Source organism: Lawsonibacter asaccharolyticus (assembly GCF_022453915.1).
Lineage (GTDB): Bacteria > Bacillota > Clostridia > Oscillospirales > Oscillospiraceae > Lawsonibacter > Lawsonibacter asaccharolyticus.
Genome location: NZ_CP091870.1, coordinates 1,480,812 through 1,592,528, shown reverse-complemented (window position 1 = coordinate 1,592,528; position 111,717 = coordinate 1,480,812). Strand labels below are relative to the sequence as shown.

The following is a 111,717-nucleotide window of genomic DNA, read 5'->3' as shown; positions in this document are numbered from 1 at the left end:
GGAAGGTGACCATATTGAAACGACTGCTGGCGGCGGCGCTGGCCGCTGGATCTATGCTCTGCCAGGTGCCCACTGCCCAGGCGGTGGGCACCTCCGCGTCCTCTGCCATCCTGATGGAGGCAGAGAGCGGCCGGGTGCTCTATGAACAAAACGCCCACGAGGAACGGCTCATCGCCAGTATTACCAAGCTGATGACCGCCCTGGTGGCGCTGGAGTCCGGCCACGACCTGGAGGAGACCGTCACAGTGGGGGAGGCCTGCACCCGGGCAGAGGGTTCCTCCCTCTATCTGCGCCCAGGGGAGGAGATCTCGCTGAAGGGGCTGCTCTACGGGGTGATGCTGCGCTCCGGGAACGACGCAGCGCTGGCAGTGGCGGAGCACTGCGGGGGCAGCGTGGAGGAGTTCGTTGGGCGGATGAATGAAAAGGCGGCCCAGTTGGGGATGGTGAACAGCCATTTCGCCAACCCCAACGGGTTGAACGCGGAGGGGCATTACTCCTCTGCCTACGACATGGCCCTGCTGGCCCGGGCCTGCCTGGAGAACGAGGCACTGGCGGAGATCGCCGCCACCAAGAGCGCCACTGTGGACGGCCGGGTGCTGACTAACCACAACAAGCTGCTGTGGCAGTACGAGGGCTGCATCGGCCTGAAAACGGGCTATACAGAAAAGGCGGGGCGGACCCTGGTTTCCGCGGCCCGGCGGGGCGGGATGACGCTGATCGCGGTGACCCTCAACGACCCGGATGACTGGCGGGACCATACCGCCCTGCTGGACTACGGATTTTCCACCTATGCCCCGGTGACGCTGACAGAGGAGGGAAAGGCCGTGGCTCGGCGGCCCGTGTCCGGCAGCCTGGTCCCCTTTGTGGAGATCCAGGCGGCAGAGACGGTGCGGATCCCGGTGTGTGAAGAGGACAAAATCGACTGGGAACTCCAGTGGGACCAGGAGGCGCTGGAGGCTCCTCTCCGGGCCGGCGGCAGTGCGGGCCGGATGGTCTGCCGGGTGAACGGCGAGGAGGCGGCCTGCGTGCCTCTGGTGTTCGCCCAGGATGTGGACCGTGCGCTCCAGCCTCCTGGTGGGATCTGGACTCGGCTTATGGAGCTTTGGAACAGATAAAGAAAGAGAGGGGGGAGTCAGCATGGAGGAGCGCCTGCAAAAGCTGCTGTCAGCCTGCGGGCTGGCCTCCCGCCGAACGGTGGAGCAGTGGATCGAGGCGGGGCGGGTCACCGTCAATGGGACGAAGGCACGGCTGGGGGACAAGGCGGACCTGGACCGGGACCGCATCGAGGTGGATGGCCGGCCGGTCCGGCCCGGCGGAGACCGGCTGTATCTGATGCTGAACAAGCCTCGAGGGTATGTGACCACCCTGTCTGACGAGAAGGGGAGAAAGACGGTGGCGGAGCTGGTCTCCGGATGCGGACGGAGAGTGTGGCCGGTGGGGCGGCTGGACTTGGACTCCGAGGGGCTGCTCCTGCTGACCGACGACGGGGAACTGACCCAGAAGCTGCTCCACCCCAGTCATCAGGTGGAAAAAGAATATCTGGTGTGGGTCACTGGGGACGTGAGCCGGGGGCTGCCGGTGCTGTCCGGCCCCATGGATCTGGACGGCGTGCCGCTGTCCCCGGCCAAGGTGCGGCGGGGGAGGACCAGCGGAGGAGTGACCCAGCTATCCATCACCATCTGTCAGGGGAAAAACCGGCAGGTCCGGCGCATGTGCGGTCAGGCGGGTCTGAAGGTGCTGCGCCTGAAACGGGTCCGGGAGGGAGGGCTCTGCCTGGACCGGACCCTGGGGCCCGGAAAGTGGCGGAGACTGGAGCAGAGCGAGGTGGCCTCCCTGCTGCAAAAGCCCTGATTTTTTGCCCCGTACCGGATAGAACATAAATTTTTTGCAAGATAAAGTTTTTATCCTGCAAAAATGGCTTGCTTTTTTCCGGGAAACAAGGTATCATAAGGAGCTGAAACAGCTGGTTTCCTCAAAGAGAAAAGCAGGAGTTGACCGAGATGAATCGAGACATTTTGACTGTGATCCAGGAAAATATGAGCACCTTCTCCAAAGGGCAGAAGCGGATCGCCAACTATATCCTGGAATCTTATGACAAGGCGGCCTTTATGACCGCCAGCCGCCTGGGCAAGACCGTCAGCGTCAGCGAGTCCACCGTGGTCCGTTTTGCGGCGGAGCTGGGCTATGATGGCTATCCCAGCATGCAGCGTTCCCTGCAAAAAATGATCCGGAACCGCCTGACCTCCGTCCAGCGCATCGAGGTTTCCAATGACCGGATCGGAGATCAGGATCTGCTCTCCAGCGTCCTCCAGTCGGACATCGAAAAGATCCGCCTCACCCTGGAGGAGGTGGATCGCCAGAGCTTTGACCGCGCGGTGGACGCCATCGTCTCCGCACGGAAGATCTACATCATGGGTGTGCGGTCCTCCGCCTCCCTGGCCACCTTCCTCAGCTTCTATTTCAATCTGATTTTCGACAATGTGATCTCTGTGGCGGCCAACACCGCCAGCGAGGTCTTTGAGACCATGCTCCGGGTGGGGGCGGAGGACGTGGTCATCGGCGTGAGCTTTCCGCGGTACTCCAGCCGCACCGTCCAGGCCATGAACTTCGCCCGGGACCGGGGCGCCACCACCATTGCCATCACGGACAGCGAGGCCTCGCCCCTGGCCCCCATCTCCAACTACACACTGAAGGCCCGCAGCGATATGGCCTCCTTCGTGGACTCCCTGGTGGCCCCACTCAGCCTGGTCAACGCCCTGCTGGTGGCGGTGAGCCGGAAGAAAAATGACGACCTGGCCCATACCTTCCAGACCCTGGAGGACATCTGGGATGAGTACGGGGTCTATGAGAAGGTGCAGGACTGAACGATGGCCGATGAACTGATCGTGGTCGGCGGCGGGGCCGCCGGCATGATGGCCGCCATTTCCGCTGCGGAGACGGGAGCGGCCGTCCGGCTGCTGGAGCGCAACCCCAAGGTAGGGCGCAAGCTGTACATCACCGGCAAGGGCCGGTGCAACGTGACCAACCACTGTCCGCCGGAGGAGGTGCTGGCCAGCACGCCCCGGAACGGCCGGTTCCTCTACGGGGCCGTGACCCGTACGCCGCCGGCGTGGGTGGAGGACTTTTTCACCGGCCTGGGGGTCCCGCTGAAGGTAGAGCGGGGCAACCGGGTCTTTCCGGTGTCGGACCGGGCGGCGGATGTCATCGACGCCCTGTTTTTTCATATGAAAAAGCTGAATATCCCGGTGACGCAGGCCCGGGCCTCCCAGATCTGTCTGGAGGAGGGACGGGTGTCCGGGGTGGAGACCGATTGCGGCTTCTTTCCCTGCCGGGCTGCGGTCCTGGCCACTGGCGGCTGCTCCTATCCGGCCACCGGCTCTACCGGCGACGGATATGAGATGGCCCGGGCCTTGGGCCATACTGTGGTCTCGCCCGTTCCATCCCTGGTCCCCTTGGAGGCAGAGGAGGACTTCTGCGGAAAAATGCAGGGCCTGGCGCTGAAAAATGTGTCCCTCCGGGTCAAGAACCAGAAGGGGAAGGTGGTCTATCAGGAGCAAGGGGAGCTGCTGTTCACCCATTTTGGCCTCTCCGGTCCCCTGGTGCTCAGCGCCAGCGCCCATATGCGGGACTTTGCCAGGGAGCAGTACACCTGTGTCATCGACCTGAAGCCGGCTCTGGAGGAACAGAAGTTGGACGCCCGGCTGGTCCGGGAGCTCTCGGAGCAGGCCAACCGGGACTTTCAGAACGTCCTGGGCAGTTTAGTGCCCAGGCTGATGGTGCCCACCGTCATCGCCCTCACCGGCATCCCCGGGGACCGAAAGGCCCACGACATGACCAAGGGGGAGCGCCGCCGCCTGCTGGAGGTCCTGAAGGGCCTTGTGATCCATATCCGGGGTCCCCGGCCCATTGCGGAGGCCATCATCACCTCCGGCGGGGTGAAGGTGGGGGAGATCGACCCCAAGACCATGGGGTCGAAAAAGGTGCCCGGCCTGTTCTTCGCCGGGGAGCTGATCGACGTGGATGCCTATACAGGGGGCTTCAACCTCCAGATCGCCTGGGCCACCGGCCGGGCGGCAGGGGAAAGCGCCGCCCGGACCTGCCTGGGGCAGGACCTGGGGGGAGCAGGGGCCTGAGTACCGTCGGACCGGAGCGGAGAATCAATCAAATTTTGGAGCGAAATAAGAAATGCAGGAAAAAAGCGTTGCCATCGACGGCCCCGCCGGGGCCGGAAAGAGCACCCTGGCCCGGGCCCTGGCCCGGGAGCTGGGGTATTTGTATGTAGACACGGGGGCCATCTACCGCACGGTGGCCCTGCGGGCCTGGGAGGCAGGGGCGGATCCATCCGACCCGGAGCAGATCGCCCCTCTGCTGAAGGGGCTGGACCTGCGCATGGATTATGGGGCAGATGGTGTACAGCGGATGTACTTGTCTGGACGTGACGTGACAGAGGCTATCCGGGTCCACCAGATCTCCGGACTGGCCTCCCAGGTGGCTGCCCTGCCCCCGGTGCGGGACTTCCTGCTGGACTTTCAGCGCCGTCAGGCCATGGAGCACGACGTGGTCATGGACGGCCGGGACATCGGGACGGTGGTGCTCCCTCACGCGGGGGCAAAGGTCTTCCTTACCGCCGCGCCGGAGGCCCGGGCCCGCCGCCGCCTGCTGGAACTGAAGCAGCGGGGACAGGAGACGGAGCTGGAGACCGTTCTCCGGGACATCGTCCAGCGGGATGAACAGGACCGGAACCGGGCGGTGGCCCCTCTCCGTCAGGCGGAGGACGCTGTGCTGTTGGATACCACGGAGCTGGGACTGGAGGAGAGCCTGAAGGCCCTGATCTCCCTGGTGAAAGGGAGGCTGGCTCAATGAGTACAGAACAGTTCTACCGATTCCTCTATCTCGTCGTCTGGCCCTTTTTCAATCTGTTCCATCCGGTACGCACCGTGGGGCGGGAGCACATCCCAGAGGGGGCGGCGGTGATCTGCCCCAACCATACCGCCCTCAGCGACCCGTTTTTTGTGGCTTTCGCCTTTCAGAAAAAGAACCCTCTGCGGGTGATGGCCAAGATCCAGCTGATGCGGGTGCCCGTGATCGGCTGGCTGCTGGGCAAGGCGGGCATCTTCGGAGTGGACCGGGGCCATGCGGACATGCACGCGGCCAAGACGGCTCTGCGCTGCCTGAAAGAGGGGCACAAGCTGCTCATCTTCCCCGAGGGGACCCGCGTGGAGGAGGGGGAGAACGTGGACGCCAAGGCGGGAGCGGCCATGTTTGCCACCCGGACGGGGGTGCCCATCGTCCCCATGTACATCCCGGCGCAGAAGCACTGGTTCCGCCCTACCACTGTGGTGATCGGCGAGCCTTACTATCCCCAGATCCAGGGGCGGCGGGCCACGGCGGAGGAAAATCAGGAGATCGCCCGTGAGATCATGCGGCGCATCCACGCACTGGGGGGACTTCCCCAGTGAAGATAAGGATCGCAAATTCGGCCGGCTTCTGCTACGGCGTGCGCCGGGCGGTGGAGCTGGCGGAGGGGGCCGCCCGGTCCGGCGAGCCCTGTGTGATGCTGGGTCCCATCATCCACAACCAGGACATGATGGACCATCTGGCCCGCCATGGCCTGCGGGCGGTGGTCAGGCCGGAGGAGGTCCCGGAGGGGAGCGAGGTCATCATCCGCTCCCATGGGGAGAGCCGCGCTGTCCACGAGGGCCTGCATGCCCGGGGCGTCCGCATCCTGGACGCCACCTGTCCCAATGTTACCCGTATCCATCAGATCGTGGCCCGGGCTGAGGAGCAGGGGAGGCAGCCCATCATCATCGGAACCCGGGACCACCCGGAGGTGCTGGCCATTGCGGGCTGGTGCTGCCGCCCGGTGGTCCTGTCTGGAGCGGAGGAGCTGGAAAACTGGCTGGCGGAGGACCCGTCCCGACGCCAAATGCCACTCACTTTTGTGTCCCAGACCACGGCCATCCGCAGGGTTTGGGATTCCTGCGTGAAAAAAGCAAAAAAAGAGTGTACAAACGCAGAATTTTTTGATACAATATGTGGAGCGACATCAAAACGCCAGGAAGAGGCCGTCCAGCTGGCCGCCCAGTGCGGCGCGATGGTGGTCATCGGCGACCGCCAGAGCTCCAATACCAGGAAGCTGGCGGAGCTCTGCCGGGAAGTCTGTCCATCTGTCCAGCTGATCGAGCGGGTAGATGACCTGGAGTTGTCTCCTCTGCGGGGGACAGAGACTGTCGGTATCACTGCGGGCGCATCCACGCCTGCGTGGATAATAAAGGAGGTCTGTGACAAAATGAGCGACGAAATCATGGAGATCGAGGAATCCTTCGCTGACATGCTGGAGAGGTCGATCAAAACTTTGAATACGGGGGATAAGGTAACTGGCGTTATCACTGGGATCACGCCGACTGAGATCTATGTGGATCTGGGCACCAAGCACGCCGGCTACATTCCCGTATCCGAGCTGACTGATGACCCCACCGCCAAGGTGGAAGATCTGGTCAAGGTAGGGGACGAGATCGAGACCTTTGTGGTCCGCGTCAACGACCAGGAGGGTGTTGTCACCCTGTCCAAGAAGCGCCTTGACGTGGTCAAGGGCTGGGAGGACGTGGAGGCCGCCCAGGAAGAGCAGACTGTCATGGAGGGCGTCGTCACCGAGGACAACAAGGGCGGCGTTGTGGTGTCCGTAAAGGGCGTGCGGGTCTTCGTTCCCGCCTCCCAGACCGGCCTGCCCCGGGAGACTCCCATGTCCGAGCTGCTGAAGAAGAAGGTCCGCCTGGTCATCACCGAGGTGAACCGTGCCCGTCACCGCGTGGTGGGCTCCATCGCCAAGGTGCAGCGCGCCGAGCGCGCCGCCGCCGCAGAGAAGGTCTGGGCCGAGATCGAGGACGGCAAGCACTACACCGGCGTGGTGAAGTCCCTGACTTCCTACGGCGCTTTCGTGGACATCGGCGGCGTGGACGGCATGGTCCACATCTCCGAGCTGTCTTGGAGCCGCATCAAGCACCCCTCCGAGGTGGTCTCGGTGGGCGACACCGTGGATGTGTATGTGATCTCCGCCGACAAGGAGAAGAAGAAGATCTCCCTGGGCATGAAGGACCACAGCCAGGACCCCTGGACCGTGTTCACTTCTCAGTACCAGGTGGGCGACGTAGCCAATGTCCGCGTCGTTAAGCTGATGACCTTCGGCGCCTTTGCCGAGATCGTCCCCGGTGTGGACGGCCTGATCCACATTTCTCAGATCGCTGACCACCGCATCGAGAAGCCCGGCGACGTGCTGGCTGAGGGAGAAAAGGTGGACGTGAAGATCACCGACATCGACATGGAGAACAAGAAGGTCTCCCTGTCCATTCGTGCACTGCTGGAAGAGCCCGAGGCTGAGGAGGACGCTCCTGCCGAGGAGTGATTCAGCCCTAATCCTATTTTACCATGAAAAACAGCTCCCTCTGCCACGGCAGAGGGAGCTGTTTTTCTGATCCGGTCCTGTAGGGCACTGCTCCAGGGTCCCTGACCGGGGGGAGGCCATATGGACCAGAAAGCCGCTCATCCGGGGGATAAAAAGCAGCCGAATGGAGGTATTATGGTGGATTTTTCATAAAATTTACTTGCAAGAGAGGGAATAGATTGGTATAATAAGACTGGAAAATCAGAAATTCTGGTCTATTTTGGAGGTGAGACTGTTGTTTCAGGTAGGGGATAAGATCGTCCATCCCATGCACGGAGCAGGTATCGTAGAGAGTATCGTCCAAAAGAAGGTAAACGGTGTGATGCGGGATTACTATGTGTTGAAGCTCCCGGTGCGTGCGATGGTGGTCATGATCCCCACAGACAACAGTGAAGAGATCGGGGTGCGCCCCATCGTGGACCGGGAGCAGGCCGACCAGGTGCTGGCGGCCATCCCCGGCATAGAGGTGGACATGACCCAGAACTGGAACCGACGGTACCGGGAAAATCTGGAGCGCCTGAAGAGCGGGAACCTGCTGGAGGTGGCCCGGGTGGTGAAGGGGCTGATGCTCCGGGAGCTGGAACGGGGGCTTTCCACTGGGGAGCGGAAGATGCTCCACTCGGCTAAGGAGATCCTGATCTCAGAGATCGTACTGTCCCAGAGCTGTACCTATGAGGATGTGGAAGCGCGCATAAATACGGCGCTGAACTAATATGCTGGGAGAGAAGCGCGGGCAAAAAGGGACCGGATGGTCCCTTTTTTCAGGCAGGAAGGTGAACCGATTGGCAGGAATTTGGAAACGATTGGCCCAGAGAAAGGGCAGAGGGGTGCCCATCTGCTCGGTGGTGATCCCAGCGGCAGGGTCCTCCTCCCGGATGGAGGGGATCGACAAGATCCTGGAGCCCCTGGGGGAACTCCCGGTGCTGGTGCGCACCCTTCAGGTGTTCCAGAGCTGCGATCTGGTCCATGAGGTGATCGTGGTCACCCGGGAGGATCTGATCGTCCCCGTGAGCCAGCTGTGCAGGGATTTTATGCTGGATAAGGTGACCAAGGTGATGGTAGGAGGCGCCGAGCGGGTTCTCTCCGTCCGAATCGGGGTGCAGGAGGCCCGCCGGGACGCGGCGCTGATCGCCATCCATGACGGGGCGCGGCCGCTGCTGAGCCGGGAGGTGCTGGAGGAAGTGCTGAAAAAGGCTGCGGTTACCGGGGCGGCGGCGCCGGCCATTCCCATGGTGGATACCATCAAGCGGGCAGAGCGGGGCGTTGTGGTGGAGACGATGGACCGCTCCAGCCTGTGGGCGGTCCAGACGCCCCAGGTCTTTGAGGCGTCCCTGATCCGGGCGGCCCTTGAAAAGGCGGTGGCGGACGGGGAGACTCTCACAGATGACTGCGCCGCTGTGGAGCGGATCGGGATGAAGGTCTCCCTCACTCGGGGAGACAGGGAGAACATCAAGCTGACCACCCCCTTCGACCTGATGGTGGGGGAGGCGATCATCCGGCAGAGGGAGGGATATTGAGTGACACGGATCGGACAGGGATACGATGTGCACCGCCTGGCAGAGGGCCGGAAGCTGATCCTGGGGGGAGTGGAGATCCCCTATGAGCGGGGGCTCCTGGGCCATTCGGACGCGGACGTCCTCACCCACGCAGTGATGGACGCCCTGTTGGGCGCGGCGGCACTGGGAGACATCGGTTGCCACTTTCCGGACAGCGACCCGGCCTACGCCGGAGCGGACAGTCTGGCCCTGCTGGACCAGGTGATGCAGCTGCTCCATGCGGAGGGATGGCAGGTAGAAAATGTGGATGCCACAATCCTGGCCCAGCGGCCTAAATTAGCTCCCTATCTGGGTGGTATGGCGGATCATCTGGCCGCTCATATGGGAGTGGAGCTGGGACAGGTGAATGTCAAAGCGACCACAGAGGAGGGGCTTGGCTTCACTGGAAGTGGAGAGGGGATGGCTGCCCATGCGGTCTGCCTGCTGACAAAAGAATAACGGAAAATGGAGCGCGGGCGCCGGAAATTCCGGTGCCCGCGCTCTGTGAAGAGAATAGCAAGGAGGTGTAGGATCAGAAATCGATGCGGCGGCCTTCCTCGGCGGACTGATAGGCGGCGTACATGATCTTGGTGGTCTCGTAAGCCAGAGCAAAATCAGAGGAGGGCGTCTTATCGTAGGCAATGGTCTCCATGAAGTCCTGGAGCTCACCCATGTAGCCGCGAATGATCTCATCGGAGACGAAAGCCTTGTTCCAGCCCAGCTTGGCGGGCAGCATCTCGGAGATGTACACATCATCCAAGCCCTCTTCATCCAGGAAATAGGTGTTCAGGATATCAGTGGGGGTGATGTTGCACATCAGGGAGCTGTCGTTGCTGTAAACCTCGATGTAGTTCTTGGTGCCGCCCAGTACGGTGTCACTGGCGATGGTCAGGCACTTGGTCCCGTCGGAGAAGGTAACGGTGACGGCGGCGTAGTCCTCCACGTCCTCGGGACGGGCGGCGATGTGGCGGTGCTCATGCTCGCTGAGGCAGGCAGTGGTGACGCCCACGTCGGCGGAGACACTCTTGACAGTAATGGTCTCGCCCCGGGCCAGGGCCTCCTGCTGCTTCAGCCACAGCATGCCAGTGAGGGGATGGGTACCGGTGCGGACCAGGATGCCGCCGCCAGTCTTGTTCCACTTGCCAGCCACGGGGGAGCTGGAGCCTTTTAGGCTCTCCTCACCCTTCATGAACAGCACCTTGCTCTTCTTGGCGCGGATGATCTCAGCGGCCTTCTGGACCGGAGTGGCATAGACGAAGTTCTCGGCGTACAGGAACTTCTTGTCGGTAGAGTCCACCACTTCCTTCAGCTCATCCATGATGGCCATGACCTCTCGATACATCTTGGCCTTCTCGGTCCTGCCCACATTCTCCTCGCCGGGCTTGCCGAAATAGCCGGTGAGAGGCTTCTCACAGATGACATGCTTGCCGGCCTTCAGGGCCTTGATGGCCATGGAGCAGTGGAGGAAAGGAGGGGTGACGATGTCGATGACATCGATCTCCGGGTCTGCCAGCATATCGTCAAAGTTAGTGATGGCCTGCTCATAGCCATAGCGCTCCTTGACCTGATTGGCCAGATCCAGGTTCAGGTCACAGACGGTCTTGAGGCGGATGGGCACTCCACTGACCTTTTCATAGCCGTTGCCGTGGAGATGCGCGGCATAGCCGGCTCCGATGGTGCCGATGACCACGGGTTTTACCTGCTTGTTCATAGAAAGTTCCTCCTTCATGATTTGTGAAAGGCTCACGGGCTTTTCAGATTTGATAGACTCAATATAGGGGAAATCACACAAAAAGTCAAATGATGCTTTTTCATTCAAAATTGAAAAAATTTAATGCAGGGCAGGCGCATCCAGACCGCAGTATCCGGCAGCCCGCTGCCAGCATACATTGTATTGAGAGGGTATCCCCTCCCGGCCGCGCCGTCGGCTGCGGCCACCCGTACTCCAGGAAAGGAACTATGCCATGCTCTATTATCTAATCGTGTGCCGATCCCTGACTTACGCACAGCGGACCGCCTCCGCCCTGGAGCGGGCAGGGATCACGGCTCATATCATGCGCTCCCCTAAAAGCATCGCGGGGGAGGGGTGCAGTCATTCCGTGAAGGTCTCTCAGCGGAATCTGCCCGATGCGTTAAGAATACTGCACCGAACAGAGCTGGACCCCCGCCGGGTCTATATCACGGCGGGAGACGGCAGCTACAAGGAGGTGCAGCTGTGATCTATCTGGACAGCGCGGCCACCTCTCTGCAAAAGCCGCCTGCGGTCGCCCGCGCCTGCTCCTACGCCATCTCACATTATGCCAGTCCGGGCCGAGGTGGTCACAAGCCGGCCATGGACGCAGCAGCAGCGGCCTTTGCCTGCCGGGAGGCGGCAGCCCGCCTGTTCCAGGTCCCCAAGCCGGAACAGGTGGTCTTTACCAACAATGCCACCCACGGCCTGAATATCGCCATAAAGGCCCTGGTCCGTCCGGGAGGGACAGTGGTCATCTCCGGATATGAGCACAACGCGGTCACCCGGCCGCTCCACGCCATCCCGGATGTGACGGTCCGGGTGGCGGCCGGACAACTGTTCCGGCCGGAGGAGACCGTGGAGGCATTCCGAAAGGCCCTGACCCCGGAGGTGACTGCGGCTGTATTCACCCATGTATCCAATGTGTTTGGAATGATCCTCCCCATCCAGGAGCTGGCCCGGCTTTGCCGGGAACGGGGGGTCCCCTTCATCCTGGACGCGTCCCAGTCAGCGGGCTGCCTCCCGGTCCATCTGGAGGAACTGGGGGCAGCCTTCATCGCCATGCCGGGCCACAAGGGGCTGTACGGCCCCCAGGGGACCGGTCTTCTGCTCTGCGGACAGACCCCGCCGCCTCTGCTGGAGGGGGGCACGGGAAGTGAATCCATCCGGCAGGAGATGCCGGACTTCCTGCCCGACCGTCTGGAGGCGGGGACCCACAACATCGCCGGGATCGCCGGGCTGCTGGAGGGACTGCGCTTCGTGGAAAAGCAGGGGGTACAGTCCATCGGCAGCCATGAGCGGGCCCTGACCGTCCAGATGGGGGAGTCTCTCGCCCAACTCCCGGGGGTGGAGGTGTTCCGGAGCAAAGACCCCAGCCAGCAGGCCGGAGTACTCTCCTTCCGGGTATCGGGGATGGACTGTGAGGAGCTGGGGGAGGCGCTGGGCCGCCGGGACATCGCCCTGCGTTCCGGGCTCCACTGCGCCCCGCTGGCCCACCGGACAGCTGGGACACTGGAGACCGGGACCGTGCGGGCCAGCGTCTCCGCCTTCAACGTCCCCCAGGAGATCCCACGCTTCGTCCGAGAGCTAAGGCAGATCCTCAGCGAAAAGCCGTAAGACCTTACAAGGCGTCAAATGCCAGAGATCTTGAAGAGAGATCCCTGGCATTTTTTCTGTCCGGCTCCTGCCGGAACGGCCGGAGCCCAGGGCAGGTCCTGCCCTGCAGCCTATCCGGCGTCAGGGGTGACGGGAGACATATTCATGAAATTTTCATTCTTTCCTTCTCGTTTCATGTTGCCAACTTCCGCGGAATATCGTATAATTATCAAATAGGTAATTGGGCAGACCCATGCGGGCCTTTTGAAAAGAGGAGATTCCATGAGCGAACTCATACAGAGGATGCCGGCAGTCGTTCAGACCATTCGCCTGTCCGACCTGGTGGATATCGCGATCCTGTCTATCGTCATATACAAACTACTCTGGATGGTGCGGAAGACCAGCTCTGGGCGGGTGCTCCGGGGGATTATGATCGTGGTGGTGGCCATCTGGGCCTCTGCCGAGTTCAACTTATACGCCACCAGCTTCGTGCTCAACCGGGTAGTGGAGTACGCCATTCTGGTGCTGGTCATCCTGTTTCAGCCGGAGATCCGCCGCTTTCTGGAGCGGGTAGGCAGCAGCAGGATGAGCAAGGTCTTCGTCCAGCCCCCGGAGGCCGCCCACGACATCGACAGCGCCATCTCCCAGACTGTGGAGGCCTATACCTCCCTGTCCAAGGACAAGGTGGGGGCGCTGATGGTCTTTGAGCGGGCCAACCTGTTGGACGAGGTCATCAAAACCGGCACGGCGCTGGACTGTGCCGTCTCCAGCGAACTGCTGAAGAACCTGTTCTGGAACAAGGCGCCACTCCATGACGGGGCGGTCATCGTCCGTAACGGCCGCATCGTGGGGGCTGGCTGCATGCTGCCACTCTCAGGCAACACCAACCTCAGCCGTGACCTGGGGATGCGCCACCGGGCAGGCATCGGCATGAGCGAGCACTCTGACGCGGTGGTAGCCATCGTCTCGGAGGAGACCGGTTCCATCTCGGTGGCGGTGGGCGGCATGCTCAAGCGCCACCTGGCCCCTGAGACCCTGGACCGCCTGCTGCGCAATGAACTGAAGACGGACGAGGATGACGGGGAGAAGAAGAGCGACCTCTTCCCCCTGGTCGCCGCCCTGTTCAACCGAGGGAAAAAGGAGGGGACAGAATGATCCAGCGTATCCAGAACAGCAAGTGGGTCTTTGTCCTGATCTCCGTCTTTTTGGCCGTGATCTTCTGGATGTACGTCCGCAACGACCTGGACCCCCCGGGGAGCCGGACGATCTACAACGTGCCGGTGACCCTGACGGGAGAGACTATCCTGGAGAGTCAGGGGCTCACTATCACTGCGGTCTCTGACACGGCGGTGGACCTGAAGATCACCGCCCCTATCAGTATCCTGAACAAGCTGAGCAACCGCAATCTCAGCGTGACCGTGAACGTGTCCCAGTGTACCGAGGGGGAGCAGATCCTCCAGTATGACGTGAACTGGCCCCGGGACGTGAGCACAGCGGAGATCACCAAGGAGTCTCAGGAGCCTGCCGCTATCACCGTTATGGTGGCACGGCTGTACTCCAAGACCTTTGAGATCCAGCCCGTGCTGAAGGCCAGTATCGCCCCGGGCTACCAGGCGGGCCAGATCACCATCAGTCCAGAGACCGTGACCATCAGTGGCTCGGAGGAGGCGGTCTCCAGGGTGGCGAAGGTGGAGGCGGTGCTGGAGGGCGAAGAGCTCAACACCCGCTTCTCCGGCAATGTTCCTCTCGTTCTGCTGGACGCAGAAGGGAACGAGCTGACGGATCTGGAGATCAACATGGACACAGATACCACCTATGTGACCATGCCGGTCTATGTGGTGAAGGAAGTTAAGCTGACCGTAGACTACACGCCGGGCGGCGGTGCCACCGGCGAGGATGTGACCTCGGCCATCATCTTCCCGGACTCTATCACCATCGCCGGCTCAGAGGAGGACGTGTCCAAGGTAGAGGAGATCTCGCTGGGCAGTATCGACCTGTCCAAAGTGGTGGGGACCAACAGCTTCACCCTACCCATCGAGCTGGACTCCAGCCTGGAGAACGTCAGCGGCATCACAGAAGCCGTCGTCACGGTGACCATATCCGGCCTGTCCACCCGTACCTTCAATGTGACCAACATCGATTATGACAATGCACCGGAGGGCTATCATGTGGAGGTGGCTACCGAGTCCTGCTCTGTGGTGGTGCGAGGCAGCGAGGAGCGCCTGGAGGACATCTCTGCCAGCCAGCTGCGCATCGTGGCAGACCTGTCCAATGTGATGACGGTGGGCTCCGTCTCCGTCCCAGCCAGAGTGTATCTGGACTATAACAGTGAGGTAGGCGTCATTGGAGAGTACTCTGTTGTGGTCAACATCAGCAGATAGTAAAAACGGTTTTTGAGGCAAAACTTTGGAGGCAGCAGCATCATGAGTCAAAATGCCATTGTAAAAAAAGTGGTCCATCCCGGTGTGGTGGAGGTGTCCCTTATGCGCCAAATGGAGTGCGGCCTGAGCTGTTCCAGCTGCGAGGGCTGCCCCCAGCGCCCCAAGGAGGAGATCCTGGCCCTGGCCTCTGATCCGCAGGGGGGGGCCAAGCCGGGGGACTGGGTGGAGGTGGAGCCCGCCTCCGGCAGCGCCATCGGCTTCGCCCTTCTGGTCTTTTTCCTCCCCTGCGTCTTTCTTCTGGGGGGATACCTCATCGGCAGGCTTCTGGGTCTGGGAGACGGGGGTTCCATCGGAATGGCAGCCGCGGGGCTGGTCCTGGGCTTCGTTCCGGCGGTCCTGATCAACCGGACCATCACCCGGCGGAAGACCCCGGAATTCACCGTGCTGGGGTATCTTCACAGCGTGTGAGGAGAGCCCTGTGTTTGGATATGTCCGGCCTGTCCGGGAGGAACTGAAGTGTAAAGATTTTGACCTTTATCGTGCCACATACTGTGGGCTCTGCCGGGAACTGCGGCGGAAATACGGCCTGCTGGCACCCATGTTCCTCAATTTTGATTTCACCTTTCTGGCCCTGCTGCTCTGGCCGGCAGAACAGCGGTTCGTCCCCTGCCGCGGCAGGTGCCACGCCAATCCGCTGGCCAGAAAGGAGATGTGTCCCGCTGATCCGGCCCTGGAGGCGGCGGCGGACGAGAGCATCATCCTCACCTACTGGAAGCTGCGGGATTCTGCTCGGGACGACGGCCCCTTCAGCGGCCTGCCAGCCAGAGGGCTGGCCCTGCTCCTAGCTCCCGCCTACCGAAAGGCGGCGGTCTGCCGGCCGGAATTTGACCGGACAGTCCGTTCCTGCCTGGAGGAGCTGACAGGGCTGGAGGCAGAAAACTGCCCCTCAATCGACCGGACGGCCGACACCTTCGCCCGCATCCTCCAGGCAGCCGCGCCCCCCTCTGAGGACCGGAGCCGGGATCGGGCGCTGGAGCAGCTCCTCTACCACTTGGGGCGGTGGATCTATCTCATCGACGCCCGGGACGATCTGGAGGAGGACCGCGCCTCCGGCTGCTATAACCCTGTCCGCGCCCGATATGGGGAGGGAGGGGACGACCAGGCGCTGGCCCTGACTCTGGAGCACTCCCTAAATTTGGCCCGCTCCGCGTTCTGCGTACCGGACTTTGGCTGCCGAACCCCTGTGCTGGAGAATATCCTCTATTTGGGGCTCCCCATGATCCAGCAGGCCGTCTTTGATGGCAGCTGGTCCCGTCTGAAAAAAGAAAAGATTTGGAGAAAACCTACATGAACGATCCGTACAGTGTTTTGGGGGTCAGCCCCAATGCCAGCGATGAAGAGATCAAAAAGGCCTATCGTGAGCTCGCCCGGAAGTACCATCCGGACAATTATCAGAACAATCCCCTGGCCGATCTGGCTGAGGAGAAGATGAAAGAGATCAACGAGGCCTATGAGACCATCACCAAGCAGCGCAGCGGAGGTGGGGGCTCTTATCAACGTCCGTCCGGCGGATACGGCGGGCAGAGCTATGGCGGCGGATACCAATACAGTCATCAACAGAGCGGCTCCGCCAACCCTACCTACGCCCGCATCCGGAACCTGATCAACAGTGGAGATCTGGGGACGGCGGAGCGCCTGCTCAACGAGGTGCCCCAGAAAAACGGGGAGTGGTATTTCCTTTCCGGCAGCATCGCCTACCGGAAGGGCTGGCTGGATGAGGCGATGCAGAACTACTCCCTGGCCTGCCAGATGGACCCAGGGAACATGGAGTACCGCCAGGCCCTGGCCATGATGCAGCAGGGGGGACAGGCATACCGCCCCTACGGATACAGCGGAGGGATGGACGGCCTGGACTGCTGCACCAGCCTGCTGTGCCTGAACTGCCTGTGCGGAGGGGGGCACTGCTGAGATGGCCTCTTTTCACACCACCAGCCGCCGCACCGCGGTTGCCGGGGTCCTGGCAGCGGGGAGCCTGGCCGTGCTCTGGCTGGCCTGTATGGTTCCGTCAGGGCGCATCGGCCTGACCGGCGCGGCCGGTCTGTTCCCGGTGGCCGCGGTGCTGGCCGCCGGACGGGCGGCGGGCTATCTGTGCTGGGCCGCATCCGCCCTGCTGGGGCTGTTCCTGCTGCCGGACAAGGGGGTCGCTCTGCTCTACCTGATCTTCTTGGGGCTCTACCCGGTAGTCAAAAACAACATCGAGGGCCTGCGGCGCCTGCCCCTGGAGTGGCTGTGCAAGCTGGCCTGCTTCAACGCGGCCCTGTCCCTCTTCTGGTTCGCGCTGCGGGCGCTGTTCCTGCCCGATCCCCCTGTGTGGCTGGGGGAGAGGACCTGGCTGCTCTATCTGGCAGGGAATCTGATCTTCGTCCTCTATGACGTGGGCCTGTCCCGCCTGATCGCGCTGGTGATGGCCCGGATGCCGGGGCGCCGCCGCTGAAATCAAAATAAGGAAGTGAACCGCACCAATGGTGAAAAGCATGACCGGCTACGGCCGGGCGGAGCAGAGCCTGAACGGGCGTACCATCACGGTGGAGCTCCGTTCCGTCAATAACCGATATCTGGATTGCTCTATCCGCATTCCCAGGCTCTATCTGTTTGCGGAGGATGGGCTGAAGTCTCAGGTCCAGAGTTCCATTTCCCGGGGAAAGGTGGATGTCTTCGTCACAATAGACAGCGCAGGCGCCGCCGGCGTGAAGGTCTCCATCAATCGGCCGGTGGCGGACGGATACTGCGCTGCCCTGCGGGAGTTGGCCCAGAGCTATGGGCTGTCCGATGACATCTCCGTCTCCCTGCTCTCCCGATTTCCCGATGTGCTGCTGGTGGAGAAGGAAGAGGAGGATGCGGAGCAGGTCGCCCAGGACATCAGTGCCGTCATGGAACAGGCGCTGTCCGACTTTGACCGGATGCGCAGCCGGGAGGGCCAGAAGCTATCTGATGACATCCTGACCCGGGCGGACACCATTGAACGCCTGGTCACCCTGGTGGAGGAGAGATCCCCCCAGACCGTGGAGGAATACCGGGCTCGTCTGGAGGCTAAAATGAATGAGGTGCTGGCCAACACCCAGCTGGACCCGGCCCGCATCCTCACAGAAGCGGCCATCTTTGCTGACAAGGTGGCGGTGGACGAGGAGACGGTGCGCCTGCGCAGCCACCTGGGGCAGCTGCGGCACATGCTGGCTCAGGGCGGAGCCACCGGGCGCAAGCTGGACTTTCTGATCCAGGAGTTCAACCGGGAGGCCAACACCATCGGCTCGAAGTGCAGCGACATCGAGATCGCCCGCTATGTGGTGGATATCAAGGCTGAAATCGAGAAGATCCGGGAGCAGGTCCAGAACATCGAATGAGGGGGCGGGACATTTGAAGCTCATCAACATCGGATTTGGCAATATGATCTCCGCCGGCCGGCTGGTGGCTATCGTGTCGCCGGATTCGGCCCCCATCAAGCGCATGGTGCAGGAGGCCCGGGACCGGGGTACGCTCATCGATGCCACCTATGGCCGCCGGACCCGGTCGGTGCTCATCATGGACAACGACCATCTGGTTCTCTCAGCGCTTCAGCCGGACACTGTGGCCAGCCGTCTGGAGAGCCGGGAGGCCCCTGAAGCAGAGGAGGATGAGGAATGACCAAAAAGAAAGAGAAGGGACAGCTCATCGTTTTGTCCGGTCCATCCGGTGTGGGTAAGAGCACCGTGATCGCAGAGCTTTTGGGCCAGCGGAAGGGGATCTATTTCTCTGTGTCCTACACCACCCGCCAGCCCCGGGTGGGAGAGGCAGACGGGATCAACTACAACTTCGTCTCCCGGACGGAGTTCGAGAGGATGATCGCGGACCAGGAGCTGCTGGAATACGCGGAATATGTGAACAACTACTACGGCACCTCCCTGAAGATGATCCAGGAAAAACTGAACGCCGGCATCGACGTTCTGCTGGACATCGAGGTGCAGGGGGCGGCAAAGGTTCGGGCCCGATGCCCTGAAGCCATCTTTATCTTTATCATCCCGCCCTCCTTTGAGGAACTCTCCCGCCGTCTCCACAACCGGAACACGGACAACGAGGACGTGATCGCCGGCCGGCTGGAGAAGGCGAAGATAGAGTTCCGGGAGATCCCGACCTACGACTATCTGGTGATCAACGACAAGGTCTCCAACGCAGTGGAGGAAATCGAGGCCATCCTGGTGGCCAATGAGTGCCGGGTGGACAACCGCAGAAACATTTTGAAAGGGGAATTTTCGTTATGATGCTTTATCCTGCTATGAGAGATCTGCTGGCTAAGGTGCCCAGCCGCTATCAGCTGGTCAATGTGGTGGCCTGCCGCGCCCGGCAGATTGCCAGCGAGGCGGAGACCGCCGGCGTCCCTCTGGACGACAAACCGGTGAGCATTGCCATCCGCGAAGTAGCGGAGGGTCAGCTGGACGTGTCTGAATCGTAAGCAGGCGGCGAGGAGCAAGCGGAGGGAGGCTTCCCACGCTTGCTTTGCCTTGTACGGAAGAGGAGGGGATCGGTATCGGGAGAGTGGTGGCCAAGGTGGCGGTATCCAAAGCGATCTACGCCATCGACAAGCCCTATGACTATCTGGTCCCTCCGGAGCTGGAGGGACAGGTACTGCCCGGGATGCGGGTGGCCGTCCCTTTCGGGAGCGGAAACCGTGGGTCGGATGGCATCGTGCTCTCCCTGGAACGGCAGGAGGAGAACACACCCACACTGAAGCCGGTGCTGTCCTGTCTGGACGACGCTCCCGTCCTGGATGAAAAGGGGATCCAGCTGGCCCTGTGGATGCGGGAGCGGTACTTCTGCACTGTCAGCGACGCGGTGAAGGCCATGCTCCCGGCGGGGATGTACTTTGCCCTGCGGGACAGCGTGACCTTAGTCCCCGGGCTGGAGCCGGAACAGATCTGGGATCTGCTCTCGGACGCTCCAGCTGCCGCCAGGCTGGCGGAGATGCTCTGCTGCTGGGGGGGGAGCGGGGACATGACTCAGATCCACACCGCCTTTGGCGCCAAGGACCCCACCCCCGCCATCCGGGTCCTTCTGGACCGGAAGATCGCGGTACTGGAGACCAGCGCCCAGCGGGCGGTGGGGGACAAGACAGAGCGGCTGGCCGTGCTGAATATGCCGGCAGAGGAGGCCATGGAGCTGGTCGCCTCCAGACGGAAGCGAGCTCCCCTGCGCTACGCGGTGACGGAGCTCCTCTGCACTCTGGGGGCGGCCTCCACCAAGGAGCTTTGCTATTTTACCGGCGCCTCTCCCGCCACGCTGCGATCTCTGGAAAAGAGCGGAATCCTCACCCTGGAGAAGCATGAGGTGCTCCGGAGGGTCCGGGTAGAGGACGTGGAGCCCGCCGGACCGGTGGAATTAAATCAGGAGCAGGAGGCGGCCTTCCGCGGCCTGGACCGGTTCTGCCTCCGGGGGAAGGCGGGCGCCGCCCTGCTGTACGGCGTCACCGGCAGCGGAAAGACCCAAATCTATATCCGCCTGATCCAGGAGGTGCTGGCCAGGGGGCAGACCGCCATGGTACTGGTCCCGGAGATCTCCCTGACGCCCCAGCTGCTGCGGGTGTTCGCCTCCCACTTTGGGGAGCTGGTGGCGGTGCTCCACAGCTCCCTGCGCAGCGGAGAGCGGTACGACGAGTGGAAGCGGGTCCGTTCCGGCGCGGCCCGGGTGGTGCTGGGCACCCGTTCCGCTGTTTTTGCCCCTCTGGACCACATCGGGCTGATCGTGCTGGACGAGGAGCAGGAGAGCAGCTATAAATCAGAGAACGCCCCCCGCTACCATGCCAGGGACGTGGCAAAATACCGCTGTGTCCAGCATAGAGCGGTGCTTCTTCTGGGCTCAGCCACCCCGGCGGTGGAGTCCATGTACCAGGCCAGGGAGGGGCGCTACCGTCTGTTTACCCTGAGCCAACGCTTCAACCAACAGGCCATGCCGCAGGTCCGCATTGTGGATATGAAGCGGGAGCTGCGGGCGGGGAACTGCACCGCCATCAGTGCGGAGCTGCGCCGGGAGCTGGCCTGCAACCTGGAACGCGGGGAGCAGAGCATCCTGTTCCTGAACCGCCGGGGCAGCAGCCGCATGGTCTCCTGCGGGGAATGCGGACAGGTCCCGGAGTGCCCACGATGCTCGGTGCGGCTGACCTACCACTCCGCCAACGGAAGGCTGATGTGCCATTACTGCGGCTATTCTGAGCCCCTTCCTCCTGCGTGTCCTTCCTGCGGCGGCAGGCTGAACTTCATCGGTGTGGGGACCCAGCGGGTCCAGGAGGAACTGGAGGCACTGTTTCCCGGGATCGAGATCCTCCGCATGGATGCGGATACCATCTCCGCCGCCCACCCCCACGAGGAGCTTCTATCCCGATTTCAGAAACAGCGCGTCCCCATCCTGGTTGGGACCCAGATGGTGGCCAAAGGGCTGGACTTTGACAATGTGACCCTGGTGGGGGTGGTGGACGCAGATCTGTCCCTCTATGCCGCCGACTTCCGCGCCGGGGAGCGCACCTTCTCTCTGATCACCCAAGTGGTGGGCCGGGCCGGCCGCGGGGAGAAGCGGGGGAGAGCGGTGATCCAGACCTACACCCCGGACAACGACGTCATCCGTTTCGCCGCCGGCCAGGACTATGACAGCTTCTATGAGCAGGAGATCCAGCTGCGCCGCCTGCGGGACGAGCCGCCCTTTCGGGACATCCTGGTGCTGACCGCCTCCGGCCCCGACGAGGCGGGGGTGCTCCGGGTGTGCACCCGGCTGAGGCAGTTTTTGGAGAGAGAGCTCCCCAAACTGCCCGATCAGTCCTTCCGCCTGCTGGGTCCCGCGCCGGCAGTCATCGCCAGAGTCAACAACCGGTATCGATACCGCCTTACACTGGTCGGACAGGACAGCCGCCCTCTCCGTTCCCTGATCGCCGCCCTCCTCCGGGCGGTGCGGCAGGACCGGGAGAGCCGGGGGACTTCTGTATTTGCCGACCTGAATCCCATGGATTGATTATGCAAAGGAGAAATGTTTCATGGCGCTTCGAGAGATCATCAAAAAGGGGGACCCTGTCCTCGAGAAACACTGCCATCCGGTCACACGCTTCGATCAAAAGCTGTGGGATCTGCTGGACGACATGCGGGAGACCCTGGCCCAGGCCAACGGGCTGGGCCTGGCCGCGCCCCAGGTGGGCATCCTGCGCAGAGCGGTCCTGGTGGTCAACGACCAGGAGGAGATGCTGGAGCTGATCAACCCTGAGATCATTGCCAGCGAGGGGGAGGAGGACGGCCTGGAGGGCTGCCTCTCCGTGCCCGGTTACTGGGGCTATGTGAAGCGTCCCGCATGGGTGAAGGTCCGGGCCCACGACCGGAACGGAAATGAGTTTGAGACTGAGGGGACAGGCATGACCGCCCGGTGCTTCTGCCACGAGCTGGCCCACCTGGACGGACAGCTCTACACGGATCTGGCCGACCGGATCTACACCACCGAGGAGCTGGACGCCATGCTGGAGGAGCAGGGGAAATGACGATTCTCTTTATGGGCACCCCGGATTTCGCTGTCCCGTCCCTAGAGGCGCTGATTGCCGCAGGACACACCATCTGCGGCGTATTCACCCAGCCGGACCGGCCGAAAAACAGGGGAATGAAGCTCCAGGCACCACCTGTAAAGCGGATAGCCCTTGCACATGATATTCCTGTTTTCCAGCCTGTTACTCTCAAGGACGGCACTGCCCTGGAGGAGATCCGCCAGCTGTCCCCTGAGCTGATCGTAGTGGCGGCCTACGGCCGTCTCCTGCCCCGGGAAATTTTGGAGCTGCCGGCCAATGGATGCATCAATGTGCACTCCTCCCTGCTCCCCAAGTACCGGGGGGCTGCCCCCATCAATTGGGCGGTGCTCAACGGGGAGGAGGAGACCGGGGTCACCATCATGTATATGGCCCAGGAGCTGGACGCGGGGGACATCATCGCCCAGGCGTCCACCCCGATCGATCCCGAAGAGACGGTGGAGTCGGTTCATGATCGGCTGGCCGGGCTGGGCGCCCGGCTGCTGGTCCAGACAGTGTCCCGGCTGGAGGCCGGAACGGCGGAGCGTACCCCCCAGGACGGGGAACGGGCCACCTATGCGCCCATGCTTTCCCGGGAGCTCTCTCCCATTGATTGGACCCGCCCGGCCCGTGAGATCCACGACCAGATCCGGGGGCTGATCCCCTGGCCTGCCTCCAGCACCGACCTGCTGGGTGCTGGTGTGGTGAAGGTGTTTGGCGGTCGAGAGACCGGGGAGTCCACCAGCCGGCGGCCCGGCACCATCCTTTCTGCCGACAAACGGGGCATCCGGGTCGCCTGTGGAGATGGAAAGGTGCTCTGCTTGACAGAGCTTCAGGCGCCTGGAAGTCGACGGATGTCTGCGGCAGACTATTTGAGAGGACACCCTGTTTCGGCGGAAGAGGATTGAGACCCATTCAGAAGCGGGAGGTGAAGCCCTGTGGATGCCCGAGAAACGGCGCTCCTCACCCTGAACGCCTGTGAGAGACAGGGGGGATGGTCGGACGGCGCCCTAAAAAAGCAGATATCGGCGGCCGGATTGGACAGCCGGGACGCGGCGCTGGCCACCCAGCTGTGCGCCGGTGTTTTGCAGAACCAGATGCTCCTGGACTTCTACCTGGCCCATTTCTCCAATATCCCCCTCAAGCGGATGGAGGGGCGGGTGGTCCAGGCCCTGCGCCTGGGGGCCTACCAGATGCTCTTTCTGGACAGGATCCCCCACAGCGCAGCGGTCAACCGGTCCGTAGAGCTGACCCGGGCCTACTGCAAGAACCCCCGGGCGGCGGGGATGGTCAACGGCATCCTCCGCAGTCTGGAGAGGAGCCTGGAGCGTCTGCCCACCATCCCCCAGCGGGACCCGGTGGAGTACCTGTCCATCCTGTACAGCCATCCGGCGTGGATGGTGCGGGAATTCCTGCTGACTCTGGGGAACGACGGTGCTGCGGCCCTGCTGCGGGCCAACAACGCGCAGCCTGCCACGGCGGCCCAGGTGAACACCCTGAAGATCAACGCCCGGGAGCTGCGCCTGCGCCTGGAGGAGCGAGGGGTCCGGGCAGAGAAACACCCCTGGCTGACAGACTGTATCCTCCTGTCTGGGACCGGGAATCTGGAGGAGCTGCCGGAGTTTCAGGCGGGTCTCTTCTACATCCAGGACCCAGCTTCCCGGCTGGCGGTGGCGGCAGCAGGCCCTGCCGCGGGGATGCGGGTGCTGGATGCCTGCGCGGCGCCCGGCGGCAAGTCCTTTGCCGCAGCTATCGCCATGGGGGGCAGGGGAACGGTGTGCTCCTGCGACCTGCACCCCCACAAGAAAAAGCTGATCGCCAACGGCGCGGCCCGTCTGGGCCTGGACTGCGTCACGCCTATGACGGCGGATGCCTGCGTCCACCGCCCGGAGTGGGAGGGTGCCTTTGATCTGGTGCTTGTGGACGCCCCCTGTTCCGGTCTGGGCGTCATTCGGAAGAAGCCGGACATCCGCTACAAGGACCCGGAGCCCCTGGCAGCCCTTCCCAGCGTACAGCGCCGAATCCTGGAGAACGTCTCCTCCTATGTGCGGCCCGGTGGGACACTGCTCTACTCCACCTGCACGCTGCTACGGCGGGAAAATGAGAATGTGGTGTCCGCCTTCCTGGAGGCGCACCCCCAGTTTGGACCCGAGCCCTTCCAGCTGCCTGGCGTCCCCGGAGCGGAGGGGAGCAGCTGGATGCTGACGCTGTGGCCCCACATACAGGGGACGGACGGCTTCTTTATCAGCCGCATGAAAAAGAGGGAGGAAGCCCTTTGATCGATCTCAAATCCATGACGCCGGAGGAGCTGGCCGCCTGGTTCCGGGAGCAGGGGGAACCCGCCTTCCGGGCCAAGCAGGTGTTTCAGTGGCTCTATCGAGGTGCCGTCTCCTTTGACGAAATGACCGACCTCCCCAAGGTCCTGCGGCAGAAGCTGGAGGAGCACTGTTTTCTTACAGCTCCCCAGGTGGCCAGAAAGCAGGTCTCTGCCCAGGATGGCACCATCAAATACCTGTGGAGGCTGTCAGACGGAAACTGTATCGAGACAGTTTTGATGCGGTATAAGCATGGGAATACTGTGTGTATCTCCTGTCAGGTGGGCTGCCGGATGGGCTGTGCTTTCTGCGCTTCCACCCTGGGAGGCAAGGTACGGGACCTTACGCCGGCAGAGATGGTGGACCAGGTCCTCTTCACCCAGTTGGACAGCGGGGAGCCGGTCTCCAACATCGTGCTGATGGGGATCGGGGAGCCCTTGGACAATATGGATACGGTGCTGAAGTTCCTGACACTGGTCAACCAGCCCAATGGTTTGAACATCGGCATGCGTCACATCTCCCTGTCTACCTGCGGGCTGGCGGATCAAATTGACAAACTGGCCCAACATAGGTTACAATTAACACTATCGGTCTCCCTCCACGCGCCGGACGATGAGACCCGCTCCCGTCTGATGCCGGTGAACCGGAGCGTGGGCGTGGAAAAGCTGATGGCAGCCTGCCGGCGGTATTTCCAGACCACTGGACGGCGCATCTCCTACGAATATGCAATGATCGACGGGGTCAACGACTCTGACTGGCAGGCTGATCTCCTGGCTCGGCTGCTGAAGGGGACACCCGGCCATGTCAACCTGATCCCGCTCAATGATGTGGAGGAGAGTCCACTGAAGCCCAGCCGCAGGGTGGCCGCTTTTCAGCGGCGCCTGGAGGGGCACGGCGTGACCGTTACGGTGCGCCGCAAGCTGGGAGGCGATATCGACGCCTCCTGCGGCCAGCTGCGCCGAAAGGCCATGGCTCAGACACTCGGCCGGAATGACGGCAGGAAAGAGGCAGATATTCCATGAATGTATGGGGGATCACCCACCGGGGAATGGTACGAGAGCAGAACCAGGATGCGTTTGCCTGCCGGACCCTGCCGGACGGCCGGATCATTGCGCTGGTCTGCGACGGCATGGGCGGCGCCCGGGCGGGCAACATCGCCAGCACCATGGCGGTGGAGCTCTTTATGGAGGAATTCCTTTCACGAAAGGAGGACGAGTCTGACCGGGTCCGGATGGAGCGGGCGGCATCCCGCGCCAATGACGAGGTCTTCCACCGCTCTAATGTGGACATGGAGTGCTCCGGGATGGGCACCACCCTGGTGGCAGCCCTGGCGGGGCCCCACGAGACAGTTATCCTCAACGAAGGGGACAGCCGAGCCTATCACGTCACCCCAGAAGGCATCACCCGGGTCACCAGGGACCACTCGCTGGTGGAAGATCTGGTGGAACGAGGGGATCTGACCCGAGATCAGGCCAGAGTCCATCCTCATAAGAATCTCATCACCCGCGCCTTGGGGGCGGAGTCCCATCTTCGGGCGGACTGTTTCTATCTTCAGGCCCTGCCCGGCCACTACCTGCTGCTGTGCAGCGACGGCTTGAGCAATGTAGTGACCGACCAGGAGTTGCTCTATGAGGTGATCCACGGCGGGGAGGCGGTCACCTGCTGTGAGAGGCTGCTGGATATCGCCCTGAAACGGGGCGCGCCGGACAACGTGACGGCGGTCCTGATTCAGTACGAATAACAGCGACAAAGGAGGCGATTTACCATGGATCAATACATAGGTAAATTACTCGATAATCGATATGAGATCCTGGAGATCATCGGCACCGGGGGCATGGCCCGGGTGTACAAGGCACGCTGTCACCGGCTCAACCGGCTGGTGGCCATCAAGATCCTTCGGGAAGATCTGGCCCAGGACGCGGAGTTCCGCCGCCGCTTCCACGACGAGTCCCAGGCCGTAGCCATGCTTTCCCACCCAAACATCGTGGCCGTTTATGACGTCAGCCGCTCCTCCGACCTGGAATACATCGTGATGGAACTGATCGACGGTATCACCCTGAAGCAGTATATGCAGAAAAAGGGGAACAAGCTGAACTGGCGGGAGGCACTCCACTTTATCACCCAGATCGTCAAGGCATTGGGGCACGCCCACAGCCGGGGCATCATCCACCGGGACATCAAGCCCCACAACATCATGGTGCTGCGGGACGGCAGCGTGAAGGTGGCCGACTTCGGGATCGCACGGGTGGCTTCAGGCGGGCACAGCACCCTGACTCAGGAGGCGCTGGGCTCCGTCCATTATATCTCCCCCGAGCAGGCCAGAGGGAGCCATATTGACGCCCGCTCCGACCTGTACTCTGCGGGGGTGGTGCTCTATGAGATGATAACTGGCCGCCTGCCCTTTGAGGGGGACACTCCGGTCTCCGTGGCCATCCAGCACATCAATTCCATCCCACTCTCCCCCCGTGAGCTGGACCCTACCATCCCAGAGGCGCTGGAGGCCATCACCATGAAGGCCATGGCTCCCAACCCGGACAACCGATATCCCTCCGCAGACGCGATGCTGGCCGACTTGGAAGAGTTCCGTAAGAACCCCAGCATCAACTTTGACTACGACGTGAGCGAGTTCGTGCCCGAGGAGCCGGAAGAGGGCGCCATGACTCAGATCCGCACGCCCCATACGCCGGTGCGCAGCCGTGTGCCGGAGCCTGAACCCCGCAGGCGCCGCTACGAGGAGCCGGAGGAGGAAGAGGAGGAGCCGGAGAACCGTCCCAGGCGCCGGGACCGCCGGCGGGGAGGGACAAACTGGCCCATCATCGCGGCCATCGTTGTCATCCTGGCCTTTGTGGCGGGACTGTTCTACTTCATGTATCAGTTCTTCATCTCCTCCATCCTGATGCCCTCGCCGGACTATACCATCCCCAAGCTGACGGGCTACACCTATGAGGAGGTCCTTCAGGACCCGGAGCTGAGACAGGAGTTCAACATCGTCGTTGGCCAGACGGTGGAAAGCGAGGAGGCTGCGGGGACGATCCTCAGGCAGGACCCTGCTGCCGGGAGCACCGTGAAGTCCAACAACGCAGAGATCACGGTGACGGTGAGCGGTGGACCCGAGGTGATCCAGATGATCGATGTCACCAACCAGGAATATCTGAAGGCCCTGGCCACCCTGCGGGACATGGGGCTGAGCGTGGAGGCCCCCGAATATCAGTTCGATGATGAGGTGCCCGCCAACTATATCATCTCCTATACCCCTGCGGAGGGGACCGAACTCAAGGCGGGGGACAGCGTCCATCTGGTGGTCAGTAAGGGGCCTGAGGCGTCCAAGGTCACGCTGATCTCTTTCGCGGACATGGCCCAGAGCGACGCGGAGAGCCGGATCCGTCTGATGAACCTGGAGGTGGGTGAGATAGAGCATGTCTCCAGTGAAACAGTACCGGAGGGAAAGGTAGTGGAACAGTGGCCGGAGGCTGGTACAGAGGTGGAAGAGGGGAGCAAGGTCAACCTTACCGTCAGTACAGGGCCTGAGAACCCGGACATTCCTCAGACATCAACCAAGACACTCACCATCAACCTGCCGGTGGTGGATGAGACGGACCCTGTCCAGTCCATCAATGTGATGGTCACCAGCGACGACGGAAAGGAAGTTTATAACCGGGATGTGAACCCTCTTATGGAAGTGGCTGTGTCAGTACCGGTCAGTGGGACAGGGAAAGTGACATACAACGTCTATTTCAATGGGAGATTGGACCACGGCGTCACGGTCAACTTTGACGAGTGATATGGCAGAAGGAATGATTTTAAAAGCCCTCAGCGGCTTCTACTATGTGGACGACGGGACTCAGCTGTTCGCCTGCCGGGGGCGGGGGAAGTTCCGCCATGAGAAGGTGACCCCTCTGGTGGGTGACCGGGTGCTGTTTACCCCGCTGGAACACGGGAGCGGCTCGCTGGACGGGATTCTCCCCAGAAAGAATGAGTTCCAGCGCCCGGCGGTGGCCAACGTGGACCAACTGGTCATCATCGTGTCCCAGGCGGTCCCTGCCACCGATCCCTTCCTCATTGACCGCGTGATCTCCATCGCGGAGCGCCGGGGATGTGACAGCGTCATCTGCGTCAACAAGTGGGACTTGGTGCCGGGGGAGGACCTGTACCAGATCTATACCTCCGCCGGCTTCACCACCCTGAAGGTGAGCGCGGAGACCGGCGAGGGGATCGAAGAGCTGCGGCAGGTCATTTCTGGAAAGGTGTCTGCCTTCACAGGAAATTCCGGCGTCGGTAAGTCCAGCATCCTAAATGCACTGGAGCCTGGGATCGCCCTGCAGACAGGGGAGATCAGCGAAAAGCTGGGGCGGGGTCGGCACACCACCCGCCATGTGGAGCTCTACCGGCTGAGCGGCGGGGCTCTGGTGGCCGACACCCCGGGGTTCTCCTCCTTTGATACGGACCGCATGGAGCTTTGCCGCAAGGAGGAGTTGGAGGGTTGCTTCCGGGAGTTTGCCCCTTACCTGGGAAAATGCCAGTTTACCGGCTGCTCCCATGTGAAGGAGAAGGGCTGCGCGGTGCTGAAGGCGGTGGAGGCCGGAGCGATCCAGCCCAGCCGCCACGCCAGCTATATACGCCTGTACGACCAGGCCAAGCAGATCCCGGACTGGGCGCGATAAAATTTTATCAGTGGAACAGTGACACATCGCCTCCCCGTGCATAGACTGGATTAGCCGGAAAACGGCCAGTCTATGCGGAGGGGAGGCTTTCTTATGGGCATCGTCGTGGTACGTTCTCCCAGATGTCTGCGGGGTCTGCTGCGGAAGCTGTTTGGCCTGAAGTGATCCCGGGGCCCAGGGGGCACTGAGTCCTTTTCTGAGGGTGGCATATTTGTCCCTGCCTGTACATATAGTGGTCCCAAAGCGGAATGGCTGACCCGGCGCGGCGGCCCAGGCCGCGCCGACTCGATTTGTAAGGGAGAGGACGATTATGGAGCTTGAGCTCAAACGAGATGCGATCCACTGCTTTGAGACCGTAGCAGACGTCACCATCTGTCAGGAGGAGACCCAGGAGGCTATCGTTCCGGATGCCTGTCCGGACATTCTGCGCATCGTTGAGGTATGCGGTCAGGCGTGCCTCACAGGAAAACAGGCCCGGGAGGGAATGGCCACCGTCTCCGGCATGGTGCGCGCCTCGGTGCTGTATCTGCCGGAGACGGGGGGATGTCTGCGCCATATGGAGCTCAGCGTCCCCTTCACCTGCCAGGTCGAGGCCCCCGGCCTGACCTCCCAGGGGACCATTTTGGCCGATCCCCGCCTGCGGTGGGCGGAGGCCCGGGTGCTGAATCCCAGAAAGATCCTGCTCCGGGTGGACCTGGCCGTGGAGATCAGGGCCTGCCAGCCCTGTGAGCGCACCATATGCCAAGGGGTAGAGGCGGCGGAGGAACATGGTATCCGCCAGCTCCAGGAGGAGCAGACCACCGATCAGATCATAGCCGTGCAGGAAAAACCCTTTACATTTACAGATGGTGTGGACTTGGGGCTATCAGAGGGTGGTGAGCTGCTCAGCCTCCGGGGAGAGCCATCCTGTGAGGAGAGCCGTCTCATTGGCAGCAAGCTGATCTTCAAGGGCAGTGTGGAGCTCCACGCCCTCCTGCGGGACGCGGACGGGACCCTTCGGACAGCCAGGGAGTCCATGCCCTTTTCTCAGATCATCGAAGTTCCTGGGGCCGGAGAGGACGCGGAATGTGAGGTGCGGGTCGTCCTCACCGATCTGAATGCCCCCGCCATTGGGACAACGGTGGGCTCCGCCGAGGTGACGCTGGAGCTCCTGGCCCAGGCGGTGGTGAGGAGCCAGCGGCCGGTCACCATGCTTCAGGATATTTACAGCACCGGATGGATGCTGGAGGTCCAGACCGAGGAACACACCATGCGCCAGGTGGTGGATCAGTCCATTCGGCCCCAGAGCGTCCGTGAGATCCTGGAGACCACCACCCTGGTACGAAACGCCATAGACGGGTGGCTGTCCCTAGGGGAGATCCGGCAGAGCCGGGAGGGCGACCAGATGATCCTTTCGGCAGAGGTACTCATCACGGCCCTGTATCTGGATGACGGGGAGGAGCTTCAGTCTATCCAGCGCACCGTCCAGACGGACTGCAGGCTGGACTGCCCGGTCCAGGCGGTGTGTCAGTGCTGGTGTACCGCCCCAGGCGAACTGGCCGTGGTGCCGGCGGCCGGCGGACTGGAGGTGCGCTTCACTCTGGAATTCCACTGCCTCTGTCTGGCGGAGCGCAGGCAGGCCGCTATCTCCTCCGCGCGTCTGGGGGAGGAACGGGCCAAGCCGGACGGGACACAGCCCTCTGTGGTGTTGCGTATGGCCGCTCCGGGAGAGCGGCTGTGGGACATCGCGAAAGCGTACGGTACTACCACAGAGGAGATCACCCAAGCCAATGAGCTGGAGGAGGGCTGCCTGCCCACGGGCAGGATGCTCCTGATCCCCCGGGTACGCTGATCTCATCGGCAAGGAGCCGGACCGGGCCTGTCGGCCTGCGGTCCGGCTCCTTTTTCAAACAAAGGCTGGAAAAGCTATGCGGCAAGGTCATATTCCACAGCTTATCCCCATACACTGTAAGGAAATCACCGGCTTGCTCGGCCGAAGGAGGAATTTCAGTGGAAGATCGCAAAATCTACGAGGATATCGCGCTTCGGACCGAGGGCGATATCTATATCGGCGTCGTGGGGCCGGTCCGGACCGGAAAATCCACATTTATCAAGCGGTTCATGGAGACGCTGGTCATCCCCAACATTGAAAATGTGTACCGCCGGGAGCGGGCCAGGGATGAACTGCCCCAGAGCGGCTCCGGGCGTACCATCATGACGGCGGAGCCCAAATTTGTCCCGGAGGAAGCGGTAGCTGTCACAATGGAGGGGGGCGCCGCCTTCCAGGTCCGGCTCATCGACTGCGTGGGCTACATGGTGGAGGGAGCGGTGGGACATCTGGAAGGAGAGACCCAGCGGATGGTGACCACCCCGTGGTTCGATCACGAGATCCCCATGTCGGAGGCGGCGGAGATCGGCACCCGGAAGGTCATTGCGGAACATTCCACCATCGGCATCGTCATCACCACGGACGGGACCATCACCGAGATCCCCCGGGAGGATTATCTGGAGGCGGAGGACCGGGTCATCACGGAACTGAAGGAGCTGGGGAAGCCCTTTCTGGTTCTCCTCAACTCCGCCTATCCCAACTCGGAGCGGGCCCAGGCCATCCAGGCGGACATCAGCCAGCGGTACGGGGTGGCCTGCCGGGCACTCAACTGCCTGGAGCTGAGCGAGGGGGACATCAACACCGTCCTGAAGGATGTGCTCTACGAGTTCCCGGTGAAGGAGCTGGACCTGTTCCTGCCCCCCTGGGTGGACGCCCTGGCTCAGGACCACCCCATCAAGTCCGCCCTGTACACCGCCATCCGGGAGGGGGCCTCCGACCTGTACCGCATCCGGGACGTGGAGCAGACGGTCCGCTCCATCAAGGAGTGCGAGGAGGTGAGCGACGCCCGGGTGACCTCCATCGACCTAGGCACCGGGCTGGCCGCTGCGGTACTGGACCTGCCCAGGGCCCTGTTCTACCACACTCTGTCCCAGCAGTCCGGCTTCCAGATCCAGGACGACGGGGATCTGGTCTCTCTGCTGACCCAGCTGGCTGGAGTCAAGGCAGCATATGACAAGGTGGCAGACGCTCTGAAGGAGGTGGAGGAGACCGGCTACGGCATCGTGGTGCCCTCCATCGATTCCCTGGTGCTGGAGGAGCCGGAGATCGTCCGGCAGGGGGGACGCTACGGCGTCCGACTCAAGGCCAGCGCCCCCTCCATCCATATGATCCGCGCGGATATTGAGACCGAAGTTGCCCCTATCGTGGGTACGGAGAAGCAGAGCGAGGAGATGGTCCACTATCTGCTCCAGGAATTTGAGGGGGACACCTCCAAGATCTGGCAGTCCAACATTTTTGGGAAATCCTTCTACGAGCTGGTGGGGGAGGACCTGAACACCAAGGTCAAGCGGATGCCGGAGGACGCCCGGGAAAAGCTCCGGGAGACCCTCCAGCGCATCATCAACGAGGGCTCCGGCGGACTGATCTGCATCATCCTGTAACAAATAAGAGGGCAGGGCGCTCCAATCGCGCCCCGCCCTCTAATATTATGTCAACTGGGAGAAAACTGCTTCATAGTCCTTTCCAAAATACTGCAGCTAATGTGAGCATGAGCCTTTGCCTTTTGGACCTATCTGCGGTATAATAACATGAAAGCGGCCTCCCGGCCATAGGATGGACGGGAGGTGTATGCCAATATGAAACATGTCATTTCGGTCCTGTGCGTCCTGGCAGTACTGCTGTGTATGGCCCCCTTCGTGTCTCCGAACGGAGAGGGAGAGGCTGTCTCCGCCGCTGCCCGCACGGAGACAGGCCCCTTCATCGTGGATGCCGGCCACGGAGGAGAGGACGGCGGTGCGGTCTCGGCAGACGGCACCCAGGAGAGCGGCATCAACCTGGCCATAGCCCTTCGGCTGGAGGACATCCTGGCTTTCTGCGGTGCCGCCCCCGTCATGCTGCGCCGGGAGGATATCTCCCTGCACGACCCGGAGGCCGGTTCCCTGAAGGAGAAGAAGTCCTCGGACCTGCGCAACCGGACCCGGGCCGTCCAGGATCTGTCCGGCGCCACCCTGATCAGTGTCCACCAAAACAGCTACCCGGAGAGCCGCTACGACGGTGCACAGGTGTTCTACGCACCCACAGAGGGCTCCCAGGCACTGGCCGAATACACCCAGGAGATCCTGCGCCAAACGCTGGACCCGGACAACGGCAGGCAGGCCAAGCAGATCCCAGACACAGTATATCTGATGAATCACATTGACAACCGGGCGATTTTGGTGGAGTGCGGCTTCCTCAGCAATCCACAGGAGGCCGCCAGGCTCCGAGACCCGGTCTATCAGACCAAGATCGCCGCAGCCTTGGCCAGCGCCTGCCTGACCTTTCAGGGGGAGCGGATCACGGCCCATACCACAGAGATTTGAGGATGAAATATGAAGGCCAAGACGGTATTTTATTGTACGGAATGTGGAAATGAGACGCCCAAGTGGCAGGGGAGATGCCCGGCCTGCGGGGCCTGGAATACGGTGGTGGAGCGGCCCGCAGAACAGGCCCCCAGGAAGGGAGGGCCCGCCCGGGGGACATCCGGTATCGGCGTCCCTCTCAGCCGTCCTAAGTCCATGGAAGAGGTGGAGGTCACCGATGAGCTGCGCTTCCGCACCGGGATGGGAGAGCTGGACCGGGTGCTGGGCGGCGGAGCGGTGCGCGGTTCATTGGTGCTGGTGGGCGGCGCACCGGGCATTGGAAAATCCACCCTGATGCTCCAGATCTGCGACAACCTGTGCCGGTTCGCCAAGGTCCTGTATGTATCCGGTGAGGAGTCAGAGCGGCAGATCAAGCTACGGGCCCAGCGGCTGAACGTGGCCGGCGAGGGGCTCTATCTCCTGTCGGAAACGAACCTGGAACACGTGCTGGACGCAGTCCACAGCCTCCAGCCCGATGTGCTCATCGTGGACTCCATTCAGACCCTCTATCACGGGGATATCAGCTCGGGGCCGGGAAGCATCTCCCAGGTGAAGGAGTGTACCATGTCCCTGATGCAGCTGGCGAAAGGGGAGGGGATCACCGTCTTTGTCATCGGCCACGTGAACAAGGAGGGATCTATCGCCGGCCCTAAGGTGCTGGAGCATATGGTGGACTGCGTTCTCTATTTTGAGGGAGAGCGGCAGATGGCCTACCGCATCCTCCGGGCGGCGAAAAATCGCTTTGGCGCCACCAATGAGATCGGCGTCTTTGAGATGGCAGACGCGGGACTGACGGAAGTGCCCAACCCGTCGGAGGCCCTGCTGGCCGGGCGGCCCACCGACGCCCCCGGGACCTGCGTCACCTGCGTGATGGAGGGGGTGCGGCCAGTGCTGGCGGAGGTACAGGCGCTGGTGGTGCCCTCCAGCCTGGGCAATCCCCGCCGGGTGAGCAACGGGGTGGACTACAACCGGGCCATGCTGCTGCTGGCGGTGCTGGAAAAGCGCGGCGGACTGATGCTCAGCGGCTGCGATGCCTATGTGAACGTGATTGGCGGCCTCTCACTGGAGGAGCCCGCCGCTGATCTGGCCGCTATGATCGCTTTTGCCTCCAGCTTCCGGGACAGGCCTGTTCCCAGCGACTTGGCCGCCATCGGAGAGATCGGCCTGACCGGCGAGCTGCGGGCGGTGAGTGCCCTGGGACAGCGGCTCAGTGAGGTGCGGCGCCTGGGATTTACCAAATGCCTGATCCCGAAACGGGTCCAAGGAAAGCTGTCTGTTCCGGAGGGCCTGGACGTGATCCGGGTGGCCAACATCCGGGAAGCACTGGCCGCCATTTTGTAAGCGGGGAACAAAGTTGACACAGCCGCTCCCGCCGGTACTCCCGCAGGATGCCGCCCGGGCCAGAGAGCAGTAGCCGTCCTGTTGGTAGACGCAGGGGTCGGTGCAGACGATCAGGCTCAAAAGATCACACCTTTTTTGTTTGGCTGAAATGCGGGCCATGATATCATGGTCATCAGTGTGCCCAGATGAGAGATATCTATGCGAAAAGACCGCATCAGGAAGCTAGAGTCTTTCTGATGCGGTCTTTTCGTGCGCATGATTTATGCGATGGCCGACCGGCTCTTGCAGGCGTCCCTGGAGGCCAAGGCGGCAAAAGCCGGCCGCAGGGCTTGCGACCGCTCCGCCGGTGTGGTATGATGCAGGGGAAGCACTGCGAAGGGAGGTACTGCGGGAAGACTCGTAGGTCAACAAAATAAAAATTTTGTTGACCTGAGAGGAGGAGCAATAGGAGAAAACCGCGTTTTCACCCATCCAAGGCCCGCAGGCTGCGATTTGGACTACCGCTCAGAATCACCACCCATCCTTCGGGATTTTCTGGTCTATCATGAGACCATCCAGGGCCACTCCCCAAAAACCGTGGACGAATACTTTCTGGATCTGCGCAGCTTTTTCCGCTATCTCAAGCTGGAAAAACGGCTCGTCCCCAAGGATACGCCCATGGAATCGATCCCCATCGATGATGTGGACATCCAACTCATCCGCTCCGTCACTCTGACCGACGTCTACGCCTATATGAGCTATCTCAGCCGAGACCGCGCGGCCCATCCGAACAGCCCAGACACCAGCTATGGATTGTCTGCGTCCTCCCGGGCACGCAAGGTGGCGACCATCCGCTCATTTTATAAGTACCTCACCAACAAGGCCAAGCTGCTGACTGAGAACCCTATGCAGGATCTGGATTCCCCCCGCCTCAAGAAGTCACTGCCCCGTTACCTGGATCTGGAAGAGAGCGTGGAATTGCTGGAGTCGGTAGACGGAGCTAACTCTGTGCGGGATTACTGCATCCTGACCCTGTTTTTGAACTGCGGCCTGCGGATCTCAGAGCTAGTCGGCCTGAACGTGACCGATGTCCGGGGCGATCAGCTCAGAGTCCTGGGCAAGGGCAACAAAGAGCGGGTCCTCTTTCTCAACGAAGCCTGTCAGCAGGCTCTCCAGGATTGGCTGACAGAGCGGAACATGCTGACACTGATTGATAAGGAGGCCCTCTTCATCACCCATCAGAACCGCCGGCGCATCTCCCGCGCTGCGGTGCACAAGCTGGTGAAAAAGCATCTGGCCGCTTCCGGGCTGGACAGCACCCAGTATTCCGCCCATAAGCTGCGCCACACTGCCGCTACTCTGATGCTTCAAAACGGCGTAGACGTGCGCACTTTGCAGGAGGTCCTGGGCCACGACCACCTGAACACGACCCAGATATACACCCACGTGGACAGCGATGATCTGCGCACCGCAGCCCGTGCCAATCCTCTGGGGATGGTAAAGAAGAAAAAAAGGGGAAGTGAGGACGAGACATGAACCGATATTCCTGGCTGGAGGGCTATCTGCTGTCCATGCCCGGTGCCGTCACCGACTACAAATTGGAATGGCAGTGGCAGCGTTATTTGGTAGGCGGGCGGATGTTTGCAGCCGTCTGCACCCCAGGACCGGAACATGCCGCCCATGCTGGGCGGACTATGGTGATCCTGAAGTGCGATCCCAGGCTGGCCGAGGCATTTCGCGAGCAGTACCCGGAGGTAGTGCCCGGTTTTTACAGCGATAAGCGGAATTGGAACTCGGTCTATTTGGACGGGGCTCTCCCGGACGACGTGCTGCGGGACTTTTGCGGCATGTCCTATGAACTGGTATTCCAGAAGCTGACCAAGCGGGCCCAAAGAGAGATCATGGAACAGGAAGAAAAAAGGAGTTCGTGACCCATGTATTATGTACTGTTCGTCTTTGCCATGCTCACGCCGGTCCTGATGGCGGTGGTGGGGCTGATTTGGCGCATCCATCCCCCCAAGCGGGACGGGGGCTTTCTAGCCTACCGCACCGCCCTCTCCAGCAAAACCGAGGCGACCTGGGCCTTCGCCCACCGGCACATCTCTAAGCTCTGGCTGCGCATCGGACTCCTTCTCAGCATCCTGTCCGCAGTGCTTATGGTTGTGTTCCGGGAGAGTGCCTCCTCCTTTGTACTGTGGCTGATCGGCGGACAGATGGTATTTCTGTGTATCTCCGCATTTCTGGTGGATGCCCTGCTGAAAAACACCTTTGATGAAAATGGCCTCCCCATAGAGCGTTAAAGCGATAGACCTCCCAAAACCAATTGGGAGGTCTATCGCTTATCTGGGGCGGACCCCCAGAATATGGATGCCCCGCAGGGCTTGATATGGGTAGGTACTCAACGGCCGGAAGTCGGCGTCCTGGCTGTGGGCGGCCACCAGAATGGTGTCGGGAAAGGCCGGCTGCCGGATCTCCACCACGATAGGATCATGGGCAAAGACGCCGCCGGCAAAGCTGAGCTGGATAAAATCCCCCGGCTCCAGTTCACCCAGTCCGGCTTCCGTGCCAAAGGGCCCCGGCCTGCTGTCCTTTCGGGTCAAAAAGTTATAAAAGTAGGGCACGCCGCTCCAGGACGGAGATTTCTGATTTCCGCTGATGTAGTACCATCCGAAGGTAGGCGTATGGTCCATCACGCCGCTCCCAGCATAAAGGCATTGGGATGCGAAGTTGGTGCAGTCTCCCCCCAGTTCAGAGAAATCGTAGTACGCCGGATTCCGATCATACGCCCACCGGTGGGCATAGCGCACCGCCGCCCCGCGGTCATAGGGCAGGATATCGTGCAAAGGACCTCTCCCCTCTCCTGCCCCCATTCTATGCAGAAAACGGTCCCGGGTTCATCTCACCTGAAAGTTCTGTCTCCTTCTTCTCACCATGGGCCTACGGGGCGGCTTTGGCGAACTAGGTATGAAAAAAGGGAGCGCCGAAGCGCTCCCTTTTCAAAAGGCAGAAGTTCGATCAGGCCTTGCCGTCGCAGCCCAGCACGTTGATCAGCTTATGCTTGACCAGCTGCTTGATGTTCTCACGGGCGGGCTTCAGATACTGCCGGGGGTCAAAGTCGGCGGGATGCTCGGCAAAATACTTGCGGATGGTGCCGGTCATGGCCAAACGCAGATCGGAGTCGATATTGATCTTGCACACGGCGCCCCGTGCGGCCTGACGCAGCTGATCCTCGGGGATGCCCACAGCGTCAGGCATCTTGCCGCCATTCTCGTTGATCATCTTCACAAACTCCTGAGGCACGGAGGAGGAGCCGTGGAGCACGATGGGGAACCCAGGCAGGCGCCTGACGATCTCATCCAGGATGTCGAAGCGCAGCGGAGGGGGAACCAGCTCCCCCTTCTCATTGCGGGTGCACTGAGCGGCAGTGAACTTGTAAGCGCCGTGGCTGGTGCCGATGGCGATGGCCAGGGAATCACAGCCGGTGCGGGAGACGAACTCCTCCACCTCTTCAGGACGGGTGTAGTGGGAGTCTTCGGCAGACACATTGACCTCGTCCTCCACGCCTGCCAGAGCGCCCAGCTCGGCCTCCACCACTACGCCGTGGTCGTGGGCATACTCCACCACCTTCTTGGTGATCTCGATGTTCTCCTCAAAGGGCTTGGAGGAGGCATCGATCATCACGGAGGTGAAACCGCCGTCCACGCAGGACTTGCACAGCTCGAAGCTGTCGCCGTGGTCCAGGTGCAGGCAGATAGGCAGGCCGGTCTCAGCGATGGCGGCCTCTACCAGCTTGATCAGATAGGTATGGTTAGCATAGGCCCGAGCACCCTTGGAGACCTGGAGGATCAGGGGGGCGTTGACCTCTTTGGCCGCCTCGGTGATCCCCTGGACGATCTCCATGTTGTTGACATTGAACGCGCCGATAGCGTATCCGCCGTCATAGGCCTTTTTGAACATTTCAGTGGTCGTTACCAGTGGCATAATGACCATCTCCTTCTTCAAATTTACATGTTATATTGTACCATTTCCAATTGCGAAATACAATAGGACATGGTATGATTTACTTTGGAATTTTCAATAAAGAAATGTGCAGTTTTCCAATCCCGCTGCAAGATTTTTGAAGGAGGCAACCAACATGAATCAACTGACTGGAGCCTGTATCATCGGCCAGTCCGGCGGCCCCACCGCCGTCATCAACGCCAGTGCCCAGGGCGTCATCCAGACCGCCCTGAAGACTCCCTGCATCACTCAGGTGCTGGGCGCCGCCCACGGCATCAAGGGTGTGCTGGAGGACAAGCTGTACGACATGGCTCAGGAGGACCCCGCTGAGCTGGACCTGATGAAATACACCCCCTCCTCTGCCCTGGGCTCCTGCCGCTACAAGCTGGCGGATCCCGACGTAGATGATACCGATTACCAGCGTATCCTGGAGATCTTCAAGAAGTACAATGTCCGCTATTTCTTCTACAACGGCGGCAACGACTCCATGGACACCTGCAACAAGATCTCCAAGTATATGCAGAAAGTGGGCTACGAGTGCCGCATCATGGGTGTTCCAAAGACCATCGACAATGACCTGAACGGCACCGACCACTGCCCCGGCTTTGCCTCCGCGGCCAAGTATATCGCCACCTCCTGCGCCGAGGTGTGGCAGGACGCCCATGTGTATGACACCGGCATGGTCACCATCATCGAGATCATGGGCCGCCACGCCGGCTGGCTGGCCGGCTCCGCCGCCCTGGCCTCCCTCACCGGCTGCGGTCCCGACCTGGTCTATCTGCCCGAGACCGATTTTGACATGGACCGGTTCCTCTCCGATGTGAAGGCCGTCTACGATAAGACCGGCAAGTGCATGGTAGCCGTGTCCGAGGGCATCCACTACGCCGACGGCACCTTCGTCTCCGAGGCTAAGACCTCCGCTACTGACGGCTTCGGACACGCCCAGCTGGGCGGTCTGGCCTCCATGCTGGCCGAGACCGTGAAGCAGAAGCTGGGGGCCAAGGTCCGCGGCATCGAGCTCTCCCTGCTCCAGCGCTGCGGGTCCCATCTGGCCTCCAAGACCGATGTGGAGGAGGCATATCTGGCCGGCCAGGCTGCGGTGGAGGCCGCCGCTGAGGGCTTTACTGACAAGATGGTGGCTTTCCAGTGCACTCGGGATGGCAGCTATGAATGCAAGACCGTCCTGGAGCCCCTGGATATCGTGGCCAACTTTGAGAAGAAGGTCCCCCGCGCGTGGATCAACGAGGCCGGGAACGGTGTGACTCAAGAGTTCATCGACTATGTGCTGCCCCTGATCCAGGGAGAGACCGATGCCCCCAAGGAGAACGCCCTCCCCCGTTTTGCCCGCCTGAAAAAGGTGCTGACCACCAGCCTGTAATAGGTTTCCAGTAAAGAAGCCCTGCATGGCAATGCCATGCAGGGCTTCTTTCTATCCCGCTGAATCAGGCCATATGCCGCGCCAGAAAGGCGTCCACCGCGGGCCAGTACAGCTCCGGCGCCACGGCGGCGGACTCCGCGTGAGCGGCACCGGGGACGGCCAGCTTCTCCTTCTCGCAGGAGGCGGCCTGATACAGCTCCTCCAGCATCCAGAAAGGAACAAAGGTGTCCTCCTCTCCGTGGATGAAGAGCGTGGGGGTGACAGAGCGCTCCACCTGTCTCAGGGCACTGGCCTCTGTGATGCTGTAGCCGGCCCGGATACGGCAGACCAGATCCGCAGCGTTGAGAACGGGGAAGGGCGGCAGGCCGAACAGCTCCTTCAGCTGGCCAGAAAATTCATCCCAGACAGAGGTATAACCGCAGTCCTCGATCACACACCGGACCTGGACAGGCAGATCCGCCTCACCGGAGGCCATCATCACGGTGGCAGCGCCCATAGAGACGCCGTAAAGCACGATCTCCGCCTCCGGGTCCTCCGCGATCAGCTGTTGACACCACCGGACCACATCCCGGCGCTCCGGCCACCCCATCCCGATGTAGTCTCCCTCGCTCTCTCCGTGCCCTCTGGCGTCGGGGAGCAGCACCGTGTAGCCCAAATCAAACAGATGTTTGCCATAGGAGGCCATGCCGGTGGCGTTGTTTTGATAGCCATGGCAGAGGACAGCGTAGCGGTGAGGGACGCTTCCGTCCACCCGGTAGGCGTGGAGCTCCAGGCCGTCATCACTGATGAGGGACACGTCACGGCTGTCCTTCAGCAGCCAGCGGGTGTACTCGCTGTCCACGATCCCGGCGGCGGAGCCGAAGCCGCCCTTGGCGTTAGGGTCCAGGGCAAAGGTGTAGAAATAGTTTCCCACAAGGATCAGGGCACCCAGTGCCAGCAGGATCAAAAGGAAGACGATCACCAGGGCCGCCCTGAGGCCGCAAATCGCTGTTTTATTCACAGGGGGTCACTCCTTCGGCCTGGAGAGAGGCCCGGTCCGTCCCAGATACTCCTGGGTCTCCACCGGGAGCTTCCGCTTCCCCAGCCCATAGCGTACCAGACGGTTGACCACGCTGTAAAACATGGCAAAGACCGGGACACCCAGCACCATGCCGGCGAATCCAAACAGCCCGCCGAACAGCAGGATAGAGAACAGTACCCAGAAGCTGGCCAGTCCCGTGGAGTCCCCCAGGATCTTGGGGCCCAGAATATTCCCGTCAAACTGCTGGAGCACAAGGATAAAGATCACGAAATAAACACACTGGATAGGACTGATGATGAGGATCAGCAGGGCGCATGGAATGGCACCGATAAAGGGGCCAAAAAAGGGGATGACATTGGTCACACCGATGATGACCGCCAAAAGGGCGGGGTATGGGAAGTTAAAGAGATTGCAGCACACCAGCGCGATGATCCCAATGATGAGGGAGTCCAGCAGCTTGCCGTTGATAAAGCCGCTCATGATGCGATAGGCATTGCGCACCTCCTCCACGATCAGGTCCGCCCAGCGGGTCTCACACACACTGTACACGATCTTTTTGGCCTGGGCAGAGAAGATATCCTTTCTGGCCAGCAGATAGACGGAGACGATAACGGCGATCAGCAGGTCCTTGGCCAGCATCAGCAGGGCGATGAACACAGCGGACACACTGGAGAACATGGAGGTGAGCCGGGGAACGATCTCCTGCTGGAACCAGGACAAAGAGCTGTTGACGGACTCCAGATTGGGGAGCAGATCGGACTGGAGCCACTCCTCCACCGACACAGCTACCGAGTTGTAGTAGGGCATGACCGCTGTCTGAATGTCCGGGTTATTGGCCAAAAATTCCATCAGCCGCTCCTGGAGGGTCATAAAATAGCCGGGGATGGACTGGACCAGCCCTACCACGCTCTCATAGACCTGGGGCAGGACCATGGCCAGCAGGATATAAATGACTAGGGCGGCGAACAGAAGGCTGAGGATGATGGCCACTGCGTTGAGAAAGCTCAGGTTCCGCCGGTCTGACAGGCGGCTGTCCGGGGTGAGTCCGGTGAGAAATCTTAAAATGGCCCGGTGGATGGGCAGCAACAGGAAAGCCAGGACCGCTCCGTAGTAGATGGGACGGAGAATGCGGTTGACCGTGGAGAGAAAGCTCAGGATGCCCTTGAAGTGAAAGACGGCAAAAAAGACGAGGATAGCGGCGGCGATGACCAGAAATGCAGTCACGCCGGCAAAAAAGTATGGATTTTGCGGCTTCTTGTTCACGTGGGCAGCTCCTTTTTCTCAGACTTTCAGCTCTGTGTCCTCATCCTTCAGGCAGTCCTGATATTTGGCCAGAGCGGGGGCGACCTGCTCCTTCAGGAACTCCTCCACCTGCTGGGGGCAGCGGCCGATGTAGCGGCTGGGCTCCAGATGGGCGGTGAGCTCCTCCCGGCTCATACCAAAGGCCGGGTCCTCTGCGATCAGATCGATCAGATTGTTGGGCAGGCCCAGGTCCTTTACATTCCGCCCGGCCTCCTGGGAGAGCACGCGGATACGCTCGTGGAGCTCCTGGCGGTTGCCGCCTCGCTTCACCGCATCCATCATGATGTTCTCGCTGGCCATGAAGGGCAGCTCCTCCAGAACGTGGCGCTCAATGACCTTGGGATGGACCACCAGACCGGAGGCCACGTTCAGGTAGATGTTCAGGATGGCGTCCACAGCCAGGAAGGCCTCTGGCACAGACAGGCGCTTGTTGGCGGAATCATCCAGGGTGCGCTCGAACCACTGGGTCGCGGTGGTGACAGCGGGGTTGCCCGCGTCCACCATGACGTAACGGGCCAGGGAGCAGATACGCTCGCAGCGCATGGGGTTGCGCTTGTAGGGCATGGCGGAGGAGCCGATTTGGTTCTTTTCAAAGGGCTCCTCCACCTCCTTCAGGTGGCAGAGCAGCCGCATGTCGGTGGCAAACTTGCTGGCGGACTGAGCGATGCCGGACAGGGTGGACACCACGTTGTAGTCCATCTTCCGGGAATAGGTCTGGCCGCTCACCGGGACCACGGCGTCAAAGCCCATCTCACGGGCTATCTTCCGCTCCAGCTCCTTGACCTTCTCGTGATCCCCCTCGAACAGCTCCAGGAAGGATGCCTGGGTACCGGTGGTCCCCTTGGAGCCCAGCAGCTTCAGGGTGGAGATGCGGTGCTCCACCTCCTCCAGATCCATGAGCAGCTCGTTCATCCACAGGGTGGCCCGTTTGCCTACCGTCACCAGCTGGGCAGCCTGAAAATGAGTAAAGCCCAGGGTGGGCAGGGCCTTATACTCCTCTGCGAACTTGGCCAGCCGGGCGATGACCTTTACCAGCTTGGCCCGGACCAGCTCCAGTCCCTCCCGCATGAGGATCACGTCGGTATTGTCCCCCACATAGCAGCTGGTGGCCCCCAGATGGATGATGGGCATGGCTTTGGGGCACAGCTCACCGTAGGTGTGGACATGGGCCATCACGTCATGGCGCAACTTCCGTTCCCACTGGGCCGCCTTCTCATAGTCGATATCAGTGATATGGGCCTCCAGTTCATCCACCTGCTCCTGGGTCACCGGGAGCCCCAGCTCCATCTCGGCCCGGGCCAGCGCGACCCACAGACGTCTCCAAGTGGAGAATTTCTTGTCAGCGGAAAAGAGATACAGCATCTCGTCGCTGGCATATCGGGAGGACAGCGGACTTTCATAGGCGTTGGTCGGCATTTGCATCAAACCTCATTTTATTTAGAATCTGGGCAGCTCTCCCCTGCCCGCTTGTATCAAATATTATAACGTACTCCCCAGGGGATTGCCAGTGCTTTCCCAAATTTTCACGAAAACTTAAGAGAGGAAAGCGGGAGCGCGGACATGGGTCTGTCCGTGCTCCCGCTCTGTTTCGTCATGTTTAGATGGTCTCGCCCTTCAGGAAACGCTCCAGCCGGTTCAGGCCCTCCTTGATGTTCTCAATGGAGGTGGCATAGGACCAGCGAACAAAAGTGGGGGCACCAAAGCCAGTACCGGGCACCACGGCCACCTTGCCGTACTTCAGGAAGAGGTTGCCGAAATCGTCCGCGTCCCGGATGACCACGCCGTGGAGCTCCTGGCCGATGAGCTTTTCGATGTTCATCATCACATAGAAAGCGCCGTGGGGCTTGATGCAGCTGACGCCCTCGATGCTGTTCATCCGCTCCACCATGTAGTCACGGCGGCGCTCGAAAGCCTTGCGCATGACCTCCACACTCTCCTGGGAGGCAGTGAGGGCGGTCACAGCGGCCTTCTGGGAGATGGAGCTGGGGGAGCCGGTGCAGTGGCTGAGGTAGTTGGCGATCACCTTGGAGACCTGGTCGTTAGCGGCCACATAGCCGATGCGCCAGCCGGTCATGGCATAGGACTTGGAAACACCATTGACCAGCAGGGTGCGTTCCTTGATCTCCGGGCTGATGGAGGCAAGGCTGACGAACTCCTCTCCATCATACACCAGATGATAATAGATCTCGTCGCAGATCACGTAAATATCCTGTTCTACGCAGACCTTGGCGATCTCCTCCAGCTCCTTGCGGCTGTACATCATGCCGGTGGGGTTGGATGGGTTGTTCAGGATCATGGCCTTGGTCTTGGGGGTGATGGCGTCCCGCAGCTCCTGGGCGGTGAGCTTGAAATGGTCCGCCTCCCGGGTCTCCACAATAACAGGCACGCCGCCGGTCATCTTGATGAGCTCAGAGTAGCTCACCCAGTAGGGAGAGGGCAGGATGACCTCGTCCCCGGGGTTGATGAGGGCCCTCAGGGCCACATAGACGCAGGGCTTGGCGCCGTTGGACACGGAGATCTGCTGGGGGGTGTACTCCACGCCGCAGTCGGCCTTCAGGCGCTGGCAGATGGCCTTGCGCAGCTCCACCGTGCCGCTGGAGGGAGTGTAGCGGGTCTCGTTGTGCTCGATGGCGGCAATACCCGCCTCTTTGATATAGTCCGGCGTATTGAAGTCGGGTTCTCCGGCTCCAAACCCGATCACGTCCTGCCCCTCGGCTTTCATCTGCTTGAACAGAGTGTCGATGGCCATGGTGCTGGACGGCTCAACAGCCAGTGCGATCTTGGAAAGCTCTTTCATATCAATGTTGTCCTCCTTCTGGCGAATCACGCATGGCATATTATATGCGCCGACTTGCAGGATTGCAAGTGGTTTCCGGTTATTTTCCTGAAATTCTGAACAATTTGGCAGGGGACGGTGCAAGTCAGGGGTAGAGCTCCCTCCATTCTGTGCTTTTTCACCAAATTCTCCTCTGCCCTGTTCCCACTTCCGTTCCTCCAGAGGGCAAAAGGACCCGGGGCCCCCCTCCCGGATCTGGCTTGGGGGTCCCGGGTCTGTGTGTTTTCTCTGAGTCAGAGCTTTTCCCGGATGCGCCGGCCCATCTCCCGGGTCCCGATGGGGATGACGCCGGGCTCGGCGATGTCGGCGGTGCGCCAGCCCTCAGCCAGCACCGCGTCCACGGCGTTTTCGATGGCCTGGGCCTCCGCGGCCAGGTGGAAGGAGTAGCGGAACATCATGGCCACAGACAGGATGGTGGCGATGGGGTTGGCCTTGTCCTGGCCGGCGATGTCCGGAGCGGAGCCGTGGATGGGCTCATACAGGCCGGGGGCGGCGTCCCCGATAGATGCGGAGGGCAGCAGGCCGATGGAGCCGGTGACCATGGAGGCCTCGTCGGAGAGGATGTCCCCGAACATGTTCTCGGTGACCACCACGTCGAACTGGCCGGGGTCCCGGACGAGCTGCATGGCGCAGTTGTCCACCAGCACGTCCTCATAGGACACGTCGGAGTATTCCTCCGCCAGCCGGTGCATCACCTTCCGCCACAGGCGGCTGGTCTCCAGCACGTTGGCCTTGTCCACGCTGGACACCTTGTTCCGGCGCAGGCGGGCCAGCTCAAAGGCCCGGCGGCCGATGCGCTCGATCTCCTGCTCTGAGTAGGCCATCAGGTCGGTGGCCTCCTCCCCCCTGTCCTCAGTCTGATAGCGGTCCCGCTTTCCGAAGTAGATGCCACCGGTGAGCTCCCGGACCATCATCAGGTCGATGCCTTTCTCGGCGGTCTCCTTCTTCAGGGGGCAGGCGCCGGCCATGGCGGGACGCAGGGCGGCGGGGCGCAGGTTGGCGTACAGCCCCAGGTCCTTTCGGATGGCCAGCAGGGCCGTCTCCGGGCGCTGTTCCGCTGGCTTGTCGCTGCCCCACTTGGGACCGCCTACGGCGCCCAGCAGCACCGCGTCGCAGGCCCTGCACTTCTCCGCGGTGCCTTCGGGGTAGGACACCCCCACTGCGTCAGTGGCGCAGCCGCCCATCAAAATGTCCTCAAAGGTAAAGCTGTGGCCGAACTTCTTCCCCACGGCTTCCATGACCTGGACCGCCTCACCCACTACCTCTGGGCCGATGCCGTCGCCCCGGATCAGCGCGATCTTGTAGTTCATTTCGCCACCCCCCGGTCCTTCAGGGAGTTGAGCAGGCCGCCGCTTTTGATAATTCCGTCAATAAACTCCGGGAAGGGGGCCGCCTGGTAGGTCTTGCCGGTGGTCTCATCGGTGATGACACCAGTGGCAAAATCCACCTCCACCTGGTCCCCGGCCTGGATCTCCTCCGCCGCTTGGGCGCACTCCATAATGGGGAAGCCAATGTTGATGGCGTTGCGGTAGAAGATGCGGGCAAAGGAGGGGGCGATGACGCACTTCACACCGCAGGACTTGATGGCCAGAGGGGCGTGCTCACGGCTGGAGCCGCAGCCAAAGTTAGGACCGGCCACGATGATGTCGCCGGGCTGGACGGTGGAAGCGAAGTCCTTATCGATGTCCTCCATGCAGTGGGAGGCCAGGGCCGCGGGAGAGGGGTCGTTCAGGTGCCGGGCGGGGATGATGACGTCAGTGTCCACGTTGGCACCGTATTTGTAAACCTTCATTGGTTCGTCGATCCTTTCTTTACAAATTAAGAATTAGGAATGAGGAGTTCGGGACCTTATATTCCCCATTGCGCCTGAGGCGCCGTTCGCTTTAGATGCGGGGGTCGGCCACGCAGCCGGCCACTGCAGAGGCGGCGGCCACGGCGGGAGAGGCCAGGATGACTTCCGACTGCACATGACCCATGCGGCCCACAAAGTTGCGGTTGGTGGTGGAGACGCAGCGCTCCCCCTCCGCCATGACGCCCATGTGTCCACCCAGGCAGGGGCCGCAGGTGGGGGCGGAGACAGCGCAGCCGGAGGCGATGAAGATCTCCAGCAGCCCCTCCTTCATGGCTTGGAGGGTGATCTCCTGGGTGGCGGGGATGACGATGCAGCGCACATTTTCCGCCACCTTTTTCCCCTTCAGAATAGCAGCGGCCTCCCGCAGGTCCTGGATGCGCCCATTGGTGCAGGAGCCGATCACCACCTGGTCGATGTGCAGGCCGGCCACCTCGCTGACCACCTTGGTGTTCTCGGGGAGATGGGGCATGGAGACGGTGGGTTCCAGCTTGTCCAGATCGATGACTACCTCCCGTGTGTAGACCGCATCGGGATCGGCCTCAAAGGCCTCGCAGGGACGGCCCACCCGGCCGTTGATATACTCCATGGTCTTCTCGTCTACGGGGAAGATGCCGTTCTTGCCGCCGGCCTCGATGGCCATGTTGGAGATGGTGAAGCGGTCGTCCATGGACAGGGAGGACACGCCCTCCCCGGCGAACTCCAGGGACTGATACAGGGCACCGTCCACCCCGATCTCGCCGATCAGGTGCAGGATCACATCCTTGCCGCTGACGCAGGGCTGGAGCTTCCCCTTCAGGGTCACCTTGATGGCAGAGGGGACCTTGAACCACAGCAGGCCGGTGGCCATGCCCGCGGCCATGTCGGTGGAGCCGATGCCGGTGGAGAAGGCACCCAGCGCGCCGTAGGTGCAGGTATGGGAGTCGGCCCCCACGATGACCTCTCCCGGGGCGGCCAGCCCCTTCTCGGGGATCAGGGCGTGCTCTACGCCCACCTGGCCCACGTCGTAGAAATGGGTGATGCTGTGCTTGTGGGCAAACTCCCGTGCCTGCTTGCACAGCTGGGCAGACTTGATATCCTTGCAGGGGGTATAGTGGTCCAGCACAATGGCGATCCTGTCCTTGTCAAAGACCTGGGTGAAGCCAGCCTTCTCAAACTCCGTGATGGCCACAGGGGTGGTGATATCGTTGCCCAGGACCAGGTTCAGTCTGGCTTCGATCAGCTGGCCCGGCTGGACTGAGGACAGCCCGGCGGCCTTTGCCAGAATTTTTTGTGTCATCGTCATTCCCATGGAATGTGCCTCCTCACTTTTGTGGGTGATTTTTTCCTGTCCAGTATGACGGTTCTCTTGCCAAAAGAATGTTAACTATGATACAATTAAGAGGATTTCTTGGGAAAAGAGGAGAGATCGATGGAATACGCCAACACCTTTTCGCTGGACTTCCCTGTGGAGCTCTGGCGTCCCTTCGCCCAGGACCGCCCCTCGGTCCGCTGCTCCTCCGGCTATCTGATCTACCTCCAGGGGACAGAGGCCACCTGCTTTTATTATTTGAAAAAGGGAAAGGTAAAGAGCTTCATCCAGTCGGAGGACGGGGCGGAGCGCACCCTAAACCTGTATCAGCAGGGCTCCATCTTCGGGGAGGCATCCTTTTTTGACGAACTGCCCCGGGTGTCCTCCGCCGTAGCCCTCACCCCCTGTGAGATCGTCCCCATCGACCGGGAGCAGGTCACGGCGGAATTTACCCGGAATCCAGGCATGGCCATGTCCATGCTGAAATATCTGGCCCGGACGGTGCGGCTGCTGTCCGCCCATGTGGACGACATGGCCTTCCGTCCGGCAGAGTGGCGGGTGGCTCAGTACCTGCTCTCCGCAGCATCTGGGCAGGATCAGGTGTCCTGCACCCAGGAGGAGATCGCCTCATCCATCTCTGTTAGCCGGGTGACCGTCAGCCGCATCCTGAACCAATTCTCCCGCAGGGGGCTGGTCGCTCTGGGATACCGGAGCATTTCTCTTTTGGACCGCAGGACTCTGGAAACGCTCTGCACACCCTAAAGCTGGAGCGGCGCATCAGAAATGCGCCGCTCCAGCTTTTTAGGTCTCTAATGTATCCATAAGCTGCCGAAGCTGCTCCAGCTCCGGCTGACAGCCATAGTCCTCTAAGTCCCAGGGGTCCAGCTTCTCACAGAGCAACGCACGCCCCAGCTGCCGGGCCGTGTCCGGATCACGCGGCGTTCCGATCCCCAGAGCATAACATCGAATCAGGCGGCAGCGGCAGTTGACGTTTTCCTTTTCCGCACCCGCCTGGTAGAGCGCAAACGCCTGCTTCGGGTCCTGCTCTACTCCAATTCCGGTCTCATAAAAACGCCCCAGTGCCCAAAAGGCAGCTTCATCCCCGGACTGCTGGGCCTGTCGGTAGCAGTCCAGCGCCTCTGCGATGCGGCCCGCCTGTTCTGCATGCCAGCCCATGTTATAGAGCGCACAGACACTCCCTGCCTCCGCTGCACGCTGATACCAAAACATAGCCTGTTCGAAATTTCGGGGCCCTCCCCTTCCATTTGCCAGCATCTCCGCCAAATTGTTCATGCTGGAGGCATTCCCCTTCTCTGCCGCACACCGGTAATATTCGACTGCCCTGGCGTAATCCTGTTCTGTCCCGATGCCGTATTCATAAGACCAGCCCAAAAGCCCCAAGGAGTCGGCATCCCCCACTTCGGCGGACTTGTGAAACCAGATCAACGCCTGCTTCAGGTCCTCTGCAACTCCAATGCCGCCCTGACAGCACCGGCCCAGTTCATACATGGATCGGACGGAACCCCGCTCTGCTCCCTGCCTGTACCAGCTTACCGCAGCTTCCGGGTCTTTTTCCACACCTTTTCCCTTTTCATAGCACCAGCCCAGATTTCCCATCGCAACAGTATTTCCGGCCTGTGCCGCCCGCCGATACCACTCCACGGCCTGCTTCCAGTCCTGGGGAACACCGTGTCCACGCTCATAGCACCACCCCAGGTTGCACATGGCGTTGTCCTGCTCTTGTTCCGCAGCCCTTCGCAGCCAGATGACTGCCTGCTTGTCATCCTTCCCAATGCCCCTGCCATGGAGGAGCCGGTATCCAAAGCTGCTCATAGAGCGGGGATTGCCCGCTTCCGCGCCTTTGCGATACAGCTCTGTTGCCTGGACCTGGTCCTGCTCTACCCCGATCCCTTCAGAATAGCACCAGGCCAGATTTCCCATGGCGCGGATGCTGCCCGCCTCCATTGCACGGCGGTACAAAGCTGCGGCCTTTTTCCCGTCCTGATCCACGCCCTGCCCTGTCTCATACAGCCACCCCAGGCAGCGGCTGGCTTCCGCGTCTCCGGCCTCAGATGCCTGTTCATACCAGTGCGCGGCAAGAGGGAGGCTGGCCTCTGCGCCCTCCCCATGCTCATAGTCCCAGGCCAGGCAGTACATGGAACGTACGTCTCCAGACTCGGCTCCACCCTGGAACCACCGGGCGGCTTCGGCGTGGTCCTGCTCCACGCCTTTTCCGTTGTCATAGCACCAAGCCAGGTTGCCCATGGCCCGGCCGCTCCCGGCCTCGGCGCTCCGCAGATACCACTCCGCCGCCTTCTCCCAGCTCTGCTCCACGCCCTGGCCCGCCTCATAGAGCCAGCCCAGGTTGCACATAGCATCGCTGTCCCCTCCGTCCGCAGAGCGGCGGTACCAGTAGGCGGCCTGAGCATAGTCCTGTCCGATCCCCCGGCCCTTCTCACAGCACCATCCCAGATCATACTGGGCCGTGGAGTCCCCCTTCTGAGCCCCCAGGGTCCACCAGCGGACCGCCTCCTGGTCATTCTGAGGGACCCCATCCCCCTTCAGGCACATCTGTCCCAGCTCGCAGGCCGCGGACTCGGCCCCCAGCTCCCATGCCCGGACCAGCAGGTCCCAGGCCCGGTCTGGGTCCCGGGGCATCCCGGTCCCATTGAGGCAGCAGATCCCCAGAAGCAGAGCGGCCCGGCTGTGCCCCTGCTCCGCCGCCTGCGAATAGAGCTGGACCGCGCCGTCCGCGTCCTGCTCCACCCATTTTCCGTGTTCCATCAGCCAGCCCAGACAGCACTGTCCGTCCGCATCCCCTGCCTGAGCCGCACGGCGGTACCACTGTACGGCCTGCTTGGGGGAGATCTCCGTCCCGATGCCAAACTCATAGTGCCGGGCCAGCTCCGCCTGGCTGGAGGTGTCCCCCTGAAGGGCGGAGGTCCGCAGCCATTCCAGGGCAGCCTTTTGGTCCTGGGGCAGTCCCAGCCCCTGTTCCAGACAGCGGGCCAGCAGCCTCTGCCCCCGGGAGGAGCCGTGCTCCGCCGCTTGCCGGAACAGCTCCACCGCCTTTTTCTGGTCTGAAGTGGTGCCGATCCCCTGCTCATAGCAGACGCCCAGATTGCACACCGCCGACAGGCTCCCCATCTCCACGGCCTGCTGATAAAGCCAGAAAGCCTGGCGGGGGTCGGCCTCCACTCCGAGCCCCTGTTCCATACAGATGCCCAGGTTGCAGGTCCCCCAGCCGCTTCCCATTCCGGCGGAGCGGCGGAAGCAGGCCAGTCCCCTCTCTTTCCCATCGGGCCGGCTGATCCAGAAGACACCAAGGGCAGACCAGTCATCTCCGGTCATCTCCCCCTCCGCCGCCTGGAGCATCCGCTTGCCGCAGCGGGGACAGAACTCCGGCAGCCGGGGCCCCTCTCCAAAATAGCCGCACCCCTGGTCTGAACAGCGAAAAATCATACTGCTCTCCTTTCTCTGGCCAGCCTACTCCAGGCCCTGCTCCAAAATTCGATAGATGGCCTCCATGTCCAAGCTCCGCCGCAGCATGTCAGCCAGCCGGTCATACTGCCGCTCCTTAAAGGTACGGGCGTCCTCGGTGCAGGACTGTTCTCCGTTCCACTCCACCCCCTTCTCATCCAGGAGCAGATCCACCAGCCCGCAGGTGAACGCACCGCTGTCAAACAGTCCGTGGAGATAGGTCCCAAGCACCCGGCCCTCCACGGTGAAGATACTCTCTCCCCCGCTGGTCCCCATATGGATCTCATAGCCCTCCAGAGGACACCCCCTGAGCCGTCCATAAAATCCGTCAGGGAGATCCGCTTGACAATACTTCTGTTCTCTGGACTTTTTACGAGAAAAGGTGGTGGCCACCGGCAGGAGTCCCATCCCATGCATGGAGCCGCCTCCCTCCACGCCCTGGGGGTCCTCCAGAGTGCGGCCCAGCATCTGGAATCCGCCGCAGATCCCGATAACTGGGACACCCTTTCCCACCAGCCGGAGGATCGTCCCCTCCAGCCCGCTCTGCCGAAGCCAGGACAGGTCGGCCAGGGTGCTCTTCGTACCTGGGAGGATGACCAGATCCGGCCTTCCCAGTGCCTGGACCCTGTCCACATAGCGCAGTCCTACCGCCGGATGGCGCTCCAGAGGGGCGAAATCGGTGAAGTTGGAGATGCGTGGCAGGCGGATCACCGCCACGTCCAGGGGCTTCCCCTCCCGTCTAGCAGAAAAGTGCTGGGAGAGGCTGTCCTCTTCATCCAGATCCAGCTCCATCCAGGGCACCACCCCTACCACCGGCACATGGGTCAGCTCCTCCAGCTGGGTCAGGCCGGGGCGGAGGATCTCCACGTCGCCCCGGAATTTGTTGATGATGGTCCCCTTCACCATAGCCCGCTCATCAGGCTCCAGCAGGGCCATGGTCCCGTAAAGGGCAGCAAAGACACCGCCCCGGTCGATGTCACCCGCCAGCAGCACAGGCGCCCCCGCCATCCGGGCCATCCCCATATTCACGATGTCCTCCGCCTTCAGGTTGATCTCTGTGGGGCTGCCGGCCCCCTCCAGTACGACGATATCGTGGGTCTGGGCCAGGGCGTGGTAGGACTCCAGAATAGTGGGGATCAGCTGCTTTTTGTAGGACAAGTAGGCAGCGGCGGACATGCTGCCCACCACCTCCCCGTTGACGATCACCTGGCTCCCCACATCGCTGGTGGGCTTGAGCAGGACGGGATTCATCCGCACAGAGGGCTCCACGCCGGCCGCCTCCGCCTGCATCACCTGGGCCCGCCCCATCTCCAGTCCCTCCCGGGTGATGAAACTGTTCAGCGCCATATTCTGGCTCTTGAAGGGAGCCACAGAGTACCCGTCCTGCCGGAAGATACGGCACAGCCCCGCCGCCAGAACGCTCTTTCCCGCATTGGACATGGTCCCTTGGATCATAATGGATCTAGCCATGGAAAGCCTCCCTCTCCTGCTGAATGGCCTGGATCAGCCTCTTATTTTCCCCGCGGCTCCTGACGCAGACGCGGTAGAAGCCAGGACACAGCCCCTGGAAGTCGGCGCAGCTCCGGATCAGGATGCCCCGGTCCAGCAGGCGCTCCCGCCAGCCCTCCTCCCCCTGGAACAGCAGGAAATTGGAGTCGCTTGGGTAGACGTGGAACCGCAGCCTGCTCAGTTCCTGAGAGAGATAGCGGCGCTCCTCCTCCAACTGCTGGTGGACGCGAAATGGCCAGTCCGGCGCATTCTGTAAAGCAGATATCCCTGCCTGTTGTGCCAGCTGTGACACCGGCCAGGGCGGGCCCTCCTCCGCCATAGCGGCCAGCAGCGTCCGGTCATCGGACAGGCAGTAGCCCAGCCGCAGCCCGGCCATGGCATAGCTCTTGGTCAGGGCCCGCAGCAGCAGCAGCCCTCCGCCCTCCAGCTCCCGAACCAGCCGGTCCGGCTCCCCTGGAGACAACTCCAGAAAGCACTGATCCACCACCAGCAGTGCTCCGGCCTCCCGGCAGCGGGCCAGAAGGGCCCGCAACAGCTGGTGAGAGATCAGTGTGCCTGTGGGGTTGTTGGGATCACAGAGGAACACAGCATCAATTTCCTGGGAAATTTTTCCGAGCAGGGCGCTGGAAAAGCGGAAATCTTCGTGCATATTTGCGTAATGGAATTTAACTTTACAATTATTTTTGTACAGGGCCCTGTGGTACTCCGAAAAGGTCGGGGCCAGGACCAGGGCGTGGTCCGGACGCAGGGCTCGGACCAGCCGGTCGATCAGGTCAGAGGCCCCGTTCCCACACAGCACCCAGTCCTCCGGAACGCCGTCCCGGGCGGAGATGGCCCGCCTTAGGCCACGGCAGAGGGGGTCAGGATAGGCGGGAGAGCGCTCCAGCGCCTCCCGCGCCGCCTGGATGGCGCAGGGCGGCACCCCCAAGGGGTTCAGGCTGATGGACAGATCCAGCACAGGCCGCTCCAGTCCATAGATGTCGCCACCGTGGGTCCTCTCCTCCATTTCGCTCCCTCCTATCTGAATATGTGAGAACACAGCACTGCCGCTGCGGCGCACAGGGCCAGACACAGGACCTCGGTCCCGTACATCAGTCGGTTGGCCGCCGGGATGTCCTCCGGCCGGATGGGCCGCTCCGCCTCCCCGATGGTGGGCTTTCGGACCAGCGTCCCAAAATAGCTGGCATCCCCGGCCAGCTGGACCCCCAGCGCCCCGGCACAGGCCGCCTCCGTCTGAGCGGAGTTGGGGGACTTGTGCTTACGCCGGTCCCTGCGCCAGATCCGCAGTGCGTCCCGCCCCCGGAATCCAGGCAGCAGAGCGGCGGCCAGGCACATGAGCAGGGCGGACAGCCGGGCTGGCAAATAATTGGCCGCGTCGTCGGTGCGGGCCGCAGCCCTGCCGAAAAAGAGGTATCGCTCGTTTCGGTATCCCACCATGGAGTCCATGGTATTGACAGCTTTGTACACCATGCCCAGGGGCAACCCGCCCAGAGCCAGCCAGAATAGGGGAGCGATCACGCCGTCAGAGGTGTTTTCTGCCACCGTCTCCACTGCGGCCCGGGTCACGCCGTCCCGGTCCAGGCACTGGGTATCCCGTCCTACAATGCGGCCAACCGCCCTCTGCGCGTCCATGAGGCTCCTGCCGGTCAGGGCCCGATACACCGCCATACTCTCATCCCGGAGGCACCGGGCGGCCAGCAGCTGATAGCTGAGCCAGACCTCCGCCGCAGTCCCCGCCGCCGGAGAGAGGGCATATAGAGCGGCCAGGAGCAGCAGGCTCCCCCCTCCGAAGAGCAGGACCATGGTCAGCACCAGCACCCCGCCGGCCAGCAGTTCTCCTCCCGGCGTCCTGGGAAAAAGCCGCCGCAGGCCGGTCTCCAGGCGGCTGATGGTCCATCCCATCAGCCGTATGGGGTGGGGCATCCACGCCGGGTCCCCCAGGAGCCAGTCCAGCGCGGCAGCGGCCAGAAGGACCCACAGGCGGCTCACAGCGTCTCCAGAAGGGTGAAGGCCAGCTCCTTCCCCTCCTCCACCCGGACTAGGTATCCGCCGCAGTTGCTGGGCAGCCAGCTGTAAAAATCCTGATGTGGCACCGCAAAGCCGGACATAGCGGACATCAGGGTCCCGCCGTGGGCCAGAATCCCGGGCCGGGACATGCCCAGGGCACGGGCCTGCTCCACCACATGGGCCACCCCTCGGCGGCAGCGGGCGATGTGCTCCCCCAGCACCTCTCCTCCGGGAAAGGCGATGTGGGGGTCCCCCGCCAGCCACGCCTGATAGATGGGGTCGTCCTTCAGCTCTGCCCAAGTCTTGCCCTCAAAGGTTCCGAAATCGCACTCCTTCAGCGCGTCCACCAGCCGCTGCTCCACGCCGGGAAACAGGATCTCAGCCGTCTGCCGGCACCGGAGCATAGGTGAGACCCACAGCCCATCGATGGGAGGCATCTCCCCCCGGCGGCGCTCCGCCAGCGCCACGCCCTCCGGGGCCAGGGGGTGGTCCTGGGAGCCTACATACTGCCGCAGCAGATTCCCTCTGGTGGAGCTGTGGCGGATCATCAGCAATTCCATGTCTATTCCTCTCTGTCTGTTCTATTTTAGTCTTATAGCCAGCCCGCAGGAGATCCGGTACACCGCCTCGGCCCTCTCCGCCAGCTGGCAGCAGAGGCGGCCCACCGCCTCCCGCCGCTGCCGTTCCTCCGCCTGGATGGGGACCAGGCCGCAGCCCACCTCGTTGCAGATCACTGCCCGCAGTCCCATCAGCTCCTCCAGATCCGGGAGGGGGTCCAGCGCCTGGAGGTCGTAGAGCACCTGTGTCCCAGGCCCCAGGACCGGGGACAGCTCCTCCTCCCGGACCCCCAGCTCACGCCGGGCGAAGTCCCGTTTTCCTGCCCCAAGGCCGCCCACGATCAGGATCATATCAACACCTCCGCTATCTCTCTCGCCAACACCATCGCCGCCAGACAGCCCAATTCGCACACCTGAAGGAACCACCCCGCCAGGTCACCCGTCAAACCGCCGAACTCCCGACGGGCCATTTGGATATACCAGAGATAGACGAGGATGGCGGCGGCCACAGCGGCGCAGCCCACCCCCAGCATCCCGATGGCCAGCGCCAGCAGAGCGCACAGAAACAGCAAAAACCGCTGCCGCCCCCTCCCCTGCTCCTGCTCCGTAAAGGCGGCCAGCAGGCCGTCCGCCCTGGCCCCCGGCTGGGTCAGCGCCCCGTACCCCGACATGGCCCGGGAGAGCACGGGGACCAGAGCCAGTACCCACAGATCCTCCTTCTCCCAGCCCGGCTGGCACCACAGGGCGTATTGCAGGAGGAGATAGGACACACAGCCCAGCACCGCGAAGGCCCCCACGCGGGAGTCCTTCAGGATCTCCAGCTTCCGGGCCCGGTCCTGGTGGGAGGCCAGCGCATCACAGGTGTCGCAGAAGCCGTCCATATGGATACCACCTGTGTAGGCCAGCGGCAGGAGGACCGCCCCCGCTGCCCGGAGCTGCGGCGTCAGCGTCAGCAGATCCGCCAGCGCGGACCAGGCCAGCAGGAGCAGACCCAGGACAGCCCCCACAAGGGGAAACGCGCACAAAACCCAGGCCCGGCAGTCGTCGGACCACCGGACCCAGGGCATGGGAAGACGGGAGTACATGGAGAAGGCCATAGAGACCGCCCGCAGATACCTCAACAGCACTCCTCCTTCCAGATCACCGGCAGTCCGCAGACCACCTCTATTACCCGGCCGCACCGCCCTGCAGCCAGCCGGTGCAGGCGGGCCAGCCCGTCCAGATAGACCGCCGTCTCGGGAGAACAGGGGACCTCCTCTCCGAACACATCGGCGCTCACCACCACCAGGTTCTGGGCCTGGACGCTGAGCCGCTCCAACCCCTCCGCCGTCCGGAGCAGGGCCCCATCCGGGTCGAAGCCCGAAGGGGAAAACAGCTCATTGGCCCACAGATTGCCCAGATCCTCCAGCAGCACGCTGCTCCCCACCGGGATGGTCAGCCCGCCCAGGTCCCGCGGGCACTCCAGGGTGGAGAAGCCCTTGTTCCGCCGCAGGGCCCGGTGGCGCCGGACCCGCGCCCGGCTCTCCTCATCCATCGCCTCCATGGTGGCCAGATAGATCCGAGGCCCCTCACAGGACAGTGCACACAGAAGATCTTCCGCGTACCGGCTCTTGCCGCTGGCCGCGCCGCCGTAAACCAGTGCCTCCATCTCAGCTCTGGCGGCGATAGGGCGGGATGCCCAGGCCCTGGAAGGTGGCCATGTCCCGATAGATGGACATGGCCATATCCAGCATGGGCATGATGGTCACGGCGCCGGTCCCCTCTCCCAGCTTCAGGTCCGCCGAAACAATAGGGCGCAGCCCCAGGGCGTCCAGGAGCAGGCCGCTGGAGGGCTCCGCTGACCTGTGGCTGGCGATGAGGGCCTTGGCCGCGTCCGGGCAGAGCCGCACAGCCAGCAGGGCGGCCGCGGCGGAGATGGCGCCGTCCAGTACCACAGGCACATGGTGGAGGGCGGCCCCCAGATAAAAGCCCGCCATACCGGCGATATCCAGCCCTCCCACCTTGGAGAGCACATCCAGCGGGTCCCGGGGGTCAGGGGCGTTGACTTCGATGGCCCTGCGGATCACGGCGATCTTCCGCTCCAGCCCTTCATCTGACAGGCCGGCGCCCCGGCCCGTCACCTCCTCCACCTGCCGCCCCAGCAGCACTGCTGTCACGGCGGCGGCGGTGGTGGTGTTGCCGATGCCCATCTCCCCTGCCGCCAACAGGCGATATCCCCTGCCCTTGAGCTCCTCTGCCAGCGTGATGCCGGTGACCACTGCGGCCACCGCCTCGTCCCGTGTCATGGCAGGGCCCTTGGCGATGCTCCTGGTCCCACGGGTCACGTGGCGGCGCAGCAGGCCGCCCTCCTCCACCGGGTGGGCGATCCCGATGTCCACCGGGAACACCTGTGCTCCAGCGGTCCAGGCCATGCGGCAGACACAGGCCTCCCCCCAGGCCATGGAGGCCGCCACAGAGGCCGTCACCTCCGGCCCGGTCTGGGTGACCCCCTCCTCAGTCACACCGTTATCTGCGCAGAAGACGGCCAGCGCCTTTCTGTCCAGACTGACATCCGCGGTCCCCTGGACTCCGGCGGCCCGGATCACCGCCTCCTCCAGCAGGCCCAGGCCCCCGATGGGCTTGGCGATGGAGTCCCAGCGGCGGGCCGCCTCCGCCATAGCCCCCTGATCCGCCGGCGTGATGCCGGAGATCGCGATACTCAATACGCTGGTCGTCATAATGCTCCCTCCTGAAATCGCCCGCACGCCGCCACGAACCGGGACGCAAAGGCCGGATTTGACCGAAAATACAGGTGCGGAAATCCCGCGAACAGGGCTCCCTCACACCGGACACAGAGCCACGCTTCGCCTGTCACAGGCTTTTGCGCCCGGCAGGCCGTTCCGTTGTCCCCACTGTCCCAGCGGTGGAACTCGTGGGCTGCGATGGTCTCCCCCCGAGGAAGATAAGGGGTGTCCTGCTCCGCCGTCAGGGAGATATAGCCGAAGCGGCCGGTTCCGGATGCCCGTTTCCCCCTGCCGGACAGGACCCCCGCCATGGGCCAGAAGACACCGTTTTCATCCTCCAGCTCTTCCTGGAGATAGAGAAAACCGCCGCACTCCGCCAGCACTGGCATCCCGGCGCGGGCTGCCGCACAGATCTCCGCCCGCAGAGACTTGTTCCAGCTCAGCTGCCGGGCATACAGCTCCGGATAGCCTCCGCCCAGATACAGGCCCTTTGCCCCGGAAGGCAGGTGCCGGCTGGTCAGGGGGCTGAACTCCACCAGCTCCGCCCCCAGCTCCTCCAGCAGTTCTAGGTTATCCTCGTAATAAAAGGAGAAAGCCCGGTCCCGTGCTACGGCGATGGGTATCCCGCCGCCGCTCCGGGGCCTCGCTGTCTCCAGCGATGCAGTCAAAGGGGGGGCTGAAGCCGCAATGGCGAACAGGGTGTCCAGGTCCACGCTCTCCTCCATCTGGCCGGCCAGACGCAGGATCTTCTCCTGAAGCCCCTCTACCTCGGCCGCCGTGATGAGGCCCAGGTGGCGGCTGGCCAGCGCACAGTCCGGCATCCGCGGGATATGCCCCAAAACCTGCAGGCCGGTCTCCCTCTCCAAAATGGGTGTGAGATGGCGGCAGAGCTTCGGGGAGCACTGATTCAGGATGACGCCCTGTATCATGTCGGGCGCCCGGAATGACCGCAGCCCCTGCAAAACAGCAGCCAATGTGAGGGAGGTGCCCCCTGGAACGACGGTGAGAACGACCGACGTATCCGTAGCCCTGGCCAGGTGCCAGCTGCTGGCCCGTTCCGTTCCGGCGATTCCATCATAAAAGCCCATGCAGCCCTCCAGAACGGCCAGGCCATGGCCCGCACCGGCACGGGCCATCAGCCCCCGCACCGTGGGCTCGTCCGAAAAAAACAAGTCGAGATTGCGGCTGGGCAGACTCAGCACCTCCCGGTGGAAGAGAGGGTCAATATAGTCCGGGCCGCATTTGAAGGCACAGGGGTCCACTCCCCGGTTCAGGGCGGCCTGAAGCAGCGCGCAGGTCAGAGATGTCTTCCCGCTGGAGCTGGCAGGGGCCGCCACCATCACTCTGGGGAGCGATACGGTCTGATGTTCCATGGATCAAGTTCCTCCCAGTGGGTTCCTCGGATTCTCATTATAGCGGCTCTCCAGACAAAATGCAATCTGAGAATCCAGACATTCCTGCCCTTTCCAGGCCCGATCCAGAAAGCTCCTCGGAAAAAAGAGGGCGATCCGCCGCGGACATGCTCTGGGACGCCTGTGTCCCGCCGGGGCCGCCGCTCTCCCCACGGCATAGGATGGTGCGGAGGAGCAATCCTCCAATCCACACAAGGAGGAATCCTGCATTGAACAAAGAAACTTGCAGCGCGGCCGGATCGGCCAGCTGCCCGGACTATTTCGGCACACTCCCCTCTTGTGCCGGGCTGGCTGTCCCCTATGTCCCCTTTCAGCAGAATGGGTCTCAAAAATATTCTCAGGGGGATGCCCTGAGTAACGGTACGCTGTTTCCCGGTCTGAATCTGCCCTTCCATCTGAAAGTGGAAGGCAGCACCCTTCCCTCCAATCCGCTGGTAGAGCTCCAGGCACTGGAGTTCGTGGTGCTCGAGCTGGGCATCTATCTGGATACCCATCCGGAAGACATGGAGGCATTCCAGCTGTTCCAGCAGTATGCTGCCATGGAAAAGTCCGCCAAGGCGGCCTATGAAAAGCGGTTCGGGCCGCTGATGAAAAGCACGGCGGCCACGGAGGACACCTACCGTTGGCTCCAGGACCCATGGCCCTGGAACTACCAGCAGAATGAGGTGAAGTGACATGTTTATTTATGAAAAAAAGCTCCAGTTCCCGGTAAAGATCGCCACGCCTAATCCCAAACTCGCCGCTTTTATTATCAGTCAGTACGGAGGTCCCGACGGGGAGCTGGGCGCTTCCATGCGCTATCTGTCCCAGCGCTACTCTATGCCTTATGCCGAGGCAAAGGGACTGCTCACCGACATCGGTACTGAGGAACTGGGCCATATGGAGATGGTGGCTGCCATCGTCCATCAGCTGACCCGGAACCTCACTGACGAGGAGGTACGGAACTCCCCGTCCTTTGCCCCCTATTTTGTAGACCACACCACCGGCGTCTATCCCACGGCAGCTTCGGGCTTCCCCTGGAGCGCCGGCTCTATCCAGTCCACGGGCGACGTCATCGCTGACCTTACAGAGGACCTGGCAGCAGATGGTGCAATGGCGTAAGGCCAACAGCCCTTAAAATGCATCAAACTCCCTGATTCCGCAACAAAAACGGAATCAGGGAGTTTTCCTATCTTATACGGTTTAAGTCAGCGCTGTCAAGCCCTTCTCCTTCAGGAAACCATCTGCATTTTGAATCGCCGCATCAATTTCTTTGTGGTTGATCCGGTTTAAGTCGGCCTCCTTCTCCCCCTTCAAAACCAGCCGCACCTTGCACATCTGGAAGAGCATGCTTACCAACCGGACCGTGTTCTCTGTCAGCGTCTTCTCCGCATCGGAATAAAGATTCCAGTCAGTTTTTCCGGACAAAATCACCAGATTGCCGAGCTGCTCCAGATGACGCCGGTAGACCCGATCTACAGCGGAGAGTGTTTTTTCAAATTTTGCCTCCGTATCGGCCAGCTCCACCAAATACAGCCGGATCTGGTTGATTTCTTCCTCCGCCTTTTTCATTTGCTCCATGGCTTGATTGGCCTTATCTGAGAGCTTGCTGCCGGTCAGATTGAAGATGATCCCACCAACCAGAAGTCCCATGCCCAACGTCGTCGCGCCGAGAATCGTCGTACCAAGTGCGATCCCTCCGCCGCCGGCCGCAATCGCTCCGCCGCCCAGAGCAGCCAGCGTGGCATTGGTTGCCGCAGCGCCGCTCAATGAGGCAATGGCCGTTCCGGTAGAGGCTGTCCCAAACGCCATAACGGCGGCTGTTGTCGCACCAGCAGCGGCAAACCCACCGGCTGTGCCCAACGCGGCACCGCCAAGACCGCCCAGCAGGACTCCCGCTCCTACAGATACTTCCTTCAGTTCCTCGGCATTATACATGGGGATCTTCACATCATCCTTGCTATATTCTTGGAACTCAGGGCGGTTCTGGATTCGGTCAAAAATGTCGGAAAATTTCTGAAAGCTCTCCAGGATCTCCAGTTCTTTCTTACCCAGCGCATCCATGGCTTCGGTCGTCTGCTTGTTCTGCGCTTCAAAGCGAGCAATGTTGTCCTGGTGCCGCTGTTCCGCACTCTTCATGGTGTCGTGAGCTTTTTTCATTTTTACGCCCCCATGAATGGCGCTTCCAACCCCGGCAGCAGCGGCAGCAGCGGCGGCTCCTCCTAAAATAAGCGGTAATGGCATGATAATATCCTCCTTCACTCTTTCAATAATTTACATGCCTCTTTATTGAGACGGATATACTCCTCATAAGTCATCATCTCCTGAAAAAACAGATGATAACATTCATCGACCCGGCACAAAAGCGGCCGGTTTTCATAAATGCTGCACAGATTTCCAGCCAGGTACCGGCACGTCCCGTCCCCCCGGTCCAGTTCGGCATACAGCTTGGACTTCCTTAGATTCCGGCAGCATGCTCCGCATCGATCGCAGTAAAACATCACCGAAACACCAGATGATTCTTTTTGTTGGACATAAAGGTATCAAAATTTCCCTGCCAAGGAAGGTCAATTCCTAAGTCAATCATGGATTTCCGAAGAAGGATGTTAAGTTGATCTTCTGTCTGAACGTGATCCATATACTGAAGCGAATGATTATAAAATTCCGTTTCTTGCTGGAAAGATTCCAAATCAATGCTCTTCAGTTGGGTAAGATAGAGCTCGAGACTTTTGTTAATCCGCTTATATGCATCCAATTGTTTTTGAAGTGAAAGCGCAATTCCGGTACGAATACAGATTTCTTTCAAAACCAATGTACTGAAACGTACCCAGGCAATCAGATTCATACGCAAAAAGAGATTTAACCAATTCCCGCCAGAACGAATAGCCGCATCTGCTCCATCCATCAGACACAGCGTGCCGTGTCCAAAAAGTAGCATTACTCTCAAATCCGCATGAGCTTGCGTTGGCACACACTCGGTCAAAGGAATTCCACGATAAAAATACCTCTTTATTGTCCAAATGAGCCGAATGGTTAAATCACATACCAGAACCGGGATCGCCATAGCAAGGCTAAAACGGGCATCATATCCCTCTTGGAAAGCCCGGATTGCTAAGGTCGCAAAATCTTGTCGATCTTTTCCGATTTGAAAACTTCCAAAATTACAAAATTGAAAAAGCTCAAAAAAAGGAATAGCCACGCCTGTCCCTCGTCCAGAATTTCCTCGACTACCGGAACTCCCTGCAATATCGGACATGATATGTCCAAACCAGTTTGCCACACCACAGAAAAGTTTTGAAATAACATTATGTCCTTGCAATTCGAATGTCTGTGTCTGTATTGTAATTAGTTTTCCATTGCTGATAAAGGAAGCAGTTGAGGTAAATTGGTTCAGAATGGAAAAAAAGAGCCCGACGACATCCGGCGAGTGGGCCAGCGATTTTATATGATGATTCTTAGTGCTCATAGCAAAAACGCTGTCTACATCCGCTGTGTAACGTTGATCATAATTTACTTTAAATTTTCGCTCTAAGTAACCGATTGCACTGGCAACATTGCTTTCCTTTCCAGCAGCCGGTTTCCAGCCTGTCATGCTTGCAAATTTCATGACGGCAGTATCGACCTGTTTGTCCGTCCACTGCCCAAGCGCACTCTCGCCCGGAGCCCCTACAAAAAAAATATCAAGCAAACCTGCAATGGCTCCGCAGGCAATGGAACACAAATAATCTTGTGTCTCACAGGAATCCTGTCTTAACAAGACAGCATCACTTTTGGAAATGGCTCCCCACTCCATTATGGATTCTCCTTCCAATTATTCTACAACCGTTTGACTCGATTCCCCTGACTTTTCAGCCACATATCGATCCCCTTTCCAAACACTTCCGCCCGGATCTCATACGTCCCGTCCCGCTCGCCGACAATCTCCGCTGTGGGCAGGCGGTCCAGGACGGCTTCCACCGACAGTCCCTGATACAGAAAATGAACCGTCCGCAGCCTCCCTCCGTACATGAATTGGACCCGCTTTCGAAATTCCCCTTCTGAAAAGCGCTGACTATATGGGACGGTGAAGTGTTCCGATTGTACCTGGATCTGTTCCAGGCGGTCCACCCGATAGATAGTGGGATAGGGGTCCTCCGGATATTCAAATTTCTGATTTCGGTCCACGTTTTTCAAAAATGCCGCCAAATAAAAGTAGAACTCGGAGCACATCAGGCCCACTGGTTGGAGCCGGCGGTGCTTCTTCTCTCCTGTCTGAGTTTGATAATCCGCCTCGATCTCTGAATGGGTCTGAATGGCCTGCCCCAGGGTCCATAAAATGTCTACCAGCGGTTTTCCGTGGCGGGGCTCCACATAACAATGGCGCTCGTTGGAAAGAATCTCCTGGAGCTTTTCCCGCTCCGGCGGCCGTATGCCAGGAGCCAGGAGTTTATCCAGAATCTGATCCAGCTCCCGCTTTGATAGCGACCGGCTTTCTAGGAGAATCTTGCAAACCGCCAGCATTTCCCCACAGGAGAGAAGCGCACCCTCACCCTCGGACAGCCGGTAGCAGTTCCGCTCCGGATCATAGTGGATCTCCAACGGCGGAGTCTGCTCCGCAAAAAAGTTCCGGAGCTGTTCAATATCCCGCTGAATGCTGCGCTCAGACACGCCAAAGACTTGCGCAGCCTCTTTCTTCCAAATGCTCCCCCGGTTGACCAACTGATCGTACAGAGATAGGAGGCGGAATCCTTTTTCCTCTGCCATTTCTCTCCCTCCTTCTCCATTATACCGACCGGGTTAGACGGAAACTGTCCATGAGAAGAAAAAAGCTCCTGTTTCCCATCCCTTATTCTACCCTAAAAGTTCTTTTATTTCAACACCAAAAGTTTATTTATAGAAGGAACTCTCCGGGATAAACTGAATGAAACTACTGGGGGGCGCTATATGGACTGGATAGCAATCGGAAGCAGGATACGAAAACAGCGGGAATATCTTGGCTACACCAGAGAACAGTTTGCCGAACTGCTGGAGGTCACACCGAAATTTTGTTCGGATATTGAACTCGGCGTCAAAGGGATGTCTGTTCCGACCCTCTGTAAGATATCTTCCACGCTCCGTCTGACCACAGATTATATTCTATTTGGCAGAGCAGAGGTCCGGGCCGACGATCCACTCTCTCTTCTCCTCCACAGTTGTACAAATACAGAGCGGGAGTATGCCGAAAGTCTGTTAAAAACCTTTCTTTTGGCCATGAATACAAAAAAAGATTCGCCTTAACCGGCGAATCTTTTTGCTTTCCGATAAAATGTGCTGGGTGACAAGTTCAGCTTTCTCATAGCTTCTGCTGCTGTCAGCTCTCCTGCCTGCCACCGCCGTATAACTATGTCCAGACCTGGCGGCTCAATGGGTTTTCGCCCCTTGTATCGGCCCTGACCTTTTGCAGCCGCAATTCCCTCCCGCTGCCGCTGGAGGATGTATTCCCGTTCCAGTTCTGCCACCGCACCAAAGACGGTCAGCATAAACTTTCCTGTGGGCGTCGTAGTGTCGATCGCCTCCTTCTGGGATATGAATTCCACTCCTTTACCCGTAAGGCGCTCTACTAATTCGAGCAGGTCGCGGGTGTTCCGAGCAAACCGGCTGATCGACTCGACAATAACGGTATCCCCCTTTCGCACATATTCCATCATTTTCTGCAGTTCCGGTCTCTGTGCATTTTTCCCACTGGCCCGGTCAATGTAGAACTCATCCACCCCCAGGCGTTCCATCAGAATCTCCTGGCGAATCGTATTCTGCTCTTGTGTGCTCACTCTGATATAGCCGATTCTCATCGTTCAATTCCTTTCTCTTGTCAAATGTACAGTTCCTTGGTATACTAAAATTAATAAAGTTTGTACAGAATCTTGTTTCGGGAGGTGGCTATCATGGCGGTTCGCACGCTATCTGAGATCCAGGATATCGTTTCCCGCTTAGCCAGACAATACGGTGCGAAGCGGATCTATCTATTTGGCTCTTACGCCCGCGGAGATATGAATGAGGACAGCGATATCGATCTCCGTATTGATAAGGGCGCAATCCAAGGGTTGCAGCTAGCAGGTCTTCTCCTTGATCTGGAAGACTCTCTTGGCGTGTCCGTTGACTTGATTCCGACCACCAGTTTGGAGCCCCATTTTTTGGAGTCCATTCACAACGATGAGGTGCTGCTATATGAAGCCTCTTGATCGTGACATCCACATCCTGGAGCATATTGTCTCCTATTGTCAGCAGATTGAGGAAACGGTTGCCCGTTTTGGCAATGACGGCTCCATTTTTTCTTCAGATCCTATTTATCGAAACGCAGCCGCTCTCTGTATCCTACAGATTGGGTAACTGGTAGGAAAATTGAGTGAGGAATTTCGATCTCAGCATTCTTCGATTCCCTGGCGTCAAATCAAAGCCATGCGGAATATTGTCGCACATAGTTATGGTACCGTAGATCCAGAAACTACTTGGGAGATCATTCAATATGACATTCCAAAGTTAAAGGAATATTGTGCTTCCCTCTTAGATACTCCTACAGAAAAAACCTGAACAGTTCTCAAAAGGATCGGTTCCCAAATTGGCACATGCCAAATCTCGGAAACCGACCCTTTTGAAATACATAAACCGTGTGCTACTAGGGTATACCCTACTGGCACACGGTTTTGGTTTATCCAGGCAGAGTCAGCAGCTTTCCCTCCTCGTGACATATAAGAGCAGCAGAATCCTGAAAGAGATAGACTGCCTGGATTGGGCCGCCCACTACCTGCTGCATTGCCTTCAAGCCATGTGCGATTCCCCTTACACAGGGGACTTTTCCTGGCTCCACCACCAGAATTTTCATGCGCTTTTTCTCACCACAATCCTCTGCCATATAGAGTATCCTCCAACTCTTCGGGTGTAAATCCTTCCTGGTACAGCTGATCAATGTGTATCCGAAGGCGGCAGCCACTGACTTGATCTCCTCCAGGTAAGGGTCCGCTTCTTCCGTTTTCCATCCAAAACTGCGCCAACTGCTGTATGGGTACTATCCCGGCCATTGCCAGGAGGAAAGCAGTTTACTGTCATCAAACTTTCCGCAGGAGATATGTCCGGCCTCGTCGATTTTTAAAATCTCTCCGTTCTGAATTGAGACCGGCATCGGTTTTCCAAACGGCAGACGCAGACACCGCAGCACCCGGTTCAGAATATCCTCAGTAGACGCATACAGGTAAAGTCCCGCACTTGGGTAATGGTAGAGACACATGGGGTTGTCCCCCTTGATGAAATACAATTCCTGTTTTGGCCCCAGCAGTGTAAAGGTATAGGAGCCCTCCAACTGCTCGGCCAGCCGTCGGAGGCTGTCAAAGTTCAGCGCTCCCTCCCGCTCCAGGAGCTGGACCGCCACATAGCTGTCCGTCTCGATCCTGTTTTTTGGGATTCGCAGCTTCTTGCGCAGAGACCGGTCGTTTTGAATCACCCCGTTGTGGGTCAGGGCAAACGCCCCCTCCCTGGTCTGGCCCAGGAAGGGATGGTTGTTGTAATTGCGATTTTCATTCCCCTGGGTGGTCATGCGGGTGTGCCCCATCACTACCCAGGCGTCTCCAGGAAGCCTCTAGTGTATGGCATGGGCGGGCTGTGGGCACTTGTAGATGTGAAGCTGTCCCCTGCTGTGATAGGCAATTCCGGCGGCGTCCGTTCCCCGTACCTCACAAGCTGTGGAGAGAATGGTGAGAATCCGGTTTCGCTCCCCTTTGGACAGGCTGTGGCCGTAGTCAATCAGGCCGAATAGACAGCACATGTTACAGCTCCTCCTCTCCGGCTACCGGCTCATTCACATACAGTCGGCGCTCCTTCAAATACTGCACCAGCTCCGGGGCCTGACAGCCGGAGACAAAGGTGGTCCAGGACATGGCCTTCAGCTCCTCGTCGGACAGAAAAATCGCCACATTGCAGATCTGGTCAACGAGCTGCAATGTGGCGATCAAGGTGTTGTATTTTAAGGTACCCCGGAAGATCCGAAACTCAATAGTACTGTCGTTCCGGAGATTGACGCAGGTATAGCGGCTTCCATTGGTCCCCTTCTTGGCCTGGTCCAGAATGTCTTTTGGGTGCTCCTTATAGCCGTACCGAGCCGCCCAGTGCTCCAGCTGGCGCGGGGTCCGGCGGCTGAACTTCAGCAGCTCCTCCCAGTGCTTCTCAAAGAAGTAGAGCACCCGGGCAATGGCGGCGTCCTGCGTCCGGCTGGTCTCGCCGAAGGCGGCGCGGCTTACATGGATGTGAAGCCCGCAGGTTCCGGCCTGGTGGCTCCGGTATCCCATGGAGACCGCCTCCCGCAGACTCCCTCCAGGGCATGGTCTTCTGGTGGAACTTCAGAGTCATGGGGTGGGTCACGACTTCAAAGCCGTCGTCCAAAGAGCCGTCGTGTTTGCAGTAGATCAGCTCCCAATCCCCGTTGGCCAGATTCAAAATCTCCTGGGCATTCTCGCTGCACTCTCCCGCTCCATCAATCTCCAGCTCCGCGCCCAGGTAACGAGGGCCCTTCCCATAAAAGATCGGGTCAGGCTTGTAGTAATAGTCCTGAATAGCCTTTTGTTGAGTAGAGCGGGAATAGCAGTCGCGGCACAGGGGCTCCTCATTCCCTACGTCGTCCCAAGCGTAGAGGATTCTGGCATTGCGAATCAGCGCTCCACATTGAGTGCAGTTGGTATAGAGCCGCTCATAGCAGCTTTGGCAGAGTGGCGTATCGGAATCACCAGCATTATTGTCGCTCCAGATCCACTCCCCACAGACGGTACAGGTTTCGGTCTTCTGCTCCAGGAAATCAGGACAGCGGTCCTGGTCGTCGAACTCCCGCTGCTGGTCCAGATCGTACTCATCGCCGCAGACGGCGCATGTAAATGTTTCTCTTATCATGGTTCTTCATCCTCCTGTTTGATCACATAGTCGATGGCCGCGCACAGCAGGGCTGCCGCGGCCGCCAGAAGAACCTCGAGCAGTTTCTCTCGGGCCTCCTGGCGGTCATTCTGATTCACCCCACGGTGGTGCAGGCCTGCCGGAACAGCTGATTCACCAGCTCCACAATGAGGGCGCGAATGACGGATAAGAGCGTTTTCAGCATGGTTTCCCTTTCCTTTCCAATATAAAATGAGAAAAGCCGGAAGCTGCGATCGAGGCGTAAACCTCAGCAGCTTCCGGCTTTCTATCAAAATGATATATTTTTGAAGAGGACAGGAAAAGCAAACAGGGTGCAACAGGGGAATAACGCAAAAAGGGGGTATTTACATGTACCGTGATTCACTTGATTATGCCCAGAACTGTTTCTCAAACGTCCTGGAATCGTGTACCGTCCTTACTCCGGCCGAAGTAATGGAAGTTCTTGGAATTGAAAAAATAGTGTCTACGAACTCGTGAATTTAGTCTCATTTCAACCATCTTTATCAAAAAACGCGCCGGCACTTTTCCTCATGAAGTGCCGGCGCGTTTTTTCTTATTTGGTCATGAACCCGAGCGGTAAGAGCTTGTGTCTTGCTCCATCTTCTGCAGGGAATGCTCACTGCACAGAAATATTGCGAGCATTCCCCGCTTGCGGAAATCGTACCAAATAAGGAGTGAACTTAAAATGGAAAAAAGAAAACCAACATCGGTCTGTTTTACATCAGATGAACGGCGACACATCACCGCATTAGCCCAGAAAGTTGGAATGGACTGCTCTGCCTATATCCGGCACCGATGCCTCAATGAAAATCCCAATCGGGAGCCTGTCAACCGCAATTTAGCACAGCTTCTATGTGACCTGGCGAATACAACTCAGCAACTGGACTGTGACAAGGAGCTTCTGGAGCGACTCAGCAGATTGGAGGAACAGCTTTGGCAATCTATCGAGTAATCCACCATTCGGGCAAATACCACGATTGGAACGCGATCCGGGATCTACTCCAATATGTCAGTTCACCGGAGAAGGCAAAAAGCGGACTTATCTTTGGCGGAGCTCTCTTTCCGAACATTGCAGCAGACTCTATGGAGGAACTCTGCCGGGCGTTTGATAGGACAGATGGACTTCTGCTCCGGCACTCGATTCTCAGTTTCTCCCCGGAGGAGAGAATCGACGCTTTGGACGCAGCGGATATCGCGGTCCGAGCCGTCCGCTATTACAAACAGCAGTACTAGATCTTGTCAGTTGTACATAAAGACAAGCCCCATGTTCATATCCATTTCGTGATGAACACTCTCAACTACCGCACAGGAAAGAAGTATCCCGGAGATCGAACCGATTACTATGGCTTCCTGGCATACCAGAGAGACAGCAATCATAAAATGACTGCGAAAGGAGCATACCCTTTATGAACCGACTGCCCATTCCTACTCCATCCTGCCGGAGCGTATTCCGGAAATCCGAGACTCCCCTGACGGCGGAGCGATACACCAAGATCTGGATCCAGCTGATCAACCAGATGGAGCGCTCCAGCTCCAGCGCTGCAGGGCTCCAGTAACAGCCACAAAAGCGGTCTCCTGACGAGCATAGTCAGGGGGCCGCATTTTTTATAGGAGCGATGTCCAATGTCCAAAGCCGCAATCTACTGCCGTCTGTCGGAAGAAGACCGGAATAAGGCCTCCGCCGAGGACGACAGTGCCAGCATACAAAACCAGAAGTCCATGCTTCTACAGTACGCCATACAGCAGGGCTGGGAAGTATTTCACATTTACAGCGACGATGACTACACAGGTTCTGACCGAAACCGTCCGGAGTTTAGCCGCCTTCTAGCGGATGCTCAGGCCCATAAATTTGATATCATCCTCTGCAAAACTCAGTCCCGCTTTACCCGTGAGCTGGAACTGGTAGAAAAATACATACACGGTCTTTTCCCGCTGTGGGGAATCCGTTTCGTCAGCATTGTGGACAATGCGGATACCGACAACAAGGGGAACAAAAAATCCCGCCAGATCAATGGTCTGGTAAACGAATGGTATCTGGAGGACATGTCCGACAATATTCGTAGCGTCCTCACCAATCGCCGGGAACAGGGATTTCATATTGGCGCCTTCGCCCTCTACGGATACCAGAAGGACCCGGCTCAGAAGGGCCATCTGATCATTGACCCAGAGGCCGCCGCAGTCGTGCGCCGGGTCTTTACCTTGTTTTCACAAGGATACGGAAAAACGGCCATCGCCCGAATTCTGAATGAGGATGGGATCCCCAATCCCACCGAGTATAAGCGCCAGAAAGGATTGCGGTACCAATCTCCCCCTGGAAAAACAGGAACGCTGTGGAAATATCCTGCCATCTCCCACATGCTGACCAATGAGATCTACATCGGCAACATGGTCCAGGGGCGGTACGGCAGTGTATCTTATAAAAGCAAACAGAACAAGCCCCGCCCCAAAGATCAGTGGATCCGGGTCGAACACACTCACGAGGCAATCATCGACCAGGACCTATGGGAGCGGGTTCAGGCCTTAATAAAGGAAAAGACAAAACCCTTTACAGGTGGGTCGATTGGGCTCTTTGCCAAAAAGGTTCGCTGCGCCAATTGCGGATACACTATGCGCTCCACGAAAAACCGCGGGCGGCACTATCTCCAGTGCTCCAACCGGCGCGTTTCAAAAGAGGCCTGTACCGGCGCATTTATTTCCGTGGAAAAGCTGGAACGCATCGTGGTCCAGGAATTGAACCGGCTTTCCGCGCAGTATTTGGATCAAGATAAGCTGGAACGAAACCTGGAGTTTTCCAGCTCTCTCCTGGCTCAAAGACAGAAGGTGCTGGATCAACGTTCCAAATATCAGGCACAGCATGAGGAGTTCCAGACGGGCCTGCGAGAGCTCTATCTGGATAAGGTACGGGGAATTCTGTCCGAGTCGGATTTTCTCAGTCTCTCCCAGGACTTCTCCAAGGAAAAGGAACTGCTCGAGGGAAAAATCGCGGAAACCAACCGTCGGCTGGAAGAACTGGACGCCCGGATTGCCGCCGGGGACAACCGCCGGGAACTGGTCCAGCGTTACACTAATCTGGAGCACCTGACCCGTGAAATGGTGGAGGCCCTCATTGACTATATTTTAGTGGGAAAACGCCAGCTTGGCGAAAATGATCCGCCGGTTGAAATACATTGGAATTTCTAAATTAGAGATAAATATTCGCCTAGGAAAAGAAACTCATGTTTCTTTTCCTAGGCTTTTAATCAAACGATTTTCTCGCTTCATGGAGACCCACATAACAATACTCATCTATCCTCTTCTTCCAGAAGTTGAAGTTCAAAGGGAAATTCGAAACATTCTTCCGCTTCTGTATTTCTATATACCTCCTCTGATACCGTGATCAGCTGAATTCCTTCAAAATCGTTTACCTTTCTTTTGGGATCTCCAGAAACTTTCATTTCAAACCCCTGCTCGTTAGGGGCAGAAAAAACCATAACTGCTCCTGCCGCAGAGTCAGTTTCACATATCCGCTTCCACAAGAGATCCCGAATCCTGGAATTGACCCTTCCGACAAATACCCCAGGTTTCAACTCTAGAAACCACCGAGTCAGTTCTCCACGCACGCTCTCCGGAGCAGAATCCATTGCAATCACTGTCATAGAAGGTCCCTTTCCGCAGCATAGTTTTTTCCTCCGTTGATTGTATCCTGGCGGTCATCCCACAGGGAGCCTACAGTTGGACCGTTGACCATTTCTTCCTCTACCGTCTCCTGGAAAATCCATTCCAGATCTTGAGCAATTCGAGACAAGATACGTGCATTTGCAAAATATGCCCGGCAAGTTAGTCGAATCCGCTTTTTTTGCGGCTCACCCTGTTTCATTTTCTGGATTGCTTCAAATGCAGCCGGAATGGTTGTCTCCGCTTTATATAAATCTGCAACGTCATATACAAACGAGAGCTGCTTTCCTGTATGAATAAATCCCAGTCCTGGTGAGTAGCCCAATGAAACAATAGCAGCATGGCACAGACCATAGAGCAGAGCATTAGCCTCAGACAGCGCTTGATTGACTGGGTCTGCCTGATCCCACTCCTCTGTTTTGTACGAACGTTTTTTCCAGCGAACTCCAGTTGTCCTCGCTGCTAGTTCATAGGCCTTCCGAACCCGAATTCCTTCCATTCCCCGCAGTTGTTGTAACGTCAATCCCTCCGTTTTTAAGTTCGAAAACCGAATCTGATACATCCTTTTTGCCACTTCCAGATGCCGCTCTGCGTCCATACATGCTTTTGCCTGGACCAACAGATTCTTCGCACTTCTAGTCTCCCCTACTCCCGCAGCATAAAACCGCTCGGCATGTTCTCCACACCAAATCGCCATACATCCGTTATTACAAATCGCCCGAATCGCTGCATGGGTCACACTGGTTCCCGGTCCTAGCAACAAGCATGTCATGCCGGCAATTGGGATGGGTGTCCGCCCCTGCTTCTGAATTGCTACAATCGCAGTGTCGTTCTGCTCAATGACAGCATGTTCTAAATATAAATAACTGATGCTGTCTTTCAATTTAGGCAATTCCTGTAAGTTCTTCAACAATATTCCCTCCCTGCATTGAAAATCTTCAGTTTCCAGACGACGGATAGACGTGCCCACTCTTCACATGCGTGGGGTTTACTACGTTGGCCATGCTGATGGTGACCTCGTTGTACGGCCCATTTCCACGCACGTGGGGTTTACAGTTTTGGACTCCATATTTTTAGCCCTTTCAATAGTCCATCCCTACGTGCGTGGGGTTTACTCAATATAGAGTGGCAGGTCACCGGCACTGATCGGTCCATCTCCACGTACGTGAGGTTTACGTCATGGATAATGTCTATCTTGATACGTATTACGGTCCATCCCCACACATGTGGGGTTTACTCCTCCATGTTGCAGTCACGGGCAGCGTTCTGCGGTCCATCCCCACGTGCGCGGGGTTTACGGCCTGCTCAAAGGTGGTCTTGTCATCCACCATCAGTCCATCCCCACGCACGTAGGGTTTACGATCCCGAATGGCCATGCAGGCTGCGGCAAGACCGGTCCATCCCCACATGCGTGGGGTTTACGAGGGATTCAAGCTAGACGACACCCCCCACTACGGTTCATCCCCACGTGCGTGGGGTTTACCGTTGAGTAACGCCGAGATATGTTGCGATTGCCGGTCCATCCCCACATACGTGGGGTTTACGATGTCGGGTCAAACGTAATGCTGGGGGTGGCCGGTCCATCCCCACATACGTGGGGTTTACAATAGGGGGATCAGGCGCGTCACGTCGTCGTCCGGTCCATCCCCACATACGTGGGGTTTACACGCCCTTGACCTGCGAAGCCGGGCCCCCGATCGGTCCATCCCCACATACGTGGGGTTTACTGGTCGAAGATCGCCCGGAGGATCTCCATCTTCGGTCCATCCCCACATACGTGGGGTTTACGCTTTGGCTCTGGATCATACTCCGGACACGACCGGTCCATCCCCACATACGTGGGGTTTACGATCTGATCTACCAGCTCCTCCATGTCCTTCAGCGGTCCATCCCCACATACGTGGGGTTTACGGCCGGAGAGGTTGTCACAGACATCTATTTTGACGGTCCATCCCCACATACGTGGGGTTTACGTTCTCATCAAGCGTTTTTTTCATATTTTTTTCCGGTCCATCCCCACATACGTGGGGTTTACTGAGTGAGACGAACCTCCTGCTCGTCCAGAATCGGTCCATCCCCACATACGTGGGGTTTACACTCCTTGTGGAGAACGGGGGCCTTGACGAGGCGGTCCATCCCCACATACGTGGGGTTTTCGTCCGCCATGGCCTCGAAGTCTGGCAGGGTGACGGTCCATCCCCACATACGTGGGGTTTTCGATGGTGGTCTCGTCCAACTGCTCATGGTATTCGGTCCATCCCCACATACGTGGGGTTTTCACTGAAATAAAATCAAAAATTTCGCGCGCAAGCAGTAAAACAGCACTTTTACCAGCGGAAAAATTCAAAATTTTATTTCTAGTAAAAATCAAGAGCTCAGCAGCAGCATTCCAAGTCCATACGATTTTCCGGGACCAATTCCCTCCCGGACTGCATTTTGAAATAGCACTGCATCTGTAATTTGGAGCGTTCCCTGATAGTGATATTGATCCAGATACATCCGGCCGCCCCGCGCTGGCACATGACGGCCAGTCAGCTGGCTGCCCTCCAACTCCTGACAACTCAGTAGCCGAAACCCATTCTGCTCTCCTTTCCTGGTTAGCCATGTACAGCGTTCTTCCAGAGTCCTGAGAATCCGGCGCTGGCTGTTTTTCCCGTTCTTCTGCGCCACCTTTTTTGTAGGCGATGCCAGCAGATCAAATCTCCAAATCTGCCCCTCCTGCATGGCATTCAGCCAGGGCGTCAGATCCCGCTCCCCAGAAAAATGCATACCCGGCAACAGGCGTTCCCGATTCGCAGGCCGATTGGAATAGAGATAGATTGCCAGTGCGTACCTGTCCTCACGGACCCGATAGATTACGCCCGAGCTTTTCCGATCACTCTCAAAAAGCCCCATAATCATTTGATGAAGCTGCTGGCAGTCGCCCAATGCCTGCCGGATACCACGCTGCTGAGGAATCAAGTCAATTTTCGTCAGATACATCTTGTCCCTCCCTGGTGATAACCCCTCGATAGACGGTTCGAAGGCCAAACTCTCGTCCCCCTGAGAGTCTTTCGTCAGGCCGGGTAAAACTCCCCACCCCGTCTCCTGGAATCTCACATTCATAGTACAACGCCTGCGGAGCGGATTTGTCTCCCTTCCGCATACAGACCGGGTAGCGCTGGATCGCATCCAATAAGTCGGAGTATGCCTCTGTCACTCCTTCAAACACAGGTCGGGATGGGACACAGCTCTTTCGTCCCAGGTAGATGGGCCACACCGGCTGCTTCAGAGCCGCTGTCACCCGCTCCCGCCAATCATCCGGCAGATCCAGCACCACCAAAAAACTGGCGTCCTGGAGATACCAGCGAGGTGAGATGACCGTGTTGCTTGACCGGGGCTTCCCCTCCGCGTTATAAAGCGGATACCCCTGTACCGTGTGGAAATCCAGCACACGGATCCCGGGGCGATCCACCCGCACCGCCATATGTAGGGCTGCGGACAGAGCTGCAATCTCCGGATCTCCCCGCTCTAATCCCATAGCGCACGACAAAAGACCTACAACGCCGGATTTGCTTGGAAAATCCCCACTGTCCCGGACGTCCCATTTAGAGTGGTCCCCCCAGGACTGCAGCGCCCCTTCCAGCCGCAGGATCAGCAAAGTTTTCTTTTCTTCCATCACATTCGCCTCACGCCAGAGCAGCCGCCGCCTGTTCGATCAATTCTGTCAGTGTCTTGCACACCGTAGTCTCACATTCTGGTACGATAGAGCATGCTGTGGGACAGAACCACAGCCGTTGTTTCACGTTTAATCCAAAACTGTTCTGTATCGTGTCAACTTGACTAGCCAGCGCCTGAACACTGCCCTTCACCAAATCGTAGTCATTGGCCAGCTCCGGTTTAATCGGCCGCACAAAGGCGTTGACCATACTGACCGGCACCTTCTCCTCCTTGCATTCCACAAGGATCGCACTGGGAAGCACGTTTCCAGCAAAGCTGTTCTGTTTCCCTGACGGGTTGGTCAACGCCATAGTACGGATCAACGCAGGGATGGCCGCTTTCACCAACTGCTCTGCATCCGGCGTATCCTTCAGGTTTTTCATCAAAATATCCGTATCCAGAGAGGCATAGATGTAGTAGCATGCGGAGTTGTAATCGGTATCCCCGATCATGGCGGACCCTTTTTCCTCTATCACCTCCCCGGAGAGCAGATCATCCATGGCGGTGAAATAGTCGGATTCCATGTTCATCTTATTGGTAGAGATAGCATGGGCCACCTGCATGGCGGCTTCCACATCCCGGAACGCATTGGAAGTCACCATTCTCCCAAAGAGTGCCATGTCCAGTGTGACAGGGCGGCTCTCCGCTCCCTTTACCGCCTCCTGCAGATCCTTTGCCTTCAATGCCTTGACCTCTTTCAGGGATGGACAATCCTTGAGCTTTTCATAAATAGCTTCCGCCACCGCCTGGATATCTTCCGGCGCATAGAACACAATCTGTGCGGTGTAGCTGCCATCCTTATTCTCTGCGCCGTCTTTGTTGCCAAATCCACTGATTTTGGGGAATACAGTGTCAATATACTCTTGACTGACTCCCATCTCCGCCAGCTTCTCTGCCACCAGTTGGGGCAGCTTACGGGTTCGAATGCCCAGATGTTCCGCTCCGATGGTCTGAGAGAACAGCGGCGAACGCCTCCAGCTCCGCTTCAAGCACTGGCTGGACACACGGCCCCGGGTCGTTCCGCCAAACATACAGGACTTTGGAGCGCCAGACTCATCCCGGTTCAGATTGACTGGGGGATAGTTCTTGAGCATATGGATTTCGTATAACATGGATCATTCTCCTTTCAATTCTTCTTGCTGCTCTTCAGGCTTAATATAAAGGGCGCGAGCCCACTTCCGCTGCACGCTCTGTTTTTCACCGTTCCAATAGAATAGATCTTCCAATAGCCACTGACAGTCCACTGCATATCCTTTTGATCTCACAAACCGGATCAGTCTGGACAGCTTTTTGAGCATAAATCCATCCTCGTCCCACTGGAGATCCAGAAGCATTTCCAATCGGTGGCCGGTGCTCTCGGACATCTCTTTATCCCGACCAAGTTGATAGAAGATCTGCTCCAAAGGCTGGCGGCGTTTCTCATCTGTATCCCAGAGACAGTACAGACAAACTGCCGCAAATGCTCGCTCCTCCTGCCACTGCGGTATGGAGAAAGGCAGGCACTGAAAGAAAACACGCATGGCCTGTCCATCCGCCTGACTCAGCATGGTCCCAGCTTCCCGCTTCAGAGACGCACGCTCTCCTCTCGGCAAGGTATCTAGCCGCTGGAAGAAACTGCTCCAATCCACTTCCTTCATATCTTCATCCCCTTCTTGATTGCCGCGATTTCTTTTCCAAGCACTTTTTGCTGATAATCCATAACCTGGAGCATAGCTCTTCCACACAGGGTCAGCTGTTCCAAGGTCCAATCTACACATTCCGCTGCTGTCTTGCATTGCCAGCTGATGGCCGCTGTCAGATTGGCAGCATAATCAAATCCAGGCTGTGCCAACGCATCAAACTGGCTCCACAGTATCTGCTCGCAAACCGCGTAGTACCTCTGTCTGGCCTGAACACGGCTCTCCTCCGGGATCTCCTCCAGAGTCAGCGCTTTATAAAGCGCCCGGCCCAACCGCTCCGCTTGCGCGACAAACTCGGTAATAAAGCGCAACGCGTTCTCATTCCCCAGTAACTTTTTGGGAATTTGAAGGTCGTGCCTCTGTGCCCTCATATAGTTTGCCTGATTGGTCTGAACTCCGTAAATCACAAGAGACATCGGACGATCCGAGGTATCCAATTTTTCATACTGCGCTATGATCTGGGGAGCACGCTTTCCTTTCGTGTCAATCAGATCCGTTAGGTTGCGCCAGATCGCTTCATCCGCAGATGGCTTCCAGTTAAATCGTCCCTTTGCATTGTATCGGTATGTAACATGCGGGTCTGTCCAAGAATTTGTCACTTCAAAGTTCATTCCTTGGCTGAAATATACGTTTTCAACGTATTCACCAGACTCATCTGAAATTAGATGGATCCGCCTTGCTGGGAAAAACATACCAAACAGCCATGATGTCCTCGCCACTTTTTGTTTGGATACCACTTCATCCGGATTACGCCACAAGACCGGAGGCCGATCAAGGGGCAGATCAATTCGATCCACCTGGATCATACCAAACACTAAAGTCTGAAACAGGTTCTTTCCCCGGATCAGTGTAAACCATGGCGGAGCGCCGTTCATATTAGAGGGATACCCCTGCGCCCCTGCGGTACAAAAAATCTGCGCAGCCAACATCATCCGCAGCGCTTTGCCGGGCGTGTAAGTGATCTTCTCCCGCTTGTGATCGAAATGGATGTGGTTGTTCCCATTTGGGATAGAGTAATCCAATGTGGAGACCGGTTTTGGATCTCGATCCCAATCTGCACGATATCGGGTCTGTAAAAATGGCCGCTCTGAATCGAAGAGGTCAAAGCTCACCCCCTCCTGTTCACACTGGCGCACATAGCGCTGGATAGTATCCCAATCAAATTGCCCCTCATCCAATAACTCCTCCAATACTTCCTCATCCTCTGGTCGAAGCATGTCCATGAGAAACACGATCAGAAAGCGGTAAACACTGTACTCTACCATAGGAGATGGATCCTGAATTTCGCTGAGCAGGTGGGCCCTCTCCAGCGTTTCCAGCAGGCTAAGCTCTTTCATGCTTCCGTCCAGCTCTTTTACTGGGATCCACGGCTGCGTTAAAATTTGAAATGACGCCTTCACACACCTCACCCCTTCTCAAAAAATATACCCAACTCTTTGTCTGCAACGATTTGGGTTCCATCAGCTTGAGTATACCGCATATTTCCATTTTCATCTACTGTGGCAGTATAAATTTCGATCCCCTCCAGCAGTCTTCTGCCGAAGATCACGCCTTCCGTTCCGTGCCGCAGAAGTTTTGCCCGAACAGAGACACTGGCCTTCAGGATCTCACGCGCCTCTTCTCTGGTCACATCTGATAGACACAGTCGGTCTCCACAATGCTGACTTTTGCTGCGTAAAGATCCAAACCGCTCCGGCGGCAAAAGTACAATACGTACGGTCGGTTCACCCAAGCGCGTCTTGGCCGAGAGGTAGCTACTGCTTTCCAGATCGTCAAATTGAATCCGTTCAGCTTCTTTGATCGGGGTGTATCCCTTTTCAGGGGCATTGATCAGATAACCTCCGCCGGCCGCCGCTTTAACCTGATCTTCCATTAGGTGATCTATCCAGAGATCCAATTCCTCCGGTGGAGCCGCTTCTGGGCTGTAGCCTTGCTCCACCAATGTGGGCAGATCCTCTGGAATCTGTATTTCACTGCGTTCTTCCAACAGATGAATACTCTGCTTCAGAAGACACTCTGGGTAAATATAGCCGTCCGCCTCAAATTTTCCTGTCTCATCAGGAATCAGCACATAGAACCGTGGGGCAGCAAGATGAGGCGGCCGGGGCGTATCTTCATGGCGAAACTCCCGTCCAAGGCGCTGGAGCAGAAGGTCAATTGGCGCGATCGAAGTCATCATAACGTCAAAATCCACATCCAGAGACTGCTCCACCACCTGAGTGGCCACTAGAATAGCCTTCTGCGGGCGAGCTGCCTTTTCTTTTCCAAAGAGACGGATACAGCGCTGTTCGATTTGATCCCGCTGGCCAATCGGAAAACGCGCATGGAATAAAAGCAATTCTCCATCAAATTCTTTGGTTTTGAGCGCTTGGTAGGTCTCCTGGGCTTGCTGGACGGTATTGAGCAAAATACAGAGGCATCCACCGTCTTTCACCAGTCCCATCGCCTTCTCGGCAATCTGTTCCGCATGATGCAGCACCGGGCAAAGCTCGACGGATACTGTCTGTCGTTTTTCCGTCCGGCTGACCGGCCGCACGATTACATTCCCTGACTCTGTTACAGCAGTAATCGAAGGATAGCATGGCTGGATTGGATGATCGGTATAGGCAGACAACATTTGCGCCTTTTTCTCCGGCGGAAGAGTGGCAGACAACAGGACCACAGGGATCTCCAGGGCTTTACACCATTCTAGCAGCCGATGGAGGATCTCACTCATATAGACATCGTAGGAGTGGAGCTCATCGATCACCAAAGTTTTCTCTGCCAATCCCAGCAGCCGCAAAACGCCGTATTTCACCAGCAAGACAGACATCATTGCCTGATCCACCGTGCCAACCGCATAGGAACTCAATAACCCTCGACGCACTGGAAGAAGCCAGCTCGAGGCATAGCGCTCCTCCTCTGTCTCGAATTTAGGCCAGGATTGGGTATTGTCTCCGTCAACCAGCCAGGCCATACTGTGAAGGAGACGGACTGAGTCTGGAAACTGATGCAGCTTTAATAAAGTCCGCATACGTCCAACCATCTGATTGGAGGTAGCTGCTGTAGGCAAACCAACATAGAAACCACTTTTCCCCCACTGTTTGGCCATTCGAATCCCTGCATAGATTCCGGCCTCCGTTTTTCCCTCCCCCATAGGTGCCTCCAACAGTACCACAGAAATGCGCTCCTGTGCCTGTTGAAAAAGGGCCTCAGTTTCTGATTGCAAGCCCCGCATTACATCTCTTGGAATATTGGGCCACACATCATGAAATTCATTTCCAAAGTCTGCGGCCTGCGATGTCAGTCCGCTCAGCATCAAAAATTTTTCCGCAAGACATTTTGCGTGCTCCTCCCCATCCGGCTGATTGATCCAGAGTTCTGCTTGGGCAAAATAGTTACTGGATGCAATCCAGTCCGACAGGATCACAATTCCAAGCAGCAGCGCACCTACACTTCCTCTGTTTTCTTTCCCAAGAGGGGGTAAAAATAATTCCTCAGAGCGTAAAAATCGAAGCCGCATCCAGTGCTCGAATTCTTCCTGAAGATGATTCCAAAAGAGATCTTGCCGGTCCCCTTCCGTTCCGCTTTTCCCTTGGTGATGCACTTCTAGAATATCCGCATAGAATTTAGCTGCGCTTTGATTCGAGGCTTCCTTCCAGAGGCGTTCCCGCAGACAACGCCAGGTAGTTTTCTCATGACGGATCTGGTTTAAAGCAGGAAAGTCTGGTTTTACACCCTCTTTATCCATACTTTCCTTCATAGGCAACCAGCGATATTGAAATTGCCCTTCTATCTTACCCACATCATGAAGGGATACAAGGTATCCAATCCAGTCTGTAAATTTCTCTGGAGTGCACGATAATAACGCCAACAATTTATTTCGTACGCCTGGGACAATCATCTTATGAACGATGACTTGTGCGACAATCCCAGAAATGAAGGAATGGGTCAGAATGGATTGAAAAGGTTCTGTCTTCGCCCATATCTGTTGTAAACCAATGCTCATAGGAATACCTCCTCTCACTTATATTGAAATCATTTTACATTCAAATCTGTCCAATAAATGAGACTCAGGAAAATTTTTTATTTCTGTGATTTTGAGTATAACATTATTTGAACGCTGTTTGTACAATAAAGATTACTGCCTCTAAGAAAGTTGCCCTTACACCATTGCAGCAGAGCAGAAAGCCCGCCTCACCTATGACAATATCCTGCGTCTCAGTGATGACCCGGATGTGAACAACGTGATCCGCTTCCTGCGGGAGCGGGAGATCGTCCACTTCCAGCGCTTCGGCGAGTGTCTGCGGCTGTGCAAGGAAAAGATGAACAGCAAGAATGTCTATCTCACCAACCCCGCATTCGACAAACAGATGACGCCCCAGCCCCGGAATGCCTGAGTGTCCCGGAGTCTGCTATCAAAAGGTGCAAAAAAGCCTGCGGTCTGATGGACCGCAGGCTTTTTGTGGGTTCAGACCCGGATCAGCTCATAGGTCCGGCTGCCCAGGCCGATCTTTTCCCCATGGGCCAAGCAGCTCTCCCACTCGCACTCCGGCGTCACATTCCGGAAGTGGTCGTGGAGATCATGGAAGCCTTCCTCGTGCATCCGGTCATCCAGAAGGCTGCCTGGGATGGGCTGCTGCCGCAAACAGGCATCCACGCACGCCTGGTCCAGGGCCACCGGGTCAAACGAAGCGAACATCCCCACATCAGGCAGGATGGCCATATCGTTGTCCCCATGGCAGTCGCAGTAGGGAGATACATCGATCACCAGGCTGATGTGGAACTGGGGCCGTCCATCCACCACCGCCTTGGCGTATTCGGCCATCTTCCGGTTCAGCTGCTCACAGGCACAGTCGTTGGGGTTAAAAATGGCATCAAAGTTACACACCGCGATGCACCGCCCGCAGCCCACGCACTTTTCCTGGTCAATAAATGCCTTACCCCCATCGTAGGAGATAGCGTCCTGCCCGCACTGCTTGATGCACTGGCGGCAGCCTGCGCAGCGCTTCTGCTTCACCACCGGCTTTCCGCCGGAGTGCTGCTCCATCTTGCCCCGGCGGCTCCCGCACCCCATGCCAATATTTTTCAGCGCACCGCCGAACCCGGTCTGCTCATGGCCCTTGAAGTGGCTCAGGCTGATGAACACATCTGCGTCCATGATGGCGCGGCCGATCTTAGCCTTCTCCACATACTCGCCCCCCGCCACCGGGACCTCTACGTCATCATTGCCCCGCAGGCCGTCTCCAATGATGACCTGACAGCCGGTGGAGAAGGGGGAAAACCCGTTCTCATAGGCGCTCTCAATGTGCTCCAGGGCATTTTTCCGCCTCCCCGGGTAGAGGGTGTTGCAGTCCGTCAGAAAGGGAACGCCGCCCAGCTCCTTCACCACATCCGCCACCGCCTTGGCGTAGTTGGGCCGCAGATAAGTCAGGTTCCCGGGTTCTCCGAAGTGGAGCTTGATGGCCACCAGCTTTTTTTCCATGTCGATCTCACCGATCCCAGCGCTGCGGATCAGCCGCTGGAGCTTGGTGAGCTGGCTTGTCCCCACAGGGGCCCGGAGGTCCGTAAAGTAAACTTTCGATTTGTTCATAGATCTCACATCTCCTCACATGCATCGATTGCATCGATCAAAACTCAGTTGGACGGCATCTGTTGTTTGGCGCGTCTGATCTCCAGTATCCCGGGGATGATATTGGCAAACGAGCCCGCCAGGATCAGCAGGATACCCGCCAGCATATTGCCCGGGATCTCCTCCCCGTGGACCATCCAGGCCAGTATGGGCGAGAGCGCCGGCTTGAAGAAATACACCAGCGAGACCACGCTGGCCGGCTGGTATTCCATAGCCAGGAAGTAGGCGCAGAAGCCCACGCCGGCCACGCCGGCCGAGACATAGAGCACATAGGGCAGGTTCTGGAGGGTATAGCCCTCCAGAATGGGGATCTGGGCAAAGGAGGGCAGACCGATGGACTGGAAGAATCCCGCCACGGCGGGGATATGGGTGATCAGGATAAAGCAGAAAATGATGACGCTCCCGAAGAGGAAGCTGAAGCAGGTGACCACCGCGCCCCCGTACTCCGCACACTTTCGTTTGCCCATCACCCCGTAGATGGAGAACAGCACAGTGGAGCACAGGGCCAGTCCTACGCCCACCATGTTCAGCTTGATATGCAGGGGGTTGATAATGGCCAGGGTCCCCAGGATCTCCAGACTCAGGGCTGCCAGATGGCGCCTCTTGATGGGCTCCTTCAGGATCATGAAGGCAAAAAAGGTAACAAAGACTGGGTTGCAGCTGAACAGGACCGCCACCACGGAGGACTCGGTAAAGTTGATGGACATCTGATAGATCGGCATGCAGATGGCAATGCCGATCAGGCCCAGCAGGGCGAAATAGGCCACGCTTTTCCGGTCCAGGCGCTTGCTTCGCTTCTTTAGGGTGTAGACAGCCACCGGGGCCAGAAAAACGAAGCCGATGGAAAAGCGGGCCAGCGTCAGCTGGACCGGATTGACCTCCCCCGCGATGAGTTTCAGCACCACCTCCATGGAACTGAACGCGATAGTTGCAATCAGGATAAAAAAATATCCTTTTTTCATGTTAAGTGTCTCCCCTTACAGGCTCATGTAAGTTTGTTTTTTGATTATAGCACAGCAGGCCCTGAAAAGGAACCAAAACTCAGAGCAGACACCGAAACGGCTGGACCAGGAGCGATGTGATGGGATAAAGTGCATGCTTCCAGTCTCCGTTATCCCAGGGGGTCACCCCTTCCTTCTCCACATAGGTCTCCAGTCCGGACACCAGCAGAGAATCCTCCTCCATTTCCGCTAGGTAATGTTCCAAGACCGCATTAAATTCCTCCCCATGGATCACGAACATCACTTCCGTATCCACATAGGTGCTGCGCATATCCAGATTGTAGGAGCCTACCGCCGCGAGGTCCTGGTCAATGAGCAGGGACTTTCCGTGGGAGGAGTAATCCCCGTACCACTCCCATACCTGAGCACCGGTATCCAGCACCCGAGCCTTATTGCGGTAATAGTCGGAAGAGGCCATAAAATTGTCCCCTACTCCCATGGAGTTGATCTGAACGGAGAAGGGCACCCCGCGCCCAGCCACCCGTGAAAGTCCGTCATACATCGACTGATCACATACTGCGTAGGGTGTTTGGAGGTAGACTCTCTCCTCAGCACCCTCCATCAGCTGCTGCAGCTGCCACCATACCAGAGGTTCTTTTGCCAAAATATTGATCGGGTTATGGATAAAAGTCACAGCTTTTAATGGGACCGTGGCCTCTATGTAATCTGTATTCTGTTTGCTCAAAAGCTCCGGATGAGCCTCCCTCCATGTGCTGTGCCGCATATGGAGGGCTTCTGTCTCCAGAAGTACGCTCTTTCGATAGAAAAATGGTGCGGACTCCAGCCAGGTTTTGCTGTGGCTGTCAGACCAAACCATCTGAAAGTACTGCTCCACCTGATGGAGTACGCTCTCACCGCTGTCAGCCGTCCCTGCGGCAGAATTATAGAACAGAATATCCAGGTCATGACTCTTTTCCGGGTCCGGGACATAGTCCCCTAAAAATTTATCAAAAGTGTTTCGTCCGCCTGCCAGCAGCAGCCGGTCATCTGAGAGAATATATTTGTCATGGAGCCTGCCGTTAAAGGTCCAGGGCATGAGCGGATTGGGCGTATTATAGAAACGGATCTCAATATTGGGATGTGCGCCCAGGGCATAAAACACCGGCGAGGAGGCCATGCTGACCAGGCCGTTCATCCCATCCGTGAGGACCTGGACCTGGACCCCGCGCTCCGCTGCCGCCAGGAGGGCCGCTGCCACATCCCTGCCGCTCTCACAATCCCGGATATCAAAATTGGTGAAAATCAGCCGCTTCTGCGCCTCTTCAATCATGCGGATCCGGATCTCCAGTGCGGCAACATTGTCATCTATCAGGGCTGCACGATCCACGCTTCCAGTCCCATAAAATCCACTTTTGTCAAATCCTCTCTGAAATTCTTTTGACACTCCCGGCTGGAACAGAAATGGGAGCCACATTCCCAGGAGCAGATAGACCGCATAACACAGAAAAACCACTGGCAGAATCCGCAGTATAAGGTGTACATGCCGGCCACCAGCTCCCCCTGCTTTGATAAATAAATGTTTCATCTTATCTGTAAACCTCCGGGCTTTGTTATGAGAGCAGACGCTTTCATTCTCTATTTTTCATTATTATAGAACGAAACGACTTTTTTCTCAAGGGGATATGATCGGAACCCACACAGGCTTTCGATCGCACTGTCCCTCAGAAGCGGACGGCGGACCGTCTGCCCCCTGCTGGCCTCCAATGAGCTGACAGCCGGGTATTCTCTATCAGAATACCCGGCTGCCTCTGACTTTTCACATCTTTACGCGGTGGAACACCTTTTTTCCTTTTTTGAGCATCAGGCCGTCGCCTGCCATCTGGTCGGCAGTGTAGGATGCGGCCACGTCGGTGACCTTCTCCCCGTCCACCTCCACGCCGCCCTGTTCCACCAGGCGGCGGGCCTCCTTCTTGGAGGGAGCCAGCTTGCACTTCATCATCAGGTCCAGGATGCCGATGGAGCCGCCGGCCAAGTCCTCCTGGGACAGCTGGGTGGCCGGGACATTGCTCATGTCTCCGCCGCCCACAAAGAGGGCCTTGGCGGCCTCCTGGGCCTTCTCAGCCTCCTCCTTGCCGTGGACCAGAGCGGTCAGCTCATAGGCCAGGATCTCCTTGGCGGTGTTCAGCTGGCTGCCCTCCCACTTGTCCATCTCGTCAATCTGCTCCAGGGGCAGGAACGTGAGCATGCGCAGGCACTTGAGCACGTCGCCGTCGCCTACGTTGCGCCAGTACTGATAGAACTCATAGGGGCTGGTCTTGCTGGGGTCCAGCCACACCGCGCCCTTGGCTGTCTTGCCCATCTTCTTGCCCTCGGAGTTGAGCAGCAGGGTGATGGTCATGGCGTGGGCGTCCTTGCCCAGCTTTCTCCGGATCAACTCGGTGCCGCCCAGCATGTTGGACCACTGATCGTCGCCGCCGAACTGCATGTTGCATCCGTAGTGCTGGAACAGGTAGTAGAAGTCGTAGGACTGCATGATCATATAGTTGAACTCCAGGAAGGAGAGTCCCTTCTCCATCCGCTGCTCATAGCACTTGGCCCGAAGCATGTTGTTCACCGAGAAGCAGGCTCCCACATCCCGCAGCAGCTCGATATAGTTCAGTTTCAGCAGCCAGTCGGCGTTGTTTACCATCTGGGCCTTGCCCTCACCAAACTCGATGAACCGCTCCATCTGCTTTTTGAAGCAGTCGCAGTTGTGCTGGATGGTCTCCGGGGTCATCATGTTCCGCATGTCGGTGCGGCCGGAGGGGTCCCCAATATAGCCGGTGCCGCCGCCGATGAGTGCGATGGGCCGGTTGCCCGCCATCTGAAGGCGCTTCATCAGGCACAGGGCCATGAAGTGGCCCACATGGAGGGAGTCGGCAGTGGGGTCAAAGCCGATGTAGAACACCGCCTTCCCCTCATTCACCATCTTGGAGATCTCCTCCTCGTTGGTCACCTGGGCGATCAGTCCGCGGGCTTTCAGTTCCTCATAACAGGTCATCGTACTTTCTCCTTTTTATTCAATATTCTGCTGGCATGAAGTGTTTTCAGCAGGACTGTTGTTTCTCTCCCTGAGCAGGCACGCGCTCCTTGTGCTCCCTGCGTCCACAGATCACATTGTAGGCCACCACGCTGCCCACCACGATCACCGCGCCCACCAGCGCAGTGGGACCGATCATTTCATGGTAAAAGACGGCTACCAGGATGGGGTTGAGGACCGGCTCGATGCCGGAGACCAGGCTGGCCGTCACCGGCGGAGTGGTCTTCAGGCCGATGGTGAGCAGGATATAGGCCAGTGCCACCTGGAACACCCCCAGGATCAGGACGCTGACCACCGCTGTGGCGGAGAAGTCGGTCTCCATGGCCACAAAGGGCAGTCCCACCACCGCGCTGAATACATCTCCCCAGAAGACCGAGCTGATGGCGTCCCCCTCCGGCATGTCGTTCATCATGAACACACCGGCATAGGAGATCCCGGAGATGAGGGCCAACACGTTCCCCACCATCCCGCCAGCGGAAAGGCTGTCCACAAAGAAGAACAGGATGCCGCCCAGCACGGCCGCGCAGGTCACCAGATCCAGCTTTCCCGGCCTGCGCCGGAAGAAGATGGCGGTGAACACCATCACGAAAATGGGGGCGGTGAACTGGAGGACGATGGCGTTGGCCGCCGTGGTCATCTTGTTGGCGATGGAGAAGAGGATGTTGGTCCCACACACCGCCAAAGCGCCCAGCAGGACCCAGCGGTTCATCCTGGGCTTGTGGCGGATGGCCCACAGGTACAGCCCGATGACCACCAGGGCCACCGCGGTCCTGGCTCCGTTGATGGACATCCCGTTCCACGGGATCACTTTGATGCAGAGCCCCCCGATGCTGTACAGCACCGCGGCGGCAAAGACGCACAGGACGCCTCTCTGCTTTGCGGACACGACACCGCCCCCTTTTCTGTCTCTCTCCACATTTCCAGACCGCCCGAACTCATTTTGCGGAGTCTCCCCCGCTGTTCCCGCCCCTGCGGCGCGGGAATACACAGAGAGGATCGGGCTCTCTGAAAAATGCCCCCTGTCCCGAAGGACAGAGGGCATGAAATGCGGTACCACCTCTGGACCGTCCTGTCCTCGCGGGCAGGACCTTATGGAGTGCTGGACTCCGGCGCGGTAACGGGCGCGGCCCGGCCTGTCCCCTACTGCGGCTTGTCCGGTTCGGGCGGCTGCTCGGAGGCGTATTCCCGGAGCGCCCCTCTCCCCCTCTCACCGTCCGGGGGTTCTCTGGGCAGCGGCGGCTCCGCTACTGGTCCTCTTCATTGCAATGTGTGCAATATAGCACACGCCGTTTTCTTTGTCAAGGGGCGGGCAGGGATTTCCGGACAGATCTGGGTCCGGGCGGCTGCCCCGGCCCTTGTCACTCGGACCGGCCCATGGTACAATAGCACCGCCCCCCCGGCGGGGTCCGGGGGGCGGATCAACAGATAAGTGGTGATATCTCATGCATCAGATCCTCATCGTGGAGGACGACCCTGCCCTCAGCCAGGGCATCCGCCTGGCACTGGGCCAGGAAGGGCGCCAGTTCGTCCAGGCCGGCACCATCGGCCAGGCGGAGCGGGAGCTGGCGGAGCGGACCTTTGACCTGCTCATCCTGGACCTGAACCTGCCCGACGGGAACGGCCTGGACCTGCTCTCCCGGCTGCGGGACCGCTCCGCCCTGCCGGTGCTGATCCTGACGGCCAACGACCTGGAGATGGACCAGGTGACCGGTCTGGAGCTGGGGGCGGATGACTATGTGACCAAGCCCTTCTCCCTGGCGGTGCTGCGCGCCCGGGTGAACAGCCTGCTCCGGCGCAGCCGGCCTGCCCCCGCCGCGCTGGAGCTCCCCCCGTTCCTGTTCGACTTTGACGCCATGTTCTTTGCCAGGGACGGCGTGCCGTTGGAGCTGTCCAAGACGGAGCAGCGGCTGCTACGCCTGCTGGTGGAGCACCGGGGACAGACCCTGTCCCGGGAGGTGCTGCTGGACCGGGTGTGGGACGGCGGCGAATTCGTGGACGAAAACGCCCTTTCCGTGGCGGTGAACCGCCTGCGCGCCAAGCTGGCGGACGCCCCCATCCGCACCGTGTACGGCCTGGGCTATCAGTGGGCGGTGGACTGAGATGGACTGGAAGCTGATCCTCTGCATGGGGCTGGCGGCGGCCGGCCTGCTCTTTGGTCTGTCCCAGTGGCTGCGCGCCCGGCGTCAGTTGGAACGCATGGACCGGATGCTGGACCGGGCCATCGATGGGAGCTTTTTGGAGAGCTCCTTCGATGAGTCCGTCCCCTCCGCCCTGGAGTCCAAGATGTCCCGGTTCCTCAACGGTTCCGCCTCCTCCGCCCGGAATCTGGCGGAGGAAAAGAGCAAGATCGCGGCTCTGATCGCCGACGTGTCCCACCAGACCAAGACCCCCATCGCCAATCTGCTGCTGTACGCCTCCCTGCTGGCGGAGAGCGAGCTGACCCCGGAACAGCGGGCCCAGGCCGAGGCCCTGAAGACCCAGGCGGAGAAACTCTCCTTCCTGGTGGACGCTTTAGTCAAGTCCTCCCGGCTGGACAACGGCATCCTCACTCTGTCCCCAGCACCTCACCCCATCCAGCCCCTGCTGGATGGGGCGGCCGCGCAGGGGCTGGCCGCCGCCAGACAGCGTGGCATTTCCCTCACTGTCCTGCCCTGGGAGGGCGCGGCCCGCTTTGACTCCAAGTGGACGGCGGAAGCCCTTTACAATGTTCTGGACAACGCCTTGAAATATACCCCGCCCGGCGGGACAGTGACCCTGTCTGTCACCGCCTACCATATGTTCTGCTGCATCCAGGTCTCAGACACCGGCCCCGGTATCCCGGAGGAGGAGCAGGCCCAGATCTTCTCCCGCTTTTACCGGGGGGCCGCCGTCCGGGAGCAGGAAGGGCTGGGGCTGGGCCTCTACCTCACCCGCCGCATCCTGACCAGCGAGGGGGGCTATATCCGGGTGTCCTCTCAGCCGGGAAAGGGTAGCACCTTCTCCCTCTATCTGCCACTGGAGTGACGGCTCCCCCGCGGCCCCGCCCCTGAAATCTTTCAGCTCTGAAAGATTTCAGAAAGAGTGTGGAAAGGATCTTTTGCTAGAATGGGCACTGTCAACAAGGGCAGCGCCCATTTTTATCCATAAGGAGCGATCAACATGACAATTTTGGAGACCAAGGATCTGAGAAAATTTTACGGCAGCGGCGACACCCAGGTGAAGGCCCTGGATGGGGTGGACCTGAGCGTGGAAAACGGGGAGTTCGTGGCCATCGTGGGCACCTCCGGCTCCGGCAAGTCCACCCTGCTCCACATGCTGGGCGGGCTGGACCGGCCCACCAGCGGCGCTGTGCTGGTGGACGGGAAGGACATCTTCTCCCTGAAGGACGAGGAGTTGACCATCTTCCGCCGACGGAAGATCGGCTTCGTGTTCCAGTCCTATAATCTGGTGCCGGTGCTGAGCGTGTATGAAAACATCGTCCTGCCCATCCAGCTGGACGGCGGCAAGGTGGACCAGTCTTATGTAAATCAGGTCATCGAGGCCCTGGGGCTGGAGCAGAAGCTCCAGAACCTGCCCAGCCAGCTCTCTGGGGGACAGCAGCAGCGCGTGGCCATCGCCCGGGCTCTGGCCACCAAGCCCGCTATCATCCTGGCCGACGAGCCCACAGGCAACCTGGACTCCAAAACCAGTCAGGACGTGCTCTCCCTGATGAAGGTCACCGGGCAGAAGTTCGCCCAGACCATGGTGATGATCACCCACAACGAGGAGATCGCCCAGATGGCCGACCGCATCGTCCGCATTGAGGACGGCAGGATCGTCAAGCGCTGAGGGGGTGGATTCCATGAACGTCTCCAACGGCAAGTGTATCCGAGACCTCTCCCGTAAGAGCCTGCGAGCCAACCGCACCCGGAACCTGATCGCGGTGCTGGCCATCGCCCTGACCACGGTGCTCTTCACCTCCCTGTTCACCATCGCCATGTCCATCAACGACGGCATCCAGCAGAACAACTTCCGCCAGGTGGGCGGCTTCTCCCACGGCGGGTTCAAGTACCTGACAGAGGAGCAGTTTCACGAATTGAAGGACGACCCCCTCATCGACCAGTGGGGTCTGCGGCGCTTTGTGGGCATGCCCAGTGAGGTGCCCTTCAACAAAAGCCATGTGGAGGTGGGCTACTCCGATGCCAACGAGGCCCACTGGATGTACTGCGACCCGGTTGAGGGGCGCCTGCCCCAGGAGGGCACCGATGAGGCCGCCACGGACACCCATGTGCTGGAGCTGATGGGGGTCACGCCGGAGATCGGCGCCAAGTTCACGCTCACCTTTGACGTGGACGGCCATGAGACCACCCAGACTTTCACCCTGTGCGGCTGGTGGGAGTACGACGAGGCCATTGTGGCCAACCACATTCTGATCCCGGAGAGCCGGGCGGACGCCATCCTGACGGAGACCGGCGTGGTGCCCGGGCAGACCACGGACGGCATGACCGGGACCTATAACATGGATGTGATGCTGAAAAATGGGGCCCGAAATATTGCAGGCGACCTGGACCAGATCCTGGAAAACCATGGCTATCAGGCCGAGAGCTCCGCTCAGCCGGGCTATATCCATACCGGCGTCAACTGGGGCTACACCGGCGCCCAGCTGTCCGGCAGCATGGACCCCGCCACCTTCATCGCCATCTGCGCGGTGCTGCTGCTCATCATCTTCACCGGCTACCTCATCATTTACAATGTGTTCCAGATCTCCGTCACCAACGACATCCGCTTCTATGGCCTGCTGAAGACCATCGGCACCACCCCCCGGCAGCTGCGGCGCATCATCCGGCATCAGGCCCTGGCCCTGTCCCTGGCGGGCATCCCCCTGGGGCTGGTGCTGGGCTGGCTCATCGGCGGACAGCTGACGCCGGTGATCGTCCGGCAGGTGAACGGGGTGTCCAATGTGGTGTCAATGGACCCGATCATTTTTGCGGCCTCCACCCTGTTTTCCCTGGTGACCGTTCTTCTCTCCTGCCGCAAGCCGGGAAAAATGGCCGCCCGGGTCTCCCCCATCGAGGCGGTGCGCTACACCGAGGGCGGGAACCTGAAACGCAGAGCCAAGCGCAGAGCCAAGGGCGTCTCCCTCTTCTCCATGGCCTGGGCCAACCTGGGCCGCAGCCGGGGCAAGACGGCGGTCACCGTCCTCTCTCTGTCCCTGGCGGTGGTGCTGCTCACCGTGACGGTCACCTTCACTCAGGGCTTTGACATGGACAAGTATGTCTCCAACTTCACTGCCAGCGACTTCATCGTGGCCGACGCGGGCCAGTTTCAGACCGGCGGCGACGCCTATAACGACGAGATGGACGTGACGGAGGACGTGATCGCCGCCATCGACGCCCAGGGCGGCATCACCGGCGGCGGCTTGGTCTACGGCGATACCTCCGCTGCGCTGGAGTTCGTCACCGAGGAGTACTACCGCTCCGTCTGGAGCCGCTGGAACACCCCCGAGCAGCTGGACAGCATGGTCCACTTCAAGGACCGCAATGAGGAGGGCCTGCTGGCCGACCGGGTGCAGCTCTACGGCATGGAGCAGTTCCCCCTGGACCACCTGACGGTGCTGGAGGGAGACCTGTCCAAGCTCAGTGAACCCGGCGGGCGGTATGTAGCCGCTGTGTACAGCGATGACGACTACGGCCGGCCCGAGATGGGCTCCCACTGGGCCCGGCTGGGGGACACCGTCACCATCCGGTATGTGGAGGAATATGAGTACTATAATCCCGACACCGGAGAGGTGTACGGCCCATGGGAGAACGTGCCCGAGGGTGCCAACTGGGTGGACCGGGCGGTGAAGTACCGGGACGTGGAGTACGAGGTGGCCGCCTTGGTGACCGTGCCCATGGCCCTGAGCTACCGCTATTACGGCGCGGATGAGTTCATCATGAACGACCAGACCTTCATCCAGGACACGGGCACGGACAGCGTCATGTACTATGCCTTCGACACCACGGATGAGGCCAACGCCGCCATGGAGTCCTTCCTGGCGGACTACACGGAAAATGTGAATCCCCAGTTCGACTATGAGAGCAAGTCCACTTACGCCGCGGAGTTTGAGGGGATGCGATCCATGTTCCTGCTGCTGGGCGGGGCCCTCAGCGGCATCGTGGGCCTGGTAGGGGTGCTGAACTTCTTCAACGCCATCCTCACCGGCATCATCACCAGGAAACGCGAGATGGCCGTCCTCCAGTCCATCGGCATGACCGGAAAGCAGCTGAAGACCATGCTGGTCTGTGAGGGCCTGCTGTACGCCCTGAGCTCTGTGCTCCTGTCCCTGGTCCTGGCGGTGGTCCTGGGCCCCCTGGCCTTCTCCGCCCTTCAGAGCATGTTCTGGTTCTTCACCTACCGCTTCACCCTGGCCCCCATCCTGGCGGTGGCTCCGGTGTTTGCCCTGCTGGGCGCCCTGGTCCCCCTGGCGGTGTACCGCTCCATCTCCAAACACACCGTGGTGGAGCGCCTGCGGGAGTCGGACAACTGACCAAACCATACAACGGGACAGCTCCTCCGCCTGTGCGGAGGAGCTGTCCCGTTGTATATCTCTCCATAGGGCCCACCGGATGGGGAGATGACAAAAAGGAGGAGCCGGGATCGAGCGGCTCCTCCTGTCCATCAGGGCTCAGCCATAGAACTTATGGCCCCCGATGGTGGTGATATGTGTTTTGTTCCGGGAAGCCCAGCTGTTGGAAGCTGAGTCAAAGTAGAGCGCCCCGGCGGCCTCCTCCACCACGGCGCCGTCCATCGCCAGCTTGGCGGCGATGATGCTGCCCTCGTTGGGGGTGCGCTTGGCCAGGCTGCCGGACCCGTAGGTGGGGAACTGGTTCTTCTGGGCCAGCACTCCTTCGATGGTATTGGGGAAGATCGGGCTCTTGACCCGGTTCAGGACTACGTTGGCCACAGCGATCTTACCATCCAGGCTCTGGTTTCCGCTCTCCGCGTAGACCACGCGGGACAGCCAGAACAGGTCGTCCTGGTTGTAGAAGGAGTCGCCGGAGGCGATGCCGCCGCTCCCCGTGGTGATGGAGGTGGTCCCGTCTGCCGGGTCCCAGCTCAGCTTGGCATCAAAGGCCTTGACCAGCTCCTTCAGCGGGACGACTACCCGCCCGGCCTCCATGCGGACGCCCTCGGGGACATAGAGATAGCGGCCGTTGGCCACCAGATACTGCTGGCCCACCTTGGCCGTCAGGTCCAGAACGGCGCTCTGGACCGCAGCGGTGCTGGAGCCCCCATCCCAGGTGATGGTCACACTGGGGTCCAGGGTCTGAGCCATGGCGGCCAGCGCCACATAGGTGGTCCCCTGCTCCACAGTCTTTCCCGTGTCCGCGGGGACGGGCTGGCCGTTCACCAGCAGGGTGTGGTCCAGGGCCACAGCGGGCTCGGCCGTGACCGAGGTCTGGGTCCCGTCGGAATTGATCGCCTCCAAATATATCTCGTCAGCGGAGATCTCTTCTGTATCCTGCGCTTCGATACCGGTCTGGATTCCGGTCTCAAGCACCTGCGCCGATCCGTCGGCGGAGGCGCTCTCCTCCTCGATCACAATGGCCGCGGCGGCGGAGTCCTGCTCCACACCGGCGCCCATCAGGAGGAGCAAGGCAAATGCGCACAGCAGTGTTGAAAACAGCTTGCGTTTCATTGTCTTCACTCCCTATTACAATTTGTGTCGAAACGGTGACACCAAAAGCAACGTTTTTGTTACTTTTGTTACCACATTGTAACCAATTCCTCAAACAGGCGCAAGGGCAAAATTGACTAGAGTTCTCTCTGAAATCTTGTGCATTTTTTCGGAATATTCCTAGTATAAGCCTTAGAATGACCGGTTAAGCCCTCTTTCCCCCTCCTCTGACGCATTTTTACATCCGCGCTCTTCTGCCTTTCTGCCCATTACTCGCTGTCTTCCTACCCACCAGGCACGTCCACCTTTGGCCTTTTCCTCTGATAATTCCTTGACATCCCCTTTTTTCCGGGTACAATTGAGAAAAAAGGAGGCGTTCTTATGGCCTATTCGCTGTTCGAGACTGCGGAGCTGGGCCCGCTCATATCCAAAAACAGGACCGTGCGTTCCGCCACCAACGAGCACCTCTCCGATCCCAGTGGACAGATCACTCCCGCCTGGGTGGACTCCCTGGAGGCGCTGGCCCGGGGTGGAGTGGGCATCATCATCACGGGCCACCTGTCGGTGGACCGGGACCAGCGGGCAGATGAGGGGCAGGCGGTGCTGGATCAGGAGACGGACCCCGCCCTCCTCTCTCTGGCCGCCCAGCGGGTCCACCAGCACGGGGCCCTGCTCATTGCCCAGATCAGCCACAGCGGCGGGAAGGCGCGCCCCGGCGTCAACGGGCGGCCGCCCCTCTCCCCCGGCGATCTCACGCCCCAGCTGCTGGACAGGCTGGTGGAACAGTTCCGCCATGCGGCCCGGACGGCCCAGATGGCGGGCTTTGATGGGGTCCAGGTCCACTGTGCCCACAATTATCTGCTCTCCAGCTTCCTGAACCTCCGGTGGAACCACCGGGAGGATGCCTATGGCGGCAGCCTGGAGAATCGGTTCCGGTTGATCCGCCGGGTCCTGCTGGCTGTCCGGGACGCCTGTGGTCCCCGCTTTGCCCTCCTGGTCAAGGTGGACAACGACAGCTGTGATGACCTGCCTGCCCTGCTCCGGCTCTTCCAGTCCGCCGGCGTGGACGGCATCGAGCTCAGCGGCCTGGACATGGCCCGCCGGGACGGGCAGAAGACCCCCTTCTTCCTGGACCGCCTGCTGGCTGCCTGGGAAGGCCTCACCGTACCCATCTTCCCGGTGGGAGGCGTCTTTTCCCGCGCTGCGGCAGAAAAGGTGCTGGCCGCCGGTGCCCCCTTTGTCTCCCTCTCCAGGGCGCTGATCTGTCAGCCCGACTTCGTGGAGCGGATGGAAAAAGGCCAGACAGAGAGCCCCTGCCTGGCCTGCAACCACTGCTACAATGTGTACCGCCAGCGCCCGGTGCGCTGTGTGCTCCATACCGAAGTCATCCCCCAGCTGGAGGCGGTGTTCGGCCCCTACCCCACCTGACTTTCCCCGGGCCCGTTCCCCGGATCGGGAGCGGGCCCGCTCACACTTTTGCCCGCCGGTCCCCGCCCTTAAAAAAGAAAACAGAAAAAAATAGAAAAAAGGACTTGACTCCAGCGGAAAAGCTGGTATAATACATTTTGCTGTCACGGTCGACCGCAGACAGCGCCATGGAGAGATGGCTGAGCTGGTCGAAGGCGCACGATTGGAAATCGTGTAACGGCTAATACCCGTTCGAGGGTTCGAATCCCTCTCTCTCCGCCACGCCGGAGCAAAGTCCGCTTTGCTCCGGCGATTTTTTATCTTTCCAGGCGGGCGCTCCGCCGCCTCGCCCCACCCACTTCAGGAGGGATCTCTTATGGATCTGTGCGACATCCAGCAAATCAAGGCCTTGTTGTCCCGGCACGGCTTTCACTTCTCCAAGTCCATGGGGCAGAATTTTCTGGTGGAGGACTGGGTGCCCCGGGATATTGCGGAGGCATCCGGCGCCTCCCCTTCCTGCGGTGTGCTGGAGGTGGGCCCCGGCATCGGCCCCCTCACCCAGGAGCTCTCCCGGCGGGCCGGGCGAGTGGTCTCTGTGGAACTGGACCGGTCCCTCCTCCCCATCCTGTCAGAGACCATGGCCGGCCGGGAAAATGTGGAGATCGTTCCAGGAGACATCCTGAAGACTGATCTGGCTGCCCTGACAGCGGAAAAGTTCCCCGGCCTTACGCCGCTGGCCTGTGCCAATCTTCCTTATAATATCACCTCCCCCGCCATCACCGCCCTGATCCAGGCTGGGGTCTTCGCCGCCATCACCGTCATGATTCAGCGAGAGGTGGCCCTGCGTATCTGCGCCCGGCCTGGGACACCGGATTACGGGGCCTTCTCCGTCTTCTGCCAGTACCACACCGCCCCGGAGCTGCTCTTCGAGGTCCCCCCCTCCTGCTTTATCCCCGCACCCAAGGTGACCTCCGCCGTCCTGCGGATGACGCCCCGGCCCGCCCCGGCCGAGGTGGATGACGAGGCCCACTTCTTTCGGGTGGTCCGGGCCGCCTTCGCCCAGCGCCGAAAGACCCTGGCCAACAGCCTCACCTCCTCCCTGTCCGGCCTGTACACGAAAGAGGACATCCAGGAGGCTATCCGGATCTGCGGCCTCGCCCCGGACGTCCGCGGGGAACGGCTTGGCATCCCGGAGTTCGCAGCCCTCTCGAAGGCCCTGCGGGCCCAGCCCCAATGAGCCCCTGCGTCCTATTTCTGAAACACAGTGTGCGCCAATAGAGACCGGGCCTTCCCAGACGGGAAGGCCCGGTCTCTATTGGGTTCACACCGCCCGCATCCGGTGGTCGGTGCCCACCGCAGCCGCGGCCGCGAGGATGGCGCCCCCCGCCCCTGCCATGATCCACCGCAGAGAGACCACATCGGCCAGGGGGCCAAAGATGGCCATGCCCAAAGGCAGGCACCCGGCGTACATGGTGCTGAGCAGTCCGAACACCCTGCCCTGCATGTCCGCCTCCGTGTGCTCCTGAAGCATGGTGGTGATTGCCGTCTGCACCACCGTCAGCGCTGTCCCGTACAGCGCCATCAGCCCCAGATAGGGGACAAAGTGCCGGGACAGCCCCATCCCTGCCGCCAGGACGCCAAAAGCCAGCAGGCCCGCCGTCAGGGTCCTCCCCCTGCGCCGGAAGCCGCCCCAGGTGCTCATCAGCACTCCTCCTGCTATCATCCCCGCAAAGCCGGCCAGCTCCACCGCTGTAAGATACCAATAGGTCTCCCCAAAGGTCCGCCGGACAAAGAGGCCCGCCAGATACCCCCCTGGCACGCAGAAAAAGGTGACCAGCCCGTATAGTACCAGCAGCCTCCCCGCCAGCCTGTGGGAGAAAGCACAGCTCACCCCGGCACGGATATCAGCCAGGAGGGGAGACCGCTCCCTAGTTCCTCTCTGTCCGGGCAGCGCCAGACAGGACAGCAGACCCGTCCCCACGACCGCCGTCACCACATCGATCATCAGGGTGGTGCGCAGATCACTCACCGCGAATACCGCGCCTGCCGCCGCCGGGGCGGCGAAATTCACCAGCGACTGCATGGCGGCATTGAGGCCGTTGTACCGCATGAGCTGGTCCTCCGGGACCAGCTGGGGAATGGCCGCGTTCACCGCCGGGGCCTGGATGCCGGCCCCCAGGGAACGGAGGAGCGACATGACCAGCAGGCCGCCCAGCAGGGCCGGGCCCGACGGGATGTGGGGAAGCGCAGGGATCATAGCCAAGGTGGCGCAGGCAATCAGGACATCCGCTCCGATGATGAGTGCCTTTCTGTTGTACCGGTCCGCCCAAACACCGCCTAAAAAGGAGACCAGAAACTGTGGCAGATAGGAGCAGACAGAGAAGGCGGCCACCCACCCGCCGCTGGCGGTCTCCATAGCCGCGTACCAGACCAGGGCCATCTGCACCAGGGTGGAGCCGAACAGGGTGATGCACTGGCTGGTCAGAAAGAGCAGAGCCCTTTTTCGCCATCCGGAGGGCTGTCTGTTATCTGTCATCCCGCCCCTCCTCTCCCCGGGGAAGGAGCACCAGGCGCTGGGTGGGGTAGCCGAACTCCGTCAACAGCTCACGCTGGGCAAAGCCCAGTTCCAGCAGCAGGGCCCGGTGCCCCGTGTCCGCCCTGTCCCGTTCCCGGTAGGTGGTGGTGCTGATCTCCTGATCGGGCAGACAGGTCTCCGTCAGTACGTCCAGAAACAGCCGCTGGAGCCCCCGCCTCCGGTACTGGGGGTGCACCCCCAGAAACTCGATGCGTCCCGGCCCCGTGGAGAAGGCCAGAGCCCCCGCCAAGGTGTCACCCTCCCCCAGGACCAGGGCGTGTCCGGCGCGAATGCTCTCCCGCAGCTGCTCCAGATACGCCCCCTCGTCCATGGCGGGATAGCCGTCGATCACCAGACGCATCAGCTCCATCCAGGCAGGGATATCTCTCTCTTCTGCCAGCCGGATCTCCTCCTTTCTGAACGCTTCCCTGCCCCTCTCCATACGGAGGGTAAAGGGCAGCTGGAGGGGATAGAAGTTCCCAGCCGCCCGGTAAGCCGCAGGAGGCGCCTTGTACATGCTCTTAAACGCCTGGGAGAAGGACTGCTGGCTCTCGTATCCGCACTGCAGAGCGATCTGGCTGATGGGCCGTCGGGAAAAAGCCAGCAGCTTGGCCGCCTCAGTGAGCCGGCGGCGCTGCACATAGTCATGAAGCGTCATTCCCACCGTCTCTGTGAACATGCGGTGCAGGTGGTATTTGGAGTAGTGGACCGCCTCCGCCACCGTCTCCAGTTCCAGCCTGCCGCCCAGGCGGCTCTCGATATACCTGATGACGGTCTGTATCCCACGGACCGCTCTGTCTTCCATTGAAGCCCCTCCTCTCTGGATGGTATGATAACAGATTTCATGGAAAATGGCTTCCTCATTCTTGCGGTTTTAAAATTTTCCTCCAAAATGTAAGGGTGCAGCCTGACTTGTTTTGGCCCTGATGAGCTCCTGAAAAACTTGCCCTTGCCATTCTTCGGAAAATGGAGTATAATATTTTCACGAAATTTTCCAAGAAATTTTGTTGAAAATAGGAGGATTGCCCCATGGAAACTTATGGACTGGAACAGCTGGGCATTATCAGCCCCAGCGCTGTGTATCGGAACCTCTCCCCTGCCATTCTGGTGGAGAAGGCGCTGGCCCGGGGCGAGGGCAAGCTGAATTCCACGGGCGCCCTGTGCGTCAACACCGGGAAATATACCGGACGCTCTCCCAACGACAAGTTCATCGTGGACTCCGCCGGTGTCCATGACGAGATCGCCTGGGGCAAGGTCAACGTCCCCACCACCCAGGAGGTCTTTGACGCCTTGTATGAGAAAATGGTGGCCTATCTCCAGAACCGGGAGATCTTTATCTTTGACGGCTTTGCCGGTGCGGACCCCAAATACACCAAAGCTTTCCGGGTGATCAACGAGCTGGCCAGCCAGAACCTTTTCATCCACCAGCTTCTGCTGCGTCCCACGGAAGAGGCGCTTGCCAATTACAAGCCTGACTTCACCATCATCTGCGCCCCCGGCTTTAAGTGCATCCCTGAGCGGGACCATGTGAACTCGGAGGCCGCCATCATGATCGACTATGAGAAGAAGATGGTGCTCATCGCAGGCAGCCAGTACGCCGGTGAGATCAAGAAGTCGGTCTTCTCCGTCATGAACTACCTCATGCCCAAGGAGGGCGTCTTCCCCATGCACTGCTCCGCCAACATCGGTGAGGCCGGGGACTCCGCCATCTTCTTCGGCCTGTCCGGCACCGGCAAGACCACCCTGTCCGCCGATCCCAACCGCAAGCTCATTGGCGATGACGAGCACGGCTGGGCGGATGACTCTGTCTTTAATTTCGAGGGCGGCTGCTACGCCAAGTGCATTGACCTGACCGAGGAGCGGGAGCCCGAGATCTTCCGGGCCATCAAGTTCGGCGCCTTGGTGGAGAACGTCATCATGGACGAGGAGACCCGCGTCCCCGACTACTCCGACGGCAGCCTGACTGAGAACACCCGCGTGGGCTACCCCGTGGACTATATCCCCAATGCCGCCATCCCCGGCATCGGCGGCACCCCCAAAACGGTGATCTTCCTCACCGCCGACGCCTACGGCGTCATGCCCCCCATCTCCAAGCTGAACGAGAAGCAGGCCATGTACTACTTTGTCTCCGGCTTCACCAGCAAGCTGGCGGGCACCGAGCGGGGCATCACCTCCCCCGTGCCCACCTTCTCCACCTGCTTCGGCGCCCCGTTCATGCCTCTGGACCCCTCCGTCTATGCCGGGATGCTGGCTGAGAAGGTGGCCAAGTCCGGCGCCAACGTCTATCTGGTCAACACCGGCTGGTGCGGCAACAGCGGCAAGCGCATGAATCTGAAGTACACCCGCGCTATGGTCACCGCCGCCCTCAACGGCGAGCTGGAAAAAGCGGAGTTCGTCACCGACCCCTACTTCGGCGTTCAAGTGCCTACCTCCTGCCCCGGTGTGCCCGACGAGCAGATGATCCCCGCCAAGCAGTGGGGGGACGACACCGCCGGTTACGAGGCCAAGGCCAAGGAGCTGGCCAAGTCCTTTGTGGAGAACTTCAAGAAGTACACCCATATGCCTGCCGATGTGGTGGCAGCCGGCCCCAAGGCCGAGTAAAGCTGGCAGAACTCTATGGGGCGCCGCAGATGCGGCGCCCCATTTCTATGAGGAGGTGGACCCATGAAGCGATATCAGATGTCAGAATCCCTGCCGGTGGGCCTCCTGCTGGCACTGGCGGGCGGGATCTTGGATTCCTATACCTATTTGAACCGGGGACAGGTATTCGCCACCGCTGAGACCGGGAACCTGGTCCTGCTGGGCATCCATTTGGCCCAGGGAGAGCTGGGCCGGGTCCTCTCCTGCCTCTTTCCCATTCTCGCCTTTGCCCTGGGCGTCCTGACTACCGAGGGGCTTCGCCGCCGCCTGAGCTCCGGCCGGGTCCACTGGAGGCAGCCCATCCTGGCGGCGGAGTGCCTGGTCATCCTGGTGGTCTCCTTCCTGCCTCAGGGAGATCTGGACGCCCTGGCCAATGTGCTCATCGCCTTTACCAGCGCCATCCAGATCGAGAGTTTCCGAAAATTTGCAGGCTGCGGATGCGCCACCACCATGTGCACCGGCAACCTGAGGAGCGGCACCGAGCACCTGTTCCGCTGGCTCCACCACCGTGAGGGGACCTCTGGCCGCAGCGCTCTGGTCTATTACGGGCTGATCCTCTCCTTCGTCGCCGGCGCGGTCCTCAGCGGACTGCTCACCCCCCTCTTTGGGACGCGGACGGTCCTGGCCGCCTGCCTGCCCCTCCTGCTCTCTCTGGCGCTGATGTTCCGGCTGCCGGACCCCACATAGCCAAATGGGAAAGTGGGCCGCACCCCGCAGGGGGCGCGGCCCACTCCATTACTCTGCCGCTGGAACGTGGGACAACACTGCTTCCCGCAGGAAGCGGGCGCAGCCGGGAACGCTTTTGTCATAATAGGCCGTAAAGCGTTCATCCTGTACATACAGCTCCGCCAGTCCTCGGTGCCTGGCCGGATCGTAGGGGCTGCTGCCAAAGGACAGCCACGCCCGGTGCAGCTCCGCCAGCGCTCTGCCGGCCTCCCCTGCCGGGTCCGCGCCGGAGCGGACGGCCTCCTCCAGCTTCCTCTGGATGGCTTCACCGGTGTCCTTCCAGCTCTGATACCGCTCAGGAGTCAGGTCCAAAATGTCCCGGCTGGCCCGCTCCGCCTCCTCGTCTCCGTACTTCTCCCGGATCTCCGCCCCGTAGCGCGCCTCGTTTTCCTCCACGGCGCGCCGCTTGAACGCCTCAAACTTTGCCTCGTCGCTCATAAACTCATTCCTTTCTTCTGACAGGATTGTCCGCTTTACAGTATGGATCAATTCCTGGATACGCCCCTCTTCCCTTTCCAAGGCGGCCAGATGGCCCCGGAGCGCGTCCAGCCGGTCAAAGGATGGATCATCCAGAATGGCTCCGATCCGGGCCAGCTCCACCCCGAGGGCCCGGTAAAACAAGATCTGCTGGAGCCGGTCTACCTCCGCCCCGCCGTAATATCGGTATCCATTCTCGCCGATGCGGCTGGGCGTGAGCAGACCGATCCGGTGGTACCAGCGCAGGGTGCGGGTGGTCACCCCGGCCAGTTCCGCCAGCTTCTGAATGGTGTATTCCATAGGCGTCCCTCCTTTGACTGAGTCCATTCTACCCGTTTACGCTGCGTCAATGTCAAGTCTGTTTTTTCATTTTTTCTGCGGTCACGCCCCGTGGCCTTTTTCCCCGGTTTTCGGCAAGGCTGCGGGCGCGAACCCTGTCCACAACTGCAGTGCCCTCTGCCTTGGCAGAGGGCACTGGTCTTTTATAACTTAGCCGCTTTACTGGTCCTGTCCTTCCTTTCTGCTCTCCTTCCGTTTTTTACGCAGTATGCTCCGCCCGATCACCACGCCGGCCGCCGCGATCACGGCCAGCACGACCAGGCCGAACACATGGTAGGAGATCCAGATCAGCATGCCCTGGAAGCCATCCACCAGCCCCTCCAGGCTGGCGGAGAAGCCGGCCGCCATTTTGGCTCCCAGCGAGGAGGTCTCTCCCGGCTCCTCCATAACCTTCGTCACCTCCTGAAGGGTCAGGTCGATGGTGGAGAAGCTCACAAGGCTGTCATACTGATTCATGGTGGAGCTGTACTGTTCGATCTCATACTCCACGTCGCTCAGGGCGCTCTCCAGGGAGATGATGTCCTCCATCACCTCTGCTTCCGCCAGAAGGGCCTGGAGCCGCTCCTGCTTGGTGCGCAGGGTCTTCAGACGGGCCTCGGTGTCATAGTACTGGGTGCTGATGTTCTCCGTGCTCTCTGTCTTACTGGCCAGGTAGCCCAGCTCCCCTGCATCCTGCAAAAAGCCGGTGTAGGCATCCTCCGGCACACGGATGACATAGGAGCCATACCGGTTTGCGTTCACGTTCCGATAGCTCCCGCCCTCCACCGCGGCGCTCTCGAAATAGCCCCCCGCCCGATTCACCATCTCGTTCAGCTGCTGAGCCGCCTGGTCGAACTCGGTGGTCTCCACATACAGCTCCGCCCGGCGGACCAGCTTGGCGTCCGGGTCCTGGTAGACCGGGCTCTCCTGAGGGGACTGGCTTGGGCTCTCCACCTCATAGATCCCGCCAAATTCCGCGGTCTCCCCGCCGGCAGCCCCCGGCGTGCTGGAGGCAGTCTGATCCGCCGGCGCCCCATTCCCGCCGCCGCTTCCGCAGGCGGGCAGCAGCAGGACCAGGGCCAGCATCAGGGGAAAAAGCGCGCGTTTCATGGTTCGCTTCATGGTATCGCTCCTCCTTTTCATCGTTTCCGCAAGGCAAAGATCAGGTCTCTCTGTCCGATTAGACGCCTCCGCCTGGAAAAAGTTCCGCACCTCCGCCCCCTTTTTTTCATAGAATGGGAAAAAATCGGGAGGTAATCGTATGCCTATCATCTATCTCTCCCCCTCCACACAGGAGTGGAACTACTACGTCAACGGCGGGACCGAGGAGGAATACATGAATCTCCTGGCGGACAAGATGGTCCCCTATCTGGACGCCTCCGGCATCCGGTATGACCGGAACACCCCCAGTATGACGGCGGCCGACTCCATCGCCGCCTCCAACGCGGGAAACTTTGACCTCCACCTGGCCCTCCACTCCAACGCCGCCCCTGAGGGACAGTACGGCACTTCCAGAGGTTCCATTGCTTTCTATTACCCCGGCAGCATCCAGGGCAAGTGGGCCGCCGACATCATCGCCAACAATCTGCGCTCCATCTACCCCCTGCCGGACAAGGTCCGGGCGGTATCCACCACAACGCTGGGCGAAGTGCGGAAGGTCCGGGCCCCTGCCGTCCTCCTGGAGCTGGCCTTCCACGACAACCCGGACGACGCCGCCTGGATCAAAAACAACTTGGATGAGATCGCCCGCAACCTGGTCCTCTCGGTCACTGAGTTCTTCGGACTGCCCTTCCTGACTCCGATCCCCGCCCGCTCCGGCATGGTGGATGTGAACTGGGGCTCCCTCAATATCCGCAGCCGCCCCTCCCTGGACGCCCCCGTTCTGGCCCAGGCCCCGGACGGTGCGCTCCTCACCATCATCAACCAATGGCAGGACTGGTATCTGGTCAACTATAACGGCACCATTGGCTACGCCAAAGACAGCTTCGTGACGCTGAACTGATGCAAGGAGGTTTCTATGGATATCCATGTTGTCAAACCGGGCGATACCCTGTACTCCATCGCCCTTTCCCACGGCGTGCCCATGTCCCGTCTGCTGGAGGACAATCAACTCCCTGACCCCTCCCGGCTGGTGGTGGGACAGACCATCGTGATCCAGTACCCGGAGCGCACCTATGTGGTCCGCTCCGGCGATACGCTCTTCTCCATCGCTCAGGCCAACGGCCTGACTGTCAAGACCCTGCTCCGCAACAACCCCTCTCTGGCGGGGGAGGACCGCATCTTTCCAGGGCAGGAGCTGGTCCTCGCCTACCGCCAGGAGAAACAGGGGACCCTCACCGTCAACGGATACGCCTACCCCCATATCGACCGCGCCCTGCTCCAGCGCACCCTCCCCTATCTCAGCGGCCTGCTCCCCTTCTCCTACGAGGCCACCGCCCTGGGGGAGCTCACCCCGCTGGACGACGTGGCCCTGGTGGATGCGGCCAAACAGATGGGGGTGGTCCCCATCATGAACATCACCAACCTGACACCGGACGGCATGTTCTCGCCGGAGCTGGCCCATATCATCCTCTCCGATCCCGCCATCCAGGAGAAACTGGCCGCCAACGTGATGGAGGTCATCCGTGCCCGCAGCTATCAGGGGCTGGACGTGGACTTTGAATCCATCTACGCCGAGGATGCCCAGTCTTATGTGTCCTTCATCTCCCGCCTGCGGGAGCTTGCCGCGCCCATGGGCATCCCGGTCCTTGTGGCTGTAGCCCCCAAGTCCTACGCCAACCAGCCGGGTCTGCTCTATGAGGGGATGGACTACGCCGGGCTGGGCCGGGCCGCTGATCTGATATTCCTCATGACCTATGAGTGGGGCTACTCCTACGGTCCCCCTATGGCCATCTCCCCCATCCGCAGCATGCGCACCGTGATCGAGTACGCCCTGAAGGAGATCCCGGCAGAGAAGCTCCTGCTGGGCATCCCGAATTATGGCTATGACTGGCAGATCCCCTACTCCCAGTCCAGAAAGGCGGTCTCCATCTCCAACCAGTACGCCGTCTCCCTGGCCGCCCGCTACTATGCTGCCATCCGGTTCGACGAGTCGGTCCAGGCCCCCTGGTTCCGGTACGTGGACGAGCGGGGGCAGGAGCACGAGGTCTGGTTCGAGGATGCCCGCAGCATCAGGGCCAAGCTGAGTCTGGTCCCGGAATACGGCCTGCGTGGGGTGGGGTACTGGAACCTGATGCGTCCCTTCCCCCAGAACTGGGTGATCCTCAACGCCCTGTATCACATTCGGGAAGGGCTGTAACATTTTTCTCTCCGCCGCTGGATTTTTGTCCTCCTTTGTAGTAAAATGAGGTATCATTTGTGCAAAGGAGGACATTTTCATGTCTGTTGAAATTGGCCTGAAGGGCCGCGCGGAGGAGACGGTGACCGACGCGAATACCGCTCAGGCCGCCTGCTCTGGCGCTCTGCCCGTCTACGGTACGCCCTTTATGACCGCTCTGATGGAAAAGGCGGCCTGGACCTCCATCGCCCCCCACCTGGCGCCGGGCGAAAGCACGGTGGGCACTGCCATGAACATCACCCACATCTCCGCCTCCCCCGTAGGCATCCGGGTCTGGGCGGAGAGCGAGGTCACCCTGGTGGACGGCAAGCGCATCGAGCTGAAGGTGGCCGCCTATGACCAGGCGGGTAAGATCGGTGAGGGCACCCACCAGCGCTTTATCGTCACGGATGACCGCTTTCTGGCCAAGGCGGCCCGGAAACTGGAGGGCTGAGCGGCATGTCCATTGAAAAAGTCCGGCAATATTTCCAGCCTTTAGGCCGTGAGCAGGATATCCTGGAATTTGAGACCTCCAGCGCCACGGTGGAGCTGGCCGCCCAAGCCGCCGGCGTCATCCCCGCCCGGATCGCCAAGACCCTCTCCTTCCTGGTGGACGAGGGCTGTGTGCTGATCGTGACCGCAGGGGACGCCAAAATCGACAATTCCAAGTTCAAAGCCATGTTCCACGCCAAGGCAAAGATGCTCAGTCCTGAGCAGGTATATTCCTTTACAGGCCATGCGGTGGGCGGCGTCTGCCCTTTTGCCAACCCGGACGGGGTGCGTACCTACCTGGATGTGTCCCTCCAGCGCTTCGAGACTGTCTTCCCCGCGGCGGGCAGCAGCAACTCCGCGATCCAGCTCACCTGTGACGAGCTGGCGGAGTACTCCCACAGCCTGGGATGGATCGACGTGTGCAAGGGCTGGCAGGAGACCCCCTGACCCTGTTTTCCCATCAGAAAGGAGCGCCCTGTTTCCATGGAGACAAAAGACTGTATCCTGACCCGCCGCAGCGTGCGGAAATTTACAGACCGGAAGGTGGAGCACCGGCTTGTGGAGCAGATCATCTCGCTGGCCGCCTATGCCCCCTCCTGGAAGAACACCCAGATCAGCCGGTATATTGCCATTGAGGACCCCAAGGTCCTGGAGGAGATCTGCCGCACTTACGCCCCCTTCAACGCCCGGATCATCGGCAACTGCCCCCTGCTCATTGCCCAGACCTTTGTGAAAGGCCGCTCCGGCTTCGAGCGGGACGGTTCCTTCTCCACTGACCGGGAGGCGGGCTGGCAGTACTACGACTGCGGCATTGCCTGCCAGACCCTATGCCTGGCCGCCCACGACCTGGGGCTGGGCACCGTGGTCATGGGCGTCTTTGACCGGAAAGGCCTGGAGGCGTATCTCCAGATTCCGGAGGATCAGGAGCTGATGGCCCTGATCGCCCTCGGCTATCCCGATGAGTCCCCCGCCGCTCCCAGGCGCAAGGAGACCTCCCTCCTTCTCAGCTATCGATGAACAAAATGGAAAAGAGGACCTGTCTGTGAGACAGGTCCTCTCTTTCTCTGTTCAGCGGCGCGCTCAATTCCGGGACTTGCCCAAAAAGCGCAGCAGGTACAAAAACAGGTTGATGAAATCCAGGTACAACTGAAGGGCGGAGAAAATAGACGCCTTCTCCAGCATGTCGGGGTAGCCCGCATAGTAGTTGTAGTAGGCTTTGATCTTCTGGGTATCATAGGCAGTATAGCCCAGGAAGATGGCGATGCCCGCCAGGCAGAAGATCCGGTCCAGGGCGGTAAAGCCGGGGATAAACAGGCTGACCAGCGCGAATACGAACAGGAACACCAGTCCAGTGAAAAGGATGGGGCGCAGCCGGGTCAGGTCTGCCTTGGTAAAATAGCCGTAGGCAGCCAGCACCGCGAAATAAGCCGCAGTGGCCAGGAATACGAAAATCAGGCTCCCAAACTCAAAGATATACAGGTACATGGACATGGTGAAGCCGAACAGCGCGGAAAAGGCGATAAAGATCCCTCTGGCTGTCCCCACTGACATCTTTTCAATGCGGGAGACCATCGTGATGGACAGTACGATGGTGGCGATCAGTACGATCAGATGGATATAAGGCACATAGGCCAGGGCGTAGAGTGTGGCATTGGTGACCCAGCCCAGCAGGGCGATCCCGAAGGTGACTAGAAGCCCCAGCACCATCCATAAAAATGTCTTGGCCGTATATTGCCCGATGCTCTCCATCCGGCTGGACTGCCCATAGTCCCGGTCAAACTCATAGGGGTCAAAGCTCATAAAAACAGCTCCTTTCTTCCTGATCGGTCAGGTGTTGTGATCGGCAACATGAAACTGCTTCAGATTCCCGATCTTGTGACTGCGGCGGTCCAGCTCCTCCAGCACAGCTTCCAGAGGGATGTTCTGCTGGGCCATCATCACGGTGAGATGGTAGATCAGGTCTGAGATCTCCCCCACCGTCTCCTCCTGCCGCCCATTCTTGGCGGCGATGATGGTCTCTGCACATTCCTCTCCCACTTTTTTCAGGATCTTATCCAGCCCCTTGTCAAAGAGGTAGCAGGTATAAGACCCCTCCTGGGGGCTGGCCTTCCGGTCCTGGACCACCTGATACAACTGCTTCCATACGTCGTTCACAGACATTCTCCTATCCGCTCCCCAAAACGGGGAGTCAACTCCCCAGCGGAACTATGGGTATCATAACATAATCTTCTGAAAAAAGCAACTGTCTCGTCCTGTGTGACAGGTAGGGCCGTCGGGCAGGCAAAAGTAGAGCAGGGTGTCGGTATCGCAGTCGGTAAAGATCTGCTCCACATGGAGGAAGTGGCCGGAGGTCTCCCCCTTGTTCCATAGTTTGCCCCGGCTCCGGCTCCAAAACCAGGCAGTCTTTGTCTGGAGCGTCCGCTCCACTGCCTCCCGATTCGTAAAGCCCAGCATCAGCACGTCCTTGGTCCGGGCATGCTGGATGATCACTGGGATCAGCTCTGATTTTTGAAACAGCTGGTCCAAATCAAACATATCTATCCTCATTTCTCCCAGGGTGGTTTTTTTACCTGGTACTCCCACGGGTCCTTTCCAGGCTGAAAAGCGGACTTCTGCTGCCTCCGGCCGCCGTCCGGGACAGACGGCTGGCCCTCTGGCTTGCCCTGCTCCCCCTTCTTTCGGGAGAACAGCAGCTCTCCGCCCACGTCCAGCACCAGCTCCAGCAGATCGTCCAGCATGGCATCCGCTCCTCTCAGCGCACCGGGATCTTCCGCTTCCGCAGATACTCCTTCACCTGGGGCACTGTCAGCTCCCCGAAGTGGAACAGGGAGGCGGCCAGAGCCGCATCACAGTCTGTCTCTGCGAAGACCTGGGCAAAGTGCTCCAGGCTGCCGCAACCTCCGGAGGCGATGACAGGGATGGAGACCGCCTGGGTCACGGCCCGGGTCATCTCCAGATCAAAGCCCGCCTTGGTGCCGTCTGCGTCCATGGAGGTGAGCAGGATCTCCCCCGCTCCCAGCGCCTCGCCCCTCCGGGCCCACTCTACGGCGTCCAGGCCGGTGGGGGTGCGCCCTCCGGCCACCACCACCTCATAGCTGCCCTCCGGCCGCCGCCGGGCATCGATGGCCAGCACCACGCACTGGGAGCCAAATCGCTCCGCCGCCCGGGAGATCAGCCCCGGGTCCTTCACCGCGGCGGAATTCACGGAGATCTTGTCCGCACCCGCCCGGAGGAGCTGCCGGAAGTCCTCCAGGGTGCGGATGCCGCCGCCCACGGTCAGGGGGACGAACACCTGCTCCGCAGTCCGCTCCACCACGTCCGCCACTGTGGCCCGGCCGTCGCTGGTAGCGGTGATGTCCAGAAAGACGATCTCGTCCGCCCCCTGGTCCGAGTAGAACCGGGCCAGCTCCACCGGGTCCCCGGCGTCCCGGATATTCACAAAGTTGACTCCCTTGACCACACGCCCGTCCCGGACGTCCAGACAGGGGATGATGCGCTTTGCCAGCATACGATCACCTCAATCCTGACGGCCGGCGTCCCGCACTGCCTGGGCCAGATCCACCGTCCCCGCGTAGTACGCCTTTCCCACGATGGCCCCGTACAGCCCCATGCGGGCCAGACGGCGGATATCCTCATTGGACGATACGCCGCCGGAGGCCACAATATTCCCGGTGTACACCTGTTTCAGGGCCTCCAGCCGGGCAAAGGAGGGACCGGAGAGGGCACCGTCCGTCTCAATATCTGTAAAGATAATATTCTTTACTCCAACTTCCATCATAGACTTTGCAAACTCCAAGTAGTCCAATCCAGAGTCCTCCACCCAGCCCGCGGTCCTGACTCTGCCGTCCTGGGTGTCGATCCCCACCGCGACGCGCTCCCCATAGCGCTCCGCCGCAGCGCGGACAAAATCAGGGTCGCTCACCGCAGCCGAGCCAATAACGGCCCGCCCCACCCCGGCCTGGAACACCGCCTCCAAGTCCTCCATGCACCGGATGCCGCCCCCCAGCTCCACCTGGAGACCGGAGCGGGCGGTGACCTCCGCCACGATCCCGCCGTTGATTCGGGTGCCTCCCCTGGCTCCGTCCAGGTCCACCATATGGATCCAGCGGGCACCGGCCTCGGAAAAGGCACGGGCGGTCTCCAGTGGGTCCTGGGCCACCTGGTGGACCGTGTTGAAATCCCCCTTGTAAAGGCGAACTACTTTTCCGTCTTTTAAGTCAATGGCGGGCAGAATATACATGGCTCTGTCGCTCCCTTTCTGTTCAGAT

General features: G+C 59.7%; 116 protein-coding genes, 1 tRNA gene and 2 pseudogenes. 64 read left to right on the top strand and 55 right to left on the bottom strand.

The features are described 5' to 3' along the window. The first annotated feature begins 14 nt into the window (after window positions 1-14). The 10 genes from L9O85_RS07590 to ispF all read left to right on the top strand — a co-directional run bounded on the left by L9O85_RS07590 (window position 15) and on the right by ispF (window position 9,435). Window positions 15-1,115, top strand: a complete 1,101-nt coding sequence (locus L9O85_RS07590; RefSeq protein ID WP_301578358.1) for a D-alanyl-D-alanine carboxypeptidase family protein — start codon at window positions 15-17, stop codon at window positions 1,113-1,115. A gap of 22 nt (window positions 1,116-1,137) precedes the next feature. Further along, window positions 1,138-1,851, top strand: a complete 714-nt coding sequence (locus L9O85_RS07585) for a pseudouridine synthase (RefSeq protein ID WP_276755776.1) — start codon at window positions 1,138-1,140, stop codon at window positions 1,849-1,851. Between the two features lie 149 nt (window positions 1,852-2,000). Then, the gene (locus tag L9O85_RS07580; RefSeq protein WP_050624850.1) at window positions 2,001-2,864 is read left to right on the top strand and encodes a MurR/RpiR family transcriptional regulator; all 864 of its coding nucleotides are present in this window, start codon (window positions 2,001-2,003) and stop codon (window positions 2,862-2,864) included. 3 nt (window positions 2,865-2,867) lie between these two features. Further along, entirely contained in the window at window positions 2,868-4,133 is a 1,266-nt protein-coding gene (locus tag L9O85_RS07575; RefSeq protein ID WP_301578357.1) for an NAD(P)/FAD-dependent oxidoreductase, read from the top strand. A 52-nt stretch (window positions 4,134-4,185) separates the two neighbouring features. Next, the gene (cmk, locus tag L9O85_RS07570; RefSeq protein WP_108981203.1) at window positions 4,186-4,863 is read left to right on the top strand and encodes a (d)CMP kinase; all 678 of its coding nucleotides are present in this window, start codon (window positions 4,186-4,188) and stop codon (window positions 4,861-4,863) included. Beyond that, a complete protein-coding gene (locus L9O85_RS07565; RefSeq protein WP_050624847.1) occupies window positions 4,860-5,459 on the top strand; it encodes a lysophospholipid acyltransferase family protein in 600 nt (199 codons plus the stop codon). Before cmk ends, L9O85_RS07565 begins: the two co-directional genes overlap by 4 nt. Then, window positions 5,456-7,402, top strand: a complete 1,947-nt coding sequence (locus tag L9O85_RS07560) for a bifunctional 4-hydroxy-3-methylbut-2-enyl diphosphate reductase/30S ribosomal protein S1 (protein WP_276755780.1) — start codon at window positions 5,456-5,458, stop codon at window positions 7,400-7,402. The genes L9O85_RS07565 and L9O85_RS07560 overlap by 4 nt, the downstream gene beginning before the upstream one ends. A 274-nt stretch (window positions 7,403-7,676) precedes the next feature. Further along, entirely contained in the window at window positions 7,677-8,153 is a 477-nt protein-coding gene (locus L9O85_RS07555; RefSeq protein WP_050624845.1) for a CarD family transcriptional regulator, read from the top strand. A gap of 70 nt (window positions 8,154-8,223) precedes the next feature. Next, window positions 8,224-8,958: a 2-C-methyl-D-erythritol 4-phosphate cytidylyltransferase gene (gene ispD, locus L9O85_RS07550; RefSeq protein ID WP_256181865.1), complete on the top strand. Its 735-nt coding sequence runs from the start codon at window positions 8,224-8,226 to the stop codon at window positions 8,956-8,958. Next, on the top strand, window positions 8,959-9,435 hold the full coding sequence (gene ispF, locus L9O85_RS07545) for a 2-C-methyl-D-erythritol 2,4-cyclodiphosphate synthase (RefSeq protein WP_050624844.1): 477 nt from the start codon (window positions 8,959-8,961) through the stop codon (window positions 9,433-9,435). Window positions 9,436-9,508: 73 nt separating this feature from the next. Here ispF and L9O85_RS07540 read toward each other — a convergent pair whose 3' ends face one another. Then, entirely contained in the window at window positions 9,509-10,687 is a 1,179-nt protein-coding gene (locus tag L9O85_RS07540; RefSeq protein ID WP_082203603.1) for a Gfo/Idh/MocA family protein, read from the bottom strand. A 253-nt stretch (window positions 10,688-10,940) separates the two neighbouring features. Here L9O85_RS07540 and L9O85_RS07535 point away from each other — a divergent pair, with 253 nt between their 5' ends. From L9O85_RS07535 to L9O85_RS07405, 27 genes are all read left to right on the top strand, one after another. Then, window positions 10,941-11,195 (top strand): DUF3343 domain-containing protein, encoded by a 255-nt coding sequence (locus tag L9O85_RS07535; RefSeq protein ID WP_050624842.1) that lies wholly within the window; start codon window positions 10,941-10,943, stop codon window positions 11,193-11,195. Beyond that, on the top strand, window positions 11,192-12,322 hold the full coding sequence (locus tag L9O85_RS07530; RefSeq protein ID WP_277102684.1) for an aminotransferase class V-fold PLP-dependent enzyme: 1,131 nt from the start codon (window positions 11,192-11,194) through the stop codon (window positions 12,320-12,322). The genes L9O85_RS07535 and L9O85_RS07530 overlap by 4 nt, the downstream gene beginning before the upstream one ends. 261 nt (window positions 12,323-12,583) lie before the next feature. After that, window positions 12,584-13,456 carry a diadenylate cyclase CdaA gene (gene cdaA, locus L9O85_RS07525; protein ID WP_050624840.1) on the top strand — a complete coding sequence of 291 codons (873 nt, stop codon included), beginning with the start codon at window positions 12,584-12,586 and terminating at the stop codon, window positions 13,454-13,456. Then, complete coding sequence (locus L9O85_RS07520) at window positions 13,453-14,682, top strand: CdaR family protein (protein WP_050624839.1); 1,230 nt, start codon at window positions 13,453-13,455, stop codon at window positions 14,680-14,682. Before cdaA ends, L9O85_RS07520 begins: the two co-directional genes overlap by 4 nt. A 42-nt stretch (window positions 14,683-14,724) precedes the next feature. Next, complete coding sequence (locus L9O85_RS07515; protein WP_050624838.1) at window positions 14,725-15,150, top strand: SoxR reducing system RseC family protein; 426 nt, start codon at window positions 14,725-14,727, stop codon at window positions 15,148-15,150. A gap of 10 nt (window positions 15,151-15,160) precedes the next feature. Continuing rightward, the gene (locus L9O85_RS07510) at window positions 15,161-16,033 is read left to right on the top strand and encodes a DUF5685 family protein (RefSeq protein WP_050624837.1); all 873 of its coding nucleotides are present in this window, start codon (window positions 15,161-15,163) and stop codon (window positions 16,031-16,033) included. Continuing rightward, on the top strand, window positions 16,030-16,650 hold the full coding sequence (locus tag L9O85_RS07505; RefSeq protein ID WP_050624836.1) for a J domain-containing protein: 621 nt from the start codon (window positions 16,030-16,032) through the stop codon (window positions 16,648-16,650). The genes L9O85_RS07510 and L9O85_RS07505 overlap by 4 nt, the downstream gene beginning before the upstream one ends. Window position 16,651: 1 nt before the next feature. Then, window positions 16,652-17,176, top strand: a complete 525-nt coding sequence (locus tag L9O85_RS07500; RefSeq protein ID WP_050624835.1) for a hypothetical protein — start codon at window positions 16,652-16,654, stop codon at window positions 17,174-17,176. Between the two features lie 28 nt (window positions 17,177-17,204). After that, window positions 17,205-18,083 (top strand): YicC/YloC family endoribonuclease, encoded by an 879-nt coding sequence (locus tag L9O85_RS07495; protein WP_108981207.1) that lies wholly within the window; start codon window positions 17,205-17,207, stop codon window positions 18,081-18,083. A 13-nt stretch (window positions 18,084-18,096) separates the two neighbouring features. Beyond that, window positions 18,097-18,363 carry an extracellular matrix/biofilm regulator RemA gene (gene remA / locus L9O85_RS07490; RefSeq protein WP_050624833.1) on the top strand — a complete coding sequence of 89 codons (267 nt, stop codon included), beginning with the start codon at window positions 18,097-18,099 and terminating at the stop codon, window positions 18,361-18,363. Continuing rightward, window positions 18,360-18,977 carry a guanylate kinase gene (gene gmk / locus L9O85_RS07485; RefSeq protein ID WP_108981208.1) on the top strand — a complete coding sequence of 206 codons (618 nt, stop codon included), beginning with the start codon at window positions 18,360-18,362 and terminating at the stop codon, window positions 18,975-18,977. The genes remA and gmk overlap by 4 nt, the downstream gene beginning before the upstream one ends. Next, window positions 18,974-19,168, top strand: a complete 195-nt coding sequence (rpoZ, locus tag L9O85_RS07480) for a DNA-directed RNA polymerase subunit omega (RefSeq protein ID WP_050624831.1) — start codon at window positions 18,974-18,976, stop codon at window positions 19,166-19,168. The genes gmk and rpoZ overlap by 4 nt, the downstream gene beginning before the upstream one ends. A gap of 44 nt (window positions 19,169-19,212) precedes the next feature. Continuing rightward, entirely contained in the window at window positions 19,213-21,711 is a 2,499-nt protein-coding gene (priA, locus tag L9O85_RS07475; protein WP_301578356.1) for a replication restart helicase PriA, read from the top strand. Window positions 21,712-21,733: 22 nt separating this feature from the next. Continuing rightward, window positions 21,734-22,225: a peptide deformylase gene (def, locus tag L9O85_RS07470; RefSeq protein ID WP_050624830.1), complete on the top strand. Its 492-nt coding sequence runs from the start codon at window positions 21,734-21,736 to the stop codon at window positions 22,223-22,225. Further along, entirely contained in the window at window positions 22,222-23,151 is a 930-nt protein-coding gene (gene fmt, locus L9O85_RS07465) for a methionyl-tRNA formyltransferase (RefSeq protein WP_301578355.1), read from the top strand. Before def ends, fmt begins: the two co-directional genes overlap by 4 nt. Window positions 23,152-23,181: 30 nt before the next feature. Then, on the top strand, window positions 23,182-24,522 hold the full coding sequence (gene rsmB, locus L9O85_RS07460; RefSeq protein WP_276755791.1) for a 16S rRNA (cytosine(967)-C(5))-methyltransferase RsmB: 1,341 nt from the start codon (window positions 23,182-23,184) through the stop codon (window positions 24,520-24,522). Then, entirely contained in the window at window positions 24,519-25,580 is a 1,062-nt protein-coding gene (gene rlmN, locus L9O85_RS07455) for a 23S rRNA (adenine(2503)-C(2))-methyltransferase RlmN (RefSeq protein ID WP_050624827.1), read from the top strand. Before rsmB ends, rlmN begins: the two co-directional genes overlap by 4 nt. Beyond that, window positions 25,577-26,299: a Stp1/IreP family PP2C-type Ser/Thr phosphatase gene (locus tag L9O85_RS07450; protein ID WP_050624826.1), complete on the top strand. Its 723-nt coding sequence runs from the start codon at window positions 25,577-25,579 to the stop codon at window positions 26,297-26,299. The genes rlmN and L9O85_RS07450 overlap by 4 nt, the downstream gene beginning before the upstream one ends. 24 nt (window positions 26,300-26,323) lie before the next feature. Next, complete coding sequence (pknB, locus tag L9O85_RS07445) at window positions 26,324-28,339, top strand: Stk1 family PASTA domain-containing Ser/Thr kinase (protein ID WP_108981211.1); 2,016 nt, start codon at window positions 26,324-26,326, stop codon at window positions 28,337-28,339. A gap of 1 nt (window position 28,340) precedes the next feature. Next, window positions 28,341-29,219, top strand: coding sequence for a ribosome small subunit-dependent GTPase A (gene rsgA, locus L9O85_RS07440; RefSeq protein WP_050624824.1), 879 nt, complete (start codon window positions 28,341-28,343; stop codon window positions 29,217-29,219). Window positions 29,220-29,529: 310 nt separating this feature from the next. Continuing rightward, the gene (locus tag L9O85_RS07435; protein WP_256181491.1) at window positions 29,530-31,050 is read left to right on the top strand and encodes a DUF3794 and LysM peptidoglycan-binding domain-containing protein; all 1,521 of its coding nucleotides are present in this window, start codon (window positions 29,530-29,532) and stop codon (window positions 31,048-31,050) included. Window positions 31,051-31,208: 158 nt separating this feature from the next. Next, a complete protein-coding gene (gene spoIVA / locus L9O85_RS07430) occupies window positions 31,209-32,687 on the top strand; it encodes a stage IV sporulation protein A (protein ID WP_050624822.1) in 1,479 nt (492 codons plus the stop codon). Between the two features lie 195 nt (window positions 32,688-32,882). Next, entirely contained in the window at window positions 32,883-33,605 is a 723-nt protein-coding gene (locus L9O85_RS07425) for an N-acetylmuramoyl-L-alanine amidase (RefSeq protein ID WP_050624821.1), read from the top strand. A 9-nt stretch (window positions 33,606-33,614) separates the two neighbouring features. Further along, window positions 33,615-34,985 (top strand): DNA repair protein RadA, encoded by a 1,371-nt coding sequence (radA, locus tag L9O85_RS07420; protein ID WP_108981213.1) that lies wholly within the window; start codon window positions 33,615-33,617, stop codon window positions 34,983-34,985. 492 nt (window positions 34,986-35,477) lie between these two features. After that, window positions 35,478-36,500 carry a tyrosine recombinase XerC gene (locus L9O85_RS07415; protein ID WP_301580076.1) on the top strand — a complete coding sequence of 341 codons (1,023 nt, stop codon included), beginning with the start codon at window positions 35,478-35,480 and terminating at the stop codon, window positions 36,498-36,500. Then, window positions 36,497-36,895 carry an MmcQ/YjbR family DNA-binding protein gene (locus tag L9O85_RS07410; protein ID WP_050624818.1) on the top strand — a complete coding sequence of 133 codons (399 nt, stop codon included), beginning with the start codon at window positions 36,497-36,499 and terminating at the stop codon, window positions 36,893-36,895. The genes L9O85_RS07415 and L9O85_RS07410 overlap by 4 nt, the downstream gene beginning before the upstream one ends. Before the next feature lie 3 nt (window positions 36,896-36,898). Next, window positions 36,899-37,264: an SdpI family protein gene (locus L9O85_RS07405; RefSeq protein WP_301580073.1), complete on the top strand. Its 366-nt coding sequence runs from the start codon at window positions 36,899-36,901 to the stop codon at window positions 37,262-37,264. A 39-nt stretch (window positions 37,265-37,303) separates the two neighbouring features. Here the strand turns inward: L9O85_RS07405 and L9O85_RS07400 are convergent, their stop codons facing one another. Both L9O85_RS07400 and fba read right to left on the bottom strand, forming a co-directional pair. Then, on the bottom strand, window positions 37,304-37,834 hold the full coding sequence (locus tag L9O85_RS07400) for an amidase domain-containing protein (RefSeq protein WP_193955476.1): 531 nt from the start codon (window positions 37,832-37,834) through the stop codon (window positions 37,304-37,306). 145 nt (window positions 37,835-37,979) lie between these two features. Further along, window positions 37,980-38,945, bottom strand: a complete 966-nt coding sequence (gene fba, locus L9O85_RS07395) for a class II fructose-1,6-bisphosphate aldolase (protein ID WP_050624815.1) — start codon at window positions 38,943-38,945, stop codon at window positions 37,980-37,982. Window positions 38,946-39,099: 154 nt separating this feature from the next. Between fba and L9O85_RS07390 the strand changes: the two genes are divergently transcribed. After that, window positions 39,100-40,341 (top strand): 6-phosphofructokinase, encoded by a 1,242-nt coding sequence (locus L9O85_RS07390; RefSeq protein ID WP_256181488.1) that lies wholly within the window; start codon window positions 39,100-39,102, stop codon window positions 40,339-40,341. Between the two features lie 64 nt (window positions 40,342-40,405). Here L9O85_RS07390 and L9O85_RS07385 read toward each other — a convergent pair whose 3' ends face one another. From L9O85_RS07385 to leuC, 7 genes are all read right to left on the bottom strand, one after another. Continuing rightward, a complete protein-coding gene (locus tag L9O85_RS07385; RefSeq protein WP_108981215.1) occupies window positions 40,406-41,341 on the bottom strand; it encodes an alpha/beta hydrolase in 936 nt (311 codons plus the stop codon). 6 nt (window positions 41,342-41,347) lie between these two features. After that, the gene (locus L9O85_RS07380; protein ID WP_050624812.1) at window positions 41,348-42,625 is read right to left on the bottom strand and encodes an AI-2E family transporter; all 1,278 of its coding nucleotides are present in this window, start codon (window positions 42,623-42,625) and stop codon (window positions 41,348-41,350) included. A gap of 18 nt (window positions 42,626-42,643) precedes the next feature. Next, a complete protein-coding gene (purB, locus tag L9O85_RS07375) occupies window positions 42,644-44,080 on the bottom strand; it encodes an adenylosuccinate lyase (RefSeq protein ID WP_050624811.1) in 1,437 nt (478 codons plus the stop codon). Between the two features lie 181 nt (window positions 44,081-44,261). Continuing rightward, window positions 44,262-45,461 carry a pyridoxal phosphate-dependent aminotransferase gene (locus tag L9O85_RS07370; protein ID WP_050624810.1) on the bottom strand — a complete coding sequence of 400 codons (1,200 nt, stop codon included), beginning with the start codon at window positions 45,459-45,461 and terminating at the stop codon, window positions 44,262-44,264. Window positions 45,462-45,733: 272 nt separating this feature from the next. After that, window positions 45,734-46,810 carry a 3-isopropylmalate dehydrogenase gene (gene leuB / locus L9O85_RS07365; RefSeq protein WP_050624809.1) on the bottom strand — a complete coding sequence of 359 codons (1,077 nt, stop codon included), beginning with the start codon at window positions 46,808-46,810 and terminating at the stop codon, window positions 45,734-45,736. After that, window positions 46,807-47,292, bottom strand: a complete 486-nt coding sequence (locus L9O85_RS07360; RefSeq protein ID WP_050624808.1) for a 3-isopropylmalate dehydratase small subunit — start codon at window positions 47,290-47,292, stop codon at window positions 46,807-46,809. The genes leuB and L9O85_RS07360 overlap by 4 nt, the downstream gene beginning before the upstream one ends. A gap of 91 nt (window positions 47,293-47,383) precedes the next feature. Next, on the bottom strand, window positions 47,384-48,640 hold the full coding sequence (leuC, locus tag L9O85_RS07355; RefSeq protein ID WP_050624807.1) for a 3-isopropylmalate dehydratase large subunit: 1,257 nt from the start codon (window positions 48,638-48,640) through the stop codon (window positions 47,384-47,386). A 120-nt stretch (window positions 48,641-48,760) separates the two neighbouring features. On the opposite strand from leuC, the gene L9O85_RS07350 reads away from it, so the two are divergent. Further along, window positions 48,761-49,402: a Crp/Fnr family transcriptional regulator gene (locus L9O85_RS07350; protein ID WP_301580070.1), complete on the top strand. Its 642-nt coding sequence runs from the start codon at window positions 48,761-48,763 to the stop codon at window positions 49,400-49,402. Window positions 49,403-49,441: 39 nt separating this feature from the next. Here the strand turns inward: L9O85_RS07350 and L9O85_RS07345 are convergent, their stop codons facing one another. The 10 genes from L9O85_RS07345 to L9O85_RS07300 are packed head-to-tail and all read right to left on the bottom strand — an operon-like array spanning window position 49,442 to window position 60,289. Beyond that, window positions 49,442-52,102, bottom strand: coding sequence for a tetratricopeptide repeat protein (locus L9O85_RS07345; protein WP_301580068.1), 2,661 nt, complete (start codon window positions 52,100-52,102; stop codon window positions 49,442-49,444). Between the two features lie 24 nt (window positions 52,103-52,126). Beyond that, window positions 52,127-53,590 carry a cobyric acid synthase gene (locus tag L9O85_RS07340; RefSeq protein WP_301580066.1) on the bottom strand — a complete coding sequence of 488 codons (1,464 nt, stop codon included), beginning with the start codon at window positions 53,588-53,590 and terminating at the stop codon, window positions 52,127-52,129. Next, on the bottom strand, window positions 53,583-54,635 hold the full coding sequence (locus L9O85_RS07335) for a pyridoxal phosphate-dependent aminotransferase (RefSeq protein ID WP_301580065.1): 1,053 nt from the start codon (window positions 54,633-54,635) through the stop codon (window positions 53,583-53,585). The genes L9O85_RS07340 and L9O85_RS07335 overlap by 8 nt, the downstream gene beginning before the upstream one ends. Before the next feature lie 11 nt (window positions 54,636-54,646). Then, window positions 54,647-55,618: an adenosylcobinamide-phosphate synthase CbiB gene (cbiB, locus tag L9O85_RS07330; protein WP_430688784.1), complete on the bottom strand. Its 972-nt coding sequence runs from the start codon at window positions 55,616-55,618 to the stop codon at window positions 54,647-54,649. Continuing rightward, entirely contained in the window at window positions 55,615-56,196 is a 582-nt protein-coding gene (locus L9O85_RS07325; protein WP_108981220.1) for a histidine phosphatase family protein, read from the bottom strand. Before L9O85_RS07325 ends, cbiB begins: the two co-directional genes overlap by 4 nt. Before the next feature lie 21 nt (window positions 56,197-56,217). Further along, a complete protein-coding gene (locus L9O85_RS07320) occupies window positions 56,218-56,544 on the bottom strand; it encodes a bifunctional adenosylcobinamide kinase/adenosylcobinamide-phosphate guanylyltransferase (RefSeq protein ID WP_108981221.1) in 327 nt (108 codons plus the stop codon). Continuing rightward, window positions 56,541-57,314: an adenosylcobinamide-GDP ribazoletransferase gene (locus L9O85_RS07315; protein WP_256181476.1), complete on the bottom strand. Its 774-nt coding sequence runs from the start codon at window positions 57,312-57,314 to the stop codon at window positions 56,541-56,543. Before L9O85_RS07315 ends, L9O85_RS07320 begins: the two co-directional genes overlap by 4 nt. Continuing rightward, a complete protein-coding gene (locus L9O85_RS07310) occupies window positions 57,311-57,841 on the bottom strand; it encodes a bifunctional adenosylcobinamide kinase/adenosylcobinamide-phosphate guanylyltransferase (protein WP_256181475.1) in 531 nt (176 codons plus the stop codon). Before L9O85_RS07310 ends, L9O85_RS07315 begins: the two co-directional genes overlap by 4 nt. 1 nt (window position 57,842) lies before the next feature. Next, complete coding sequence (cobT, locus tag L9O85_RS07305) at window positions 57,843-58,910, bottom strand: nicotinate-nucleotide--dimethylbenzimidazole phosphoribosyltransferase (protein ID WP_256181473.1); 1,068 nt, start codon at window positions 58,908-58,910, stop codon at window positions 57,843-57,845. Beyond that, entirely contained in the window at window positions 58,907-60,289 is a 1,383-nt protein-coding gene (locus L9O85_RS07300; RefSeq protein ID WP_301580064.1) for a cobyrinate a,c-diamide synthase, read from the bottom strand. Before L9O85_RS07300 ends, cobT begins: the two co-directional genes overlap by 4 nt. Window positions 60,290-60,537: 248 nt before the next feature. Between L9O85_RS07300 and L9O85_RS07295 the strand changes: the two genes are divergently transcribed. Both L9O85_RS07295 and L9O85_RS07290 read left to right on the top strand, forming a co-directional pair. Continuing rightward, window positions 60,538-61,002: a spore coat protein CotJB gene (locus L9O85_RS07295; RefSeq protein ID WP_276755807.1), complete on the top strand. Its 465-nt coding sequence runs from the start codon at window positions 60,538-60,540 to the stop codon at window positions 61,000-61,002. 1 nt (window position 61,003) lies between these two features. Continuing rightward, window positions 61,004-61,414: pseudogene (locus tag L9O85_RS07290) on the top strand (manganese catalase family protein); the annotation flags it as partial. Between the two features lie 96 nt (window positions 61,415-61,510). Here L9O85_RS07290 and L9O85_RS07285 read toward each other — a convergent pair. The 3 genes from L9O85_RS07285 to L9O85_RS07275 form a co-directional block, all read right to left on the bottom strand. Beyond that, window positions 61,511-62,551 (bottom strand): hypothetical protein, encoded by a 1,041-nt coding sequence (locus L9O85_RS07285; RefSeq protein ID WP_050624795.1) that lies wholly within the window; start codon window positions 62,549-62,551, stop codon window positions 61,511-61,513. Window positions 62,552-62,807: 256 nt separating this feature from the next. Further along, window positions 62,808-64,100, bottom strand: a complete 1,293-nt coding sequence (locus tag L9O85_RS07280; RefSeq protein ID WP_050624794.1) for a hypothetical protein — start codon at window positions 64,098-64,100, stop codon at window positions 62,808-62,810. 23 nt (window positions 64,101-64,123) lie between these two features. Beyond that, window positions 64,124-65,050 (bottom strand): helix-turn-helix transcriptional regulator, encoded by a 927-nt coding sequence (locus L9O85_RS07275; protein ID WP_301580059.1) that lies wholly within the window; start codon window positions 65,048-65,050, stop codon window positions 64,124-64,126. A 180-nt stretch (window positions 65,051-65,230) separates the two neighbouring features. On the opposite strand from L9O85_RS07275, the gene L9O85_RS07270 reads away from it, so the two are divergent. After that, the gene (locus tag L9O85_RS07270) at window positions 65,231-65,563 is read left to right on the top strand and encodes a helix-turn-helix domain-containing protein (protein WP_301580057.1); all 333 of its coding nucleotides are present in this window, start codon (window positions 65,231-65,233) and stop codon (window positions 65,561-65,563) included. Here the strand turns inward: L9O85_RS07270 and L9O85_RS07265 are convergent. Beyond that, entirely contained in the window at window positions 65,560-66,114 is a 555-nt protein-coding gene (locus tag L9O85_RS07265) for a recombinase family protein (protein WP_301580056.1), read from the bottom strand. The genes L9O85_RS07270 and L9O85_RS07265 overlap by 4 nt on opposite strands. Window positions 66,115-66,207: 93 nt before the next feature. On the opposite strand from L9O85_RS07265, the gene L9O85_RS07260 reads away from it, so the two are divergent. Together L9O85_RS07260 and L9O85_RS07255 are read left to right on the top strand one after the other, a co-directional pair. Further along, window positions 66,208-66,504: a nucleotidyltransferase family protein gene (locus L9O85_RS07260; RefSeq protein WP_108981228.1), complete on the top strand. Its 297-nt coding sequence runs from the start codon at window positions 66,208-66,210 to the stop codon at window positions 66,502-66,504. 217 nt (window positions 66,505-66,721) lie between these two features. Next, window positions 66,722-66,853, top strand: a complete 132-nt coding sequence (locus L9O85_RS07255) for a HepT-like ribonuclease domain-containing protein (protein WP_301580118.1) — start codon at window positions 66,722-66,724, stop codon at window positions 66,851-66,853. A 118-nt stretch (window positions 66,854-66,971) separates the two neighbouring features. Here L9O85_RS07255 and L9O85_RS07250 read toward each other — a convergent pair whose 3' ends face one another. The 5 genes from L9O85_RS07250 to L9O85_RS07230 all read right to left on the bottom strand — a co-directional run bounded on the left by L9O85_RS07250 (window position 66,972) and on the right by L9O85_RS07230 (window position 69,315). Continuing rightward, window positions 66,972-67,175: a DUF3846 domain-containing protein gene (locus L9O85_RS07250; protein ID WP_301580054.1), complete on the bottom strand. Its 204-nt coding sequence runs from the start codon at window positions 67,173-67,175 to the stop codon at window positions 66,972-66,974. Between the two features lie 153 nt (window positions 67,176-67,328). Then, window positions 67,329-67,868 carry a hypothetical protein gene (locus tag L9O85_RS07245; protein WP_301580116.1) on the bottom strand — a complete coding sequence of 180 codons (540 nt, stop codon included), beginning with the start codon at window positions 67,866-67,868 and terminating at the stop codon, window positions 67,329-67,331. A gap of 214 nt (window positions 67,869-68,082) precedes the next feature. Further along, the gene (locus L9O85_RS07240) at window positions 68,083-68,559 is read right to left on the bottom strand and encodes a hypothetical protein (protein ID WP_301580114.1); all 477 of its coding nucleotides are present in this window, start codon (window positions 68,557-68,559) and stop codon (window positions 68,083-68,085) included. Continuing rightward, window positions 68,480-69,196, bottom strand: coding sequence for a hypothetical protein (locus L9O85_RS07235; RefSeq protein WP_301580052.1), 717 nt, complete (start codon window positions 69,194-69,196; stop codon window positions 68,480-68,482). The genes L9O85_RS07240 and L9O85_RS07235 overlap by 80 nt, the downstream gene beginning before the upstream one ends. Further along, entirely contained in the window at window positions 69,193-69,315 is a 123-nt protein-coding gene (locus tag L9O85_RS07230; protein ID WP_301580050.1) for a hypothetical protein, read from the bottom strand. The genes L9O85_RS07235 and L9O85_RS07230 overlap by 4 nt, the downstream gene beginning before the upstream one ends. Before the next feature lie 587 nt (window positions 69,316-69,902). Between L9O85_RS07230 and L9O85_RS07225 the strand changes: the two genes are divergently transcribed. The 5 genes from L9O85_RS07225 (at window position 69,903) to L9O85_RS07210 (ending at window position 72,397) form a co-directional block, all read left to right on the top strand. Beyond that, on the top strand, window positions 69,903-70,169 hold the full coding sequence (locus tag L9O85_RS07225; protein ID WP_301580048.1) for a plasmid mobilization protein: 267 nt from the start codon (window positions 69,903-69,905) through the stop codon (window positions 70,167-70,169). Beyond that, a complete protein-coding gene (locus L9O85_RS07220; RefSeq protein WP_301580046.1) occupies window positions 70,151-70,450 on the top strand; it encodes a hypothetical protein in 300 nt (99 codons plus the stop codon). The genes L9O85_RS07225 and L9O85_RS07220 overlap by 19 nt, the downstream gene beginning before the upstream one ends. Window positions 70,451-70,501: 51 nt before the next feature. After that, window positions 70,502-70,627 (top strand): hypothetical protein, encoded by a 126-nt coding sequence (locus L9O85_RS15185; RefSeq protein WP_430688788.1) that lies wholly within the window; start codon window positions 70,502-70,504, stop codon window positions 70,625-70,627. Continuing rightward, the gene (locus tag L9O85_RS07215; RefSeq protein WP_301580044.1) at window positions 70,624-70,773 is read left to right on the top strand and encodes a hypothetical protein; all 150 of its coding nucleotides are present in this window, start codon (window positions 70,624-70,626) and stop codon (window positions 70,771-70,773) included. Before L9O85_RS15185 ends, L9O85_RS07215 begins: the two co-directional genes overlap by 4 nt. 67 nt (window positions 70,774-70,840) lie before the next feature. Continuing rightward, entirely contained in the window at window positions 70,841-72,397 is a 1,557-nt protein-coding gene (locus tag L9O85_RS07210) for a recombinase family protein (RefSeq protein ID WP_301580043.1), read from the top strand. A gap of 101 nt (window positions 72,398-72,498) precedes the next feature. On the opposite strand, the gene cas2e is transcribed toward L9O85_RS07210, so the two are convergent. From cas2e to cas3, 10 genes are all read right to left on the bottom strand, one after another. Next, the gene (gene cas2e, locus L9O85_RS07205; protein WP_108981238.1) at window positions 72,499-72,852 is read right to left on the bottom strand and encodes a type I-E CRISPR-associated endoribonuclease Cas2e; all 354 of its coding nucleotides are present in this window, start codon (window positions 72,850-72,852) and stop codon (window positions 72,499-72,501) included. Next, window positions 72,849-73,781 (bottom strand): type I-E CRISPR-associated endonuclease Cas1e, encoded by a 933-nt coding sequence (cas1e, locus tag L9O85_RS07200; RefSeq protein ID WP_108981239.1) that lies wholly within the window; start codon window positions 73,779-73,781, stop codon window positions 72,849-72,851. Before cas1e ends, cas2e begins: the two co-directional genes overlap by 4 nt. Before the next feature lie 813 nt (window positions 73,782-74,594). Beyond that, a complete protein-coding gene (locus L9O85_RS15180) occupies window positions 74,595-74,831 on the bottom strand; it encodes a hypothetical protein (protein ID WP_430688783.1) in 237 nt (78 codons plus the stop codon). Window positions 74,832-74,902: 71 nt separating this feature from the next. Further along, window positions 74,903-75,076, bottom strand: a complete 174-nt coding sequence (locus tag L9O85_RS15175) for a hypothetical protein (protein ID WP_430688782.1) — start codon at window positions 75,074-75,076, stop codon at window positions 74,903-74,905. 162 nt (window positions 75,077-75,238) lie between these two features. Then, window positions 75,239-75,853, bottom strand: a complete 615-nt coding sequence (cas6e, locus tag L9O85_RS07195; RefSeq protein ID WP_157954756.1) for a type I-E CRISPR-associated protein Cas6/Cse3/CasE — start codon at window positions 75,851-75,853, stop codon at window positions 75,239-75,241. After that, the gene (gene cas5e / locus L9O85_RS07190; protein WP_108981241.1) at window positions 75,834-76,529 is read right to left on the bottom strand and encodes a type I-E CRISPR-associated protein Cas5/CasD; all 696 of its coding nucleotides are present in this window, start codon (window positions 76,527-76,529) and stop codon (window positions 75,834-75,836) included. The genes cas6e and cas5e overlap by 20 nt, the downstream gene beginning before the upstream one ends. Window positions 76,530-76,539: 10 nt before the next feature. Continuing rightward, the gene (gene cas7e / locus L9O85_RS07185; RefSeq protein ID WP_301580040.1) at window positions 76,540-77,682 is read right to left on the bottom strand and encodes a type I-E CRISPR-associated protein Cas7/Cse4/CasC; all 1,143 of its coding nucleotides are present in this window, start codon (window positions 77,680-77,682) and stop codon (window positions 76,540-76,542) included. A gap of 3 nt (window positions 77,683-77,685) precedes the next feature. Further along, on the bottom strand, window positions 77,686-78,207 hold the full coding sequence (casB, locus tag L9O85_RS07180) for a type I-E CRISPR-associated protein Cse2/CasB (protein ID WP_301580039.1): 522 nt from the start codon (window positions 78,205-78,207) through the stop codon (window positions 77,686-77,688). Next, window positions 78,204-79,649, bottom strand: coding sequence for a type I-E CRISPR-associated protein Cse1/CasA (gene casA / locus L9O85_RS07175; protein ID WP_301580038.1), 1,446 nt, complete (start codon window positions 79,647-79,649; stop codon window positions 78,204-78,206). The genes casB and casA overlap by 4 nt, the downstream gene beginning before the upstream one ends. Before the next feature lie 5 nt (window positions 79,650-79,654). Then, a complete protein-coding gene (cas3, locus tag L9O85_RS07170; protein ID WP_256181229.1) occupies window positions 79,655-82,237 on the bottom strand; it encodes a CRISPR-associated helicase Cas3' in 2,583 nt (860 codons plus the stop codon). A 163-nt stretch (window positions 82,238-82,400) separates the two neighbouring features. On the opposite strand from cas3, the pseudogene L9O85_RS07165 reads away from it, so the two are divergent. Continuing rightward, window positions 82,401-82,628 (top strand): annotated as a pseudogene (locus tag L9O85_RS07165) (manganese catalase family protein); the annotation flags it as partial. Window positions 82,629-82,699: 71 nt separating this feature from the next. Here L9O85_RS07165 and L9O85_RS07160 read toward each other — a convergent pair. The 5 genes from L9O85_RS07160 to L9O85_RS07140 all read right to left on the bottom strand — a co-directional run bounded on the left by L9O85_RS07160 (window position 82,700) and on the right by L9O85_RS07140 (window position 88,766). Continuing rightward, on the bottom strand, window positions 82,700-83,821 hold the full coding sequence (locus L9O85_RS07160; protein ID WP_050624772.1) for a DUF362 domain-containing protein: 1,122 nt from the start codon (window positions 83,819-83,821) through the stop codon (window positions 82,700-82,702). Window positions 83,822-83,865: 44 nt separating this feature from the next. After that, window positions 83,866-84,822, bottom strand: coding sequence for a DMT family transporter (locus tag L9O85_RS07155; protein ID WP_050624771.1), 957 nt, complete (start codon window positions 84,820-84,822; stop codon window positions 83,866-83,868). Between the two features lie 79 nt (window positions 84,823-84,901). After that, on the bottom strand, window positions 84,902-86,188 hold the full coding sequence (locus L9O85_RS07150; RefSeq protein WP_170116229.1) for a phospholipase D family protein: 1,287 nt from the start codon (window positions 86,186-86,188) through the stop codon (window positions 84,902-84,904). Window positions 86,189-86,617: 429 nt separating this feature from the next. Next, a complete protein-coding gene (gene tyrS / locus L9O85_RS07145; RefSeq protein ID WP_050624769.1) occupies window positions 86,618-87,841 on the bottom strand; it encodes a tyrosine--tRNA ligase in 1,224 nt (407 codons plus the stop codon). Between the two features lie 46 nt (window positions 87,842-87,887). Continuing rightward, window positions 87,888-88,766 carry a DMT family transporter gene (locus L9O85_RS07140; RefSeq protein WP_050624768.1) on the bottom strand — a complete coding sequence of 293 codons (879 nt, stop codon included), beginning with the start codon at window positions 88,764-88,766 and terminating at the stop codon, window positions 87,888-87,890. Between the two features lie 556 nt (window positions 88,767-89,322). Between L9O85_RS07140 and L9O85_RS07135 the strand changes: the two genes are divergently transcribed. The 4 genes from L9O85_RS07135 to L9O85_RS07120 all read left to right on the top strand — a co-directional run bounded on the left by L9O85_RS07135 (window position 89,323) and on the right by L9O85_RS07120 (window position 94,367). Then, on the top strand, window positions 89,323-89,979 hold the full coding sequence (locus L9O85_RS07135) for a response regulator transcription factor (protein ID WP_301580034.1): 657 nt from the start codon (window positions 89,323-89,325) through the stop codon (window positions 89,977-89,979). Window position 89,980: 1 nt separating this feature from the next. Beyond that, the gene (locus L9O85_RS07130; protein WP_301580033.1) at window positions 89,981-90,883 is read left to right on the top strand and encodes a sensor histidine kinase; all 903 of its coding nucleotides are present in this window, start codon (window positions 89,981-89,983) and stop codon (window positions 90,881-90,883) included. 135 nt (window positions 90,884-91,018) lie between these two features. Next, complete coding sequence (locus L9O85_RS07125; protein WP_108981250.1) at window positions 91,019-91,687, top strand: ABC transporter ATP-binding protein; 669 nt, start codon at window positions 91,019-91,021, stop codon at window positions 91,685-91,687. 13 nt (window positions 91,688-91,700) lie between these two features. Next, window positions 91,701-94,367 (top strand): ABC transporter permease, encoded by a 2,667-nt coding sequence (locus L9O85_RS07120; protein WP_108981251.1) that lies wholly within the window; start codon window positions 91,701-91,703, stop codon window positions 94,365-94,367. 138 nt (window positions 94,368-94,505) lie between these two features. On the opposite strand, the gene L9O85_RS07115 is transcribed toward L9O85_RS07120, so the two are convergent. Continuing rightward, a complete protein-coding gene (locus tag L9O85_RS07115) occupies window positions 94,506-95,519 on the bottom strand; it encodes a cell wall hydrolase (protein WP_108981252.1) in 1,014 nt (337 codons plus the stop codon). A gap of 360 nt (window positions 95,520-95,879) precedes the next feature. On the opposite strand from L9O85_RS07115, the gene L9O85_RS07110 reads away from it, so the two are divergent. The 3 genes from L9O85_RS07110 (at window position 95,880) to rsmA (ending at window position 98,142) form a co-directional block, all read left to right on the top strand. Beyond that, window positions 95,880-96,926, top strand: coding sequence for an NADH:flavin oxidoreductase (locus tag L9O85_RS07110; RefSeq protein WP_108981253.1), 1,047 nt, complete (start codon window positions 95,880-95,882; stop codon window positions 96,924-96,926). 169 nt (window positions 96,927-97,095) lie between these two features. Next, a tRNA-Ser gene (locus L9O85_RS07105) sits at window positions 97,096-97,187 on the top strand. Between the two features lie 94 nt (window positions 97,188-97,281). Next, the gene (gene rsmA / locus L9O85_RS07100; RefSeq protein WP_050624761.1) at window positions 97,282-98,142 is read left to right on the top strand and encodes a 16S rRNA (adenine(1518)-N(6)/adenine(1519)-N(6))-dimethyltransferase RsmA; all 861 of its coding nucleotides are present in this window, start codon (window positions 97,282-97,284) and stop codon (window positions 98,140-98,142) included. Between the two features lie 84 nt (window positions 98,143-98,226). Here the strand turns inward: rsmA and L9O85_RS07095 are convergent, their stop codons facing one another. Beyond that, window positions 98,227-99,441, bottom strand: a complete 1,215-nt coding sequence (locus tag L9O85_RS07095) for an MFS transporter (RefSeq protein ID WP_108981254.1) — start codon at window positions 99,439-99,441, stop codon at window positions 98,227-98,229. Further along, on the bottom strand, window positions 99,431-100,285 hold the full coding sequence (locus L9O85_RS07090; RefSeq protein ID WP_108981255.1) for a GNAT family N-acetyltransferase: 855 nt from the start codon (window positions 100,283-100,285) through the stop codon (window positions 99,431-99,433). Before L9O85_RS07090 ends, L9O85_RS07095 begins: the two co-directional genes overlap by 11 nt. Before the next feature lie 224 nt (window positions 100,286-100,509). Here L9O85_RS07090 and pckA point away from each other — a divergent pair, with 224 nt between their 5' ends. Next, window positions 100,510-102,081 carry a phosphoenolpyruvate carboxykinase (ATP) gene (gene pckA / locus L9O85_RS07085; protein WP_108981256.1) on the top strand — a complete coding sequence of 524 codons (1,572 nt, stop codon included), beginning with the start codon at window positions 100,510-100,512 and terminating at the stop codon, window positions 102,079-102,081. Between the two features lie 63 nt (window positions 102,082-102,144). After that, the gene (locus L9O85_RS07080) at window positions 102,145-102,807 is read left to right on the top strand and encodes a YoaK family protein (protein WP_276852488.1); all 663 of its coding nucleotides are present in this window, start codon (window positions 102,145-102,147) and stop codon (window positions 102,805-102,807) included. 48 nt (window positions 102,808-102,855) lie between these two features. On the opposite strand, the gene L9O85_RS07075 is transcribed toward L9O85_RS07080, so the two are convergent. Continuing rightward, window positions 102,856-103,623, bottom strand: a complete 768-nt coding sequence (locus L9O85_RS07075; RefSeq protein ID WP_301580027.1) for a MerR family transcriptional regulator — start codon at window positions 103,621-103,623, stop codon at window positions 102,856-102,858. Between the two features lie 198 nt (window positions 103,624-103,821). Further along, complete coding sequence (locus tag L9O85_RS07070) at window positions 103,822-104,763, bottom strand: DUF4349 domain-containing protein (RefSeq protein ID WP_301580026.1); 942 nt, start codon at window positions 104,761-104,763, stop codon at window positions 103,822-103,824. A 139-nt stretch (window positions 104,764-104,902) separates the two neighbouring features. On the opposite strand from L9O85_RS07070, the gene L9O85_RS07065 reads away from it, so the two are divergent. From L9O85_RS07065 to L9O85_RS07045, 5 genes are all read left to right on the top strand, one after another. Continuing rightward, window positions 104,903-105,643, top strand: a complete 741-nt coding sequence (locus tag L9O85_RS07065; RefSeq protein ID WP_108981614.1) for an N-acetylmuramoyl-L-alanine amidase — start codon at window positions 104,903-104,905, stop codon at window positions 105,641-105,643. Window positions 105,644-105,658: 15 nt separating this feature from the next. Continuing rightward, window positions 105,659-106,939 (top strand): LysM peptidoglycan-binding domain-containing protein, encoded by a 1,281-nt coding sequence (locus L9O85_RS07060; protein ID WP_108981258.1) that lies wholly within the window; start codon window positions 105,659-105,661, stop codon window positions 106,937-106,939. 79 nt (window positions 106,940-107,018) lie between these two features. Then, the gene (locus L9O85_RS07055) at window positions 107,019-107,411 is read left to right on the top strand and encodes a thioesterase family protein (RefSeq protein WP_050624752.1); all 393 of its coding nucleotides are present in this window, start codon (window positions 107,019-107,021) and stop codon (window positions 107,409-107,411) included. A gap of 5 nt (window positions 107,412-107,416) precedes the next feature. Further along, window positions 107,417-107,896 (top strand): YbaK/EbsC family protein, encoded by a 480-nt coding sequence (locus L9O85_RS07050; protein ID WP_108981259.1) that lies wholly within the window; start codon window positions 107,417-107,419, stop codon window positions 107,894-107,896. A 36-nt stretch (window positions 107,897-107,932) separates the two neighbouring features. Next, complete coding sequence (locus L9O85_RS07045; protein WP_050624750.1) at window positions 107,933-108,466, top strand: nitroreductase family protein; 534 nt, start codon at window positions 107,933-107,935, stop codon at window positions 108,464-108,466. 63 nt (window positions 108,467-108,529) lie between these two features. Here the strand turns inward: L9O85_RS07045 and L9O85_RS07040 are convergent, their stop codons facing one another. From L9O85_RS07040 to hisA, 6 genes are read right to left on the bottom strand one after another with little or no spacing between them, the layout of a single operon-like run. Next, window positions 108,530-109,249 carry a Bax inhibitor-1/YccA family protein gene (locus L9O85_RS07040; RefSeq protein ID WP_050624749.1) on the bottom strand — a complete coding sequence of 240 codons (720 nt, stop codon included), beginning with the start codon at window positions 109,247-109,249 and terminating at the stop codon, window positions 108,530-108,532. Between the two features lie 27 nt (window positions 109,250-109,276). After that, entirely contained in the window at window positions 109,277-109,609 is a 333-nt protein-coding gene (hisE, locus tag L9O85_RS07035; RefSeq protein WP_050624748.1) for a phosphoribosyl-ATP diphosphatase, read from the bottom strand. Window positions 109,610-109,663: 54 nt separating this feature from the next. Next, complete coding sequence (hisI, locus tag L9O85_RS07030; RefSeq protein WP_301580023.1) at window positions 109,664-109,984, bottom strand: phosphoribosyl-AMP cyclohydrolase; 321 nt, start codon at window positions 109,982-109,984, stop codon at window positions 109,664-109,666. A gap of 8 nt (window positions 109,985-109,992) precedes the next feature. After that, window positions 109,993-110,187 carry a hypothetical protein gene (locus L9O85_RS07025; protein WP_256181210.1) on the bottom strand — a complete coding sequence of 65 codons (195 nt, stop codon included), beginning with the start codon at window positions 110,185-110,187 and terminating at the stop codon, window positions 109,993-109,995. Between the two features lie 14 nt (window positions 110,188-110,201). After that, a complete protein-coding gene (gene hisF / locus L9O85_RS07020) occupies window positions 110,202-110,957 on the bottom strand; it encodes an imidazole glycerol phosphate synthase subunit HisF (protein WP_050624745.1) in 756 nt (251 codons plus the stop codon). A gap of 9 nt (window positions 110,958-110,966) precedes the next feature. Continuing rightward, on the bottom strand, window positions 110,967-111,689 hold the full coding sequence (gene hisA, locus L9O85_RS07015; RefSeq protein ID WP_301580021.1) for a 1-(5-phosphoribosyl)-5-[(5-phosphoribosylamino)methylideneamino]imidazole-4-carboxamide isomerase: 723 nt from the start codon (window positions 111,687-111,689) through the stop codon (window positions 110,967-110,969). Window positions 111,690-111,717: the final 28 nt, after the last annotated feature.

What these genes read in the sequence shown, in the direction of transcription:
- L9O85_RS07585 (WP_276755776.1), top strand. Translation starts at nt 1,138, where the DNA reads ATGGAGGAGCGCCTGCAAAAGCTGCTGTCAGCCTGCGGGCTGGCCTCC.
- L9O85_RS07580 (WP_050624850.1), top strand. Translation starts at nt 2,001, where the DNA reads ATGAATCGAGACATTTTGACTGTGATCCAGGAAAATATGAGCACCTTC.
- L9O85_RS07575 (WP_301578357.1), top strand. Translation starts at nt 2,868, where the DNA reads ATGGCCGATGAACTGATCGTGGTCGGCGGCGGGGCCGCCGGCATGATG.
- cmk (WP_108981203.1), top strand. Translation starts at nt 4,186, where the DNA reads ATGCAGGAAAAAAGCGTTGCCATCGACGGCCCCGCCGGGGCCGGAAAG.
- L9O85_RS07565 (WP_050624847.1), top strand. Translation starts at nt 4,860, where the DNA reads ATGAGTACAGAACAGTTCTACCGATTCCTCTATCTCGTCGTCTGGCCC.
- L9O85_RS07540 (WP_082203603.1), bottom strand. Translation starts at nt 10,687, where the DNA reads ATGAACAAGCAGGTAAAACCCGTGGTCATCGGCACCATCGGAGCCGGC.
- L9O85_RS07535 (WP_050624842.1), top strand. Translation starts at nt 10,941, where the DNA reads ATGCTCTATTATCTAATCGTGTGCCGATCCCTGACTTACGCACAGCGG.
- cdaA (WP_050624840.1), top strand. Translation starts at nt 12,584, where the DNA reads ATGAGCGAACTCATACAGAGGATGCCGGCAGTCGTTCAGACCATTCGC.
- L9O85_RS07520 (WP_050624839.1), top strand. Translation starts at nt 13,453, where the DNA reads ATGATCCAGCGTATCCAGAACAGCAAGTGGGTCTTTGTCCTGATCTCC.
- L9O85_RS07515 (WP_050624838.1), top strand. Translation starts at nt 14,725, where the DNA reads ATGAGTCAAAATGCCATTGTAAAAAAAGTGGTCCATCCCGGTGTGGTG.
- L9O85_RS07505 (WP_050624836.1), top strand. Translation starts at nt 16,030, where the DNA reads ATGAACGATCCGTACAGTGTTTTGGGGGTCAGCCCCAATGCCAGCGAT.
- L9O85_RS07500 (WP_050624835.1), top strand. Translation starts at nt 16,652, where the DNA reads ATGGCCTCTTTTCACACCACCAGCCGCCGCACCGCGGTTGCCGGGGTC.
- L9O85_RS07495 (WP_108981207.1), top strand. Translation starts at nt 17,205, where the DNA reads ATGGTGAAAAGCATGACCGGCTACGGCCGGGCGGAGCAGAGCCTGAAC.
- gmk (WP_108981208.1), top strand. Translation starts at nt 18,360, where the DNA reads ATGACCAAAAAGAAAGAGAAGGGACAGCTCATCGTTTTGTCCGGTCCA.
- rpoZ (WP_050624831.1), top strand. Translation starts at nt 18,974, where the DNA reads ATGATGCTTTATCCTGCTATGAGAGATCTGCTGGCTAAGGTGCCCAGC.
- def (WP_050624830.1), top strand. Translation starts at nt 21,734, where the DNA reads ATGGCGCTTCGAGAGATCATCAAAAAGGGGGACCCTGTCCTCGAGAAA.
- fmt (WP_301578355.1), top strand. Translation starts at nt 22,222, where the DNA reads ATGACGATTCTCTTTATGGGCACCCCGGATTTCGCTGTCCCGTCCCTA.
- L9O85_RS07450 (WP_050624826.1), top strand. Translation starts at nt 25,577, where the DNA reads ATGAATGTATGGGGGATCACCCACCGGGGAATGGTACGAGAGCAGAAC.
- pknB (WP_108981211.1), top strand. Translation starts at nt 26,324, where the DNA reads ATGGATCAATACATAGGTAAATTACTCGATAATCGATATGAGATCCTG.
- rsgA (WP_050624824.1), top strand. Translation starts at nt 28,341, where the DNA reads ATGGCAGAAGGAATGATTTTAAAAGCCCTCAGCGGCTTCTACTATGTG.
- L9O85_RS07435 (WP_256181491.1), top strand. Translation starts at nt 29,530, where the DNA reads ATGGAGCTTGAGCTCAAACGAGATGCGATCCACTGCTTTGAGACCGTA.
- L9O85_RS07425 (WP_050624821.1), top strand. Translation starts at nt 32,883, where the DNA reads ATGAAACATGTCATTTCGGTCCTGTGCGTCCTGGCAGTACTGCTGTGT.
- radA (WP_108981213.1), top strand. Translation starts at nt 33,615, where the DNA reads ATGAAGGCCAAGACGGTATTTTATTGTACGGAATGTGGAAATGAGACG.
- L9O85_RS07410 (WP_050624818.1), top strand. Translation starts at nt 36,497, where the DNA reads ATGAACCGATATTCCTGGCTGGAGGGCTATCTGCTGTCCATGCCCGGT.
- L9O85_RS07405 (WP_301580073.1), top strand. Translation starts at nt 36,899, where the DNA reads ATGTATTATGTACTGTTCGTCTTTGCCATGCTCACGCCGGTCCTGATG.
- L9O85_RS07400 (WP_193955476.1), bottom strand. Translation starts at nt 37,834, where the DNA reads ATGGGGGCAGGAGAGGGGAGAGGTCCTTTGCACGATATCCTGCCCTAT.
- fba (WP_050624815.1), bottom strand. Translation starts at nt 38,945, where the DNA reads ATGCCACTGGTAACGACCACTGAAATGTTCAAAAAGGCCTATGACGGC.
- L9O85_RS07390 (WP_256181488.1), top strand. Translation starts at nt 39,100, where the DNA reads ATGAATCAACTGACTGGAGCCTGTATCATCGGCCAGTCCGGCGGCCCC.
- purB (WP_050624811.1), bottom strand. Translation starts at nt 44,080, where the DNA reads ATGCCGACCAACGCCTATGAAAGTCCGCTGTCCTCCCGATATGCCAGC.
- L9O85_RS07370 (WP_050624810.1), bottom strand. Translation starts at nt 45,461, where the DNA reads ATGAAAGAGCTTTCCAAGATCGCACTGGCTGTTGAGCCGTCCAGCACC.
- leuB (WP_050624809.1), bottom strand. Translation starts at nt 46,810, where the DNA reads ATGAACTACAAGATCGCGCTGATCCGGGGCGACGGCATCGGCCCAGAG.
- L9O85_RS07360 (WP_050624808.1), bottom strand. Translation starts at nt 47,292, where the DNA reads ATGAAGGTTTACAAATACGGTGCCAACGTGGACACTGACGTCATCATC.
- leuC (WP_050624807.1), bottom strand. Translation starts at nt 48,640, where the DNA reads ATGGGAATGACGATGACACAAAAAATTCTGGCAAAGGCCGCCGGGCTG.
- L9O85_RS07350 (WP_301580070.1), top strand. Translation starts at nt 48,761, where the DNA reads ATGGAATACGCCAACACCTTTTCGCTGGACTTCCCTGTGGAGCTCTGG.
- L9O85_RS07345 (WP_301580068.1), bottom strand. Translation starts at nt 52,102, where the DNA reads ATGATTTTTCGCTGTTCAGACCAGGGGTGCGGCTATTTTGGAGAGGGG.
- L9O85_RS07340 (WP_301580066.1), bottom strand. Translation starts at nt 53,590, where the DNA reads ATGGCTAGATCCATTATGATCCAAGGGACCATGTCCAATGCGGGAAAG.
- L9O85_RS07335 (WP_301580065.1), bottom strand. Translation starts at nt 54,635, where the DNA reads ATGGAGGAGAGGACCCACGGTGGCGACATCTATGGACTGGAGCGGCCT.
- L9O85_RS07325 (WP_108981220.1), bottom strand. Translation starts at nt 56,196, where the DNA reads ATGGAATTGCTGATGATCCGCCACAGCTCCACCAGAGGGAATCTGCTG.
- L9O85_RS07320 (WP_108981221.1), bottom strand. Translation starts at nt 56,544, where the DNA reads ATGATCCTGATCGTGGGCGGCCTTGGGGCAGGAAAACGGGACTTCGCC.
- L9O85_RS07310 (WP_256181475.1), bottom strand. Translation starts at nt 57,841, where the DNA reads ATGGAGGCACTGGTTTACGGCGGCGCGGCCAGCGGCAAGAGCCGGTAC.
- cobT (WP_256181473.1), bottom strand. Translation starts at nt 58,910, where the DNA reads ATGACGACCAGCGTATTGAGTATCGCGATCTCCGGCATCACGCCGGCG.
- L9O85_RS07300 (WP_301580064.1), bottom strand. Translation starts at nt 60,289, where the DNA reads ATGGAACATCAGACCGTATCGCTCCCCAGAGTGATGGTGGCGGCCCCT.
- L9O85_RS07285 (WP_050624795.1), bottom strand. Translation starts at nt 62,551, where the DNA reads ATGCCATTACCGCTTATTTTAGGAGGAGCCGCCGCTGCTGCCGCTGCT.
- L9O85_RS07280 (WP_050624794.1), bottom strand. Translation starts at nt 64,100, where the DNA reads ATGGAGTGGGGAGCCATTTCCAAAAGTGATGCTGTCTTGTTAAGACAG.
- L9O85_RS07275 (WP_301580059.1), bottom strand. Translation starts at nt 65,050, where the DNA reads ATGGCAGAGGAAAAAGGATTCCGCCTCCTATCTCTGTACGATCAGTTG.
- L9O85_RS07270 (WP_301580057.1), top strand. Translation starts at nt 65,231, where the DNA reads ATGGACTGGATAGCAATCGGAAGCAGGATACGAAAACAGCGGGAATAT.
- L9O85_RS07265 (WP_301580056.1), bottom strand. Translation starts at nt 66,114, where the DNA reads ATGAGAATCGGCTATATCAGAGTGAGCACACAAGAGCAGAATACGATT.
- L9O85_RS07260 (WP_108981228.1), top strand. Translation starts at nt 66,208, where the DNA reads ATGGCGGTTCGCACGCTATCTGAGATCCAGGATATCGTTTCCCGCTTA.
- L9O85_RS07255 (WP_301580118.1), top strand. Translation starts at nt 66,722, where the DNA reads ATGCGGAATATTGTCGCACATAGTTATGGTACCGTAGATCCAGAAACT.
- L9O85_RS07250 (WP_301580054.1), bottom strand. Translation starts at nt 67,175, where the DNA reads ATGGCAGAGGATTGTGGTGAGAAAAAGCGCATGAAAATTCTGGTGGTG.
- L9O85_RS07245 (WP_301580116.1), bottom strand. Translation starts at nt 67,868, where the DNA reads ATGGGGCACACCCGCATGACCACCCAGGGGAATGAAAATCGCAATTAC.
- L9O85_RS07235 (WP_301580052.1), bottom strand. Translation starts at nt 69,196, where the DNA reads ATGATAAGAGAAACATTTACATGCGCCGTCTGCGGCGATGAGTACGAT.
- L9O85_RS07225 (WP_301580048.1), top strand. Translation starts at nt 69,903, where the DNA reads ATGGAAAAAAGAAAACCAACATCGGTCTGTTTTACATCAGATGAACGG.
- L9O85_RS15185 (WP_430688788.1), top strand. Translation starts at nt 70,502, where the DNA reads ATGAACACTCTCAACTACCGCACAGGAAAGAAGTATCCCGGAGATCGA.
- L9O85_RS07215 (WP_301580044.1), top strand. Translation starts at nt 70,624, where the DNA reads ATGAACCGACTGCCCATTCCTACTCCATCCTGCCGGAGCGTATTCCGG.
- L9O85_RS07210 (WP_301580043.1), top strand. Translation starts at nt 70,841, where the DNA reads ATGTCCAAAGCCGCAATCTACTGCCGTCTGTCGGAAGAAGACCGGAAT.
- cas2e (WP_108981238.1), bottom strand. Translation starts at nt 72,852, where the DNA reads ATGACAGTGATTGCAATGGATTCTGCTCCGGAGAGCGTGCGTGGAGAA.
- L9O85_RS15180 (WP_430688783.1), bottom strand. Translation starts at nt 74,831, where the DNA reads ATGTGGGGATGGACCGTCAAAATAGATGTCTGTGACAACCTCTCCGGC.
- L9O85_RS15175 (WP_430688782.1), bottom strand. Translation starts at nt 75,076, where the DNA reads ATGTGGGGATGGACCGTCACCCTGCCAGACTTCGAGGCCATGGCGGAC.
- cas6e (WP_157954756.1), bottom strand. Translation starts at nt 75,853, where the DNA reads ATGTATCTGACGAAAATTGACTTGATTCCTCAGCAGCGTGGTATCCGG.
- cas5e (WP_108981241.1), bottom strand. Translation starts at nt 76,529, where the DNA reads ATGGAAGAAAAGAAAACTTTGCTGATCCTGCGGCTGGAAGGGGCGCTG.
- cas7e (WP_301580040.1), bottom strand. Translation starts at nt 77,682, where the DNA reads ATGTTATACGAAATCCATATGCTCAAGAACTATCCCCCAGTCAATCTG.
- casB (WP_301580039.1), bottom strand. Translation starts at nt 78,207, where the DNA reads ATGAAGGAAGTGGATTGGAGCAGTTTCTTCCAGCGGCTAGATACCTTG.
- cas3 (WP_256181229.1), bottom strand. Translation starts at nt 82,237, where the DNA reads ATGAGCATTGGTTTACAACAGATATGGGCGAAGACAGAACCTTTTCAA.
- L9O85_RS07160 (WP_050624772.1), bottom strand. Translation starts at nt 83,821, where the DNA reads ATGAACAAATCGAAAGTTTACTTTACGGACCTCCGGGCCCCTGTGGGG.
- L9O85_RS07155 (WP_050624771.1), bottom strand. Translation starts at nt 84,822, where the DNA reads ATGAAAAAAGGATATTTTTTTATCCTGATTGCAACTATCGCGTTCAGT.
- tyrS (WP_050624769.1), bottom strand. Translation starts at nt 87,841, where the DNA reads ATGACCTGTTATGAGGAACTGAAAGCCCGCGGACTGATCGCCCAGGTG.
- L9O85_RS07135 (WP_301580034.1), top strand. Translation starts at nt 89,323, where the DNA reads ATGCATCAGATCCTCATCGTGGAGGACGACCCTGCCCTCAGCCAGGGC.
- L9O85_RS07130 (WP_301580033.1), top strand. Translation starts at nt 89,981, where the DNA reads ATGGACTGGAAGCTGATCCTCTGCATGGGGCTGGCGGCGGCCGGCCTG.
- L9O85_RS07125 (WP_108981250.1), top strand. Translation starts at nt 91,019, where the DNA reads ATGACAATTTTGGAGACCAAGGATCTGAGAAAATTTTACGGCAGCGGC.
- L9O85_RS07120 (WP_108981251.1), top strand. Translation starts at nt 91,701, where the DNA reads ATGAACGTCTCCAACGGCAAGTGTATCCGAGACCTCTCCCGTAAGAGC.
- L9O85_RS07115 (WP_108981252.1), bottom strand. Translation starts at nt 95,519, where the DNA reads ATGAAACGCAAGCTGTTTTCAACACTGCTGTGCGCATTTGCCTTGCTC.
- L9O85_RS07110 (WP_108981253.1), top strand. Translation starts at nt 95,880, where the DNA reads ATGGCCTATTCGCTGTTCGAGACTGCGGAGCTGGGCCCGCTCATATCC.
- rsmA (WP_050624761.1), top strand. Translation starts at nt 97,282, where the DNA reads ATGGATCTGTGCGACATCCAGCAAATCAAGGCCTTGTTGTCCCGGCAC.
- L9O85_RS07095 (WP_108981254.1), bottom strand. Translation starts at nt 99,441, where the DNA reads ATGACAGATAACAGACAGCCCTCCGGATGGCGAAAAAGGGCTCTGCTC.
- L9O85_RS07090 (WP_108981255.1), bottom strand. Translation starts at nt 100,285, where the DNA reads ATGGAAGACAGAGCGGTCCGTGGGATACAGACCGTCATCAGGTATATC.
- pckA (WP_108981256.1), top strand. Translation starts at nt 100,510, where the DNA reads ATGGAAACTTATGGACTGGAACAGCTGGGCATTATCAGCCCCAGCGCT.
- L9O85_RS07080 (WP_276852488.1), top strand. Translation starts at nt 102,145, where the DNA reads ATGAAGCGATATCAGATGTCAGAATCCCTGCCGGTGGGCCTCCTGCTG.
- L9O85_RS07075 (WP_301580027.1), bottom strand. Translation starts at nt 103,623, where the DNA reads ATGGAATACACCATTCAGAAGCTGGCGGAACTGGCCGGGGTGACCACC.
- L9O85_RS07070 (WP_301580026.1), bottom strand. Translation starts at nt 104,763, where the DNA reads ATGAAGCGAACCATGAAACGCGCGCTTTTTCCCCTGATGCTGGCCCTG.
- L9O85_RS07065 (WP_108981614.1), top strand. Translation starts at nt 104,903, where the DNA reads ATGCCTATCATCTATCTCTCCCCCTCCACACAGGAGTGGAACTACTAC.
- L9O85_RS07060 (WP_108981258.1), top strand. Translation starts at nt 105,659, where the DNA reads ATGGATATCCATGTTGTCAAACCGGGCGATACCCTGTACTCCATCGCC.
- L9O85_RS07055 (WP_050624752.1), top strand. Translation starts at nt 107,019, where the DNA reads ATGTCTGTTGAAATTGGCCTGAAGGGCCGCGCGGAGGAGACGGTGACC.
- L9O85_RS07050 (WP_108981259.1), top strand. Translation starts at nt 107,417, where the DNA reads ATGTCCATTGAAAAAGTCCGGCAATATTTCCAGCCTTTAGGCCGTGAG.
- L9O85_RS07045 (WP_050624750.1), top strand. Translation starts at nt 107,933, where the DNA reads ATGGAGACAAAAGACTGTATCCTGACCCGCCGCAGCGTGCGGAAATTT.
- L9O85_RS07040 (WP_050624749.1), bottom strand. Translation starts at nt 109,249, where the DNA reads ATGAGCTTTGACCCCTATGAGTTTGACCGGGACTATGGGCAGTCCAGC.
- hisE (WP_050624748.1), bottom strand. Translation starts at nt 109,609, where the DNA reads ATGTCTGTGAACGACGTATGGAAGCAGTTGTATCAGGTGGTCCAGGAC.
- hisI (WP_301580023.1), bottom strand. Translation starts at nt 109,984, where the DNA reads ATGTTTGATTTGGACCAGCTGTTTCAAAAATCAGAGCTGATCCCAGTG.
- L9O85_RS07025 (WP_256181210.1), bottom strand. Translation starts at nt 110,187, where the DNA reads ATGCTGGACGATCTGCTGGAGCTGGTGCTGGACGTGGGCGGAGAGCTG.
- hisF (WP_050624745.1), bottom strand. Translation starts at nt 110,957, where the DNA reads ATGCTGGCAAAGCGCATCATCCCCTGTCTGGACGTCCGGGACGGGCGT.
- hisA (WP_301580021.1), bottom strand. Translation starts at nt 111,689, where the DNA reads ATGTATATTCTGCCCGCCATTGACTTAAAAGACGGAAAAGTAGTTCGC.